This is a genomic window from Cobetia sp. ICG0124, from assembly GCF_004006355.1.
In the GTDB taxonomy this organism is placed as follows: domain Bacteria; phylum Pseudomonadota; class Gammaproteobacteria; order Pseudomonadales; family Halomonadaceae; genus Cobetia; species Cobetia marina.
Window position 1 is genome coordinate 918,188 of sequence record NZ_CP024893.1, and the last position, 113,841, is coordinate 1,032,028.

The 113,841-nt window shown below is 63.7% G+C and carries 99 protein-coding genes, 9 tRNA genes and 5 pseudogenes (2 of these 113 only partly in view); 64 read left to right on the forward strand and 49 right to left on the reverse strand.

Annotation, left to right across the window (positions count from 1 at the left end; translation table 11 throughout):
* Positions 1 to 160: the 3' end of a glycosyl transferase gene (locus tag CU110_RS04170; RefSeq protein ID WP_077375009.1), read on the forward strand. 1,052 nt of this gene lie to the left of the window's left edge; the window shows 160 of its 1,212 coding nt (coding positions 1,053-1,212); its start codon lies off the left edge, out of view; the stop codon is at positions 158 to 160.
* An 80-nt stretch (positions 161 to 240) separates the two neighbouring features.
* Here the strand turns inward: CU110_RS04170 and CU110_RS04175 are convergent, their stop codons facing one another.
* Together CU110_RS04175 and CU110_RS04180 are read right to left on the reverse strand one after the other, a co-directional pair.
* The gene (locus CU110_RS04175) at positions 241 to 1,938 is read right to left on the reverse strand and encodes a sugar phosphorylase (protein WP_346427182.1); all 1,698 of its coding nucleotides are present in this window, start codon (positions 1,936 to 1,938) and stop codon (positions 241 to 243) included.
* 47 nt (positions 1,939 to 1,985) lie between these two features.
* Positions 1,986 to 2,258, reverse strand: coding sequence for a GlsB/YeaQ/YmgE family stress response membrane protein (locus CU110_RS04180; RefSeq protein ID WP_127734659.1), 273 nt, complete (start codon positions 2,256 to 2,258; stop codon positions 1,986 to 1,988).
* An 85-nt stretch (positions 2,259 to 2,343) separates the two neighbouring features.
* On the opposite strand from CU110_RS04180, the gene nrdR reads away from it, so the two are divergent.
* The 9 genes and pseudogenes from nrdR (at position 2,344) to lon (ending at position 11,583) form a co-directional block, all read left to right on the forward strand.
* Positions 2,344 to 2,832, forward strand: a complete 489-nt coding sequence (gene nrdR, locus CU110_RS04185; protein ID WP_077375003.1) for a transcriptional regulator NrdR — start codon at positions 2,344 to 2,346, stop codon at positions 2,830 to 2,832.
* A gap of 16 nt (positions 2,833 to 2,848) precedes the next feature.
* Positions 2,849 to 3,973 (forward strand): annotated as a pseudogene (ribD, locus tag CU110_RS04190) (bifunctional diaminohydroxyphosphoribosylaminopyrimidine deaminase/5-amino-6-(5-phosphoribosylamino)uracil reductase RibD); the annotation flags it as partial.
* A 200-nt stretch (positions 3,974 to 4,173) separates the two neighbouring features.
* On the forward strand, positions 4,174 to 5,313 hold the full coding sequence (gene ribB, locus CU110_RS04195; RefSeq protein WP_205694123.1) for a 3,4-dihydroxy-2-butanone-4-phosphate synthase: 1,140 nt from the start codon (positions 4,174 to 4,176) through the stop codon (positions 5,311 to 5,313).
* A 2-nt stretch (positions 5,314 to 5,315) separates the two neighbouring features.
* Positions 5,316 to 5,798: a 6,7-dimethyl-8-ribityllumazine synthase gene (gene ribE / locus CU110_RS04200; RefSeq protein WP_043331374.1), complete on the forward strand. Its 483-nt coding sequence runs from the start codon at positions 5,316 to 5,318 to the stop codon at positions 5,796 to 5,798.
* Positions 5,795 to 6,310, forward strand: a complete 516-nt coding sequence (nusB, locus tag CU110_RS04205; protein ID WP_084208057.1) for a transcription antitermination factor NusB — start codon at positions 5,795 to 5,797, stop codon at positions 6,308 to 6,310. Before ribE ends, nusB begins: the two co-directional genes overlap by 4 nt.
* Before the next feature lies 1 nt (position 6,311).
* On the forward strand, positions 6,312 to 7,295 hold the full coding sequence (thiL, locus tag CU110_RS04210; protein ID WP_127734665.1) for a thiamine-phosphate kinase: 984 nt from the start codon (positions 6,312 to 6,314) through the stop codon (positions 7,293 to 7,295).
* A gap of 4 nt (positions 7,296 to 7,299) precedes the next feature.
* Positions 7,300 to 7,764 (forward strand): phosphatidylglycerophosphatase A, encoded by a 465-nt coding sequence (locus tag CU110_RS04215; RefSeq protein WP_127734667.1) that lies wholly within the window; start codon positions 7,300 to 7,302, stop codon positions 7,762 to 7,764.
* A gap of 12 nt (positions 7,765 to 7,776) precedes the next feature.
* Positions 7,777 to 9,057 carry a DUF945 family protein gene (locus CU110_RS04220; protein WP_077374986.1) on the forward strand — a complete coding sequence of 427 codons (1,281 nt, stop codon included), beginning with the start codon at positions 7,777 to 7,779 and terminating at the stop codon, positions 9,055 to 9,057.
* A 75-nt stretch (positions 9,058 to 9,132) separates the two neighbouring features.
* Positions 9,133 to 11,583 carry an endopeptidase La gene (gene lon, locus CU110_RS04225; RefSeq protein WP_077374983.1) on the forward strand — a complete coding sequence of 817 codons (2,451 nt, stop codon included), beginning with the start codon at positions 9,133 to 9,135 and terminating at the stop codon, positions 11,581 to 11,583.
* 4 nt (positions 11,584 to 11,587) lie between these two features.
* Here lon and CU110_RS04230 read toward each other — a convergent pair whose 3' ends face one another.
* Entirely contained in the window at positions 11,588 to 11,929 is a 342-nt protein-coding gene (locus CU110_RS04230) for a YegP family protein (RefSeq protein WP_077374980.1), read from the reverse strand.
* 137 nt (positions 11,930 to 12,066) lie between these two features.
* On the opposite strand from CU110_RS04230, the gene ilvD reads away from it, so the two are divergent.
* The gene (gene ilvD / locus CU110_RS04235; protein ID WP_084208059.1) at positions 12,067 to 13,911 is read left to right on the forward strand and encodes a dihydroxy-acid dehydratase; all 1,845 of its coding nucleotides are present in this window, start codon (positions 12,067 to 12,069) and stop codon (positions 13,909 to 13,911) included.
* Between the two features lie 39 nt (positions 13,912 to 13,950).
* Here ilvD and CU110_RS04240 read toward each other — a convergent pair.
* Positions 13,951 to 15,222 (reverse strand): annotated as a pseudogene (locus tag CU110_RS04240) (helicase HerA-like domain-containing protein); the annotation flags it as partial.
* A gap of 127 nt (positions 15,223 to 15,349) precedes the next feature.
* On the opposite strand from CU110_RS04240, the gene CU110_RS04245 reads away from it, so the two are divergent.
* Positions 15,350 to 15,709: a hypothetical protein gene (locus CU110_RS04245; RefSeq protein WP_065392586.1), complete on the forward strand. Its 360-nt coding sequence runs from the start codon at positions 15,350 to 15,352 to the stop codon at positions 15,707 to 15,709.
* Between the two features lie 147 nt (positions 15,710 to 15,856).
* On the opposite strand, the gene nudE is transcribed toward CU110_RS04245, so the two are convergent.
* Positions 15,857 to 16,486, reverse strand: a complete 630-nt coding sequence (nudE, locus tag CU110_RS04250; RefSeq protein ID WP_077374968.1) for an ADP compounds hydrolase NudE — start codon at positions 16,484 to 16,486, stop codon at positions 15,857 to 15,859.
* A gap of 36 nt (positions 16,487 to 16,522) precedes the next feature.
* Here nudE and CU110_RS04255 point away from each other — a divergent pair, with 36 nt between their 5' ends.
* The 4 genes from CU110_RS04255 (at position 16,523) to CU110_RS04270 (ending at position 20,231) form a co-directional block, all read left to right on the forward strand.
* Positions 16,523 to 17,212 (forward strand): HAD-IA family hydrolase, encoded by a 690-nt coding sequence (locus CU110_RS04255; protein WP_077374965.1) that lies wholly within the window; start codon positions 16,523 to 16,525, stop codon positions 17,210 to 17,212.
* Positions 17,212 to 17,604, forward strand: a complete 393-nt coding sequence (locus CU110_RS04260) for a S4 domain-containing protein (protein WP_077374962.1) — start codon at positions 17,212 to 17,214, stop codon at positions 17,602 to 17,604. Before CU110_RS04255 ends, CU110_RS04260 begins: the two co-directional genes overlap by 1 nt.
* Positions 17,591 to 18,502, forward strand: coding sequence for an Hsp33 family molecular chaperone HslO (gene hslO / locus CU110_RS04265; protein ID WP_127734669.1), 912 nt, complete (start codon positions 17,591 to 17,593; stop codon positions 18,500 to 18,502). The genes CU110_RS04260 and hslO overlap by 14 nt, the downstream gene beginning before the upstream one ends.
* A gap of 169 nt (positions 18,503 to 18,671) precedes the next feature.
* Entirely contained in the window at positions 18,672 to 20,231 is a 1,560-nt protein-coding gene (locus tag CU110_RS04270) for a phosphoenolpyruvate carboxykinase (protein ID WP_084208062.1), read from the forward strand.
* On the opposite strand, the gene CU110_RS04275 is transcribed toward CU110_RS04270, so the two are convergent.
* Both CU110_RS04275 and CU110_RS04280 read right to left on the reverse strand, forming a co-directional pair.
* Positions 20,126 to 20,818 (reverse strand): lytic transglycosylase domain-containing protein, encoded by a 693-nt coding sequence (locus tag CU110_RS04275; RefSeq protein ID WP_127734670.1) that lies wholly within the window; start codon positions 20,816 to 20,818, stop codon positions 20,126 to 20,128. The genes CU110_RS04270 and CU110_RS04275 overlap by 106 nt on opposite strands.
* 95 nt (positions 20,819 to 20,913) lie before the next feature.
* Positions 20,914 to 22,677 carry a proline--tRNA ligase gene (locus CU110_RS04280; RefSeq protein ID WP_127734672.1) on the reverse strand — a complete coding sequence of 588 codons (1,764 nt, stop codon included), beginning with the start codon at positions 22,675 to 22,677 and terminating at the stop codon, positions 20,914 to 20,916.
* 222 nt (positions 22,678 to 22,899) lie between these two features.
* Here CU110_RS04280 and CU110_RS04285 point away from each other — a divergent pair, with 222 nt between their 5' ends.
* Complete coding sequence (locus tag CU110_RS04285) at positions 22,900 to 24,330, forward strand: hypothetical protein (protein WP_084208064.1); 1,431 nt, start codon at positions 22,900 to 22,902, stop codon at positions 24,328 to 24,330.
* Between the two features lie 413 nt (positions 24,331 to 24,743).
* On the opposite strand, the gene CU110_RS04295 is transcribed toward CU110_RS04285, so the two are convergent.
* The 7 genes and pseudogenes from CU110_RS04295 to CU110_RS15975 form a co-directional block, all read right to left on the reverse strand.
* Positions 24,744 to 25,124: a formate/nitrite transporter family protein gene (locus CU110_RS04295; protein ID WP_346427183.1), complete on the reverse strand. Its 381-nt coding sequence runs from the start codon at positions 25,122 to 25,124 to the stop codon at positions 24,744 to 24,746.
* Between the two features lie 11 nt (positions 25,125 to 25,135).
* Positions 25,136 to 25,220, reverse strand: a tRNA-Leu gene (locus tag CU110_RS04300).
* 113 nt (positions 25,221 to 25,333) lie between these two features.
* Positions 25,334 to 25,407 (reverse strand) — tRNA-Cys (locus CU110_RS04305).
* Between the two features lie 58 nt (positions 25,408 to 25,465).
* Positions 25,466 to 25,540 (reverse strand) — tRNA-Gly (locus CU110_RS04310).
* A gap of 116 nt (positions 25,541 to 25,656) precedes the next feature.
* Entirely contained in the window at positions 25,657 to 26,205 is a 549-nt protein-coding gene (gene pgsA, locus CU110_RS04315; RefSeq protein WP_077374945.1) for a CDP-diacylglycerol--glycerol-3-phosphate 3-phosphatidyltransferase, read from the reverse strand.
* 135 nt (positions 26,206 to 26,340) lie between these two features.
* Positions 26,341 to 28,215: an excinuclease ABC subunit UvrC gene (gene uvrC / locus CU110_RS04320; RefSeq protein WP_276317906.1), complete on the reverse strand. Its 1,875-nt coding sequence runs from the start codon at positions 28,213 to 28,215 to the stop codon at positions 26,341 to 26,343.
* A gap of 24 nt (positions 28,216 to 28,239) precedes the next feature.
* Positions 28,240 to 28,896, reverse strand: a pseudogene (locus CU110_RS15975) (response regulator); the annotation flags it as partial.
* 91 nt (positions 28,897 to 28,987) lie between these two features.
* Between CU110_RS15975 and CU110_RS04325 the strand changes: the two are divergent.
* Positions 28,988 to 29,063 (forward strand) — tRNA-Ala (locus CU110_RS04325).
* Positions 29,064 to 29,065: 2 nt separating this feature from the next.
* A tRNA-Ala gene (locus CU110_RS04330) sits at positions 29,066 to 29,141 on the forward strand.
* Here the strand turns inward: CU110_RS04330 and CU110_RS04335 are convergent.
* Both CU110_RS04335 and argF read right to left on the reverse strand, forming a co-directional pair.
* A complete protein-coding gene (locus CU110_RS04335) occupies positions 29,129 to 30,259 on the reverse strand; it encodes an ABC transporter ATP-binding protein (RefSeq protein ID WP_127734676.1) in 1,131 nt (376 codons plus the stop codon). The two genes, CU110_RS04330 and CU110_RS04335, sit on opposite strands and share 13 nt — an antisense overlap.
* Before the next feature lie 39 nt (positions 30,260 to 30,298).
* A complete protein-coding gene (gene argF / locus CU110_RS04340; RefSeq protein ID WP_077374935.1) occupies positions 30,299 to 31,216 on the reverse strand; it encodes an ornithine carbamoyltransferase in 918 nt (305 codons plus the stop codon).
* 263 nt (positions 31,217 to 31,479) lie between these two features.
* Between argF and grxD the strand changes: the two genes are divergently transcribed.
* Positions 31,480 to 31,812, forward strand: coding sequence for a Grx4 family monothiol glutaredoxin (grxD, locus tag CU110_RS04345; protein WP_077374932.1), 333 nt, complete (start codon positions 31,480 to 31,482; stop codon positions 31,810 to 31,812).
* A gap of 28 nt (positions 31,813 to 31,840) precedes the next feature.
* On the opposite strand, the gene rnt is transcribed toward grxD, so the two are convergent.
* A complete protein-coding gene (gene rnt / locus CU110_RS04350; RefSeq protein ID WP_077375652.1) occupies positions 31,841 to 32,536 on the reverse strand; it encodes a ribonuclease T in 696 nt (231 codons plus the stop codon).
* 249 nt (positions 32,537 to 32,785) lie between these two features.
* Between rnt and CU110_RS04355 the strand changes: the two genes are divergently transcribed.
* The 6 genes from CU110_RS04355 to CU110_RS17500 all read left to right on the forward strand — a co-directional run bounded on the left by CU110_RS04355 (position 32,786) and on the right by CU110_RS17500 (position 37,946).
* Complete coding sequence (locus tag CU110_RS04355) at positions 32,786 to 34,048, forward strand: argininosuccinate synthase (protein ID WP_276317886.1); 1,263 nt, start codon at positions 32,786 to 32,788, stop codon at positions 34,046 to 34,048.
* Positions 34,049 to 34,071: 23 nt separating this feature from the next.
* Entirely contained in the window at positions 34,072 to 34,359 is a 288-nt protein-coding gene (locus CU110_RS04360; RefSeq protein ID WP_307722815.1) for an HlyU family transcriptional regulator, read from the forward strand.
* 1 nt (position 34,360) lies between these two features.
* Positions 34,361 to 35,065, forward strand: a complete 705-nt coding sequence (locus tag CU110_RS04365; protein ID WP_084208070.1) for a glutathione S-transferase — start codon at positions 34,361 to 34,363, stop codon at positions 35,063 to 35,065.
* Positions 35,066 to 35,068: 3 nt separating this feature from the next.
* Entirely contained in the window at positions 35,069 to 36,241 is a 1,173-nt protein-coding gene (locus tag CU110_RS17495; protein ID WP_205694061.1) for a sensor domain-containing diguanylate cyclase, read from the forward strand.
* Positions 36,219 to 37,271, forward strand: a complete 1,053-nt coding sequence (locus tag CU110_RS16550; protein WP_127736700.1) for a dihydroxyacetone kinase subunit DhaK — start codon at positions 36,219 to 36,221, stop codon at positions 37,269 to 37,271. The genes CU110_RS17495 and CU110_RS16550 overlap by 23 nt, the downstream gene beginning before the upstream one ends.
* Before the next feature lie 468 nt (positions 37,272 to 37,739).
* Positions 37,740 to 37,946: a DAK2 domain-containing protein gene (locus CU110_RS17500; RefSeq protein ID WP_164850272.1), complete on the forward strand. Its 207-nt coding sequence runs from the start codon at positions 37,740 to 37,742 to the stop codon at positions 37,944 to 37,946.
* Between the two features lie 16 nt (positions 37,947 to 37,962).
* On the opposite strand, the gene CU110_RS04390 is transcribed toward CU110_RS17500, so the two are convergent.
* Both CU110_RS04390 and CU110_RS04395 read right to left on the reverse strand, forming a co-directional pair.
* A complete protein-coding gene (locus tag CU110_RS04390; RefSeq protein ID WP_084208072.1) occupies positions 37,963 to 38,847 on the reverse strand; it encodes a DMT family transporter in 885 nt (294 codons plus the stop codon).
* A gap of 142 nt (positions 38,848 to 38,989) precedes the next feature.
* A complete protein-coding gene (locus CU110_RS04395) occupies positions 38,990 to 39,841 on the reverse strand; it encodes an IclR family transcriptional regulator (protein ID WP_084208073.1) in 852 nt (283 codons plus the stop codon).
* A 253-nt stretch (positions 39,842 to 40,094) separates the two neighbouring features.
* Between CU110_RS04395 and xsc the strand changes: the two genes are divergently transcribed.
* Both xsc and pta read left to right on the forward strand, forming a co-directional pair.
* Positions 40,095 to 41,915 (forward strand): sulfoacetaldehyde acetyltransferase, encoded by a 1,821-nt coding sequence (gene xsc / locus CU110_RS04400; protein ID WP_084208074.1) that lies wholly within the window; start codon positions 40,095 to 40,097, stop codon positions 41,913 to 41,915.
* A 122-nt stretch (positions 41,916 to 42,037) separates the two neighbouring features.
* Positions 42,038 to 43,057 carry a phosphate acetyltransferase gene (gene pta / locus CU110_RS04405; RefSeq protein WP_084208075.1) on the forward strand — a complete coding sequence of 340 codons (1,020 nt, stop codon included), beginning with the start codon at positions 42,038 to 42,040 and terminating at the stop codon, positions 43,055 to 43,057.
* 10 nt (positions 43,058 to 43,067) lie between these two features.
* Here the strand turns inward: pta and CU110_RS04410 are convergent, their stop codons facing one another.
* Both CU110_RS04410 and CU110_RS04415 read right to left on the reverse strand, forming a co-directional pair.
* On the reverse strand, positions 43,068 to 44,816 hold the full coding sequence (locus tag CU110_RS04410; protein ID WP_084208078.1) for a hypothetical protein: 1,749 nt from the start codon (positions 44,814 to 44,816) through the stop codon (positions 43,068 to 43,070).
* Complete coding sequence (locus tag CU110_RS04415) at positions 44,813 to 45,898, reverse strand: AAA family ATPase (protein ID WP_240499673.1); 1,086 nt, start codon at positions 45,896 to 45,898, stop codon at positions 44,813 to 44,815. The genes CU110_RS04410 and CU110_RS04415 overlap by 4 nt, the downstream gene beginning before the upstream one ends.
* A gap of 194 nt (positions 45,899 to 46,092) precedes the next feature.
* Between CU110_RS04415 and thiO the strand changes: the two genes are divergently transcribed.
* From thiO to CU110_RS04430, 3 genes are all read left to right on the forward strand, one after another.
* Positions 46,093 to 47,238: a glycine oxidase ThiO gene (gene thiO, locus CU110_RS04420; RefSeq protein ID WP_127734680.1), complete on the forward strand. Its 1,146-nt coding sequence runs from the start codon at positions 46,093 to 46,095 to the stop codon at positions 47,236 to 47,238.
* Between the two features lie 219 nt (positions 47,239 to 47,457).
* Positions 47,458 to 47,844, forward strand: a complete 387-nt coding sequence (locus CU110_RS04425; protein ID WP_077374898.1) for a nuclear transport factor 2 family protein — start codon at positions 47,458 to 47,460, stop codon at positions 47,842 to 47,844.
* A gap of 118 nt (positions 47,845 to 47,962) precedes the next feature.
* A complete protein-coding gene (locus CU110_RS04430) occupies positions 47,963 to 49,426 on the forward strand; it encodes an FAD-binding oxidoreductase (protein ID WP_084208080.1) in 1,464 nt (487 codons plus the stop codon).
* On the opposite strand, the gene CU110_RS04435 is transcribed toward CU110_RS04430, so the two are convergent.
* On the reverse strand, positions 49,332 to 50,897 hold the full coding sequence (locus CU110_RS04435) for a PLP-dependent aminotransferase family protein (protein ID WP_127734682.1): 1,566 nt from the start codon (positions 50,895 to 50,897) through the stop codon (positions 49,332 to 49,334). The genes CU110_RS04430 and CU110_RS04435 overlap by 95 nt on opposite strands.
* Before the next feature lie 177 nt (positions 50,898 to 51,074).
* Between CU110_RS04435 and CU110_RS04440 the strand changes: the two genes are divergently transcribed.
* The 4 genes from CU110_RS04440 (at position 51,075) to CU110_RS04455 (ending at position 54,518) form a co-directional block, all read left to right on the forward strand.
* Positions 51,075 to 52,001, forward strand: a complete 927-nt coding sequence (locus CU110_RS04440; protein ID WP_077375640.1) for a TRAP transporter substrate-binding protein — start codon at positions 51,075 to 51,077, stop codon at positions 51,999 to 52,001.
* Positions 52,002 to 52,086: 85 nt separating this feature from the next.
* Entirely contained in the window at positions 52,087 to 52,653 is a 567-nt protein-coding gene (locus CU110_RS04445) for a TRAP transporter small permease (protein WP_077374890.1), read from the forward strand.
* On the forward strand, positions 52,650 to 53,993 hold the full coding sequence (locus tag CU110_RS04450; protein ID WP_205632734.1) for a TRAP transporter large permease: 1,344 nt from the start codon (positions 52,650 to 52,652) through the stop codon (positions 53,991 to 53,993). Before CU110_RS04445 ends, CU110_RS04450 begins: the two co-directional genes overlap by 4 nt.
* 48 nt (positions 53,994 to 54,041) lie before the next feature.
* Positions 54,042 to 54,518: a universal stress protein gene (locus CU110_RS04455; protein ID WP_077374887.1), complete on the forward strand. Its 477-nt coding sequence runs from the start codon at positions 54,042 to 54,044 to the stop codon at positions 54,516 to 54,518.
* Positions 54,519 to 54,631: 113 nt separating this feature from the next.
* Here the strand turns inward: CU110_RS04455 and CU110_RS04460 are convergent, their stop codons facing one another.
* The 4 genes from CU110_RS04460 to dctP form a co-directional block, all read right to left on the reverse strand.
* A complete protein-coding gene (locus CU110_RS04460) occupies positions 54,632 to 55,390 on the reverse strand; it encodes an IclR family transcriptional regulator (protein ID WP_084208082.1) in 759 nt (252 codons plus the stop codon).
* 80 nt (positions 55,391 to 55,470) lie between these two features.
* Positions 55,471 to 56,748, reverse strand: coding sequence for a TRAP transporter large permease (locus CU110_RS04465; protein WP_084208083.1), 1,278 nt, complete (start codon positions 56,746 to 56,748; stop codon positions 55,471 to 55,473).
* Between the two features lie 10 nt (positions 56,749 to 56,758).
* A complete protein-coding gene (locus CU110_RS04470; protein WP_077374878.1) occupies positions 56,759 to 57,340 on the reverse strand; it encodes a TRAP transporter small permease in 582 nt (193 codons plus the stop codon).
* Positions 57,340 to 58,566, reverse strand: a complete 1,227-nt coding sequence (gene dctP, locus CU110_RS04475; protein WP_205632735.1) for a TRAP transporter substrate-binding protein DctP — start codon at positions 58,564 to 58,566, stop codon at positions 57,340 to 57,342. The genes CU110_RS04470 and dctP overlap by 1 nt, the downstream gene beginning before the upstream one ends.
* Positions 58,567 to 58,745: 179 nt before the next feature.
* Here dctP and CU110_RS04480 point away from each other — a divergent pair, with 179 nt between their 5' ends.
* The 3 genes from CU110_RS04480 to trxC all read left to right on the forward strand — a co-directional run bounded on the left by CU110_RS04480 (position 58,746) and on the right by trxC (position 62,039).
* Positions 58,746 to 60,389 (forward strand): choline dehydrogenase, encoded by a 1,644-nt coding sequence (locus CU110_RS04480; protein WP_077374875.1) that lies wholly within the window; start codon positions 58,746 to 58,748, stop codon positions 60,387 to 60,389.
* Between the two features lie 112 nt (positions 60,390 to 60,501).
* On the forward strand, positions 60,502 to 61,491 hold the full coding sequence (locus tag CU110_RS04485; RefSeq protein ID WP_240499674.1) for a putative sulfate exporter family transporter: 990 nt from the start codon (positions 60,502 to 60,504) through the stop codon (positions 61,489 to 61,491).
* Between the two features lie 110 nt (positions 61,492 to 61,601).
* A complete protein-coding gene (gene trxC / locus CU110_RS04490; RefSeq protein ID WP_077374872.1) occupies positions 61,602 to 62,039 on the forward strand; it encodes a thioredoxin TrxC in 438 nt (145 codons plus the stop codon).
* A 141-nt stretch (positions 62,040 to 62,180) separates the two neighbouring features.
* Here trxC and CU110_RS04495 read toward each other — a convergent pair whose 3' ends face one another.
* Complete coding sequence (locus CU110_RS04495; RefSeq protein WP_240665474.1) at positions 62,181 to 62,759, reverse strand: SDR family oxidoreductase; 579 nt, start codon at positions 62,757 to 62,759, stop codon at positions 62,181 to 62,183.
* 33 nt (positions 62,760 to 62,792) lie between these two features.
* On the opposite strand from CU110_RS04495, the gene CU110_RS16560 reads away from it, so the two are divergent.
* Complete coding sequence (locus CU110_RS16560) at positions 62,793 to 63,122, forward strand: hypothetical protein (RefSeq protein WP_240665475.1); 330 nt, start codon at positions 62,793 to 62,795, stop codon at positions 63,120 to 63,122.
* A 23-nt stretch (positions 63,123 to 63,145) separates the two neighbouring features.
* Here the strand turns inward: CU110_RS16560 and CU110_RS04505 are convergent, their stop codons facing one another.
* The 6 genes and pseudogenes from CU110_RS04505 to CU110_RS04530 form a co-directional block, all read right to left on the reverse strand.
* A complete protein-coding gene (locus tag CU110_RS04505; protein ID WP_077374863.1) occupies positions 63,146 to 63,481 on the reverse strand; it encodes a zinc ribbon domain-containing protein YjdM in 336 nt (111 codons plus the stop codon).
* Positions 63,482 to 63,680: 199 nt separating this feature from the next.
* The gene (locus CU110_RS04510) at positions 63,681 to 64,592 is read right to left on the reverse strand and encodes a hydroxymethylglutaryl-CoA lyase (RefSeq protein WP_084208085.1); all 912 of its coding nucleotides are present in this window, start codon (positions 64,590 to 64,592) and stop codon (positions 63,681 to 63,683) included.
* Positions 64,593 to 64,601: 9 nt separating this feature from the next.
* Positions 64,602 to 66,097, reverse strand: a pseudogene (locus CU110_RS04515) (biotin carboxylase N-terminal domain-containing protein); the annotation flags it as partial.
* Positions 66,075 to 66,824: an enoyl-CoA hydratase-related protein gene (locus CU110_RS04520; protein WP_127734691.1), complete on the reverse strand. Its 750-nt coding sequence runs from the start codon at positions 66,822 to 66,824 to the stop codon at positions 66,075 to 66,077. The gene CU110_RS04520 and the pseudogene CU110_RS04515, both read right to left, overlap by 23 nt.
* 15 nt (positions 66,825 to 66,839) lie before the next feature.
* Positions 66,840 to 68,447 carry a carboxyl transferase domain-containing protein gene (locus CU110_RS04525; RefSeq protein WP_077374851.1) on the reverse strand — a complete coding sequence of 536 codons (1,608 nt, stop codon included), beginning with the start codon at positions 68,445 to 68,447 and terminating at the stop codon, positions 66,840 to 66,842.
* A 42-nt stretch (positions 68,448 to 68,489) separates the two neighbouring features.
* A complete protein-coding gene (locus CU110_RS04530) occupies positions 68,490 to 69,659 on the reverse strand; it encodes an isovaleryl-CoA dehydrogenase (RefSeq protein WP_077374848.1) in 1,170 nt (389 codons plus the stop codon).
* 132 nt (positions 69,660 to 69,791) lie between these two features.
* Here CU110_RS04530 and CU110_RS04535 point away from each other — a divergent pair, with 132 nt between their 5' ends.
* Both CU110_RS04535 and CU110_RS04540 read left to right on the forward strand, forming a co-directional pair.
* Positions 69,792 to 70,532: an ATP-binding cassette domain-containing protein gene (locus CU110_RS04535; protein ID WP_077374845.1), complete on the forward strand. Its 741-nt coding sequence runs from the start codon at positions 69,792 to 69,794 to the stop codon at positions 70,530 to 70,532.
* 8 nt (positions 70,533 to 70,540) lie between these two features.
* On the forward strand, positions 70,541 to 72,106 hold the full coding sequence (locus tag CU110_RS04540; protein ID WP_205694062.1) for a glycine betaine ABC transporter substrate-binding protein: 1,566 nt from the start codon (positions 70,541 to 70,543) through the stop codon (positions 72,104 to 72,106).
* Positions 72,107 to 72,114: 8 nt separating this feature from the next.
* Here the strand turns inward: CU110_RS04540 and CU110_RS04545 are convergent, their stop codons facing one another.
* The 5 genes from CU110_RS04545 to CU110_RS04565 form a co-directional block, all read right to left on the reverse strand.
* A complete protein-coding gene (locus tag CU110_RS04545; protein ID WP_084208088.1) occupies positions 72,115 to 73,419 on the reverse strand; it encodes a TRAP transporter large permease subunit in 1,305 nt (434 codons plus the stop codon).
* A gap of 1 nt (position 73,420) precedes the next feature.
* Entirely contained in the window at positions 73,421 to 73,978 is a 558-nt protein-coding gene (locus CU110_RS04550) for a TRAP transporter small permease (protein ID WP_077374836.1), read from the reverse strand.
* Between the two features lie 60 nt (positions 73,979 to 74,038).
* Positions 74,039 to 75,058, reverse strand: coding sequence for a TRAP transporter substrate-binding protein (locus tag CU110_RS04555; RefSeq protein ID WP_084208089.1), 1,020 nt, complete (start codon positions 75,056 to 75,058; stop codon positions 74,039 to 74,041).
* 221 nt (positions 75,059 to 75,279) lie between these two features.
* Positions 75,280 to 76,191: a LysR family transcriptional regulator gene (locus tag CU110_RS04560; protein ID WP_084208090.1), complete on the reverse strand. Its 912-nt coding sequence runs from the start codon at positions 76,189 to 76,191 to the stop codon at positions 75,280 to 75,282.
* A 109-nt stretch (positions 76,192 to 76,300) separates the two neighbouring features.
* On the reverse strand, positions 76,301 to 76,741 hold the full coding sequence (locus CU110_RS04565) for a VOC family protein (protein WP_077374827.1): 441 nt from the start codon (positions 76,739 to 76,741) through the stop codon (positions 76,301 to 76,303).
* 218 nt (positions 76,742 to 76,959) lie between these two features.
* Between CU110_RS04565 and CU110_RS04570 the strand changes: the two genes are divergently transcribed.
* From CU110_RS04570 to CU110_RS04580, 3 genes are read left to right on the forward strand one after another with little or no spacing between them, the layout of a single operon-like run.
* Complete coding sequence (locus CU110_RS04570; protein ID WP_084208091.1) at positions 76,960 to 77,727, forward strand: 5-oxoprolinase subunit PxpA; 768 nt, start codon at positions 76,960 to 76,962, stop codon at positions 77,725 to 77,727.
* On the forward strand, positions 77,727 to 78,473 hold the full coding sequence (locus CU110_RS04575) for an allophanate hydrolase subunit 1 (protein WP_084208092.1): 747 nt from the start codon (positions 77,727 to 77,729) through the stop codon (positions 78,471 to 78,473). The genes CU110_RS04570 and CU110_RS04575 overlap by 1 nt, the downstream gene beginning before the upstream one ends.
* On the forward strand, positions 78,470 to 79,435 hold the full coding sequence (locus CU110_RS04580) for a biotin-dependent carboxyltransferase family protein (protein ID WP_205632737.1): 966 nt from the start codon (positions 78,470 to 78,472) through the stop codon (positions 79,433 to 79,435). The genes CU110_RS04575 and CU110_RS04580 overlap by 4 nt, the downstream gene beginning before the upstream one ends.
* Before the next feature lie 325 nt (positions 79,436 to 79,760).
* Here CU110_RS04580 and CU110_RS04585 read toward each other — a convergent pair whose 3' ends face one another.
* The 3 genes from CU110_RS04585 to CU110_RS04595 all read right to left on the reverse strand — a co-directional run bounded on the left by CU110_RS04585 (position 79,761) and on the right by CU110_RS04595 (position 82,404).
* A complete protein-coding gene (locus CU110_RS04585; protein ID WP_346427184.1) occupies positions 79,761 to 80,189 on the reverse strand; it encodes a methyltransferase domain-containing protein in 429 nt (142 codons plus the stop codon).
* Entirely contained in the window at positions 80,096 to 81,949 is a 1,854-nt protein-coding gene (locus tag CU110_RS04590) for an AMP-binding protein (protein ID WP_276317888.1), read from the reverse strand. Before CU110_RS04590 ends, CU110_RS04585 begins: the two co-directional genes overlap by 94 nt.
* Before the next feature lie 62 nt (positions 81,950 to 82,011).
* Positions 82,012 to 82,404: a MerR family DNA-binding transcriptional regulator gene (locus CU110_RS04595; RefSeq protein ID WP_127736706.1), complete on the reverse strand. Its 393-nt coding sequence runs from the start codon at positions 82,402 to 82,404 to the stop codon at positions 82,012 to 82,014.
* 238 nt (positions 82,405 to 82,642) lie between these two features.
* Between CU110_RS04595 and CU110_RS04600 the strand changes: the two genes are divergently transcribed.
* From CU110_RS04600 to CU110_RS04630, 7 genes are all read left to right on the forward strand, one after another.
* Complete coding sequence (locus CU110_RS04600) at positions 82,643 to 84,247, forward strand: CoA-acylating methylmalonate-semialdehyde dehydrogenase (RefSeq protein WP_240665476.1); 1,605 nt, start codon at positions 82,643 to 82,645, stop codon at positions 84,245 to 84,247.
* A 43-nt stretch (positions 84,248 to 84,290) separates the two neighbouring features.
* Positions 84,291 to 85,457, forward strand: coding sequence for an acyl-CoA dehydrogenase family protein (locus CU110_RS04605; protein WP_084208095.1), 1,167 nt, complete (start codon positions 84,291 to 84,293; stop codon positions 85,455 to 85,457).
* Positions 85,458 to 85,510: 53 nt separating this feature from the next.
* Entirely contained in the window at positions 85,511 to 86,329 is an 819-nt protein-coding gene (locus CU110_RS04610) for an enoyl-CoA hydratase (protein WP_077374805.1), read from the forward strand.
* Complete coding sequence (locus tag CU110_RS04615) at positions 86,326 to 87,510, forward strand: enoyl-CoA hydratase/isomerase family protein (protein WP_084208096.1); 1,185 nt, start codon at positions 86,326 to 86,328, stop codon at positions 87,508 to 87,510. Before CU110_RS04610 ends, CU110_RS04615 begins: the two co-directional genes overlap by 4 nt.
* Positions 87,511 to 87,595: 85 nt before the next feature.
* A complete protein-coding gene (gene mmsB, locus CU110_RS04620) occupies positions 87,596 to 88,510 on the forward strand; it encodes a 3-hydroxyisobutyrate dehydrogenase (RefSeq protein ID WP_084208097.1) in 915 nt (304 codons plus the stop codon).
* A 63-nt stretch (positions 88,511 to 88,573) separates the two neighbouring features.
* A complete protein-coding gene (locus tag CU110_RS04625) occupies positions 88,574 to 88,987 on the forward strand; it encodes a rhodanese-like domain-containing protein (protein ID WP_084209636.1) in 414 nt (137 codons plus the stop codon).
* Between the two features lie 67 nt (positions 88,988 to 89,054).
* Positions 89,055 to 90,335: an MATE family efflux transporter gene (locus tag CU110_RS04630; RefSeq protein ID WP_127734697.1), complete on the forward strand. Its 1,281-nt coding sequence runs from the start codon at positions 89,055 to 89,057 to the stop codon at positions 90,333 to 90,335.
* A gap of 113 nt (positions 90,336 to 90,448) precedes the next feature.
* Here CU110_RS04630 and CU110_RS04635 read toward each other — a convergent pair whose 3' ends face one another.
* Both CU110_RS04635 and CU110_RS04640 read right to left on the reverse strand, forming a co-directional pair.
* On the reverse strand, positions 90,449 to 90,736 hold the full coding sequence (locus tag CU110_RS04635; RefSeq protein WP_077374792.1) for a pyrimidine/purine nucleoside phosphorylase: 288 nt from the start codon (positions 90,734 to 90,736) through the stop codon (positions 90,449 to 90,451).
* A 75-nt stretch (positions 90,737 to 90,811) separates the two neighbouring features.
* Positions 90,812 to 91,645 carry a pyruvate, water dikinase regulatory protein gene (locus CU110_RS04640; protein ID WP_077374789.1) on the reverse strand — a complete coding sequence of 278 codons (834 nt, stop codon included), beginning with the start codon at positions 91,643 to 91,645 and terminating at the stop codon, positions 90,812 to 90,814.
* A 395-nt stretch (positions 91,646 to 92,040) separates the two neighbouring features.
* Here CU110_RS04640 and ppsA point away from each other — a divergent pair, with 395 nt between their 5' ends.
* Positions 92,041 to 94,428 (forward strand): phosphoenolpyruvate synthase, encoded by a 2,388-nt coding sequence (ppsA, locus tag CU110_RS04645; protein ID WP_255304432.1) that lies wholly within the window; start codon positions 92,041 to 92,043, stop codon positions 94,426 to 94,428.
* Between the two features lie 199 nt (positions 94,429 to 94,627).
* Positions 94,628 to 95,863: pseudogene (locus tag CU110_RS16565) on the forward strand (dicarboxylate/amino acid:cation symporter); the annotation flags it as partial.
* Positions 95,864 to 95,920: 57 nt separating this feature from the next.
* Here CU110_RS16565 and rraA read toward each other — a convergent pair.
* The gene (gene rraA / locus CU110_RS04655) at positions 95,921 to 96,421 is read right to left on the reverse strand and encodes a ribonuclease E activity regulator RraA (protein ID WP_077374783.1); all 501 of its coding nucleotides are present in this window, start codon (positions 96,419 to 96,421) and stop codon (positions 95,921 to 95,923) included.
* 304 nt (positions 96,422 to 96,725) lie between these two features.
* On the opposite strand from rraA, the gene CU110_RS04660 reads away from it, so the two are divergent.
* Positions 96,726 to 97,346 (forward strand): porin family protein, encoded by a 621-nt coding sequence (locus CU110_RS04660; protein ID WP_077374780.1) that lies wholly within the window; start codon positions 96,726 to 96,728, stop codon positions 97,344 to 97,346.
* A gap of 42 nt (positions 97,347 to 97,388) precedes the next feature.
* On the opposite strand, the gene acnB is transcribed toward CU110_RS04660, so the two are convergent.
* Positions 97,389 to 99,992, reverse strand: a complete 2,604-nt coding sequence (acnB, locus tag CU110_RS04665; RefSeq protein WP_084208099.1) for a bifunctional aconitate hydratase 2/2-methylisocitrate dehydratase — start codon at positions 99,990 to 99,992, stop codon at positions 97,389 to 97,391.
* 214 nt (positions 99,993 to 100,206) lie between these two features.
* On the opposite strand from acnB, the gene CU110_RS04670 reads away from it, so the two are divergent.
* The 3 genes from CU110_RS04670 (at position 100,207) to CU110_RS04680 (ending at position 105,335) form a co-directional block, all read left to right on the forward strand.
* On the forward strand, positions 100,207 to 100,770 hold the full coding sequence (locus CU110_RS04670) for a DUF1289 domain-containing protein (RefSeq protein WP_127734699.1): 564 nt from the start codon (positions 100,207 to 100,209) through the stop codon (positions 100,768 to 100,770).
* Positions 100,691 to 101,326 carry a tRNA-(ms[2]io[6]A)-hydroxylase gene (locus CU110_RS04675; RefSeq protein ID WP_240665536.1) on the forward strand — a complete coding sequence of 212 codons (636 nt, stop codon included), beginning with the start codon at positions 100,691 to 100,693 and terminating at the stop codon, positions 101,324 to 101,326. The genes CU110_RS04670 and CU110_RS04675 overlap by 80 nt, the downstream gene beginning before the upstream one ends.
* Positions 101,327 to 101,420: 94 nt before the next feature.
* Positions 101,421 to 105,335, forward strand: a complete 3,915-nt coding sequence (locus tag CU110_RS04680; RefSeq protein WP_084208101.1) for an AAA family ATPase — start codon at positions 101,421 to 101,423, stop codon at positions 105,333 to 105,335.
* Positions 105,336 to 105,344: 9 nt separating this feature from the next.
* On the opposite strand, the gene CU110_RS04685 is transcribed toward CU110_RS04680, so the two are convergent.
* Together CU110_RS04685 and CU110_RS04690 are read right to left on the reverse strand one after the other, a co-directional pair.
* Positions 105,345 to 106,112 carry a UDP-2,3-diacylglucosamine diphosphatase gene (locus tag CU110_RS04685; RefSeq protein WP_084209638.1) on the reverse strand — a complete coding sequence of 256 codons (768 nt, stop codon included), beginning with the start codon at positions 106,110 to 106,112 and terminating at the stop codon, positions 105,345 to 105,347.
* 125 nt (positions 106,113 to 106,237) lie between these two features.
* The gene (locus tag CU110_RS04690; protein ID WP_043331309.1) at positions 106,238 to 106,732 is read right to left on the reverse strand and encodes a peptidylprolyl isomerase; all 495 of its coding nucleotides are present in this window, start codon (positions 106,730 to 106,732) and stop codon (positions 106,238 to 106,240) included.
* A 184-nt stretch (positions 106,733 to 106,916) separates the two neighbouring features.
* Between CU110_RS04690 and CU110_RS04695 the strand changes: the two genes are divergently transcribed.
* Both CU110_RS04695 and cysS read left to right on the forward strand, forming a co-directional pair.
* A complete protein-coding gene (locus CU110_RS04695) occupies positions 106,917 to 108,596 on the forward strand; it encodes a glutamine--tRNA ligase/YqeY domain fusion protein (protein WP_077374771.1) in 1,680 nt (559 codons plus the stop codon).
* A gap of 202 nt (positions 108,597 to 108,798) precedes the next feature.
* Positions 108,799 to 110,181 (forward strand): cysteine--tRNA ligase, encoded by a 1,383-nt coding sequence (gene cysS, locus CU110_RS04700; RefSeq protein ID WP_084209639.1) that lies wholly within the window; start codon positions 108,799 to 108,801, stop codon positions 110,179 to 110,181.
* A gap of 105 nt (positions 110,182 to 110,286) precedes the next feature.
* Here cysS and mtnN read toward each other — a convergent pair whose 3' ends face one another.
* Positions 110,287 to 110,997 carry a 5'-methylthioadenosine/S-adenosylhomocysteine nucleosidase gene (gene mtnN / locus CU110_RS04705; protein ID WP_084209640.1) on the reverse strand — a complete coding sequence of 237 codons (711 nt, stop codon included), beginning with the start codon at positions 110,995 to 110,997 and terminating at the stop codon, positions 110,287 to 110,289.
* 18 nt (positions 110,998 to 111,015) lie between these two features.
* A complete protein-coding gene (folD, locus tag CU110_RS04710) occupies positions 111,016 to 111,885 on the reverse strand; it encodes a bifunctional methylenetetrahydrofolate dehydrogenase/methenyltetrahydrofolate cyclohydrolase FolD (RefSeq protein WP_077374768.1) in 870 nt (289 codons plus the stop codon).
* 253 nt (positions 111,886 to 112,138) lie between these two features.
* Here folD and CU110_RS04715 point away from each other — a divergent pair.
* From CU110_RS04715 to tig, 5 genes are all read left to right on the forward strand, one after another.
* A tRNA-Pro gene (locus CU110_RS04715) sits at positions 112,139 to 112,215 on the forward strand.
* Positions 112,216 to 112,302: 87 nt separating this feature from the next.
* Positions 112,303 to 112,379 (forward strand) — tRNA-Arg (locus CU110_RS04720).
* A gap of 93 nt (positions 112,380 to 112,472) precedes the next feature.
* Positions 112,473 to 112,547: transfer RNA gene (locus CU110_RS04725), tRNA-His, on the forward strand.
* Positions 112,548 to 112,615: 68 nt separating this feature from the next.
* Positions 112,616 to 112,690: transfer RNA gene (locus tag CU110_RS04730), tRNA-His, on the forward strand.
* Between the two features lie 315 nt (positions 112,691 to 113,005).
* Positions 113,006 to 113,841, forward strand: partial view of a trigger factor gene (tig, locus tag CU110_RS04735; RefSeq protein ID WP_127734705.1) — the 5' portion only. The gene runs 559 nt beyond the window's last position; only the first 836 of its 1,395 coding nucleotides appear in the window; its start codon is at positions 113,006 to 113,008; its stop codon lies beyond the right edge, outside the window.

Below are 113,841 nucleotides of genomic sequence, written 5' to 3' on the forward strand. Positions count from 1 at the left end.
GGCAGTGGAGCTGTTCGCCGCCAACATCATGGATGCCGGCAGCGCCTTCCTCGACAACCCGCGTGACAAGCCCTTCATTCCGAGCTGGAATCGGGTGCAGTCCGCGGTGCCGGACCTGCTCGAGCGCATGCATGAAGCGGTGGAGCTGGACAACCAGTAATTGCGGCAGACACGGGAAGGTAAAACGACAACGGGGCTGCCACTGGCAGCCCCGTTGTCGTTGGCAGGCACGTCGTCAGGTCAGACGACCTCGATGGCCGGTGGGCGCACCGACTGCTCCATCAGCCAGGCGGCCTGATAGGGGCGGCGCGCCATGGCGGGGTCGAAGGCCTTGTCATGACACAGGTGGTCGGTCAACGCGAGGCCCTGCCAGCTTTCCGGCAAGGGCAGCACACGCGGCTGGTCGGTGACATTGAGGGCGAACAGCAGGCGACGTCCCTCGTGGGTGACGCGCTCGAAGACGAAGAAGTCCGGCCCCAGGTCGAACACCTGCTGATGGGCATCGGGGTGGAAGCATGGCTCCTCGCGGCGCAGTGCCATGCGGCGCTTCAAGGCATGGAAGACCTCATGGGTCGCGGTGTTGGGGCTGGACAGCAGGGCTTCCAGTTCATCGCGCTGCCACTTGCGGCGGTTGATGGCGCGCAGATGCCCGTCGCGTTCGACCCCTTCCTGGTGATTGGGGGTGGCGGTCAGTGAATGAAGATAGAGGCCGGGAATGCCCTGCAGGCTCAGCATCAGGGTCTGACTGGCGATGAAGCGCTCGATCTGCCACGGGTCCCGTCCACGCCGCGTGCCCTTGAGGGCATCGAAATAGCTGATGTTCAGCTCATAGGGAGTGTCGGCGCGCCCCGGATTGGCGCGCATGCTGACGTAGCCACCGAAGTCGTGCACCAGTCGCACGAGGGTATCGCGCTCATGGTCCGGCAGCAGGCCTTCCAGCGCACGCACGCCGATGCCATCGTGGCTGGCCGTGAAGTTGAAGTAGCTGCATCCCGCCGGCAGAGAGGGCAGGCTGGCGGCCCATTCGGTCAGCGCACTGGCATCCCCGGAGGTCAGGGTATGCAGAGTCAGCGGCGGCAGCGTGAACTGATAGATCATGTGGGCTTCATCGGCCTGGGCGCTGCCCTCGAGGGAGGTCAGGTCCTGCTCGGAAAGGCGGTCGAGGCCGAAATACGACATGTTCTCGGCGTGGGGCACGTTGGTTTCCGTGATCAGCAGGCTGCCGGGGGCCAGATGATCCACGATGGCGCGCAGCAGGCGGACCACGGCATGCGTCTCCGGCAGATGCACGCAGGAGGTGCCCAGACGCTTCCACAGGAAGGCCACGGCATCGAGGCGGATCATGCGCGCGCCCTGCTCGAGGTAATAGAGCAGGATACCGATGAACTCCAGCAGGACGTCGGGATTGGCGAAGTTGAGGTCGATCTGGTCATCCGAGAAGGTTGCCCACAGATGACGCAGGCCACGACGGGTATGCACCGGCGTGAGCAGGGCCGAGGGGCGTGGTCGCACCACGCTGGAGACGTCCGTTTCCGGGTCCATCTCGATGAAGTAATCGCGGCCGGGTTGCACGCCGGCCAGATAATCGGCGAACCACAGCGATTCCCGCGAGCAGTGGTTGATGACGAGGTCCGCCATCAGGTCACGTTGCTCGCTCAGACGCTGGATGTCCTGCCAGTCGCCGAGGGCCGGATTGACCTCACGGTAGTGGATGACGCTGAAGCCGTCGTCGCTGCTCCAGGGGAAGAAGGGCAGGACGTGCACCCCGGAGAGGCAGTCACCCAGACGGCTCGCGAGGAAGTCATTCAGGGTGGCCAGCGGGGCCTCGCCTTCCTGTTGCACGCTGTCGCCGTAGGTGATCAGCCACTGATCACGTTCGCTCCACAGCGGTTCGCCCTCGGGAACCCGGGGGGCAAGACGCGAACGATGCAGCTCCATCAGTGTCTCGAGACGCCGCAGCACCTCATCCTTGCGCTCGGGATAGATCACCGCCAGCAGCGTCTCGGCGTGTACCTGCGAACGACTCGATACAGGATCAGCAGGATGATGGCACCGAGCACGGCGATGACGAAGCTTGCCAGATTGAAGCCGGTGACATCTCCGAAGCCGAGCTGCGTGCCGATCCATCCCCCTACCACGGCACCCAGGATGCCGATGATGCTGGTGACGATGATGCCACCGGGGTCCTTGCCGGGCATGATGACCTTGGCGATGATGCCGGCGATCAGTCCGAAGATGATCCAGGCGATGATTCCCATGTCGCGTCTCCTTGCGTCATTAGTAAGCACTTGGTCGTGAAGATCATTCACCGCCGCCACCTCGCACTCAAGCAGGCTCCCAACAATGCACTGTCCCTTCTGTGGAACTCATGAAACCAAGGTCACGGATTCCCGGCTGGTGGTCGAGGGTGACCAGGTGCGTCGTCGTCGCCAGTGCGCGGCCTGCGGCGAGCGTTTCACGACCTACGAGACGGCAGAGCTGGTCATGCCGCGAGTGGTCAAGGGTGACGGTTCCCGTGAGAGCTTCGATGAGCACAAGCTGCGGGCAGGCATGTTGCGCGCGCTGGAGAAGCGTCCTGTCTCCTCGGAGCTGATCGAGGCGGCTGTCGAGCGTATCCGTCAGCGTCTGCGCGCCACGGGGGAGCGTGAGATCGAGGCGCGCCGGATCGGCGACGAAGTGATGCAGCAGCTCAAGCGGCTGGATCAGGTCGCCTATATCCGCTTCGCCTCCGTCTATCGCCGGTTTCAGGATCTGGACGAATTCCGTGCCGAGATCGACCGCCTCGCCCAGGAGCCCAGTTTCCTGCCCGGCGAGGAAGACAGCCGCTCCTGATCACGATATTCGCCACATGGCGCATGCCTTGCGCCTTGCGCGCCTGGGAAGCTACACCACCCATCCCAATCCACGGGTCGGGTGCGTGCTGGTCGACCCCGTCACTGACGAGGTGATCGCCACCGGCTTTCATGTGCGCGCCGGGGAAGGGCATGCCGAGGTCAACGCCTTGGCCGCCGCCGGTGAGCAAGCCCTGGGCTGCGTGGCCTACGTGACGCTGGAGCCCTGCTCGCACACCGGGCGAACCGGACCATGCTCACGCGCCTTGATCGCGGCGGGCATCTCGCGGGTGGTGATCGCCATGCGGGACCCGAATCCGCAGGTGGCCGGGCGTGGCATCGCCATGCTTCAGGGCGCTGGCATCGCCGTGACGGTGGGCGTGCTGGAGCAGGAGGCGCGTGCGCTCAATCCCGGCTTCCTGTCGCGCATGGAGCGCGGGCGCCCCTTCGTGCGTCTCAAGCAGGCCATGAGTCTGGACGGTCGCACCGCGATGGCCTCCGGTGAATCCCAGTGGATCACCGGCCCGGAAGCGCGCAGCGCCGTTCAGCGACTGCGCGCACGCTCCAGCGTGGTGATGAGCGGTATCGAGTCGGTCATCTTCGATGATTCGCGCCTCAACGTGCGCGCCGAGCAGCTGGGGCTGGAGGCGCATCCGCTGGGGCTCGAGGCGCTGGTGACGCGTCAGCCGTTGCGCGTGGTGGTGGATACGCATCTGCGCCTGCCCCTGGCGGCGCGAATCCTTGAGCAGGACGGCAGAACCCTGGTGGTCTGTGTCGCGGATGAGACAGCGGCTCAGGCAGAACGGCGCAGACTGTTGGAAGCGGCCGGCGCCGAGGTGCTGGCGCTGCCGGCGGGCCCGGAGGGACGTGTGGATCTCGAGGCGCTGTTGCGCCATCTGGCCGAGCACGAGCAGGCCAATGAGGTCCTGCTGGAGACCGGTGCGGTGCTTGCCGGTGCCATGCTCAGTGCCGGGCTGGTGGATGAGATGCAGCTGTTCATGGCGCCGACGCTGCTGGGCGGGGAGGCGCGTCCGTTGCTGGCCCTGCCCGGACTCGAGCACATGGCGCAGCAGCGGCGGGTCGAGATCCGTGAGATTCGTGCCGTGGGGCGCGACTGGCGCATCACGGCAGTGCCCGACAAGGACTTGCCGCTGTCTGGCGACAGTGGCGTCGCGGGGCGCTGGCGCAAAACCGGGTGGCGGGGTACCCTGACGCCCGACTTTTTGATAACACGCGTGGGCCGGGCAACCGTCGGCGCGGTCCGAAATGTGGAGCAAGCATGGCGCTATCAGGCATCGCAGCACTCGTCGAGGATATCCGGCAGGGCAAGATGGTCATCCTCATGGATGACGAGGATCGTGAGAACGAAGGCGACATCATCATCGCCGCGGAAGCCGTGACAGCCGAGCACATCAACTTCATGGCGCGTCATGCGCGTGGCTTGATCTGCATGCCGATGTCGCGTGAGCATTGCGAGCAGCTCCAGCTGCCCTTGATGGTGCAGGCCAACGGTTCCGGCTTCGGTACCAAGTTCACGCTCTCCATCGAAGCCACCGAAGGCGTCACCACCGGTATCTCCGCTGCTGATCGCGCACGTACCGTGCAGGCGGCTGCCGCCCGCAACGCCCGTCCGCAGGATATCGTCCAGCCGGGGCATATCTTCCCGCTGATGGCGGAACCGGGTGGCGTGCTGCGTCGTGCCGGCCACACCGAGGCGGCCTGTGATCTGGCCTCCATGGCGGGCTTTGGCGCGACCGGCGTGATCTGTGAGGTCATGAACGACGACGGCAGCATGGCGCGTCGTGAGGAGCTCGAGCGCTTTGCCGCCGAGCATGATCTCAAGGTCGGCACCATCGCGGACCTGATCGAATACCGCATCCACAACGAACAGACCGTGGAAGTGCTGGACAGCGAGCAGGTCGAGACGGCCTTCGGCGAGCTGACGCTGCACTGCTTCAGCGATCGCATCCAGGGCCGTCACCATCTGGCGCTGGTCAAGGGCACGCCGACGCCTGACGCCTTGACCACCGTGCGTGTGCATGTGGAGGACCCGATGCGTGACCTCCTGACCCTGCGTCAGCCGGGCAGCAGCAGCTGGGCGCTCCATGATGCACTGTCACAGGTCGCTGCCGCTGATGCGGGCGTGCTGGTGCTGCTGGACACCGGCAGTGATTCACAGGATTACAAGGAACGTCTCGATGTCTTCCTCGGACGACGTCGTACGCCGCGCACCAACGAATCCGATGGTGCGGGCAACTATCTGACTACCGGTACCGGTGCCCAGATCCTCAGGGATCTCGGCGTCGGCCGGATGCGTCTGCTCAGCTCGCCGTGGAAGTTCTCTGCGCTGTCCGGTTTCGGCCTCGAAGTGGTCGAGCTGATCGGCAGTGATGACGCGGCCAGTGGCACAGACACGGTCGTCGCTCCCGGTATGATTGATATCTCCGCCCCGGTTCGCCGGGGCGCTAGCATTGTGGACTGACCATGCAACCGATTGCTCAACTCGAAGGCACCTTCACCAATGTCGATGGCCGTTACGTCATCGTCGTCGGGCGTTTCAACCACCACGTCGTCGATAGCCTGGTGGAAGGCGCGGTCGATTCCCTCGTACGCCACGGCGTCGATGAGGAAAACATCGACCTGATCCACGTGCCGGGCGCCTGGGAAATCCCGCTGGCCGTCAAGGCCGTGCTGGCCAAGGTCAAGCCGCACGCCGTCATCACGCTGGGCGCGGTGATTCGTGGTGGCACGCCGCACTTTGAATATGTCGCCGGTGAATGCAACTCCGCCCTGTCTCGTCTGCAGCTCGAGTTCGACACGCCGGTGGCCAATGGCGTGCTGACGGTCAACTCCATCGAGCAGGCCATCGAGCGTGCGGGCACCAAGGCCGGCAACAAGGGCACTGAAGCCGCGATGGCCGCCATGGAAATGGTCTCGCTGCTCAAGGCCATGGGAGGTGATGCATGAGCGAACGTCAGCAACGTTCCGAGCGTGAACCGTCCAAGCAGCAGCAGGCACGCCGTGCCGCGCGTGAGCTGGCGGTCCAGGGCATCTACCAGTGGCAGATGACCGGCAAGAGCATGACCACCATCGAAGCCGAGTTTCGCGGTCAGCAGGTCGATGACGATGTCGAGCTGCACGAGAACTGGGTCGAGGTGATGCGCATCGCTGACCAGGCGCTGTTCCATGAGCTGCTGCACAACGTGCCGCGTTTCCAGAAAGAGCTGGATGCCAGCATCAGCCCGCTGCTGGATCGTCGTCTTCAGGATCTCGACGAGATCGAGCTGGCCATCCTGCGTCTGGGCGCCTACGAGCTCTCCAAGCGCATGGAAGTGCCGTACCGTGTCGCCATCAACGAAGGGGTCGAGCTGGCCAAGACCTTCGGTGCCACCGATGGTCACAAGTACGTCAACGGGATCCTCGACAAGCTGGCAGTCAAGCTGCGCAGCGCCGAGGTGACCCAGGCCCGCCTGCGCTGACATGCCGGGCGAATTCGAGTTGATCGCCCGCTACTTCCAGCGCGATCTGTCCGGGGCACCGGGCGTGCTGCTGGGGCCGGGTGACGACTGTGCGCTCCTCGCCGCCGGTGATGGCATGCAGCTGGCGATCAGTGTCGATACCTCCGTGGCGGGCGTTCACTTCCCGCCGGATGCTCCGGCGTCCTCGATCGGGCATCGCGCCCTGGCGGTCAATCTTTCCGATCTGGCCGCCATGGGGGCGACGCCGCGCTGGGCGTTGCTGGCCTTGACGCTGCCGGAGGTCGACGAGGACTGGCTGCATGGCTTCGCTGCCGGCTTCCATGCGCTGGCCGAACGTCATGGCATCGCCCTGGTCGGGGGCGATGTCACACGCGGCCCGCTCTCCATCACGATCACCGTGCATGGCGAGCTGCCGCTGATGCTGGAGGATGCAGGCCATCCGGATAGCGTATCCCGTCCCATCCTGCGACGTGATGGTGCCCGTGAAGGCGACCTGGTGGTCATCACGGGCGCACCGGGAATGGCGCATGCCGGTCTGAAGGCATGGCAGTCCGGCACGCGGGATGTGCTGGACCCGTGTCTGGCCGCCTATCTGCGTCCGGAGCCGCGTGTGGAGGCGGGCCTCGCACTGCGCCAGCTGGCCAGTGCGGGCCTGGATGTCTCCGATGGCGTGATGGGTGACCTGGCACACATCTGTCGTGCCAGTCAGCTGTCGGCGGCGCTGGAGCTTGGCGAATTGCCGCTGGCGCCGGAGCTGATGGCGGCGCTGGGCGAGCAGGGCGCGCGCGAGGCGGTCCTCAATGGCGGTGATGATTACGAGCTGCTGTTGACGATGCCGGAAGAGCATCTCGAGAGCGCCATCAACGCGCTGCGCCCCCTGAATCTGTCCTTGAGTGTCATCGGGCGCATGCAGGCAGTGGAGGGAAGCGAGCCGCGTGTCATCCTCGAGCAGGAAGGGGTCGAGCAGGCCGCCGCGGGGAGGTGAGCTCATGAATCGTGCACCTGCCAGTGTCTGGCGTCGTCCCGTCCATTTCCTGGCCTTCGGGCTCGGCAGTGGCACGGCGCCCTTCGCGCCCGGCACCTTCGGCACCCTGGCCGCCATTCCGTTCTATTGGATGATGGCGGGACTGGGGCTCTGGCCCTACATCGCCATCGTGGTGGCCGCCTCCGTTCTCGGGATCTGGATCTGTGATCGCACCTCGAAGGATCTGGGCGTCCACGATCATTCCGGCATCGTCTGGGATGAATTCGTCGGCTACTGGATCACCATGGTCGCCGTGCCGTTTTCATGGCAGGCTGCCCTCTGGGGGTTCGTGGTCTTCCGGGTCTTCGACATTCTCAAGCCATGGCCGATCCGCTGGGCTGACCGTCGTGTGGCGGGGGGATTCGGCATCATGCTCGATGACATCTTCGCCGGCATCTTCGCCTGGTCGACCATGCATCTATGGCTGTGAGGGATAACAACGATGGGCAAGGGACTCGTAACTGCGGCGGCTGTCGTCGTCATCGGTGCTGCCGGCTATGTCGGTGGCGTGGCGTATTCCAGTCAGCGTTTCGAAGACGAGATGGCGCGAATGGTGGCGGAGCTCGACAGCAGCGCCGACATCAAGGCCAGCCGCGATGACGTGCAGAGCGGCTGGTTCGACTCGAGCGGTCGACTCAAGATGGAGCTTGCCACGGGGGAGCAGCAAGGGCCCGTGCGTGTCGTGCTGCCTTATGAAGCCGGTCATGGCCTGCTCTCCACCAGCATGAAGGGCAACATCAAGCTGCAGTACGGTACACCGGCCCGCGATGTGCTTTCCGAGGTCATCGGGGATGGAAAGGCCATCGCCTTCGATGGCAGCGTCGACAATTTCAGCGGTGCCAGCGATACCACGGTGACACTGCCTGTCTTTGAATGGCAGGACCCGGAAAGCGGCACGCGCTTCGACTTCAAGGGCGGCGAGCTGACGGCGTCACATGATGGCGGTGATACTCCCGAGATCACCGTCGACGGCGAGGTCTCTCCCTTCGAGATCACCAATGGTGACGAGAAGATCAGCGTCGGTACCCTGAGCCTGAACGGTCTTTATCGTGGTGCGGACAACGACTTCCGCCAGGATGACAAGATCGAGCTGGATACGCTGACCATCGATAATGGCATGGGGCAGCCGCCGGTGGTGGCGACCGATATCAGCTATTCCGGCGAGACGCGGCTAGACCCGACCGAGCTTCGCTATCTGATGAAGCTGGCCGTGCAGGACGTGAGTGCCGGTGATCAGCAGATGGCCAGCGGCAGTCTGGCGCTGTCGATCGACCGTCTTCAGGGCGCGGCGGTCTATGATTTCATCACTCAGCTGCAGGGCCTGCTGGAAGAAGCCGGCAAGCCGTTTGAAGAGCTGACGGAAGATCAGCAGGTCGCCATGCTCGAGAAGGTCGAGGCGCCGCTGTTCACCATGCTGAGCACGTCTCCTCGTCTGACGCTGGAGTCCCTCAAGGCGCGCAGCGAAGTCTTCGGTGTCGACATGCAGGGTGAGGGGCAGCTGATTCTCGATGGGGCCGGGATGACCGATCTGAGCATCGCCGAACTGCAGACCATCGAAGGGCAGCGTGCCTTCCTGGATCGCATGAGTGGACGTTTCGAATTCCGCAATGTGCCGCCGATGCTGGCGATGATGGCGGGCATCCCGCCGGACTCCGCTGACAAGAACCTGGTGCTGACCATCGATGGGGATGCGCTGCTCGTCAATGGCAAGCCGATCTATTGAGCTTGATAAAGTGTCCGACAGACCACATTGGTGAAGATGATCGCCTCAACCGAGGCCCGGTTTCACGAGGGTTGCATGTCACGTCACGAAGATACCTCCGATCACGACAACGTTCTGTCCGGTTTTGAAGATGCCAGTCAGGAAGAGCCTGAGCATTCCCCGGGGGCTGGTGGGCTGGTACCCAGTGGTGATCAGCTGCCTGAGCGCCTTTACCTGCTGCCGATCCACAATCGTCCCTTCTTTCCGGCTCAGGTCCAGCCGCTGGTCATCAACAAGCAGCGCTGGGCAGAGACTATGGAGCGGGTCGGCAACACGCCACACCATGCGGTGGGGCTGGCCTTCGTCGGTGATGTCGAAGTCGACGAGATGGGGGCAGAGCATTTTCCCGAGATCGGTTCGGCAGTGCGTGTCCACAAGCCCGAAGATGGCCAGGATCAGGTCCAGTTCATCGCGCAAGGGTTGCGCCGCTTCCGGATCACCCGCTGGTTGTCACGCAAGCCGCCCTATCTGGTCGAGGTGACCTACCCGCGCGAGCCGGTGGATGCCGAGAGCGATGAGGCACGTGCCTACGCGATGGCGATGATCAATGGCATCAAGGAGCTGCTGCCGATCAATCCGCTGTACGGCGAAGAGCTCAAGCAGTACCTCAATCGCTTCAGCCCGCATGAACCCGGCCCGCTGACCGACTTTGCCGCTGCCATCACCTCGGCCAAGGGGCCGGAGTTGCAGGAGGTGCTGGAATCGTTGCCGGTGATGGAGCGCATGCAGAAGGTACTGCCGCTGCTGCGCAAGGAGATCGAGGTCGCCCAGCTGCAGACCGAGATCTCTCAGCAGGTCAACGCGCAGATGGAAAAGCATCAGCGTGAATTCTTCCTGCGTGAGCAGCTCAAGGTCATCCAGCGTGAACTGGGCATCTCCAAGGATGATCGCGAGAATGATGTGGATACCTTCCGCGGACGCCTCGATGAGCTCAAGGTTCCCGAACGGGTGCAATCGCGCATCGACGACGAACTCGACAAGCTCTCGGTGCTGGAGACCGGCTCGCCGGAGTACGGCACCACGCGCAACTATCTGGACTGGCTGACCTCGCTTCCCTGGGGCATCACCTCCACCGACCAGCTGGATCTCGCCCATGCGCGCAAGGTGCTCAATCGCGACCATGACGGGCTGGATGACGTGAAATCACGCATCATCGAGTTCCTGGCCGAAGGTACCTTCAAGGGCGATGTCGGTGGCTCGATCCTGCTGCTGGTGGGCCCGCCCGGCGTGGGCAAGACCTCGATCGGGCGCTCCATCGCCCAGGCACTGGGGCGCGAGTTCTATCGCTTCTCGGTCGGCGGCATGCGCGATGAATCGGAGATCAAGGGGCATCGCCGTACCTACGTGGGCGCCATGCCCGGCAAGCTGGTGCAGGCACTCAAGGAGGTCAAGGTCGAGAACCCGGTGATCATGCTGGATGAGATCGACAAGCTGGGGCAGTCCTTCCAGGGCGATCCGGCCTCGGCGCTGCTCGAGGTGCTGGACCCGGAGCAGAACGTCGACTTCCTCGATCACTACCTCGACGTACGCCTCGATCTGTCCAAGGTGCTGTTCGTGTGTACCGCCAACACGCTGGATAGCATCCCGGGGCCGCTGCTGGACCGCATGGAGCAGATACGCCTCTCCGGTTACATCGCCGAAGAGAAGATGGCGATCGCCAAGCATCACCTGTGGCCGAAGCTGCTGACACGCGACAACATTCCCAAGAAGCGCATCAATCTGAGTGACGCCGCGCTGCGTCAGGTGATCGAGGGCTATGCTCGCGAGGCGGGCGTGCGTCAGCTGGAGAAGCAGCTGCACCGCATCGTGCGCAAGGCGGCGGTCAAGCTGCTCGAGGAGGACCTGCCGACGGTCAAGGTCTCGGTCAAGAATCTCGAGGAATTCCTGGGGGCGCCAATCTTCCGTCGCGAGAAGGTCCTGGCCGGCGAAGGCGTGGTGACCGGGCTTGCCTGGACCAGCATGGGCGGCGCGACCCTGCCCATCGAGGCCACACGTGTGCACGGCCTGACGCGTGGCTTGAAGCTGACCGGCAAGCTTGGGGAAGTGATGCAGGAATCGGCCAATATCGCCTATTCCTATACCCTGGCGAATCTTGAGGCCTACGATGCCGAGGCTGACTTCTTCAATGAGTCCTTCATTCACCTGCACGTGCCGGAAGGGGCGACACCCAAGGATGGCCCGAGCGCTGGCGTGACCATGACCACGGCGTTGATGTCGTTGGCCAGGCATCAGGCGCCGCGCAAGGGACTGGCGATGACCGGTGAGCTGACATTGACCGGGCAGGTGCTGCCGGTGGGCGGTATCCGTGAGAAGGTCATTGCCGCACGCCGCAGTGACATCTTCGAACTGATCCTGCCACAGGCCAATCAGCGGGATTATGATGAGCTGCCGGACTATCTGAAGGAGGGCATGATCGTCCACTTCGCGGCCCGCTACGCGGATGTGGCACGAGTGGTCTTTGACAGCGACAACGCGCAGCGCCACTGAGCATTCAGGCGGTATCGAGCTGTTCCAGCACGGCGGCTTCCGGTGCATTGCGTCCGACACTGGCAATGCCGTTGTCGCGGCCGGATTCCGACTTGTACATCTGGCTGCGGCCGATCTGCTGGCTGTTGGCGGCCAGCAGCGTGAAATAGAAGCGACCATCCTTGGCGACTTCCTTCGTGAAGCGTTTTTCCTCGGCGGCGTTCTTGCGCACGGATTCCACGCCGTTCAGGCAGCCGCGCTTGTCGGCATAGCCTTGGCTCTGGAGGATCTTTTCACCGTTGCCGGCCTTGAGCGCAAAATAGAACTTGCTGTCCTTGCCGCGGGTGATGACGAATTTTCCGGCCATGGGTGACTCCTGTTCCTTGAGGGATGTCTGACACTGCCTGATATGTCATCTTCCAGTGTAAACAGCGCCTCTCGGGGGAAACCCACGCTAGGAGTTGCGGCATTCAACGTTCGGGAGCCATCGCGGCGTCTTTCACCATGCCAGAGTATCGCTCCCGTACGACCACCGCAGGTCGTAACATGGCCGGCGCCCGCGCCCTGTGGCGCGCCACCGGCATGAAAGATGGTGACTTCCAGAAGCCGATCATCGCCGTTGCCAACTCCTTCACCCAGTTCGTGCCCGGCCACGTCCACCTCAAGGACATGGGGCAGCTGGTAGCGCGCGAAATCGAGAAGGCCGGCGGTGTCGCCAAGGAATTCAACACCATCGCGGTGGACGATGGTATCGCGATGGGGCACGACGGCATGCTGTATTCGCTGCCGTCGCGTGACCTGATCGCCGACAGCGTCGAATACATGGTCAATGCCCACTGTGCGGATGCGCTGGTGTGCATCTCCAACTGCGACAAGATCACCCCCGGGATGCTGATGGCCGCCATGCGCCTCAACATCCCGGTCATCTTCGTTTCCGGCGGCCCGATGGAAGCCGGCAAGACCAAGCTGCTGGACCACGGTCTCGACCTGGTCGATGCGATGGTCATCGCGGCCGATGACAGCGTCGACGACGAGACGGTCGCCGAGATCGAGCGCAGCGCCTGCCCGACCTGTGGCAGCTGCTCGGGCATGTTCACGGCCAACTCCATGAACTGCCTGATGGAAGCGCTGGGTCTGGCGTTGCCGGGCAACGGTACGGTGCTGGCGACTCACTCCGATCGTCGTCGCCTGTTCGAGAACGCCGGGCATCGTATCGTCGAGCTGGCACGCCGTTACTACGAAGGCAACGAAGAGCACCTGTTGCCGCGTGCCATCGGTTCACGGGCGGCGTTTGCCAACGCGATGACGCTGGATATCGCCATGGGGGGCTCGACCAACACCATCCTGCACCTGCTGGCCGCCGCTCAGGAGGCCGGTGTCGACTTCACCATGTCCGACATCGACAAGCTGTCCCACAGCGTGCCGCAGATGTGCAAGGTGGCGCCGAACACCCAGAAGTATCACATCGAGGATGTCCATCGTGCCGGTGGCATCATGGGGATTCTGGGCGAGCTGGACCGCGCCGGCGTGCTGGATACCTCGGTGCCGACCGTCTATGGCGACTCGTTGTCTGCGGCGCTGGAAGAGTGGGACATCATGCGCTCGCCCACCGATGAGGTGATCGAGTTCTATCGTGCCGGTCCGGGGGGGATCCCGACCCAGACCGCCTTCTCCCAGAGCGCGCGCTGGCCGAGCCTGGATGGTGACCGCGCCCAGGGCTGCATCCGCGATTACGATCACTGCTTCTCCACTCAGGGCGGCCTGGCCGTGCTCTACGGCAACATCGCGCTGGATGGTTGCGTGGTGAAGACGGCAGGCGTCGATGATTCCATCCTTGTCTTCGAAGGCCGTGCCTATGTCTGCGAATCTCAGGATCAGGCGGTGGAAGACATCCTGGCCGACAAGGTCAAGGAAGGCGATGTCGTGATCATCCGCTACGAAGGGCCGAAGGGCGGTCCGGGCATGCAGGAAATGCTCTACCCGACGTCCTACCTGAAGTCCAAGGGACTGGGCAAGGCGTGCGCGCTGCTCACCGACGGTCGTTTCTCCGGCGGTACCTCAGGTCTGTCCATCGGCCATGCGTCTCCGGAAGCGGCGGCGGGTGGCGCCATCGGCCTGGTCGAGCACGGTGACACCATCCTGATCGACATCCCCAATCGCACCATCAATGTCCAGCTGAGCGATAGCGAGCTACATGAGCGTCGTGAAGCGATGGATGCGCGCGGCAAGGATGCCTGGAAGCCGAGCATCCAGCGCAATCGTCGTGTCTCCGCCGCGCTCAAGGCCTATGCCTTGCTGGCGACCTCGGCTGACAAGGGCGCCGTGCGTGATCTGAGCAAGCTGGATTGAGGCTTGCGCCTGGGCGGCAAGTCGCGCCTCCAGTCGCTCATGGGCGGACTCACGATCCACGCGCTCGTCGTAGCGCCCGGCCAGGGAGGAATCGGCCAGCAGCGTGGCACGCTCCGCGTCGCTCAATGGACCGATGCGTCCTCGCGGCGGGGCGATCAGCGTGCGTTCCACCTGCGTCGGTGTGCCGTTGGCATCGAGTACCGAGACCAGTGCTTCGCCTACGCCCAGTTCCGTGATCACCTGCGCCGTATCGAGTTCCGGATTGGGGCGGAAGGTGTCGGCGGCCGTCTTGACGGCCTTCTGGTCACGCGGTGTGAAGGCGCGCAGCGCATGCTGTATGCGATTGCCCAGCTGACCGAGCACCTCATCGGGGATGTCGGCGGGTGACTGGGTCACGAAATAGACACCGACGCCCTTGGAGCGAATCAGGCGGACCGTCTGCTCCAGACGCGTCAGCAGTGCCTTGGGGGCTGAATCGAACAACAGGTGCGCTTCATCGAAGAAGAACACCAGTACTGGCCGGTCGGCATCCCCGCGCTCGGGAAGCTCGCGGAACAGGGTGGACAGGAACCACAGCAGGAAGGTGGTGTAGAGGCGAGGGCTCTGCATCAGCTCGCGACCGTCGAGCAGATTGATATAGCCACGGGCCTGCTCTGCATGCCCGCGCGTCGCCAGCATGTCGTGGATATCCAGTGCCGGTTCGGCAAAGAAGCGTTCGCCGCCCTGCGTGGCCAGGACGTGGACCCGACGCAGCATCGCCCCCAGGCTCTGGGGACTGACGCTGCCGTAACGCGCCTCGAAGCTGTCACGCTCGCGCTCGATGTGCTTCAGCAGGCTGATCAGGTCCTTGAGGTCGACCAGCTCCAGACCCTCACGCTCGGCGTGATCGAAGGCCAGATGCATCAGGCCGCCTTGGGTCTCGTTGAGCTCCAGCAGACTAGCCATCAGCTCGGGCCCCATCGATGCCACGCTTGCGCGAACCGCGTGACCGCTCTTGCCATGGAGGTCCCATAGCCTGACGGGGGCGGCGTGCGGCTGCCAATCATCGATCCCCAGGCTGTTCAAGCGCTCATCGATGCGAGGATGGGGAGTGCCGGCGGCAGCGATGCCGGAAAGATCGCCCTTGATGTCGGCAGTGAACACCGGCACCCCCATGCGCGAGAATTCCTCGGCCAGTACCTGCAAGGTGACGGTCTTGCCGGTGCCCGTCGCGCCCGCCACCAGCCCATGGCGATTGGCCAATGCCGCGTCCAGCGTGATGTGGCCTGCCGAACCTTGTCCCGCGCGGCCCCCTATCAGCACATCTGGCATGTGATTCTCCTGTCGTACAGAGTTACAAAATGTTTCGTTGAGTAAAATACTGCAAGCGGCTCAACGGCAACGGTCGAGTGAATCATCTGCTCGCCTTTTGCATCAGACCGCTACTGGAGGATGGATCATGAACAAGCTGACTGCTGCACTCATCGCAACTGCCTTTGCACTGCCGACCGCCGCTGCCTATGCCGATCACCACGAATCCAGCAATACCGGTTCCGCCAATACCGGTGCTCACTCCACCAAGGTAGAGGGTGGCACAGCCGCTGGCCATGAAGGTGGCATGGTGCAAGACGATGCCGAACGCAATACCGAAAGTGGTTCTGCCAACACCAAGAAGGATTCCATGATGGTGGAAGGCGGGACCGCACAGTCTGAATCCGCCAAGCACGGCAAGGTGATGGACGAAGGCGAGGACCACATGGGTGTGAGCCCGGAGTCCGGCTCGGCCAACACTGCCGATGGCAGCATGAAGACCGAGTGAACGTCTTCTGATCCCGAGGATGACTCGGGTACGGCATGATCTCGTGGTGTGTCCGGGCAGGTCGCCAGCACGATCCGTCCGCTGACATCACGGGTGAAACGACAAGCCCCCGCCATTGGCGGGGGCTTGTCGTTGTCTGCCGACGCCTTACCACCAGTCGGGGCTATGGAGCTCCTCGCCGGCCAGCAGGCGTTCCCTGGCCATGAAGAGGGCGGCGATGGCCCGCGCCTCGTGGAAGTCCTCGCGTGCCAGCAATGCCGGCAGCTCGTCGAGGCGATGGCGCTCGACGACCAGAGGTTCCGGCTCATCCCCCGGCAGACGCTTCTCGTACAGGTCACGCGCCAGCATGACGTTCATGCGGTGATCCATGTAGTTGGGTGCCAGGCTCAGTTCGGCCAGCGGCTCGATGTCGTGAGCGCCGAAACCGCACTCCTCCATCAGTTCACGGTTGGCGGCGGTCACCGGGTCTTCGCCGGGGTCGATCAGCCCCTTGGGCAGGGTCAGCACGTACTGCTCCGGCCCGGCGGCATATTCACGGATCAGCAGTACGTGATCCGGGTCTGGCATGGCGACGATCATCACCGCACCATGGCCACCACTCTTGAGACGCTCGAAGCTGCGCGTCGCGCCATTCGAGAAGGTCAGTTCCAGCGCCTCGACGGTAAACAGCCGCGAGCGAGCCACCTCGCGTCGCGAGTCGATACGGGGGGGGGTCAGCGCGTCTCCATCGGCGTAGTGCCCGATGGTCGAGTGATCGGGGCGTGGCGCATCATCCATCGGAAGTCCTCAAGGCAGAGATCAAGAAGCGGGCCGATGATTGACTGGACCACGATCGACACCGTGCTGCTCGACATGGATGGCACCTTGCTGGACCTGCATTTCGACAGCCACTTCTGGCTGGAGCACCTGCCACGCCGCTACTGTGAGCTGCATCGTCTCGATAGCGCGCTGCAGGCGGACCTCAAGGCGCGCATCATCAGCGAATCCGGCACGCTCAACTGGTACAGCCTCGATTACTGGAGCCGCGAGCTGAAGCTGGATGTTGTCGCGCTCAAGCGTGAGGTGCAGCATCTGATCGGGTATCGCCACGAGGCAGAGGACTTTCTCGCCTGGCTACGGGATCAACCGCAGCGCGTGGTACTGGCGACCAACGCGGACCGTCACGGGATCGAGCTCAAGTTCGGTCTGACCGGCATGGGCGATTACTTCGATGCCGTCGTCTCCTCGGCGGATCTCGGACACGCCAAGGAGGAGCAGGCCTTCTGGCATCGGCTCAACGAGATCGAGCCCTTCGAGCCGGCACGTACCCTGTTCATCGATGACAATCCCCAGGTGCTGGAGAGTGCGCGCACCTACGGTATCGCGCATCTGCTGGGCGTGCGTCAGCCGGACTCGAAGCGCGAAGCGCGTGACTTCGAGCACGTGCACGGACTGGACGGCTTTGCCGTGCTGACGGCGGGTGGCGGCCTTCATCTGGAACACGAGGAGCGCAAGGAGTCTTGATGAGTGACCAGGTACGCATCGACAAGTGGCTATGGGCGGCGCGATTCTTCAAGACGCGCGGCATGGCCAAGAAAGCCATTGAAGGTGGCAAGATCCAGTACAACGGCAGCAAGGTGAAGACGTCCAAGACCGTCGAGGTCGGCGCCTTGATCGAAGTGCCGCAAGGTTGGGATCGGCTGGTGGTCGAAGTGCTGGCACTCAGCGACCAGCGCCGTGGCGCCCCCCAGGCGCAGGCACTCTATCAGGAGACGCAGGAGTCGCGTGCGCGCCGCGAACGGGAGGCCGAGGTGCGTCGCCTTGGCAATCAGGGCATGAGCCCGCCCGTGGGACGTCCCGACAAGAAGCAGCGGCGCAGCATCCACCGCTTCCAGCGCCAGGATTCCGAAAGCTGACGCCCACGAAGAGACGGCGCCGAATTTCGATCAGATCCAGCGATTCCTGTTCGACGCCACCAATGTGCGCGGCGAGATCGTCACCCTGGACAAGGCCTATGCCGAAGTCCTTGATCGTCATGCCTATCCCCAGGCCATCTCGCGCCAGCTGGGCGAGATGCTGGCAGCGGTGGCGCTGCTGACCGAGACCATCAAGCTGGATGGCACCATGACACTGGAAGTGCGTGGCACGGGGATCGTGCGTCAGCTGATGGCCGAGTCCAATCCCGGCGGTGAGCTGCGTGCCATTGCCCGTCTCAGTGACGAGGAAGTGCTGCCGACCGATGAAGCCACGCTGCAGGCTCTGGTGGGGCAGGGGCAGATCGTCATCACGCTGGACCCGCGTGACGGCAAGCGTTACCAGGGGATCGTGGCGATCGATCAGGACAGCCTCGCCGGCTGCCTGGAAAGCTACTTCAGTCAGTCCGAGCAGCTGCCGACGCGTCTGTGGTTGATGGCCGATGCACAGCGTGCCGGTGGCGTGATGCTCCAGCAGCTGCCTGACGACGATGCCAACAAGGACCCCGATGCCTGGGAGCGAGTCGTCCATCTCGCCGACACCCTCAAGGCCGAAGAACTGCTGGTGCTTGATCAGCAGGACGTGCTGCACCGTCTCTATCACGAAGAGACCGTGCGCATCTTCGAACCCAAGGCGCTGCGGTTCGGTTGTACCTGTTCTCGTGAGCGTCTCGGCGCGGCACTGCACAGCATCGCCGCGGACGAATTGCGCCAGATCGTCGCTGAACATGGTGAGCTGGCCACGCAATGCCACTTCTGCCATACCCGGTATTCCTTCAATGCCGCGGAAGTCGAAGCCATCATCGAAGACCCGGCCGCAGGCAGCCCGATCGTCCACTGAGGCGTTGCAGCAATCAGCGTTTCCGCCCGAGTCCCTTTTTGCCATAATGCCTTGCCAGTACGGGGCTGGACGCTCCGTTGCGGACCCCAAAATAAGCCTGCGGCATGTACCGCCGGCATCTGGCAAGAGCCATCAAGAGAGAGGGCGGCCCTGAGCCGCGGAGACGCGAATGAGCAAGCATCAAGACAGTGCGGTGACCACTCACACCAATCTCAGCAGCGCAGAGCTGATCGAGCTGGCAGTGGCTCGCGGCGAAGGACGTCTGGCCGACAACGGCGCGCTGGTCGTGGAGACGGGGGCTCGCAGTGGTCGCTCCCCGAACGACCGCTTCATCGTCGATGAGCCGTCCACCTCGGACGCCATTGACTGGGGAAGCGTCAACCGCCCGTTCAGTCCTGAGCGTTTCGACGCGCTGTGGGACCGGGTCGAGGACTACCTCGGTGCGCAGACAAGCTTCGTGTCCGAACTGCACGTCGGCGCCGATCTCGAGCATTACCTGCCGATTCGTGTCACCACGGAAACGGCATGGCACAACCTGTTCGCGCGTACCATGTTCGTGCGTCCGGACAGCTTCAATGCCAAGGACAAGAGCGAGTGGACCATCCTCAACGCGCCGCACTTCGTGTGTGAGCCCGAGCGCGATGGCACCAACTCCGATGGCGTGGTGCTGATCAACTTCGCACGTCGTCGCGTTCTGCTGGCTGGCATGCGCTATGCCGGCGAGATGAAGAAGGCAATGTTCTCGGTGCAGAACTTCCTGCTGCCGGAAAAGGACGTGCTGCCGATGCATTGCTCCGCCAATGTCGGTGATGACGGCGAGACCACGCTGTTCTTCGGTCTTTCCGGCACCGGCAAGACCACTCTGTCCGCCGATCCGGCGCGCCATCTGATCGGCGATGACGAGCACGGCTGGGGCGAAGGCACCGTCTTCAACATCGAAGGGGGCTGCTACGCCAAGTGCATCGACCTCTCCGAGAAGAACGAGCCGGTCATCTGGAATGCCATCAAGTTCGGCGCCGTGCTGGAAAACGTGGTGCTGGACGACCGTCGCGGTGCGGATTACGGCGACGACACTCTCAGCCAGAACTCGCGTGCGGCCTACCCGCTGGAGCACATCGAGAAGCGCGTGCCGGAAAATCGTGCCGGTGAGCCGAATGCCATCGTCTTCCTGACCTGCGACATGTCCGGTGTGCTGCCTCCGGTGTCCGTGCTCAGCAAGCAGGCGGCCGCCTATCACTTCCTGTCCGGCTACACCGCCAAGGTCGGCTCCACCGAGATGGGCTCCACCGCCGGTCTCGAGGCGACCTTCTCCACCTGCTTCGGCGCGCCGTTCTTCCCGCGCCCGGCGCGTGAGTACGCGGATCTGCTGATCAAGCGCATCGAGGCGTTCGGCTCGCGCGTCTATCTGGTCAACACCGGCTGGACCGGTGGTGCCTACGGAGAGGGCGGCTCACGCTTCTCCATCCCGACCACCCGCAGCATCATCAGCGCGATCCAGAACGGCGCACTCGCCGATATCGAGACGCGTCACATCGACGTGCTCAACCTGGATGTGCCGGTGCGTGTGCCGGGTGTCGATTCCAGCCTGCTCGACCCGCGCGAGACCTGGGAAGACCGCGCTGCCTATGACAGCAAGGCGCGTGACCTGTCCGCCAAGTTCGTCGAGAACTTCAAGAAGTTCGCCGGAGTGGATGAGGCGATCATCGCGGCGGGCCCGGCGCTGGTCTGATCCGGCAGGCGCTCGGCGACGAAGGGAGCGGGGGCCTGATACCACCAGCGGGTGGTCCAGGCGCGCATCACCCGTTCCGGGTACCAGGTCTTGCCGAGGCTGCCATTGTAGCGGGCCAGTGCATCGGTGATGTCGCCCTTCTCACGCTTGAGGTAGTGGGCGAGGATGGTGGCGCCGTAGCGCAGGCTGGTGTCCTGGTCGAGCAGGTTGTCGCCCGGCTCGCCGATCTCGCGCTTCCAGAATGGCATCACCTGCATCAGCCCTCGCGCGCCGGCATGGGATACCGCCGTCGGCTTGAAGGCGCTTTCCACCTGGATCACGGCCAGAATCAGCTCCGGTGCCAGCCCCGTGCGGGTGGCTTCGCGGCGGATCTTGCGCAGCAGGTCGATCCGGGCGGCGCGATCGGGCATGTAGCGCTCCAGACGCTGCTGCATGCTCAGCACCCAGTGCAGGGCATCGATGGGGTCGTCGAAGGCTTCAGGCTCTGCCAGCGCTTCTCTCAGGCTTTCACGCAGTGCCGGAGAGAGGCCGTGCTCGGGGATGGCGGCCGCAGCATGGAGGGGCGCGCTCTGCAGCATGGCTACCATGCTGCCCACCACGAGACAGGCTGCTCCCGCCAGGTGGCGGAGCAGGCGTTGATGGTGTGGTCATGCGCAGTCCCTGCGTATCGGTCATGCCGGCATTATGCCGTGTTCGCGGCGTTGACGTTAATGACCCGGTCAACGCTGCGCTCGGCCAGGAAGTCCATCAGGTTGTCGACGGGGACCATGGTCGCGTCCGCGTCCGTGCGGCCCTTGTACTCATACTCGCCGTTGTCGAGACCGCGATCACCGATCACCAGACGATGCGGAATGCCCAGCAGTTCGCCATCGGCGAACTTGTTGCCCGGACGCAGATCACGATCATCCAGCAGGACATCGTAGCCTGCGGCGGTCAGCGCCTGATAGACACGCTCGGAGGTCTCGCTGACGCGCACGGACTTGTGGGCATTCATCGGCACGATGGCGATCTGGAAGGGCGCGATGGCTTCCGGCAGCACGATGCCGCCCTTGTCGTTGCCCTGTTCGATGGCCGCGGCCACCACGCGGGTCACGCCGATGCCGTAGCAGCCCATCCACAGCGGCTTGGCCTTGCCGTTCTCGTCGAGCACGGTGGCGTTCATGGCATCGGAGTACTTGGTGCCCAGCTGGAAGATATGACCCACCTCGATACCGCGCGCGATGTCGATCACGCCGTGACCGTCCGGTGACGGGTCACCCGCGACGACATTGCGGATGTCGGCGACTTCCGGCAGCGGCAGGTCGCGCTCCCAGTTGAGGCCGAAGTGGTGCTTGCCTTCGATGTTGGCACCGGCACCGAAGTCGCTCATCAGAGCGACGCTGCGATCGATGATGATCGGCATCTCGAGTCCCACCGGACCCAGCGAGCCGAAGCCGGCGCCGACGGCGGCACGCACTTCCTCGTCGCTGGCCATGGTCAGCGGCTCGGCGACCTGTGGCAGGTGTTCGGCCTTGATCTCGTTGAGCTCGTGATCACCGCGTACCATCAGCGCGACCAGCCCTCCCTCGACACCTTCGGCCGCCTTGACGATCAGCGTCTTGACGGTCTTCTCGATGGCCAGGCCATGCTGCTCGACGAGGGCGGCGATGGTCTTGGCATTCGGTGTATCGACCAGCTGCATGTCCTGAGTCGGTGCGGCGCGTTGCGGTGTCTCGCCCAGCGGTGCGGGCAGAGCCTCGCACTTCTCGATGTTGGCAGCGAAGTCGGAGTCGGTAGAGAAGGCGATGGCGTCTTCTCCGGAATCGGCCAGCACGTGGAATTCGTGGGAGCCGGTACCACCGATGGAGCCGTTGTCGGCGATGACGGGGCGGAAGTCGAGACCCAGGCGCGTGAAGATGCGCACATAGGTGTCGTACATCACCTGATAGGTGTCCTTGAGCGAGTCTTCGCTCAGGTGGAAGGAATAGGCATCCTTCATGATGAACTCACGGGAGCGCATCACACCGAAGCGCGGACGAATCTCGTCACGGAACTTGGTCTGGATCTGATAGAAGTTGGCCGGCAGCTGCTTGTAGCTGTTCAGCTCGCGACGCGCGAGGTCGGTGATGACTTCCTCGTGGGTCGGGCCGACGCAGTAGTCGCGCTGATGACGATCAACGACACGCAGCAGCTCCGGGCCGTACTGTTCCCAGCGACCGGATTCCTGCCAGAGCTCGGCAGGTTGCACGGCGGGCATCAGCACTTCCTGGCCGCCGGCGCGGTCCATCTCTTCACGGACGATGCGCTCGACCTTGCGCATGGTGCGCAGACCCAGCGGCATCCAGGTGTAGAGCCCGGAGGTCAGGCGACGAATGAAGCCGGCACGCAGCATCAGCTGGTGGCTTATGACTTCAGCATCGGACGGGGTTTCCTTGAGAGTGGAAATCAGCAGTTGACTGGCACGCATGGGCTCAGCGATCCCTCGACTTGTCGCTTTGATCGGTACGCTTCGCAATCGCGAAGCAAGAACAGGCAGGACTTCGGCACGCCAACGGCGGGCGTATCAGCGAAGCAGACTGGGGGCATTGTACTGCCGCGAGGCTTTGTGGAGCAAAGTGCTGCGACAGACTGGAAAAAAGTGCGCCGGCCTGCCGATACTGGTGGGAGGGTCGCTCAAGGAGAGGTGGACATGGCGTCACAGGATCATCACGCGGGATGCGCTCCCGTCAGACGACACCCGCGGTGGCGGACCGCTCTGGTGCTGATGGTGCTGGTGTCATGTCTGGGGCTATCCCTGTGGCTGGTGAGCCACCATCTGCCGATTCCCTTCGTCGATGAGGGAGTCCATTTCGCGCAGATCCGCCAGTTTCTGGAGGGCGACTGGCATCAGCATCCCAAGCTGACCACGCTGACGCTCTATCACGCCAGCATGGCGCTGGTACTGATGACGCTCCAGACGCTCGGGGACTGGCTGAATCTGCCGCTGGCGACAGCCACCATGACGGGACGCTGGCCACAGATGCCGTCGGTGGACTGGGTGCGCGGTCTTTCGCTGGTGGGCTTCAGCGTCATGGCGTTCCTCCTCTGGCGGGCATTGCCGCAGGGCTACCGGCGTCTCGCTCCTTCGCTGGAGGCGCACGACGCTCGTCACCAGGCCAGCCGTCAGTGCTGGCAGTGGCTGTGGCTGCCGATCATCTTTCCCTATCTGGCGCTGGTGTATACCGACCCCTGGATCATCGCGCTGGTCGCGTTGCAGCTCGTCGCACTGGTGCGAGAACAGCGTCTGCTGCTGCTGGTATTGATCATGGCGGGATTGGGGTTGCGTCAGGACAGCATCGTGCTGCTGGGGTTGTGGGGCGGCCTGCTGCTGTGTCTGACCCATCACAAGGCCGTGAGCGAGGCGCGGATGGCAGGACTGGCGACTCCCTTGCGCGCGCCGCTCTCTCGGCTCTCCACCTGGTGGGCACTGTTCATCAACTGGTGGTGGGTGCTCGGGCTACCGGTGGTCGCCTTTCTCGGCTTCCTTCTCTGGAATGGCGGCATCGCCATGGGAGACACCACGCGCCATCAGGCCGGTTGGCACACCGGCAATCTCGGCTATTACCTGGCGGTGATCGGCATGGTGTTCCTGCCGCTGTGGCTTTCGGACCTGCCGCGTCAATGGCAGGGGGTGAAGCGTGCATGTTCGCGGGAGGGATGGCGGCGAGGAATGCCGTTGCTGCTGCTGGCGGTCGGCCTGTGGCTGGTGCTGGCAATGAGCTTCGAGCTGACCCATGACTACAACTTCCAGCGCTGGACGATTCGCAATGTCTGGCTGATGTGGTGGAACGAGCACCCGGTCGCGCGCTGGATCACCCTGCTGATGTCCACCAGCGTGGCCTTCTGGTGGCTGAGAGCACCGTTGAGACTGGGGCATGGTGGGCTGCTGCTGGTGATGCTCGCGCTGATGATCTGCACGCGGGAATTGATCGAGACGCGCTACATGCTGCCGTTGATCACCGTGTACCAGCTGCTGCGTGTGCCTGAGCGTCCCGCCGTGGAGCGCGCGATGACGCTGTGGGCCATGGCGATGGGAGTGATGCTGCTGGCGGGACTGGTGCTGACCCGCACCTTGCCCTGAAGTGCTGCCACGGGGTGACTCGGCCACCCAGGCATAGGCGGCTTCTCGCTCGGCAGGCGAGAAGTGGCGGACTTCGATGGAGCGCACCAGATGCTTGCTGAATTCGGTGACGTGACGCAACCACTCGGCCTTGCTGATGATGGCCTCGCGTTCGAAGTCGCCAAGATGACGCAGGGCGTAGCCGATATCGTTGAGCAGCGCGGCCGGCGTGATCAGCCCGAAGCGCTCGATTTCCACCAGCAACGAGATGCGCTCATGGCGCGCGAGGCGCTCATCACATTCGCGGATCACGGGAGCGAGCGACGCCTGATCGATGCTGCCTTCCAGCCGCAGGGCGACGACGTGATCAGCGGGACTCTTGAGCAATGTCAGCATGTTGGGCTCCTGCACGTGAGCGTGGTGGGGGCGGCCTGTCACTCACACCGTTTCGGACGCAGTCCGTACCACAATGGCAGCGCGACCAGCAGGCTGCCGCCCAGCAGGTTGCCGATGCCTGCCGGCAGGATGTTCCAGCGCATGGCGTCCCACCAGCCGGGGCCTTCTCCCGTCGGCATGATCATCGAGAAATAGGCCATGTTGGCCGGGCTGTGCTGGAAGTTGCCTGCCACGAACAGACTGACGGCCAGCACGATGGGCACGAACTTGTCGATGATGGTCCTGCCCATCACGGCGAGAAATGCCGCCATCCCGACCATCCAGTTGCCCAGCATTCCCGACAGCACCAGCGAGAACCAGCCTTCGGCACCTCCTGTCTGCTGATAGTGCATCTTCTTCGCCACCAGTTCGGCCAGCAGCTGATAGTGCTTGGTACGGCCAGCCGGACTCGAACCGGCACGCCCGAAGGCAGGAGATTTTAAGTCTCCGGTGTCTACCGATTCCACCATGGCCGCGCAGACTGGCGCATAACTTAGCATATTTCAGAACAAGGTCAACTTTAATGCGTGAGGAGGGAAGGTGTCTTGTCCATTTCAGTGCAGGACAGGGGATGTCAGGCGTTCTGAAATGGAGGCTGGAGTCGGAATCGAACCGGCGTACACGGAGTTGCAGTCCGCTGCATGACCACTCTGCCATCCAGCCTCAATGATCGAGATGTCAGTCGAAACTGATGTCTGATCCGAGGGCCACCTGTTTCGATTGGAGCGGGAAACGAGATTCGAACTCGCGACCCCAACCTTGGCAAGGTTGTGCTCTACCACTGAGCTATTCCCGCTGAACTCGAGGTCGAATTATACGGATAATTCCCATGCTGTCAAACAGTTAATGAAAAAATGTCTCGCAGACCTGGTGGTCGGAAACGACGACGCCCACCTGCCGAAAGGGCGGGTGTCAGACGGAACGTATCAGTTCCGGCCATGCCGCACGCAGGTAACTGATCATCGACCACAACGTCAGGGCAGCGGAGATATACAGCAGGCCGAGGCCGGCATCGCCCCCGAGACTGCCTGGGGAGAAGTACAGCAGCATGAACAGGGCGAGCATCTGGGCAGCGGTCTTCAGCTTGCCGACCCATGAGACTGCCACGCTGCCGCGCTTGCCGATCTCGGCCATCCATTCGCGCAGTGCGGAGATGACGATCTCGCGACCGATGATGATCAAGCTGGGAATCGTCATCCACAGGCTGTCGTAGCGTTCGATCAACAGTCCCAATGCCACGGCGACCATCAGCTTGTCAGCCACCGGGTCCAGGAAGGCGCCGAAGGGCGTCGTCTGATTCCAGCGTCGCGCGAGATAGCCATCGAACCAGTCGGTCACTGCCGCCAGGGCGAACAGCAGGGCGGTGACGGGCAGGCTCCAGTCATATGGCAGATAGAAGCACACCACCAGCAGCGGAATGAACAGGATGCGGATCAGAGTCAGGATATTGGGAATGCTCATCGTGACGGCACGAGTCCTTGCATGAAGCGTCGGGGGGCAGATCGCTCCGCTAGCGCCGCACAAGTCGTCTATTCTAGCCTGCCGGTGAGGTATTCAGCCATGCCAAACCGCAGGATATTCAAGCCGACTGATCGGTCAGCCGTGCAGTGCCTGATGGATCACCTCGGCAAGGGATTCGCTGATGCCGGGCACCCGCGCCAGTTCCGGCTTGGAGGCCTGCTTGACCCCCTGGAGTCCCCCGAAGAACTTGAGCAGTTCCCGGCGGCGCTTGGGCCCGACCCCCGCGATGCCCTCGAGGCTCGAGGTGCGGCGCGCCTTGTCACGCTTGGCGCGGTGGCCGGCAATCGCGAAGCGGTGCGATTCATCACGGATATGCTGGATCAAGTGCAGCGCCGGTGAATGGCTGTCGAGATCCAGGGTGTCATGCACCGTCTCGATGAACAGCGTCTCCAGGCCGGCCTTGCGCGTGGTGCCCTTGGCGACCCCGAGCAGGATGATGTCGGTCACGCCGAGCGACACGAAGACCTCACGCGCCATGTTGAGCTGACCCTTGCCGCCATCGACCAGCAGGATGTCAGGGCGCTTGCCTTCTCCCTCCTGCAGACGCTTGAAACGTCGCGTCAGCGCCTGCTGCATGGCGGCGTAGTCATCACCGGCCGTCACTCCCTCGATGTTGAAGCGTCGATAATCCGACTTGATGGGGCCCTCGTGATCGAACACCACGCAGCTGGCCACGGTCGCCTCACCGTGGCTGTGGGAGATGTCGAAGCACTCCAGGCGCTTGGGCACTTCCGCGAGTCCCAGAGCATCGCGCAATGACAGAAAGCGATTGGAGAGCTGCTGGCGGCTGGCCAGCTGAGTGGCCAGATGCTGCTCGGCGTTGGTCTGTGCCAGCGTGAGCCACTGGGCGCGATGGCCACGTACCTGGTGTGCCACGCGAACGCGGCGACCGGCTTTCTCGCTCAGTGCACCTTCCACCAGCGGCGCATCCTCGAGTGCCAGTGAGGTGAGCACCTCATCGGGCATCTCGCGATCCTGACCCAGGTAGTACTGACTGACGAAGCCGGTCAACAGCTCGCTGCTGGTGAGGTCCAGTCCGTTGCCCGGCGAGAAATGACGCGCTCCGAGCATGCGCCCCTGGCGGACTGACAGCACGCTGATGCACAGTCCACCCGGGCGCTCGGCGAGTGCCAGAATGTCGGCATTGCCGGTGCCGGTATCGACATATTGCTTCTCCTGCATCCGACGCAGCTGGGCGACCTGATCGCGCAGGCGTGCCGCCTCCTCGAATTCCAGGCGCATGGCGGCATCTTCCATCGCCCGACTCAGCTCATCGGTGACCTGATCGCTCTGGCCGTTCAGGCACATCACCGCGTGTTCCATGTCGCGACGATAATCCTGCTTGCTGATGTAATCGACGCACGGCGCAGTGCAGCGGTTGATCTGATATTGCAGGCACGGACGCTCACGATGCGCGAATACCGAATCCTCGCAATTGCGCAGCCGGAAGATCTTCTGCATCAACGTCAGCGATTCCCGCACTGCCACGCTGCTGGGATAGGGGCCGAAATACCGGCCATCGTTGCGCTTGTGGCGCACGCGCTTGAACTCCAGCGCCGGATAGTCGTGATGCTGACTGATGAAGACGTAAGGGTAGGACTTGTCGTCGCGCAGCAGGATGTTGTACGGCGGACGCAGCTCCTTGATCAGGGTCTGCTCAAGCAGCAGCGCTTCCGTTTCGCTGCGGGTGATGGTGACCTGGACATCCGCGATGCGCCCGACCAGTGCCTGGGTCTTGGCATTCAGGCCGGTATTGCGGAAATAGCTGGAGAGGCGTGCCTTCAAGCGCTTTGCCTTGCCGACATAGAGCACCTCGCCGGCGGTATCCAGCATGCGATAGATGCCGGGCGCATCACTGACATGCTTGAGGAAGTGGCGCGGATCGAAGTCATTCGCCTCGGTCGCCGGGGCGGAGGCATCGCTGGTGTCGAGAGCATAGTCGTCGAGCAATTGATGGCGCATGGCCAGATGCGTCATCTCGACGTCACTGGTCACGCCCAACTTCTCGAAGATGCGATAGCGATAGGTATTGACGGTCTTGGGGCTCAGGTGAAGGCGGTCGGAGATCTCGTTGACGCGATGACAGTTGACGATCATCAGCGCCACCTGCATCTCGCGGGTCGAGAGTTGCTCGAAGGGATTGCTGCATCCGGTGTCCATGCCCGAGAACACCAGGCGTTGCGCGATCTCCGGGGTCAGGTAGCGTTCGCCACCGGCGACTCGGCGAATGGCGCGAATCATTTCATCGAAGGGCGTGCCCTTGGAGATGAAACCGAAGGCCCCTGCTTCCAGCAGGCGTTTGGCGAAGGATTCCTCGAGATAGGCGGTCAGGACGATCACGCGAACTTCCGGCAGGCTGCGAACGATCTTGCGCGTGGCTTCAAGTCCATCGACGCCGGGCATGCGAATGTCCATCAGCACGATATCCGGACTGTGCTCACGGCAGAGTTTGATCGCGGTTTCGCCATCCGAGGCTTCTGCAATCACCTTGAGCCCATCCTCTAGCTCAATGGTACGGACGATGCTGGTACGCACCAGGTGGTGGTCATCAGCGACAAGAACCTTGATCAAGGCGGCTCCAGTAAAGATGTCATCAGGCGTGTTAGTTAGTATGGCTTTCAATGTACCCATTGGCCATGGGCTTGTCGATGCCAAATCGCTGCAAAAATAAGGGGTTGACGGCTTGTCATGTGGTCTGTAGTATTCGCTGCATCGTGAGCACGGGGCCTTAGCTCAGCTGGGAGAGCGCAACACTGGCAGTGTTGAGGTCAGCGGTTCGATCCCGCTAGGCTCCACCATGGGGGCCTTAGCTCAGCTGGGAGAGCGCAACACTGGCAGTGTTGAGGTCAGCGGTTCGATCCCGCTAGGCTCCACCAGAATATTGAAAAAGCGGCCATCCTTCGGGGTGGCCGCTTTTTTTTGCCGCGTCGCTGTCTTCCAGTCGTTCGAACAGGATCAGGTGATCGGCCTGAATGCGCAGACTGACGTCTTCCCCGGGGTGATAGTCATGGTGGCTGTTGAAGGCCGCCTCGACCTCACGACCTGACGGCAAGGCCAGGCGATACAGGGTGCTGGTACCGGCGAAGGTCGCGCTGAGCACGCGCGCCTTGAGATCACTGGTTTCCGCCTCTCCTTCAGCCAGTACCAGATCATCCGGACGCAGCAGCACGTCCACCGGTGTCCCGGCGTCATACGGATAGGCACGGTTGCCGCGGATCACCCCGAGTTCGGTGGAGACGCTTTCGTTGTCCGCCAGCGTGCCGGGGATGAAGTAGCCCTGACCGATGAAGTTGGCGACGAAGCGCGTGGCCGGCTCGTGATACAGATTGAACGGCGTATCCCATTGCTGCAGATGCCCGGCATGGATGACGCCGATCTGGTCCGCCATCGCGAAGGCTTCGTTCTGATCATGGGTGACCAGTACCGCGCTGATGCCGAGGTGCTTGAGAATCCGGCGCACCTCCTGGCTCAGCTGACGGCGCAGCTCCACGTCCAGATTCGAGAACGGCTCGTCGAGCAGCAGGATGCGTGGCTCCGGCGCCAGCGCGCGTGCCAGGGCCACGCGCTGCTGCTGTCCGCCCGAGAGTTCATGCGGAAAACGCTCGCCCAGATGCCCCAGACCGACCAGTGTCAGCAGTTCCGCTACCTTGGCATTGCGCTCGGCCTTCGGCATGCGGCGTACGCCAAACCCCACGTTGTCCGCCACGCTCAGGTGCGGAAACAGGGCGTAATCCTGAAAGACCATGCCGACGTGCCGCTCTTCCGGCGCCGTCAGCTGGGTGGCGCTGGAAAGCACTTCTCCCTCGAGGCGAATCTCGCCGACCGCCACCGGTTCAAAGCCGGCGATCGCGCGCAGCAGGGTCGTCTTGCCGCAGCCGGACGGGCCGAGCAGGCAGGCGATATCCCCCTTGTTGAGAGAGAAATTGATGTCACGGGTCACCACGGTGGTGTCGTAGCGACATTCCAGAGAATCAATCTGCAGGAGCGGTTGCATGATGGCGGGTCGGTCCAGAAAACGAGAAGGGCAGCGGATTCAGTCCTGACGACCCAGCATCAGGAATTCGAGCAATGCCTTCTGGGCGTGCAGACGGTTGCCGGCTTCCTGCCAGACGACGGCGCGCGGGTCATCCAGCAGTCCCATGCTGATCTCTTCGCCGCGGTGTGCCGGAAGGCAGTGCAGGAAGATGACGTCATCGGCGGCCTTGTCGAGCATGGCTTCATCGACCTGGTAGCCGGCGAAGTCGGCTTCGCGCTTGAGCTGCTCCTCTTCCTGGCCCATGGAGGCCCAGACATCGGTGGTCACCAGATCCGCGCCCTGGACGGCTTCCTGCGGGTCGCGGTGGATGCTGACGCGCTGACCGGCTGCCGCGACGATCTCGCTGTCCGGCTCGTAGCCTTCCGGGCAGCAGATGCGCAGGATGAAGTCGAACTGGCGTGCGGCGTTGATCCAGGAATGGCACATGTTGTTGCCATCGCCGATCCAGACCGCTGTCTTGCCCTTCACGGAGCCACGGCACTCGGTCCAGGTCATCACGTCAGCCAGCAGCTGGCACGGATGGTAGTCATCGGTGAGTGCATTGATGACCGGCACGCTGGAGGCATCGGCGAAGGCTTCGATATCGGAGTGCGCGAAGGTGCGGATCATCACGCCATCCACCATCTCGGAGAGCACGCGCGCGGTGTCACCGATCGGCTCGCCACGGCCCAGCTGGGTATCGCGCGGCGACAGGAACAGGGCATGGCCGCCGAACTGGGCCATCGCCGTCTCGAAGGACACACGGGTGCGCGTGGAGGACTTCTCGAAGATCATCGCCAGGGTACGGTTGGCGAACGGCGTGTAGACCGGACCTTCCTTCTTCAAGCCATCCTTGATGGTGATGGCGCGCTGAATCAGGTAATCGAGTTCTTCCGGAGAAAGGTCAAGCAGAGTCAGAAAGTGCCGGGTGGCCATCGAGCGGGCTCCTGTCAGGGTCTCGGGCAGCACCATCGAAAAGGGCGCCATGCGTCGGAGGGAAGGAAGTCGCCGACGATCACGGCGCCCGATTGGCGCTGCCTGTCAAAAGAGCCATCCTAGCCAGCTGAGCGGGCGGGCGCAACGCCTGCAGACACCAATCTCGCCCTGGGGCAATATCGGGGGCTGAATTCGTGGCTCACCCTCAGTAGAATGAGGGAATGACACTCACGGGCCTTGCGCCCACCGTCCGAGGATTGCACATGAGCACCACCATCGAATCGATCGAGAAGCAGATTGGCGAGAACCCCATCCTGCTGTACATGAAGGGCACGCCGCAGCTGCCGCAGTGCGGTTTCTCCGCCCAGACCGTCCAGGCCGTGATGGCGTGCGGCGAGCGTTTCGCCTTCGTCAACATCCTGGACAACCCGGACATCCGTGCGGAGCTGCCGAAGTACGCCAACTGGCCGACCTTCCCGCAGCTGTGGATCAACGGCGAGCTGGTCGGCGGCTGCGACATCGTGGTCGAGATGTACCAGAACGGCGAGCTGGAACCGATGATCAAGCAGGCCGCTCAGGAAGCGGCTGCCGAGTGATCGGTATTCCCGGGTCAGCCCCTGGCTGTCAGGTGGCAGGCGTCTCGAGCGAGGCAGGCACCTCGTCGTTCATGCCCTGTTCCTTCATCGCCAGATCCCAGCCGCCCAGGTCCTTGAAGCGATTGACCATCGCGCAGAACAGCTCCGCGGTGCGCTCGGTGTCATAGCGCGCCGAGTGGGCGGAGGCGTTGTCGAACTCGATGCCGGCGGCGCGGCAGGCGCGGGCCAGTACCGTCTGGCCGTAGACCAGGCCCGCAAGCGAGGCGGTATCGAAGCACGAGAACGGATGGAACGGATTGCGCTTGATACCGCAACGCTCCACCGCCGCGTTCAGGAAGCCCTGATCGAAGGCCGCGTTGTGACCGACCAGCACCGCACGTGTGCAGCCATGTGCCTTGATGGCCTTGCGTATCGGGCTGAAGATTTCGCCCAGTGCCTGATTCTCGGCCACGGCCACCTGCTTGCGTACCGGGTTGTCCAGATCGATCCCGGTGAAGTCCAGTGCCGACTGCTCGATATTGGCCCCTTCAAAGGGCGCCACGTGAAAGGCGTAGGTGGCATCCGGCACCATGTTGCCGTCGTCATCCATGGTCAGCGTGACGGCAGCGATCTCGAGCAGTGCATCTCCGGCGGCATTGAATCCACCTGTCTCGAGGTCCACCACCACTGGCAGGAAGCCACGGAAGCGTTGTGCCATCAGCGTGCGCTCGCTCGCCTGGGTCATCAAGATCTCCAATCCCGTCATTGCGTCTCGTGCTGCGCCGTGCGTCTCGCCGGCGCTCAAGGAGAGCAATTGTAGCAGGGCGATACGGACACGTCGCGGCGCAGGCCCTGTCAGCAGTATCGGTGAGGTGCCAGCCTCGCTATAATCGGCCCCACATCGTGATTCGAGTGGCAACGGGCGGCCACCTGCTGGGCAGGCCTTCCTCGCGACCGTACGATCCATCCCCACCTGCGTCCCCGTCCTCGGGCGGTGGCATCGCGGGAACTACAAGCATCAACTCAGGAGTCAAGCATGTCCGACGTGCAAAAGGTCGTTCTCGCCTACTCCGGCGGCCTGGACACTTCAGTCATCGTCAAGTGGCTGCAGGAAACCTACAACTGTGAAGTCGTGACCTTCACCGCTGACCTCGGTCAGGGCGAGGAAGTCGAGCCGGCGCGTGCCAAGGCGGAAGCCCTCGGCGTGAAGGAGATCTACATTGAGGATCTGCGCGAGACCTTCGTCCGCGATTACGTCTTCCCGATGTTCCGTGCCAACGCCATCTACGAAGGCGAGTACCTGCTGGGCACCTCCATCGCACGTCCGCTGATCGCGCGTCGCCTGGTCGAGATCGCCAACGAGACCGGCGCTGACGCCATCTCCCACGGTGCGACCGGCAAGGGCAACGACCAGGTGCGTTTCGAGCTGGGCGCCTACGCGCTGAAGCCGGGCATCCAGGTCATCGCGCCGTGGCGTGAGTGGGACCTGAACTCCCGCGAGAAGTTGATGGAATACTGCGAGCAGCACGGTATCGAAGTCGACTACGCCAAGAACAAGAAGAAGTCGCCGTACTCCATGGACGCGAACCTTCTGCACATCTCCTATGAAGGTGGCGTGCTGGAAGACCCGTGGACCGAGTGCGAAGAAGAGATGTGGCGCTGGAGCGTCAGCCCGGAGCAGGCGCCGAACGAGGCGACCTACATCGACCTGACCTACACCAAGGGCGACATCACTGCCATCGATGGCAAGGAAATGGCCGCTCACGAAGTGCTCGAGTTCCTGAACAAGGTCGGCGGCGCCAACGGCATCGGTCGTCTCGACATCGTCGAGAACCGTTATGTCGGCATGAAGTCCCGTGGCTGCTACGAAACACCGGGCGGCACCATCATGATGCGTGCTCACCGTGCCATCGAATCCATCACCCTGGACCGCGAAGCGGCTCACCTGAAGGACGAGATGATGCCCAAGTACGCTGAGCTTGTGTACAACGGCTACTGGTGGAGCCCGGAGCGTCGCATGCTGCAGGCGGCCATCGATGAGTCCCAGAAGGTCGTCAACGGCGTCGTGCGTCTCAAGCTCTACAAGGGCAACGTCATCGTCGTGGGTCGTCAGTCCGAGGATTCACTGTTCGACGCCTCCATCGCGACCTTCGAGGACGATGCAGGCGCCTACGACCAGAAAGACGCTGCCGGCTTCATCAAGCTGAACTCCCTGCGCCTGCGTATCGCGGCCAGCAAGGGACGTGGCATCGAGTAACGGCCACCGAAGGATCCTTCAACATGCTGGGAATGCTCAAGAAACTGTTTTCCGCAGGCGAGCCTGCGCCGGTCAAGGAACCGGAGGCCGTCGAGTACAATGGTTACCTCATCGTCGCCATGCCGCAGAAGCACGAAGGGCAGTACCGGGTCTCCGGCGTGATTCGCAAGCCACTGGAAGGGGGCGAGACGCTGGAGCATCGCTTCGAGCGCTCCGACACCGTGCCGGGAGAAGACGGCGCCGTGGAGCTGACCGTGCTCAAGGCGAAACGCACCATCGATGATCTGGGCGACACGATCTTCGAACGCTGACATGATCACGGTGCACCATCTGGAAAACTCACGCTCGCAGCGCATTCTGTGGCTGTTGGAAGAGCTGAATCTGGAATACCGCCTGGAAATCCATGCCCGTGACGCCGGGAGCATGCGTGCGCCCCGGGCACTCAAGGACATCCACCCGCTGGGCAAGGCGCCGGTGATCACCGACACCACGCTGTCCGGTGACACGGGAGCGCCTGTCGTGGTCGCGGAGTCCGGCGCCATCATCGAATACCTCATCGATGTCTATGGCTCGCAGGGCAGTGGGGAGAGTGCCCACCTCAGACCTGCCCCCGGGACTCAGGCCGAGCGCGATTACCGTTTCTGGCTGCACTTCGCCGAAGGCTCCGCCATGCTGCCGCTGATGCTCAGGCTGGTGTTCTCGCGTCTCGACAAGCCACCGGTGCCGTGGCTGATCCGTCCGGTCGCCCGCCTGCTGGCCAAGGGAGTCAATGACAAGTTCATCAGCCCGGAGATCAAGGCGCACCTCACCTACATGGATACCTGTCTCGAACGTCGCCCCTGGCTTGCCGGTGACGCCCTGACCGGTGCCGATATCCAGATGAGCTTCCCGATCCAGGCGCTCGATACGCGTCAGGGGCTCAAGAATCATCCGAACATTCAGGACTGGCTGGCGCGCATCCGGGCGCGCGCCGCCTTCCAGCGCGCCGTGGACAAGGGTGGCGAACTGGCCCTCTGAGGAATGACACGCAAGAGTCTACGTGAGCAGTCGCTTGAGGCCACGATCCAGCAGATGGAGCGCGACAAGGCACGTCTGGAGCGCCGTGTCGCGAGTCTGGAGGAGAAGTTGTCGTCGACCCTCGACGGCACGGGCCTGCGTCTCTGGCAGCTGGAAGTTCCCACCGGCAAGCTCACCATCTTCAACTATCGCTGGGGGCGCATGCTGGGTTATCAGCCCGGCGAGTTGAACGCTCATTTCGATGTCTGGCGAGATCACCTCCATCCGGAAGACCGCGACGAGGTGCTCGCCAATCTCGAGGACCATCTTGCCGGGCGCACCGAAGTCTATCAGGTGGTGCATCGCATGCTGGCCCGAGACGGCAGCATCACCTGGGTCGCGGACAGGGGGCGAGTCGTCGAACGTGACGCGAATGGCAAGGCGCTGCGCCTGCTGGGCACCCATACCGACATCAGCCACGAGAAGGATTACGAGACTCGCCTCAATGCCCTGGCCAGCACCGATGCACTGACGGGACTTTCCAATCGCCAGGCCATCAATGGCTGGTTCAAGCGTCAGCTGGCGGACGACAGTGCGCTGTTGTTCATCGACGTGGATGGCTTCAAGCAGGTCAATGATGCGCTGGGACATCGTGCTGGCGATGAAGTGCTGGTATTGCTCGCCCACGGTCTCAATGAAGAGCTGCATCATCTGGGCGTCCATCACCACCTGGCCGCGCGCTTCGGTGGGGATGAGTTCCTGTTCCAGCTGCCGCGCATGACACCGGCGCGTATCGAGATGATCGTGCGGCGCTGGCTGGCACGCTTCGGCCAGCCCCTCGAGATCAGCACGGGACAGGCCAGCATCGGCCTGAGCATCGGGGTCTGCTTCGGCCGAGACGCCACCGGCAACTTCGCGACCGCACTGGAATATGCCGATCAGGCGATGTATCGCGTCAAGCGCAGCGGCAAGCACGGCTACCATCTGCATGCCCCTCACCAGCAGGGCGAGGGTCCTCAAGGAGTGAAGGATGAGTCACAACGAGACAGGCCGACAGTGCGTCAATCAGTTCTTCCATCAGTCGGGCGATATCATCGGCGCGGCGCTTTCCGGCAGTGCCCAGTTGCAGCATCCCGATGGCAGTGGCCTGCGTCTGTCCGCGCCGGACAGCGGCATGCGCCTGGTGGTGCGCGATGACTGGCAGCGCGATCAGGTCGCGCTGATTTCCGGCGGGGGTTCCGGGCATGAGCCCGCGCATGCCGGTTTCGTCGGGGCCGGCATGCTCACCGCGGCGGTATGTGGCGAGCTGTTCGCCTCACCGACGGTGGAGGCGGTGCTCGCGGCGCTCAGAGAGGTGACCGGTGACGCGGGCACCCTGTTGATCGTCAAGAACTACACCGGAGACCGCCTCAATTTCGGTCTGGCGGCCGAACGGGCACGTCAGGAAGGACTCAAGGTCGAGATGGTCATCGTCGCCGATGATGTGGCGCTCCCTGACAACCCGCAGCCGCGCGGGCTGGCTGGCACCTTGCTGGTCCACAAGATCGCCGGGGCACTGGCGGCAGGCGGCGCGGATCTCGAGGAGGTCACCGCCGTGGCGCGCCGGGTGGCGGACAGCAGCTCGACCCTGGGCATGGCACTCGATGTCGGGCGTCATCCCGGCAAGCCGCGTGAGCCACGCGCGCCGGAGCTGGGACTCGGCATTCATGGCGAGCCGGGCGCCACCACGCTGGAGTTCGGCAGCCACGCCGGAGACTGCGACGTGCATGCCCTGATGGATCAGGTAGTGACGGCGCTGATACAGGGGCACTCGCGCAAGGAGGCCGGAGGTGACCTGCCCGCCACCGGCCATCTGCTGATGATCAATGATCTGGGTGGCTGCTCGGCATTGGAGCGCGCGGTCCTGCTCGACGAGGCGCTGGCGCATCCGTCGCTCAAGGCGCTGGGCATTCACGCCGTGGTGGGGCCGCAGCCGCTGATGACCTCACTGGACATGCACGGCTTCTCGCTGACGCTGTTGCCGCTGGACGGCTTGCTGGAAGAGGCACTGGATGCCCGCTGTGCGCCGCGTGCCTGGCCCGGTGTTCAGCGGGTGGTGCCGCTGGCGCATTTCACGCCTCGTCAGGAGGGGGGCGCACTGTTCAAGACGCCTCCACGCTTGCCGAGCGCGCCCGGGTCAAGGCCGATTGCCAGGCGCGTGCTGCCCGGGAAGGCCGGGCGAGGGTAGCGCTGCCGGGCGACCCTCAGGTCGAGCAGCGGCTGCGTGCTGTGCTGGAAGTCCTGCTGGCCAGTGAGGTGGATCTCGATCGTCTCGATGCCATCAGCGGGGACGGGGATACCGGCACCACCTTTGCCGGCGGTGCCCGTGCGGTGCTGGAAGCGCTGGAGGACTGTGAGCTGGCCTGTGGTGACAGTGGCGAGCTGATGACCTCCATCGGCAAGCAGCTGGCCTACGGCATGGGCGGTTCCAGTGGCGTGCTGCTCTCGACCCTGTTCACCGCGGCGGCGACGCGGTGGAAGATGCAAGCCAGCGAGGCAGACGCCCGTGCACCTGCCTCGCTGGGGCAGCGCTGGCATGAGGCGCTCGATCACGGCGTGGGGCGGATGCAGCATTACGGCGGCGCCGTGCGCGGGGACCGCAGCCTGCTGGATGCGCTGTTGCCGGCGTTGGACGCACTGCAGGCGTCGGTGCAGGGTGCAGGGCGAGCGCATCGACTGGGCCGCGATGGCACGCGCCGCCCGCCAAGGGGCGGATGCCACCGCGGAGATGGCCAAGGCACGGGCCGGACGCTCCGCCTATGTGCCCGCCGCCCATCTGGTCGGCCACAACGACCCGGGCGCGGAAGCCGTGGCGCGTGTCTTCGAAGCGCTGGCGGACGCCGCCGAGGAAGCGGCGGGCTGATTCGATTGACCAGCCGTCAGGCGACTTTCTGGCGAGTCGGCAGGCGAATCAGACGGGTGGCGATGGCGGTGCCCAGCAGGGTGATGCCCATGCCGGTGAGGATGCGCGCATCGATCACCTCATCGAGCAGCATGTTGCCCCACAGCAAGGCGCTGACCGGTACCAGGAAGGTGACGGAAGTGGTCGCGGTGGCGCCGGCGCTGGCCAGCAGGCGGAAGAAGATCAGGAAGGCGAGGCTGGTGCTGAGTACCGCCAGCGCGATGGCGCTGCCCCAGGCCTCCAGGCTGACGCTGGCCTGCGGCCACATCCACAGGCCCGGAACCAGCAACAGCAGGGACGACATCAGCGAGCTGCCCGCGGCCAGCACCGGTGAGGGCAGGTGGCTCAGGCGCTGGCGCGAGAAATTGGAGGCGAAGCCGTAGCAGAAGGTCGCCCCCAGGGCGGCGAGGATGAACCAGCCATCGCCGCCGAGCTGGAAATCGAGGCGGTCACTCGACAGCACATAGACCCCGCTGAAGGCCACGGCCAGCCCCAGATACTGTTGCTTCTGAATTGGCGTGGCGAACAGCGCCATGCCCAGCAGCGCGGTGAACAGCGGCGTGGTGGCGTTGATCAGCGAGGTGAAGCCGGCCTCCAGCTGGGTGGTGGCCAGCGCCAGCAGGCAGAAGGGCAGTGCCTGACTGGTCAGGCCCAGCACCGCAAGCGAGCCCTTGTGTTCCCACAGCATCTTCAGGCGGCCCGCGCCCAGCAGCAGCGGGGCCAGCACTAGCGCGCCGATGCCCATGCGCAGCAGAATCAATGTGGTCGGGCCGAATTCCGGCGCGGCCACGCGCATGAAGATGAAAGACATGCCCCACAGGGTGGACAGCAGGACAAGACGCAAGGCATCGCTGGCGGACATGGTGTTCTCGACGTGGCGTGTGGAAGGCAGTCCGCTAGGCTAGCCCCTCACGCGCATCACGGGAAGCACGACCTTGTGTCTGTCGCTGTCCAGCTTCTGCCCAGCTTCAGCCTAGCCCCAGCCTAGCCCCAGCCCGCTGGCCTCAGGAGGACGGAATCGCCCCACGCTGGATGGCGGCGATGTCCCGGGCGGCGCGTTCCAGTGCCGGCAGATGCTTGAGCATGTCCTCGCGCGACTGACGCATCACCGGCGCCTGGATCGCCACGCCGATGTTGGAGGGCCCGTCCGGGTTGGGTGCCAGCACCGCGATGCACACCAGCCCGGGCAGGAATTCCTCATCATCCAGTGCATAGCCTTGCCGGCGGACCTGCTCGATCTCGGCCTCGACGGAGTCGATGTCGGTCAGGGTATTGCGCGTCATCGCGTTCAGCGGTGTGCCCTTGAGCAGGCGGCGGCGCTGGGCGGGCGGCATCTGGGCCAGAAACAGCTTGCCGCTGGCGGAGCAATGCACCGGCACCCGGGAACCGGGATGCAGATAGAAGCGCAGCGGCGCCTGGGTCTCGACGCGATCCAGATACAGCACTTCGCTGCCCGACAGCGCGGTGATGTTGCAGCTTTCCCCCACCTCTTCCATCAGCCGGCTGAGCACGCCGTGGCGCGCGCCCTGCACGGTATCGTTGAGCAGCAGATTTTCCGCCAGACGGCGCAGCCGACTGCCCTTGCTGTAATGGCGGTTGTCCGCCTCGCGCTGCAGCATGCCGCTGCCTTCCAGCTGCTGGAGCATGCGATGCAGCGTCGGCTTGGGCAGGCCGGTCTCTTCCACCAGTCCCTGCAGCGTGAAGAACTGATCCTTGGCGGCGATCACCTCCAGCAGCGCCAGCAGACGCTGGGCGGGCGTATCGCCTTCTATCTTGCTGCCTTCCTTGCCGGTGTCCCTGTCAGCGTCCTTGCTGGCACGCGGCAGGCTTGCCTGGGGCTGGGTGGCACTGTTCATGGGCTATTCCCTCCTTCAATCCGTGCGCGGGGCAGTGTGGCGCCGAAACGCTCGGCCCGTCAGTGCCTTGCGTTGCTGTGCCTACTTTAACAGTACTCCATTCATCGGAAGAAGTTTCTAAAAAAGGAGTGTTTTTGATCATTTTCCGAAATCAGGCTTGACGGGCCGCGCGGCGAGGGCTAATTTTGGTCGCATGTTTCGGTAATCGGAACTAAATGTACCAATAAACATAAAATTGATAGTTGGAGACGCCATGAGCACTCAAGACAGCGCAGACAACCGCAAGGTCGTGCAGGGCAAGCAGAAGATGACGCCCTCCGAGGCTTTCGTGGAAACCATGGTCGCCAATGGCGTCACCGACATGTTCGGCATCATGGGTTCCGCCTTCATGGATGCGATGGACATCTTCGCGCCGGCCGGCATCCGTCTGATCCCGGTGGTGCATGAGCAGGGCGCCGCTCACATGGCCGACGGCTATGCGCGTGTCTCCGGTCGTCATGGCATGGTCATCGGCCAGAACGGCCCGGGCATCTCCAACTGCGTCACCGGCATCGCGGCCGCTTACTGGGCGCACAGCCCGGTGGTCATCGTCACCCCGGAAGCCGGCACCACCGGCATCGGCCTGGGCGGCTTCCAGGAATGCAAGCAGCTGCCGATGTTCCAGGAATTCACCAAGTACCAGGGCCACGTGACCCACCCGTCGCGCATGGCGGAATACACCGGCCGCTGCTTTGATCGCGCCATGTCCGAGATGGGCCCGACCCAGCTCAACATTCCGCGTGACTACTTCTACGGCGAGATCGAGTGCGAGATTCCCAAGCCGGCACGCGTGGACCGTGGCCCGGGTGGCAGCAAGAGTCTGGATGAGGCAGCCGAGCTGCTGGCCAGCGCCAGGTTCCCGGTCATCGTCTCCGGTGGCGGTGTGGTGATGGCGGATGGCGTCGAGGAGTGCAAGGCACTGGCAGAGCGTCTCGGCGCGCCGGTGGTCAACAGCTACCAGCACAACGATTCCTTCCCGGCCAGCCACCCGCTGTGGTGTGGTCCGCTCGGGTATCAGGGCTCCAAGGCGGGCATGAAGCTGATCGCGCAGGCCGATGTCGTCATCGCGCTGGGCACGCGTCTCGGGCCGTTCGGTACCCTGCCGCAGCACGGCATGGACTACTGGCCGAAGGACGCGAAGATCATCCAGATCGACGCCGACCACAAGATGCTGGGCCTGGTGAAGAAGATCTCCGTCGGCATCTGCGGTGACGCGCGTGAAGCGGCCATCGCCCTGACCGAGCGCCTGTCCGGTCGCAATCTGGAATGCGATGCCACCAAGGATTCGCGCCTCAGCACCATCCGCGAAGAGAAGGCCGCCTGGGAAGCCGAGCTTGACGAGTGGACCCACGAGAAGGACGCCTTCAGCCTCGACGCCATCGACGAGGCCAAGGATGAGAAGCCGTTCTCCGGCGGCGAATACCTGCACCCGCGTCAGGTCCTGCGCGAGCTGGAAAAGGCCATGCCGGAAGATGTCATGGTCTCCACCGACATCGGCAACATCAATTCCGTGGCCCATAGCTACCTGCGCTTCGACAAGCCGCGCAGCTTCTTCGCCCCGATGAGCTTCGGCAACTGCGGCTACGCCCTGCCGACCATCATGGGTGCCAAGACCGCCGCGCCGGAACGTCCGGCCATCGCCTACGCCGGAGACGGCGCCTGGGGCATGAGCCTGATGGAAATCATGACCGCCGTGCGTCACGACATTCCGGTCACCGCCGTCGTCTTCCACAACCGTCAGTGGGGCGCCGAGAAGAAGAACCAGGTCGAGTTCTACAACCGTCGCTTCGTCGCCGGTGAGCTGGACAACCAGAGCTTCGCCGAGATCGCACGCTCCATGGGGGCCGAAGGCATCACCGTCGACCGTCTGGAAGACGTGGGCCCGGCGCTCAAGAAGGCCATCGACATGCAGATGAACGAAGGCAAGACCTGCGTCATCGAGGTGATGTGTACGCGCGAACTGGGCGACCCGTTCCGCCGCGACGCCCTCAAGAAGCCGGTGCGTCTGCTCGAGAAGTATCAGGATTACGTGTAACGCCCAAGCGAACATGGCGCAACACGCAAGCTAGACGGAACCTCTCCCTTGCCCCGGCCATTTCTGATGTCCGGGGCTTTTTGGATGTGTCGGCTGCCTGCAGGGGCAGCGAGGAGACAGACATGAAGGCACTCAACAACATTCTGGCGCGGGCCAAGGCCGACCCGCGCCGTATCGTGCTCTGCGAAGGGCAGGACATGCGGGTGGTGCGGGCAGCGGTGAGCGCGGCGGAGCAGGGCCTGGCGCAGGTGATGCTGGTGGGCGACCCGACCGTCATCGCCGCCACCGCCAGAGAAGCCGGGCTCGAGGATGGCTCGCTGGGAAGGTGTGAGCTGATCGACCCCGCCACCTCCGAGCACACCGCCAGGCTTGCCGAGGCGCTGCACGCGCATCGCGCGGCCAAGGGCATGACGGCGGAGCAGGCCGCCGAGAAGATTCGTGATCCGCTGATATTCGCCAATATGCTGGTGCGCGAAGGGCTGGCGGATGGCTCGGTGGCGGGGGCGGTGAATACCACCGCCGATGTGGTGCGCAGCGCCATCCAGTTACTGGGCCTGGCGCCGGGCAGCAAGCTGGTCTCCAGCTTCTTTCTGATGATGCTGTGCAAGCCATTCCACAACCTGAAGGGCGGGATGATCTTCTCGGACTGCGGGCTGGTGATCGACCCCGACGCGGAAGAGCTTTCGCAGATCGCGCTGGCCGCCGCCGACAGCGCCCAGGCCCTGCTCGGGGAAGACCCACGGGTGGCGATGCTGTCGTTCTCCACCAATGGCAGCGCGCATCACGCTTCGGTGGACAAGGTGGTGCAGGCCGCGCATCTCGTGCGGGAGCAACGCCCGGAGATCGCCATCGATGAAGACGTGCAGCTCGACGCCGCCATCGTGGCGGAAATCGCCGAGCGCAAGCTGCCCACCTCACGCGTCAAAGGCACCTCCAACGTGCTGGTGTTCCCCAATCTGGAAGCCGGCAATATCGGCTACAAGCTCGCCGAACGCATCGGCGGCGCAGAAGCCATCGGCCCGCTACTCCAGGGCCTCGCCAAACCCGCCAACGACCTCTCGCGCGGCTGCTCCACCGCCGACATCCTCAATGTCATTGCGGTCACTGTCGTCCAGGCACAGCAGCGCACCCCGCAAGACTGATTTTCTCCTTCTACATCCCTTGATGCCGACACGCCAGCGCCATGTGATACACGATTTCATCGGCGAGGGCGTTGTCGAGGGTGCGCTCAAGATCGATGATCAGCTGATTGGGGTAGTAGGCGCTGAGGTCCAGCCCGACCCCGAGGCCGAGGATGGCCTGTCGGCCGGAGCGGGTCTGTTGCGCGACAACCTGCTTGAGGTGGCTGTCGAGGTATTGCTCGTCATTGGCGGTGTTGGTGGCGCTGTCACAGGGGCTGCCATCGGAGATGACGACCAGCAGACGGCGCGCGCCTTCGTCGGCAGGGGCGTTGTCTGCGAGACGTGAGCAGGCCCATTGCACGGCTTCGCCATCCACGCCTTCGCGGTAGAGATCGGCCTTGAGCAGGGCGCCGAAGTGGCGGCGCGCACGTCGCCACGCCAGTGAGGCGGGCTTGAAGATCAGATACTGCACTTCATTCAGGCGGCCCGGACGCGCGGGCTTGCCGGCGCGTCGCCAGTCCTTGAGGGCGCGGCCACCATTCCAGGCGCCAGTGGTGAAGCCGAGCACCTCGGTGGGCACACCGGCCATGTCCAGCGCGCGGGTGAGTATCTCGATCAGCATCGCCACCGCCTCGCCATGCACCTTCATCGAACCGGAGCAGTCGATCAGGAAACTGACCTGGGCACTGGCTTCGGGCACCCAACGCTCGCGCTGGAAGACCCGCCGCTCGGCCGGCGAGGAAATCACCTGACTCAGCCGCCGCCCATCGATGATTCCTTCCTCCTCCCCGAAGTGCCATCCCTCACGCTGTGGCGAGCTGAAATGCCGCGCCAGCTGACGTGCCAGGCGCCGCACGTTGATCTTCTGCTCCGCCAGACGCGTATCCAGCGCCTGACGATACTCATCGAGCAGGGCCGCGCGCATGCGCCTGGCCGGTTCCAGCTCGCGGTCATAGGCCGTGGTGAACACCTGATAGGGCAGCAATTCCTCCGGCGCGCCACGCCGGTGACTCGGCAGCGGCGATGCCGCCTGCTCCTCGAGCAGACTCGCTTCATCATCCTCGTTTTCCAGAAACAGCGCGAAGCGTTGTCTGGCCTCGGAGTCGTCATCTTCCTCGCCGTCCTGCTCCTCCAGCGATTCGGCCAGCTCCTGCTCCAGCCACAGGCTGATGCTCAGCGCATGCTGCTGATAGGCCGCCTGATCGAAACGCGTGCGTCTCAGCCCCGCCATGTCAGCGCCCAGCGCCTGATAGAAGGAGGCGCGCGTCGTCTCGATGTAATCCTCCGTCTCGTGGATCACCGCGCAGGCCATCAGGCGCGACCAGCACGACTGGATGACGCTGTAGATCAGGATGCCGCTGCTCGTCTCGGTCAGGCCCGCGTGATAGAAGGCCAGGCACCAGTCGGTGAAGCGCCGCGCCAGATTTTCCTTCACGCCGGGCATGTCAGGATCGACCAGCGCCTCGACGCGCAGCTGCTCAAGCAGGTCATAGATCAGACGGGTTTCCGGCAGCGCCGGGCGCGCCGCCAGATGCAGCGCCTCGTCGGTGTGGAGCAGGCGCAGCGCGATGGCATCGCTGACCGCGCGATAGTTGTCGAGCGTGCAGTCATCCTCCTCAAGGCGCAGATGCGGCGTGCGCAGTGGCAGCGCCTGCGCATGCCGACTCAGGCGCCGCCCTCGATAGGCCCAGCCGGCCTGACCGCTGAGTGCCCCGAGACTCGCCGCCGCAAGCTCCTCGAGATACTGCTGACGACGGCGTACCTGCTGGGCCGCACTCATGCCCGGGCTCCCTTGTCGATGTCCTGTTCACTCATCAGATCGCTCTCCATCAGCGCCGCGGATTCCTCAAGCTCCCTGGCGAAGCAGCGCTGATAGAACTCGGCGACCAGCGGGCGCTCATGCTCATCGCACTTGTTGAGGTAGGAGAGGCGGAAGGCCAGCGCCGGGTTGCGGAAGATCTCGCAGTTCTCCGCCCAGGTGATCACGGTACGCGGCGACATCAGGCTCGACAGATCACCATTGGCGAAGCCCTTGCGGGTGAGGTCCGCCACCGCGACCATCGCGCGAATCAGCGCCTGGCCACGCTCGTTGTCCTTGGCGGGCACGCGGGCCAGCACGATCTTCACTTCCTCATCACGCGGCAGGTAATCCAGCTTGGCGACGATGTTCCAGCGGTCGATCTGCGCATGGTTGAGCAGCTGGGTGCCGTGATAGAGCCCATCCTGATTGCCCAGCCCCACGGTATTGGCGGTGGCGAACAGCCGGAACTGCGGGTGCGGGCGAATCACGCGGTTCTGGTCCAGCAGGGTGAAGTGGCCGTCGCGCTCCAGAATGCGCTGGATGACGAACATCACGTCCGGGCGGCCGGCATCGTACTCATCGAAGATCAGCGCGATGGGGCGAGTGAGTGACCACGGCACGATGCCTTCCTGGAATTCGGTGACCTGCACGCCGTCGCGAATCACGATGGCGTCCTTGCCGACCAGATCCAGCCGGCTGACATGGCCATCGAGATTGACGCGCAGGCACGGCCAGTTGAGGCGCGCGGCGATCTGCTCGATATGGGTCGATTTGCCGGTGCCATGCAGGCCCTGAACCATCACGCGACGGTTGTTGGTGAAGCCGGCGAGGATGGCCAGCGTGACATCGGGATTGAAGCGATAGGCGTCATCAATTTCCGGCACGTGGGCGTCGCGCTCCAGAAAGACCGGCACCTTGAGATCACTGTCGATGCCGAACAGCTCGCGCACGCCGCGCAGCTCAGTGGGCTGCAACTGACCGGCGGGCAGTGGCTGCTCGGCATTGGCCTGGTCATTGCGCGGGTCGGCGCTGGCATGATGCATCGTGGTGGCGTCGCTCACGGGGTGTCTCCCTCGTCATTCTTGTCGGTGGCTGCCAGGCAGACCTGTATCGGGGAGGTCGGCAGACCTGTCGCGGAGACGCAGGAAACCGGGCAGCGGCAATGGCTTGAATATAGCTTTGTTTCTAAAAATAATGCAAATCGTATCGAAATATGAGATTTGTGATTATTCATTCCCCCGCAGGAGCAAGGCAGATGAGCGATACCCTGATCATTGGTGGCGGCGTGATGGGCATGATGATGGCGCTGGCAGCTGGCCGATGGCCGTGCCAGACGGTCACGCTGCTGGAGCGCGGCCAATGCGGACGCGAGGCGTCGTGGGCCGGGGGCGGCATCGTCTCGCCGCTGTATCCGTGGCGCTACTCGAGTGCCGATCTCGTCGCCTGTCACGCTGGTCAGAAGGCGAATACCCCAGGCTTGCCGAGGCGCCTCAAGGAGGCCACCGGCATCGACCCCGAATACCGCCAGAAGGGCTTGATCTACCTGCGGGTGGAGGACGAGGCGCTGGCGCTGGACTGGGCGCACACTCAGCACAAGCCGTTGGAGGTGATCGGGCGGGAGGCGCTCTACGCGCGTGAGCCGTATCTGGCGGCGGGCCATCAGCAGGCGCTGTGGATGCCGACGCTGGGCAGCATCCGCAATCCGCGTCTCGGACAGGCGCTGCGTGCGCGTCTGTTGGCGCATGTGCGTGTCGAGGTGCGCGAAGGCTGCGAGGTGCAGGAGCTGATGATCGGCGCGGATCACCACGTCACGGGGGCACGGCTGGTTGATGAGACCGTCAGCGCAGACAGCGTCGTGGTGTGTGGCGGCGCCTGGAGCGGCAGGCTATTGGCCGCGGCCGGTGTACTGCTGCCGGTGCGCCCGGTGAAGGGCCAGATGATGGTGTTCAATCCGGTGGCGGCGGGGCTTTGCAGTGTGGACGAGCCACTATTGTCGCGGGTGGTGCTGTGCGATGGCCGCTACGTGATTCCGCGCGCCGATGGGCGGATTCTGATCGGCTCGACGCTGGAGCATCAGGACTTCGACAAGAGCACCACCGCGCAGGCGCGCGAATCACTGCATGCCAGCGCCGCGAGCATTCTGCCTGCGCTGGGTGAGCTTGAACCGGAGCATCACTGGGCCGGCCTGCGTCCGGGCACGCCGGATGGCACGCCCTTCATAGGCGCGGTGCCGGGGCTTCACGGCCTCTACGTGAATGCGGGCCACTACCGTAACGGCCTGGTGCTGGCGCCGGCTGCCACGCGTCTGCTCAGTGACCTCCTGCTGGGCCGTGAGAGCTTCATGTCGGCTCATGCCTTCACGCCACCGGGAGTCGAGATCGCCACCGCTCTGGCGAGTTGACCCCGCTGTCTCGCGCGGGCTTGCGGGGACGATGGGTCCAGTTGGCACCAAACACGCCGCAATGGCGTCAACTGGCCCAATCGCTGGCCGCCAACTGGTGCTAAAGGGCAGTGATGGCAGGGGCGTAGTCTCGGGGCATGGCGCAGCGATCGCTGCTGCCCTTGCTCAAACGACACGCTCGAACCACAAGCCCAACAACAAGACTGCGGAGCCCGACCCATGACCCACCAAGCCACCATCGAACTGCTGAGTGCCTTCTGCGATGCCCTCAACCGTCACGACATCGACGATTGCCTGTCGATGATGACCGATGACTGCGAATTCCTCGCCATCGCCGGGCCGGAACTCGAAGGCAAGACCTTCGCCGGTCAGGACGCAGTGCGCGCGGGCCTCTCCGCCGCCTGGCAGAACGCGCCGGATGCCCAGTGGATCGACGCGGAAATCTTCGCCGATGGCGAGCGTGGCTTCGTCATCAGCACCTACACCGGCACCACCGCCGATGGCGCGCGTAGCGAAGCGCGCATGATCGATGCCTTCACGCTGCGTGACGGCAAGATCGCGATCAAGAACGCCTTCCGCAAGAATCGTCCGCCCGTCAATGTCTGAGCGCCAGCGGCGCATCGATCAGGGAAGCGGTTTCTGAAGCTGTCTTTGCCCCGGGGGCAGCACGTCATGGCGTCAGGTTATGGCGTGCGCGCCCTGCGGGTGAGAGGAGGTGTTCGAGATGGAAACTATCGTGCAGCACGGCGCCCGGCCAGATGAGGTGGGCAGCGAGTCAGAGCAGCGCCCGGCCACTCAGGCTTCTCAGCCGTATGACCCGGCCTATGACCCGCTGGTGAGCGCCACCCCCGGCGAAGGGCGCGACTACGCGCCGACCTACTGGGTCGCCACCGCCGGTGAGCCGCCGCAGGATGATGGCCCGGTGATGGGCGATATCGACGCGGATGTGGTGATCGTCGGCTCCGGCTTCACCGGACTCACCGCCGCCATCGTGCTGGCCGAGAAATACGGCATCAAGGCCACCGTGCTGGAGGCCAATCGGGTCAGCTGGGGCTGCTCGACCCGCAATGGCGGCCAGGCGCAGTGCGCCACCGGTCGCCTCAAGCGTTCGCAGTGGATCGAGCGTTATGGTCTCGAGGCCGCCCATGGCCTGCATCGCGAGTGCGTCGAGGGCATGGAGAATTTCAAGGAACTGATCAAGGACATCGACTGCGATCCGCAGCCGGGCGGTCACCTGTACATCGCCCACCGCGAGCGCATGATGCCGGGGCTGGAGAAGGAGGCGCGCCTGTTGCGCGAGACCTTCCACTACGATGCCCGCATCATCGATGGCGCCACGGTGCGCAACGAGTGGGTCGGGGATGAAGAGGCCTGCGGCGCGATGCACGAGCCGGAAGGCATCGGCGTGCACCCGGGCAAGTTGGCCTTCGGCTATCTGCGCAAGGCGCGACGTCTGGGGGTGAAGGTACACCCGGCAAGCCCGGTGGAGAGCTGGGAGACCCGCGATGGCGTGCACTATCTGAGAACGCCGGGTGGCGTGGTCAAGGCGCGTTCGGTGGGCATGGCCACCGGCGGTTACACCTCCGGCAAGCTGCATCCGGAGCTCGACAAGCGCCTGATGCCGGTGCTCTCCAACTCGCTGGTGACGCGCCCGCTGACGGCGCAGGAAATCGAGGCGACACGCTTTCATACCCACCAGGTGCTGACCGACACTCGCGTGCTGCGCCATTACTACCGCCTGCTGCCGGACAACCGCCTGCAGATCGGCAGTCGCAGTGCCGTATCAGGCCGCGATGCACCCAAGGCGCAATACGAGCAGCTGCTGATCGCCGACATGCATCGCAAGTTCCCGGCGCTGACCGGCATCGAGGTCGATTACTCCTGGTGGGGCTGGGTGGATGTCAGTCACGACATGATGCCGCGTATCCATCAGCCGGACCCGAAGCAGAGCGTCTATTACGCCATGGGCTATGGCGGCAACGGCGTGATGTATTCCGCCCAGGCGGGCAAGCGTCTCGCCCAGTGGATCGCCAGGGACGCGGCGGATCTGGTGCTGCCGATCTTCCAGTCTCGCCTGCCGTATCCCAATGTGCTCAACAAGGTGGAGTCGCCGCTGTTCGCGCCATTCCGCCGTACTGGCCAGCGTTGCCTGTATCGCTGGTATGCGATGAAGGACGAGGCGCAGTAGCCTGCATCGCCAGTGGCACCAGCTCGGCCAGTTTCATGATGCCGGCTTCGATACGCGATTCCGGAATCGCCGAGAAGCCGAGGCGGAAGTAGTGGCGATGACGATCGCGATCGCAGAAGAAGTGCAGATCGCCCACCTCGATCAGAATGCTCTGCTGGCGGGCGAGGGCGGCCAGTCGATGGGCATCCAGGCTGGCCGGCCCGTGCATCCAGAAGCAGGAACCGCCATAGGTGGAGGGCGTGCTCATCATCGGCAGGTGACGCAGGATGGCGTCGCGCATCACCAGGAAGCGGCGCTGCATCACCTGATGCATCTGGTTGAGCAGGCTGTCGTGATAGCCCCGCGCGATGAAGAGGCCCACCGCGCGCTGATTGTTGGTCGGCGGATGTCGCAGCATCAGGCGGCGCAGTGCACGCGCCTCACGAATCAGCGTGGGGTGCGCGACCATGTAGCCCAGACGCAGGCCGGGGGCGAGGGTCTTGGAGAGGCTGCCGACATAGATGACCCGCTTGTGGCGGTCGAGGCTCTTCAGTGCGGGCGTCGGGTTGTCGGCGTAGTTGCTCTCGCTCTCGTAGTCGTCCTCGATGATCAGGAAATTGCCCGTCTCGGCCATGTCCAGCAGCTGGCGGCGGCGCTCCAGCGGCAAGGTCACGCCGGTGGGCGACTGGTGACTGGGCGAGACGAACACCAGCCGGCAGTCCTTGAGCGATTCCACCGGCTGCAGGCCCTTGCCGTCGATGGGCAGCAGCTGGATGTCGTCCGTGAAGGTACGCGCGATGTTGTACATGTCGACGTAGCCCGGGTTTTCCATCGCGAACCGCTGGCCCTGCTTGAGCAGCAGCATGCAGCTGATCCACAGCGCCTGCTGCGCCCCCACCGTGATCAGGATCTCCTCCGGGCTTGCCCAGACCCCCCGGCGTGGCAACAGCCGCTGGTGAATCTGCTCGACCAGCAACGGGTCATCATGATTGATGTGGTCCACCGACCAGCTGCGAATCGACGGCACGCTCATCGAGTCCCGGCTGCATTCCCGCCAGTGCTGGGTGGGGAAGAATTCCGGGTCCAGCTGGCCATACAGGAAGGGGTAGTCGTACTGGTGCCAGTCGCCGGGTTTCTCGATGGCACGTTGCACGGAGGGCTTGATGGCCAGGCGCTCATCCCAGTCGAGGCTGTCGGCGTCGATGTCATTGAGGCGTACCGGCGTGTCGGCGCGGCCCTTGAGAATGTCGGGGTTGATGAAATAGCCGCTGCGCTGGCGCGCGATCAGGAAGCCGTCATCCAGCAGCTGGTCATAGGCCAGCATCACGGTATTGCGCGCGACATTCAGCTCGCGGGCCAGCTTGCGGCTGGAGGGCAGTGCCTCATCGCGGGGCAGATGGCCCTCGAGAATGGCTTGCGAGATCTGCTCGCGTATCTGGAACTGCAGACTTTCCTTGCGCGAGGCATCGAGGTGAAACAGCGGGTGGCTCATGCATCTTCTCTGTTGTTGTCGCGGGGCAGAGAGGGCGTCATTGACGAGTGCCGGTGCAGTGCCACGCTCGCGGTCACACGCAGCCGTCAGGAGCCCGCAACAACAATAACGACGGGACAGACAAGATGATCGACTCGACACAGACCCAATCAGGGGGCCAATGCCGCGACCTGGAAGATGGCCCTGGGGGACGCCGCCGGTGGCACCCAGTACGAGCTGGGCAAGACCTTCGCAAGCCTGGTGGAAGAGAAGTCCGGCGGTGACATCAAGGTTGACCTCTTCCCCAACGGCCAGCTGGGCAGCGAGCAGGACACCGTCAACAACGCCAGCATGGGCCTGGTGGATCTGTCAGTGGTGGCGATCAACAACCTGACGCCCTTCTCGCCGACCGTCGGCGTGCTGACCCTGCCGTATGTCATCCACGGCCCTGACGATGCCAAGGCGCTGACCCACGGCAAGATCGGCGATGAGCTGCGTGACAATACCCTGCGCGATTCCGGTATCCGCATTCTGGGCTGGGCCTATTCCGGCTGCCGTCGTCTGACCAATTCCAAGCAGGCCGTCGCCTCACCCGAGGACCTGGCCGGCATGGTCATCCGCGTGCCCAAGAACGAGATCATGATCTCCTCCTACCAGTCCTGGGGCGTCAATCCCAACCCGCTGGCGTGGTCCGAGACCTTCACCGCCCTGCAACAGGGTGTCGTCGATGGCCAGGACAATCCCTACATCACCATCGATGCCATGAAGTTCTACGAAGTGCAGAACCATGTCACCGACAGCTGTTACGTGTTCTCGATGGAACCGCTGATCATGGGCGAAGGCACCTTCCAGAGCTTGAGTGAAGAGCAGCAGACGCTGGTGCTGGCGGCGGGTGAAGAGGCGACGTCCCACAGCTACGACTACCTGCTGGCCACCGAGGATTCCATCAAGAAATCACTGGTGGAAGAGCACGGCATGACCATCACCCAGCCCGCCAATGACGAAAAGGAATGGATCGCCAAGGCATCCAGCATCTGGCCGGACTTCTACGACAGCATCGGTGGGCGCGACAAGCTGGTGGAAGTGCTCGAGACACTCGGGCGTGATCCGTCCACCGCTCCCTGATGACGCGCTGAGCTGCTGAGGCTTTCAAGCGAAGGGCGCCAGGCAGGGGATGGCGAACGCCATCGATGTCAGGAGACGTATCTGCATGCGGATATTTCTGAAGTGTCTGGACAATCTCGAGAATTATCTCTGCCAGTTCCTGCTGGTGGTGTTCGTCATCATTCTCTTTGCGCAGATCATGCTGCGTAACCTTTTCAGCTACTCGATTCCCTGGGGAGACGAGCTGGCGACCTATGCCTTCGTGTGGTTTGCCTATCTCGGGGCGGTCTATGCCACCCGCATGTCGGCGCACAACCGCGTGACCTTCCAGTTCCGTTTTCTGCCGCGCTGGGTGGAAACCGCCTGTGGCGTGCTCACCGATATCATCTGGATCGCCTTCAATGCGGTGTTCATCTATTACAGCTACGACTTCGTGTTCAACAAGATGAACCTGTTCTGGAAGTCGCAGACGATGGGCGTGCCGATGAAGTACTTCTATCTGATTCTGCCGCTGGCCTTTACCGCCATGACGGTGCGCATTCTCCAGACCAACTATCTCAAGTTCGTGCGCAAGGAAGACATCGTGGACCCGGATTCCCAGGCAATGCAGGAGCTGAAGCAGACAGGACCATCCGTCAATGATGACGACAAGCGCGGGAGCGGGACACCATGATCGATTCCACCATCATCTATATCCTGTTTGGCGTCTTCTTCCTGCTGCTGGTGCTTGGCGCACCGATCACCGTCTCGCTGGGGGTCGCGGCACTGGCGACCTACCTGAGCATCGGCGAGAACCCGATGGCGTTCGTGCAGATCGCCTTTACCTCGGTGGGCGCCTTCCCGCTGATGGCATTGCCGGCCTTCATTCTGGCCGGGGCGCTGATGGAGGCCGCCGGCATCTCGCGGCGTCTTGTCGATATCGCCGAGGCCTTTGCCGGCCCGGTGACCGGGGGACTTGCCGCTGCCACGGTGTTTGCCTGCATGTTCTTCGGCGCGATTTCCGGCTCCGGACCTGCCACCACGGCGGCGGTCGGCATGCTGATGATTCCGGCGATGGCCAAGCGCGGCTATGACCGGGGATATGCCTCGGCGGTCACGGCGTCTTCGGGTGGACTTGGCGTGGTGATTCCGCCCTCGATCCCGATGGTGATCTTCGGGATTTCCGGCATGGGGCTGCAGCCACCTCCCGAAGCGGTGGCGCTGCATGGCGATTTCCAGACACTCTCCATCCCGAAGCTGTTCATCGCGGGTGTCATGCCCGGCGTGGTGATCGCCGGCTTCCTGCTGATGATCAACTACGTGATCTCGAAGAAACGCGGCTATCGCGGGCTGACCAACAGCTGGTCGTGGACACATATCCGCGCCACCTTGAGGAAGGGGATCTGGTCGATGCTGGCGCCCTTCATCATCCTCGGCGGCATCTACAGCGGCCTGTTCACGCCGACCGAATCCGCCATCGTCGCCATCGTCTACACCCTGATCGTCGGCATCTTCCTGCACAAGGAACTCAAGTGGAAGCCGACGCTGCGCACTCTGGAAACCACCACCTGGATCACCGGTCGCGTGCTGCTGATCCTGTTCACGGCGACGGTGTTCGGGCGGCTGCTGGTCGAGCAACGCGTGCCGGCCCATATCGCCGAGGGCATGCTGGCGATGACCGACAACCTCTATCTCATCTGGGCGATGATCATCGTCTTCCTGCTGTTCGTCGGCATGTTCATGGAGACGCTGGCCGCGATCATGATTCTCACCCCGGTGCTGCTGCCGATCATGTACATGCTGGGGATGGACCCGGTGCACGTGGGCATCGTGGTGGTCTGTGCGCTGGCCATCGGCTTCCAGACGCCACCGCTGGGGGAGAACCTCTTCGTGGCCTCGGGGATAGGCGGGGCCTCCATCGAGGAGATTTCGCTCAAGGCATTGCCGTTCGCGGCAGGGTCGGTGGCGGCCATCTTCCTGATCGCCTATGTGCCTGAGATCTCGCTGTGGCTACCCAGGGTGATGGGTTACTGAAAGGCCAGCGGCACCTGATGCCTCTCATCAACTGCAAGGAGAGTGGATATGCCGGCAGTCAGACGAATCCTGTGTTGTGTGGGCCTGCGCGGAGACTGTGAGCGGGTACTGGCGCGCTCGGTATGGTTGGCGGGCGCGACGGGCGCCGAGCTGCATGTGCTGCATGCGGTGAAGGCGCTGTCGGATGACGTGATGAACACCCTCAAGGTCAACATCCGTCACAAGCCGACGCTGGAGGGCCTGATGCAGCAACGGCTCGATCAGGCGAGGGAGAACCTGGAAAAGATGATGGAGGACTTCTGGAGCACCCATGACGACGGCGATCCACGTCCGATGATCGCCGGGTTGAATGTGGTGGAGGGCTATCCGGCCTCGGAGATCATCCGCTACGCCACGCGCCATGACTGCGACATGATCATCATGGCCACCAACAAGCGCGGCTTCGTGGCCTCCTATGCGGGCAAGGTCACCAAGGGGGTGATCAAGCGCGCCAGCATTCCGGTGGTGGTGGTACCGACGCCCTGAGCCCAGGGGGAGAGACGCCTTGGAAACAGGCGGAGGCAGCAAGACGGCATATGAAACAGCTCGCCCCCACAGGACAGTGACTGTCTGCGGGGGCGAGCTGTTTGGGTCGCGGGCTAGAGCGTGCCTTCCAGTTCAGTGGCGATCTGGCGCATCAGCGGTGCCCACTCCAGCAAGGACTCGATGGAGTGGCGCAGGCGCGGCGCATGGATCGCCAGGGTGGCCTGGATCTGGCCGACCTCATCGAAGACCGGCACGGCAATCGCCACCATGCCCTGGATGAATTCCTCGTCGTCGGTGCTCAGCTGATTGCGCACCACGGTGTCGAGCGCCTCTTCCAGCGTGGCCCGGGAGGTCAGCGTGCAGGGCGTATGGGCCTCGAGCGCGAGACTCTGCAGCAGCGCGCGGCGACGGTGCAGCGGCATCAGTGCCAGAAACAGCTTGCCGCTCGCGGTGCAGTGCAAGGGCAGGTGCGATCCCGGGGCCAGCTGGATACGCACCGGCCAGTTGGTTTCCACGCGGTCGTAGTACATCACCTCGTGGCCATCCAGCAGGGTCAGGTTGCAGGTCTCGCCGACCTTCCCGGCCAGTTTCTCCAGCAGCACGCGGCGTGGCGCCTTGAGGCCCTCATTGGCCAGTGCACCCAGCGACATGCGCCGGAAACGCTGGCCGGGCAACAGGTGACGGCCATCCAGATCCCGGCTGATCAGCTGCTGTTCTTCCAGCTGCTTGAGCAGACGGTGCACGGTGGGCTTGGGTATCTCGAAGCGCTTCTCGAGATCCGCGGCGCTGATGGGGTGCTGAGCGGTGACGACCTCTTCCAGCAGGCCCAGCGCGCGAAAGAGCGTCGAATTCGTGGGAGTGTCCTTGCTCATCTAGTGTCCTCATCCTGCCTGTCGGTGCATGTCGCATGAGACGAAGACAGCCCCTGGCGGGGCTGTCGATGAGGCTAGTGTTACAGGTTTACCAGGAACAGGGAAAGAGACGGAATCAGACAGATGGCCAGCCAGCAGGCCATCAGGGCGATGAAGTAGGGAATCACGTACTTCACCAGTCTGACGTAGGAGATGCCGGTGATGCTGCTGGCGACATACAGATTGAGCCCGAAGGGGGGCGTGACGAAGCCGATGGCCGCACCGACCAGGAAGATGACCGAGAAGTGGATCGGGTCCACGCCGGCCTGCTGGGCGATGGGGGCGAGAATCGGCGCCAGGATGATGGTCACCGGCAGGCTTTCCAGAATCATGCCGGCCAGCAGGATGATCAGCATGCAGGTGCCAAGCGTCAGATAGTAGTTGTCGATACCGCTGAGCATCTCGCTGAGCGCCTGACCGGCCCCCAGTACCGACAGCAGCTGCTGCATGACCACCGAGATGGCGATCAGCGGTGCCAGCATGCCGGCGATCTGGCCTGAGCGCAGCATGATGGTCGGCAGCTTCTTCAGGCTGATTTCCCGTGTGATCAGCAGTCCCGCGATCATGGTGAAGCCTACGGTGATGGCGGCGGCTTCCGTCGGCGAGAACTTGCCCGAGTAGATGCCGTAGACCACCACGCCGATGGTCGCGAAGCCCAGATAGGCCTTGCGTGCCAGCCTCGCGCTGACACCCGCCTTGAAGGGTTGCAGCTGGCCCCAGCCATTTCGGCGGGCCACCAGATAGCAGGCGACCATCATCGCGATGACCATCAGGGCGCCCGGCACCATGCCGGCGATGAACAGGTCGCTGATCGACAGATTCATCATGAAGCCGTAGACGATGAAGATGATGCTGGGCGGAATGATGATGCCCACGGTGCCGCCGGAGGCGGCCGTGGCGGCCGCGAAGCGTTCGTCATAGCCGTTCTTGACCATCTCGGGCTGCATGATCGAGCCGATGGTGGCGGTGGTGCCGGCGTTGGAGCCGGAAATCGCCGCGAACAGGCCACAGGCGCCGAGGGTCGACATGCCCATGCCGCCGCGCATCCAGCTCAGGGTCGAGTAGGCGAAGTCGGAGAGTCGCTTGGCGATGCCCGCCGCGTTGATCAGGTCCCCCGTGAGGATGAACAGCGGCAGCGCCAGCAGGCCGAAGAAGCTCAGGCCCTGGAAGAGAGTGACCCCGACATTGGCCAGCGTGAAGTCGATCACCAAGCTGGTGCCGACCACCCACAGGCCGATGACGAGGAAGATGGGCACCCCCAGCAGGAAGAAGGCCGTCACGCCCGCCGTGATCAGGGAGATCCAGATGCTGTCAGTCATGATGACCTCCTCAGTCCATGATGGACGGTTGCAGGTTGAAGGACTCGCCGCGGCGATAGCGCGCCCAGTCGGCGTAGAGATTCTGCAGCACGCGATAGATGATCATCACCCACGCCAGCGGCGTGGCGAGGTAGAACCACCACTGCATGACGTTGTCGGTGCCCGGCACGATGGCGTAGTTGTCATAGGCCAGCGTCACCTGGGTGGTGGTGAAGTAGATCACCATCAGCCCGAAGCCGATCCACAGCACGGCATCCAGAATCAGGCAGGCGAACTGGCCACCGCGCGGCAGCTTCATGCGTATCTCGTTGAGGCTCAGGTGGGTGCGCTTCTTGACGTTGAGAGAGGCGCCGAACCAGGTCAGCCACAGGAACAGCAGCACCGGAATGCTGGTGCTCCAGGGGGCCTGCAGGCCGAAGAAGAAGCGCCGGATGACTTCGACGAAGATGATGCCGGCCATGCCGGAATAGGCGATCAGGATGACGACCTGTTCCAGATGAGCATCCAGCCACAGGAAGGGACGCGCCCAGGGCGCGGCCTTCTTGATGGCGGGGTGCTTGGTCGGTTGGCTGAAGATGGTGGTATCGCCCATTACCCCCTCCACCAGCGCTGCGGCTTGACGTTGACGGCGGCAGTGTCGCGGGAGATCTCACGCGCGACGGCATGGATTTCCTGATAGATGTCGAGACCGCCGGACCACTTGTTGAGGCGCTCACGCCATTGCTCCCACGGCTCGGGATTGAATTCCGGCGAGCACATCTGTTCGGCACGTGAGCGCTCGGCATCCGACAGCGGTGCCACGCGCACGTTGTTCTCGGCGAAGACGGTGCCGGGGGCGGGGTGCTCGGTGGCCCCGACGATCTCGAAGCGCCCGGCCTCGTTCATGCCCTGGGTGAAGATCTGTGCGCAGTAGGCGGACTCCATCACCTGGTCCTGCAGTTCTGCGCCGAGGCTGTCGAACTTGGGCAGGCTCATGCCGGTGTGCTCGGTGCCGGCGAAGAAGCGCAGGTCGACGGCCTGGGAGACCACCGGGGCCATGCCGGCGTAGGCCACGGCGCTCATCCAGGTCTCGGCGCCATCCAGCAGGCCCTGACGCAGGCCATCGAGGGTCTCTTCCCAGGCGACCGGCACCGGATTCAGGCCCAGCTGCTCCATGGCGATCCGGCCCATCTGGGTGCCGGTGACGCGGTTCTTGGTGCCCTTGAGCTGGTCGATGCTGGTGACCAGCGGTTTGTCCTGCCACTTGAGGCCGAGCATGATGCCGCGCAGGTCACAGTGGGTGAACAAAAACTGCAGGTTGTGGCGCTGGCGCAGGGGTTCACGCAGCAGCTGCTCGCTCTTCCTGTGATAGAAGAAGTGGAACATCGAGGCGACGGTGGGGAACAGATAGGCGAAGTCGAGCACGTTCAGGTAGGGCGCGCTGCCCGAGGAATTCTGGGTGGAGGCCGAGTAGATGTCGACGATGCCCTGCTGGGTCTTGGCCACGCAGTCCAGCTGGTTGCAGACCTCGTTGCTGCCCATGAATTCGACGCGGATGGCGCCGTTGGTGCGTTCCTCCAGATCCCGCGCGAAGAACAGCTGGCCGGACTTCTGGATATCGAGATTGCGCTCGTTGAAGCCCGAGGCACCGAAGCGCAGCTGGAACTTGGGCGCTGTCCTGTAGCGTTTCTGCTGCTCCTGATCGGCGGCACGCGCCAGCGTGGACGCGGTAAGACCTGCGCCGAGGCCGGTGGCGGCCAGCAGGGTCGAGGTCAGACCGAAGCGGCCCGAGATGTCGAGAAAGTCACGGCGTGACAACTTGCTGAGTGGCGTTGGCATGGTAGTGCTCCCGGTGTTGTGTTTGCTTTTGTGGTGGGATGCAGTCTGGGCCAAATCTCAATGTAGGGCAGTTCTTGTGCTTTGGCAAAATAAACGAGACGTTTTGTTTCGTATTTGACGAAACATGCTTTCGATACCATGATTACGAGACAATATGTCTCAATATGGTTGAGAAAATAATGAAAACAACACGTTACGCCAATGCAGACGCCAAAGCCTTCTATGACTACATCGTGATCGGGGCGGGTTCCGCCGGTTGCGTACTGGCCAATCGTCTCACCGAAGACCCTTCCATCAAGGTGCTGCTGCTCGAAGCGGGTGGCTCGGACTGGAATCCGTGGATCCATGTGCCGGTCGGGTATTTCAAGACCATGCACAACCCCGCCACCGACTGGTGCTACCTGACCGACCCGGATGCCGGCATCAATGGTCGTCGGCTGCAATGGCCGCGCGGCAAGGTGCTGGGGGGGTCCAGTTCGCTCAATGGGCTGCTGTACATTCGTGGCCAGCGCGAGGATTACGACGACTGGGCCGCCGAGGGCAATCAAGGTTGGGACTATCAGTCGGTCCTGCCATATTTCCGCAAGTCGGAGTGCCAGGCGCGGGGGGCCAACCAGTGGCATGGGGCGGATGGCCCACTGCATGTCTCGGATCTGCGCCTCAAGCGAGAGATCGCCGAGCGCTTCATTCAGGCTGCGGTGGAGGCGGGGATTCCGCTCAACCAGGACGTCAATGGCGAGCGTCAGGAGGGGGTGGGCTATTTCCAGCAGACCACGTATCGGGGCCTGCGCTGCAGCACGGCCAAGGCATTCCTGCGTCCGGCGCTCACGCGCAGCAATCTGACGCTGGTCAAGCATGCTCACTGCCGTCGGGTATTGCTGGAAGGCAAGCGCGCGGTCGGGGTCGAGTACGAGGTGAAGGGCAATGTCTGCTCGGCGCGGGCGGAGCGCGAAGTGGTGCTGTCCAGCGGCGCCATCGGCAGTCCGCAGATCCTGCAATGCTCCGGCATCGGGGACCCTGAGCATCTGGCCAGTGTCGGGGTGGAATGCCTGCATGCGCTGCCGGGCGTCGGGGAAAACCTGCAGGACCACCTGCAGGTGCGGCTGGTGTTCAAGACCCAGTGCCGCACCCTCAATGATGAAGTGCGCAGCCCGATCAAGAAGCTGGCGGTCGGCACCCAGTACCTCTTCACACGCACCGGCCCGCTGACCCTGGCGGCCAGCCAGGTGTGTGCCTTTACCCAGTCACGCGAGGGGCTGACACGCCCGGATATCCAGTTCCACATGCAGCCGCTGAGTGCCGACAAGCCCGCCGATGGCGTGCATCCGTTCTCGGCGTTCACCTCGTCCGTATGCCAGTTGCGTCCGCACAGCCGCGGCCATGTGCGCATCACCAGCGCGGATGCCAGCGTCTATCCCTCCATCCAGCCCAACTACCTCAGTGCCGAGGAAGATCGCCGCGTGGTGGTGGACGCCATCAAGGTGGCGCGGCGTATCGCCCGGGCGGCACCGCTGGCCGCCGTGATCAGCGAAGAGTACGTGCCTGGCGTGCAGTACGAGAGTGACGAGGAGTTGCTGGAGGCCGCGCGCCAGTTCAGCCAGACCATCTATCACCCGGCGGGGACCTGCAAGATGGGCCACGACCCGCTGGCGGTGGTGGATGACGCGCTGCGAGTGCATGGCCTGCACGGGTTGCGGGTGGTCGATGCCTCGATCATGCCGGTGATCGTCTCGGGCAACACCAATGCCCCGACCATCATGATCGCCGAGAAGGCCGCTGACATGATCAAGGCGGCTCAGCGCGAGATGGCGCAGGCGAGCTAGCAGGTACCGGCATCTGTTTTCATGGGATATTCGCGTGGCCAATCACGACAGCTCATCACTTCACGACACATCGACACCGCCTACCCGTCTGTTGCGGAATCTGGAAGGGCGCGTGCGCATCATCATGCCGGGCCTGCTGATCTGCATCCTCATCGCGCTGGCGACCACCTTCATCGCCGATCACTACGGCGGCCCGACGCTGCTGTATGCCTTGCTGTTCGGCATGTCGCTGCACTTTCTTTCCGAGGACGGACCCTGCAGGGCGGGGATCGAGTTCGCCTCCAAGACGGTACTGCGCCTCGGCGTGGCGCTATTGGGCGTGCGCATCACGCTGGAGCAGGTCGCAAGTCTTGGTGTTGGCCCGGTGATCACGGTGGTGCTCGGGGTGGTGGCCACCATCGTGTTCGGCGCGCTGCTGGCGCGCGTGATGGGGCTGGACCGTGACATGGGGCTGCTGACCGGTGGCTCGGTGGCCATCTGCGGTGCCTCGGCGGCACTGGCCCTGTCGGCGGTGATGCCGCGCAACGCCACCAGTGAGCGTCACACCATCATGACCGTGGTCGGGGTGACGACCCTCTCGACCGTGGCGATGATCACCTATCCGCTGATCGTCAGACTGCTGGGGCTTGAGGATACCGAGGCCGGCATCTTCCTCGGCGGCACCATCCACGACGTGGCCCAGGTGGTGGGGGCGGGCTACATCATTTCCGAGCACACCGGCGATGTCTCCACCTTCGTCAAGCTGCTGCGCGTGGCGATGCTGGTACCGGCGGTAATGGTCTTCATGCTGCTGTTTCGCAGTGCACGTCAGGCCAATGGCGATGAAGGGGGCAAGGTGCCGATGTTCCCCACCTTCCTGATCGCCTTCGTGGCCCTGGTGCTGATCAACAGCCTCGGCTGGGTGCCGAGCGTCGCCGTGGAAGGCTTCACTGACCTCTCACGCTGGTGTCTGGTGGCGGCGATTGCCGCGCTGGGCGTCAAGACGTCGTTTCAGAAGCTGGCGGTGGTGGGGTGGAAGCCGGTGATCCTGATGGTGGTGGAAACCCTCTTCCTGCTGGTGCTGGTGACGCTGTGCATCAAGTTCGGGCTGGCCAGCGTGTGAGGCTGATACAGCCAGCCAATCAAGGCGATAAGATGCCTCAATTGCTTATCGGCCCACGAGTCGTATGATCTGCGCTGCGCGCCGCATCCCCATTCTTCTGGAGTCCGATCATGTCTGAATCCCTCGTGCTGGCCTGTCCGCAATGTCTTGCCCTCAATCGTGTGGCCACCGCGCGTCTGGATGACAATCCCGTCTGCGGCAAGTGCAGCGCCGCCGTGCTGCCCCAGGAGCCGCTGGAACTGACCAGCGCCAACTTCGAGGCACTGGTCACGCGCAGCGAGATGCCGGTGGTGATCGACTTCTGGGCCAGCTGGTGCGGTCCGTGCAAGATGATGGGGCCGATCTTCAATGAGGTCGCGGCGCAGATGGGTACCCGCGTGCGCTTCGCCAAGATCGACACCGAAGCCCAGCAGGCGCTGGCCGGTCGTTTCGGCATTCGCAGCATCCCGACCCTGCTGGTGATGAAGCAGGGCAAGGAGCTGGCGCGCGAATCCGGCGTGATGCAGGCCGGTCAGCTCAAGCAGTGGCTGGCACCGCACGCGGTGTGACCACGGCCCGCGCGCGAGAAGTCCGCAGTTGAGCGTTCAGGGAAACCCGGACGCAGCTCAAGAACTGACAACGCCTGACGTGCAATCGCGTCAGGCGTTGTCGTCTCAGTCGGCCTTGTCGTCTCAGTCGGCCTTGTCGTATCAGTCGGCGTAAACCATCTTGCGGGTCATGCCGCCATCGACGACATGATTCTGACCGGTGATGAAGCCGGCCTTTTCCGAGATGAGGAAGGCCACCAGCGCGGCGATGTCATCGACATGGCCGACGCGTCCGACGGGATGCTGGGCGTGGTCTTCGTCACTCAGCGACTCCGCCTCACCGTCCTTCTGCAGGCGGCTTGCATCGATCCAGCCCGGACTGACCGCATTGACGCGAATCTCCGGCCCCAGGCTCATCGCCATGGCGTGGGTGAGGGCGACGATTCCGCCCTTGCTGGCGGCGTAGGCTTCGGTATCCGGCTCGGATTGCAGGGCGCGGCTGGAGGCCAGATTGACGATGCTGCCGCCGGTCTCGCGCAGATGGCGCGCGGCGTGCTTGGCGGTCAGGAAGCTGCTGGTCAGGCTGGTATCCAGTACCTGATGCCAGCGTTCAAGGGACAGTTCCTCGAGCTTGCCCTGGAAGGGGTCGGCGATCGCGGCGTTGTTGATCACGGCGTCCAGGCCCCCGAAGGCCTGGCAGGTGGCCGCGATGCTGGCGGCGACGGCGTCTTCATTGCGCACGTCCACGGCCTCGACGCGCAGGCGATGGTGGGCGTGGCGATGCTGCTGGCGCTGGCGAGCGGCTGTGACGAGCTGGGTGCGCCGCGCCCTGCCAGTGTCACCACGCTGCTCGAGCACTCGGAGGCCTGGCAGGGCGAGCAGGTGGCCGTGCAGGGCAGGATACGCAGTGAGCAGGTGCCGGAGCGCTATTGGCTGGAAGGCGCCGGGCAGCAGCGTATCGAGCTGCATCCCCCCGAACGCATCGGTGCCTATCTCGGGCGCGAAGTCCAGATCAGCGGTCGTTTCGAATTCAAGGTGGGTGGGCAACGGCTGATCGAGATTTCCAACGTCACGCCCCTGGACAAGCCGACTCCCAAGCAGTGAGTGCTCACAGGCACTCGAACCGCTCAGGCCTTCTTCACGAACATGGACTTGAGCTTCATCGGGCCGACGCCATCCACCTTGCAGTCGATGTCGTGGTCCCCTTCGATCAGGCGGATGTTCTTGACCTTGGTCCCGACCTTGACCACGGAGGAGGTGCCCTTGATCTTCAGGTCCTTGATCACGGTGACGGTGTCGCCATCCACCAGCTCGTTGCCGTTGGCATCACGATAGACCGGCCCGGTGTCCTCGACGACGGCCTCCTTGGACCACTCGTGGGCACACTCCGGGCAGACGAACTGCATGCCGTCGTCGTAGGTGAATTCGGAATTGCAGGCCGGGCAGTTGGGGAGGGCGCTCATCTCGGTGTCCTGAAGTCTGTCCCGCTTGTGTCGTGCGCCTGCGGGGGGCGCGGCGCTCAAGGCAAGGACATGCGATGGAAAGGCGCGCATCGGGCTCAAGCGGTGCGCGGAAGCCGGCAAGCCTACACCGATTGCGGGCAGATGGCCCGCTGCTGCGGCGCTTGGTCGCAATTCCGGCGGCAACCTTCCCCGCTCGCCATCAGCCGTTCGCCATCAGAGCCTGGCCGACGCGTGAGCCATTTGGGCGCCCTAGCTTGCGGCTGATCCAGTCGCCGGTCGCGGCCAGGCGTGCCAGATCCACGCCAGTGTCGATGCCCATTCCCTGCAGCAGATAGACCACATCCTCGGTGGCGACATTGCCCGAGGCCCCCTTGGCATAGGGACAGCCCCCCAGTCCGGCCACCGAGCTGTCGATCACCGCGATGCCTTCTTCCATCACCGCGTAGAGGTTGGCAAGCGCTTGCCCATAGGTGTCGTGGAAGTGGGCGGCGAGGCGTTCGACCGGCACCTCGCGGCTGACGCGCTCCAGCATCTGCTTGGCCTTGAGCGGGGTGCCGGTGCCGATGGTGTCCCCCAGCGAGACTTCATGACAGCCCATGTCACGCAGCTCACGCGCGACCGCCGCGACCTGCTCAGGGGCAATCTCGCCCTCGTAGGGGCAGCCCAGCACGCAGGACACGTAGCCGCGCACACGCACGCCGGCTGCCGCTGCACGCGCCATCACGGGGGCGAAGCGCTGGAGAGATTCCGCGATCGAGCAGTTGATGTTGCGCTGCGAGAAGGACTCGCTGGCCGCACCGAACACCGCCACCTCACGCACGCCACACTCAAGCGCCGCCTCCAGCCCCTTGAGATTGGGAGTGAGGGCGGAGTAAGTGGTCACTCCGCGGGTGTCATGCTCGGCCAGTGCCAGCATGATCTCGCGATGGTCCGCCATCTGGGGTACCCAGCGGGGGGAGACGAAACTGGCGGCTTCGACATGGCGCAGGCCCGAGTCGGCAAGGCGCCGGATCAGTTCCAGCTTGGTCGTCGTATCGACATGGGCGGGCTCGTTCTGCAGGCCATCACGCGCGCCGACCTCGACGATGCGTACGCTGTCAGGAAAGTGCATGCTCACTTCACTGAGGCGTGCCAGGGCCAGCAGGGCACTCGTCGCCAGCGTGCCGGGGTCCAGCTCAGGCGTCGGAAACAGACTGGCGTGGTGACGCTCGATGAAGCGGGTATCCAGATGGGCGGCGCGGAAATCCGGATGCGCCGCCAGTCGCGTCAGGAAGGCACGGTTGGTGGTGACACCACGGATCTCGAGCGCCGCCAGGGCACGCAGCAACGCATCGAGTGCCTGTTCACGGCTCGGGCCGAAGGTGATCAGCTTGGCCAGCATCGGGTCGTAATGCATCGAGACGTCATCGCCCTCGGCGACGCCGCTGTCCAGACGCACCTTGAGGGCCGTCCCGCGCCGATGAGATCCAGTCGGAAGCGTTCCAGCAGACCGGTGGCAGGCAGGAAGTCGTTGTCGGGGTCCTCGGCATAGAGCCGCGCCTCGAAGCTGTGACCCTTGAGCTCAAGCTCATCCTGCTGGCGGGGCAGTGGCTCGCCACGCGCGATGCGCAGTTGCCATTCGACCAGGTCCTCGCCGGTGATCATCTCGGTGACGGGATGCTCGACCTGCAGACGAGTATTCATCTCCATGAAGTAGAAGGCGCCATGGCTTTCGCTGCCGGGCTGCGGGGCATCGAGCAGGAATTCGATGGTACCGGCGCCGACGTAGCCGATTTCCCGTGCGGCGCGTACCGCGGCCTCGCCCATCTCGCGGCGCAGTGCCGGTGTCAGGCCGGGTGCCGGGGCTTCTTCCAGCACCTTCTGATGACGACGCTGGACACTGCAATCGCGCTCGAACAGATAGACGCCACTGCCATGACTGTCACAGAACACCTGCACCTCGACATGGCGCGGCTGGGTCAGATACTTCTCGATCAGCATGCGCTCGTCGCCGAAGGCCGCGCGGGATTCGCGTCGGCAGCTGTCCAGCGCTGCCTGGAATTCCCGAGCCTGCTCGACCACGCGCATGCCCTTGCCGCCACCGCCGGCGCAGGCCTTGATCAAGACCGGGTAGCCCATGCGGTCGGCTTCGGACTGCAGTAGCGCGTCACTCTGGTCATCGCCGTGATAGCCGGGCACCAACGGCACGCTGGCGGCCTGCATGCGCGCCTTGGCGGCCGACTTGTCGCCCATGGCCGCGATGGCACTTTCCGGCGGGCCGACGAAGATCAGTCCGGCCTCGGCCAGGGCGCGCACGAAGCCGGCATTCTCGGACAGGAAACCATAGCCCGGGTGCACGGCATCGGCGCCACATTGGCGGGCTGCCGCGATGACCTTGTCGACATCCAGATAGCTCTCCCTGGCGCTGGCAGGGCCGAGGCGCACGGCTTCGTCGGCTTCCCGCACGTGCAGGGCATTGGCATCGGCATCGGAGTAGACCGCAACGGTCTGGATGCCCATGGCGCGAGCGGTGCGCATCACGCGGACCGCTATCTCACCTCGGTTGGCGATCAGCAGCTTGCGGATCTCACCGCAACCGGTGGGCAGTCGCTGTTCAGTATCGCGATTGACGTTCATGGCAAGGTCCCGTGGCGAAGAATGCCGCCAGTCCAGCCTGTCCCTGTTCACTGACCCTCAGCTGACTGATCACCTCACAGCAGCGTGCCACCTCGGCGAGCAGGGCCTTGGTGGCGCGGCTGGCCTCGGGCGAGGTCGCCAGCAGCGTGCTCACCATGTCGGCGACGCGCGCCTCCAGCAATTCATCACTGCACACGTCATGCACCAGCCCCAGCTGGTGGGCGGTGTGGGCATCGATGACTTCCGCGGTCAGTGCATAGCGGCGCATCTGGCGCATGCCGATGGCGCGCTGCACGTAGGGGCTGATCACCGCCGGTGCCAGGCCGATGCGCACCTCGGAGAGACAGAAGCGTGCGCGTTCGGCCGCCAGCACGATGTCGCAGCAGGCCGCCAGACCCACGGCGCCGCCGAAGGTGGCCCCCTGCACGCGGCACACGCTGGGACAGGGCAGTTCATCGAGCAGCTGCATCAGGCGGGCAAGCTCCCGGGAATCGGCAAGGTTATCCTCGCGCGAATACTCGACCATGCGCTGCATCCACTTGAGGTCGGCCCCGGCCGAGAAGCTCTTGCCTTCGGAGGCCAGCACCATCACGCGTACCTCGCCCTGACTCGCCAGGGCGTGCAGGTGCGTCAGATGGCCGTTCAGCGCCTTGATCAACCGGTCATCAAAGGCGTTGTGCACCTCGGGGCGCGCCAGGGTCAGAGTGGCGACACCGCGCTTGTCGATCTCGAGTCGGCCGAATCACATGCGGAAGACACCGAAGCGACTCTCCTCTATCTCGGCATTCATCGCGGCGGCCAGGGACAGGCCGAGAATGTCGCGGGTCTGCAGCGGGTCGATCACGCCATCGTCCCAGAGTCTGGCGCTGGCATAGCAGGGGTGGCCCTGATGCTCGTATTGTTCGCGCACCGGTGCCTTGAAGTCCTCCTGTGCCTGTTGCGGCCAGTCGCGGCCCTCCCGCGCATGCTGCTCATACTTGACCTGGGCCAGCACGTTGGCCGCCTGCTCGCCGCCCATCACCGAGATGCGTGCGTTGGGCCACATGAACAGCAGGTTGGGGTCGTAGGCGCGGCCACACATGCCGTAATTGCCGGCGCCGAAACTGCCGCCGATCAGCACCGTGAACTTGGGGACCCTGGCACAGGCCACCGCCGTCACCAGCTTGGCACCGTGCTTGGCGATGCCCTCGTGCTCGTAACGTGAGCCGACCATGAAGCCGGTGATGTTCTGCAGGAAGATCAGCGGAATCTTGCGCTGGGCGCACAGCTCGATGAAGTGGGCGCCCTTGACGGCACTTTCCGAGAACAGCACGCCGTTGTTGGCGATGATGCCCACCGGATGGCCGTGCAGGTGAGCGAAGCCGGTCACCAGTGTCTCGCCGTAGTAGCGCTTGAATTCATCGAAGTCCGAATCATCCACCAGCCGACCGATCACTTCGCGCACGTCATAGGGCTTCTTGAGGTCCGTGCCGACGATGCCGTAGAGCTCGTTGGGGTCCAGGCGTGGCGGGCGGGATTCGCGCAGCGCGAGCTGCCCCTTGCGCTGCCAGTTGAGGCGCGAGACGGCTCGCCGTGCCAGTTGCAGGGCGTGGGCGTCATTGTCGGCGAAGTGATCGGCCACGCCGCTGATCTTGCAGTGCACCTCGGCACCACCGAGTGCCTCGGCGCTGATGTCCTCGCCGGTGGCCGCCTTCACCAGCGGCGGGCCGGCGAGGAAGATGGTGCCTTGCTCGCGCACGATGATGGATTCATCGGCCATCGCCGGAACGTAGGCGCCACCGGCGGTGCACGAGCCCATCACCACGGCGATCTGCGGAATGCCTTCGGCGGAGAGCGTCGCCTGGTTGTAGAAGATGCGGCCGAAGTGATCGCGGTCCGGGAAGACCTCGTCCTGATGGGGCAGATGCGCGCCACCGGAGTCCACCAGGTAGAGGCAGGGCAGGCGATGCTTGCGGGCCACTTCCTGGGCGCGCAGGTGCTTCTTCACCGTCAGCGGAAAATAGGTGCCGCCCTTGACGGTGGCATCGTTGGCGACGATGACGCATTCCACACCGCTGACGCGGCCGATGCCGGTGACCAGTCCCGCGCCGGGCACCGGGCTGTCATAGACGTCATGCGCTGCCAGTGCCGACAGCTCCAGGAAGGGTGAGCCCTCATCGATGAGGTGGTCGATACGTTCCCGCACGAACAGCTTGCCGCGCGATTCGTGGCGTTCGCGGGCCTTGTCGCCACCACCGGCGGCGACGCCGTCCAGCAGCTGGTGCAGGCGCTCGACCTCGGCCTGCATCGCGGCATGATTGGCACGGAACTGGTCGCTACGCGGATTGATCAGGGAGGTCAGAATGGCCATGCGGCAGCTCCATCAGCGAAGGGAAACGGATGGTGTGGGGCGTCATGCGCTTTCATTGAACAGCTCGCGGCCAATCAGCATGCGGCGTATCTCGCTGGTGCCGGCACCGATCTCGTAGAGCTTGGCATCGCGCAGCAGACGGCCGGTGGCGTACTCGTTGATGTAGCCATTGCCGCCCAGCAGCTGGATGGCATCCAGCGCCATCTGGGTGGCCTTCTCGGCGCAATAGAGGATGACGCCGGCGGCGTCCTTGCGCGAGGTCTGGCCGCGATCACAGGCGCCGGCCACGGCGTAGAGATAGGCGCGGCAGGCATTCAGCGTGGTGTACATGTCGGCAATCTTGCCCTGCACCAGCTGGAACTCGCCGATCGCCTGGCCGAACTGACGGCGCTCATGCAGATAGGGCACCACGATGTCCATGCAGGCCTGCATGATGCCGATGGGGCCGGCGGCGAGCACGGTGCGCTCGAAGTCCAGTCCACGCATCAGGACCTTCACGCCGCGATTGACCTCGCCGAGCACGTTCTCGGCCGGCACCTGACAGTCCTGGAAGACCAGTTCGCAGGTGTTGGAGCCGCGCATGCCCAGCTTGTCGAGCTTCTGCGCGGTGGAGAAGCCGGGGAAGTCGCGTTCGATGATGAAGGCGGTGATGCCCTTGGAGCCGGCGTCCGGGTCGGTCTTGGCATAGACGACCAGCGTGTGGGCATCCGGGCCATTGGTGATCCACATCTTGTTGCCGTTGAGCACGTAGTGGTCACCGCGCTTCTCGGCCTTGAGCTTCATCGAGACCACGTCCGAGCCTGCGCCGGGCTCTGACATCGCCAGGGCACCGACATGCTCACCGCTCATCAGCCTGGGCAGGTAGCGCGCCTTCTGCTCCGCGCTGCCGTTGAGCTTGATCTGGTTGACGCACAGGTTGGAGTGGGCCCCATAGGACAGCGCCACCGAGGCACTGGCCCGCGAGATCTCTTCCATGGCGATGCAGTGCGCCAGATAGCCCATGCCACTGCCGCCATCTTCCTCGGGGACGGTGATGCCCAGCAGGCCCATGTCGCCGAACTTCTGCCACAGGTCATCGGGGAAGGCATTGCTGGCGTCGATCTCCGCGGCGCGTGGTGCGATCTCGTCGCGGGCAAAGGCATTGATCTGCTCACGCAGCAGGGTGTGTGTCTCGTCGAGTCCGAAATCCAGCGGCGTATAGAGGCTGTGCATGAGCGGGCATCCTTTGCAGCGATGAGATGAGAAGCGCTTCGCGCGCCGGAATCACTCTAGAGTAAAGTTGACGTTAACGTAAAGGTTATCATCATGCGCTTTGACCAAGGTCGCAGGAGAAGGATCTTCTCGATGAGTGATGCTCGCGCCCCGGCGGTTCGCTTTCGCGATCTGCACAAGGGCTTTTCGGGTCAGCGATTGTTCGAAGGCATCGACCTCGAACTGCCGCGTGATCGTATTACTGCGCTGGTCGGTGCCAGTGGCTGCGGGAAGTCCACCTTGCTGCAGCTGATCAACGGGCTGATACGTCCGGACAGCGGCGAGGTACAGGTCTTCGGCAAGGGGGTGGACTATGCCAATCTGCCCGCCATGCGCAGACGCATCGGCTACGCCGTCCAGCAGATCGGCCTGTTTCCGCACCTCAGCGTGCGCGACAACATCGCCATTCTGGCGGACCGCGAAGGTTGGACGGCGGACAGGGTCAAGGCGCGCATCACGCGGCTGTTCCAGATGATGGACCTGGATCTGGCGCTGTTGACGCGTTATCCGCATGAGATTTCCGGCGGGCAGGCGCAGCGGGTCGGCCTGTGTCGCGCGATGATGCTGGAGCCACCGCTGCTGCTGCTCGATGAGGCCTTCTCTGCGGTGGACCCGATCACGCGCATCGAGGTGCATGCCCAGTTCCAGCGCATGCAGCAGGAAGAGCCGCGCAGCGTGGTGATGGTGACCCATGACATGAATGAGGCACTGAGTCTGTCCGACCACATGGTGGTGATGGCACCCGGCGTGGTGCTGCAGGCTGCCAGTCCCGAGACGATCGCCAGGGCGCCAGCGGATGAGCGCGTGGCCCGACTGCTGGAGGCACGCGCATGAAGACGCTGATGACGACTCCCGTCCTGCAACGTTCGCGCCGCGGGCTGTCCGGCGCGCTGATGATCGCCGGCCTGGCGCTGGCGAGTCTGGGGGCCCTGGTGAGCAGCCCGCTTGCCAGCGCGGAAGAGGAAGCCGCGGCATGGCCCGAGGACAAGCCCATCGTGGTGGGCTCCAAGGCGGATCGCGAAGGCCATCTGCTCGGCGAGATCTTCGCCCAGGTACTCGAGGATGCCGGCTTCACGGTCGAGCGTCGCCTCGGGCTGGGGCAGACCATCATCACCTATCAGGGGCTGGCGGAGGGGGAGCTGGATGTCTATCCCGAGTACACCGGCACCTTGGCGCACGCCATCCTCAATCTGGACAGCGTGCCGCCGCTCGACAAGCTCGATGCTCTGAGTCGTGAACGGGGGCTCAGGGTGCTCAAGCCACTGGGCTTCAACAACACCTATGCCGTGAGCATGCGGCGTGAGCAGGCCGAGTCGCTGGGGATCAGGACGATCGGTGATCTGGCGGATCACCCGGAGCTCTCGATCGCGATGTCGCATGAGTTCATCAAGCGCTCGGATGGCTGGCCGGGGCTGGCGGATGCCTACGCGCTGCCGCAGGTGCCCCGTGGCATCGAACACGGCATCGCCTATCAGGCGCTGCGCGAGAGCAAGATCGACGCCACCGATGCCTACTCCACCGAGGGTGACATCCAGCGCTTCGACTTCGTGCTGCTCGATGACGACCAGGGCTATTTCCCCGAGTATCTGGCGGTGCCCTTCGTGAATGCCGCCTTGCCGGAGAAGGCTGTCGCGGCGCTGGATCAGCTGGCGGGCAGTCTCGATGAGGACAGCATGCAGGCGCTGAATGCCGAGGTCTCCACCGAGGAGCAGAGCTTCGCCCAGGTGGCCAGCCGCTTCATTCAGGAACAGGGCATCACCACCGAGCAACGCGAAGTCAGTGGCGCCAAGTGGGACAAGCTCGGGACCAATCTCATCGAGCATCTGCAGTTGACGCTGTCCGCGCTGCTGCTGGCGTGTCTGGTCGGTCTGCCGCTGTCACTGCTGGTCTACCGCAATCCGAAGGTCTCGCGGGTCGTGCTCTACGTCACCGGCCTGCTGCAGACCATCCCCTCCATCGCGCTGCTGGCGTTGATGATTCCGCTGTTCGGGATCGGGGTGGTGCCGGCGGTGATCGCGCTGTTCGTCTACTCCCTGCTGCCGATCATCCGCGCGGCCATCACCGCACTGCTGACGGTGGACCCGCTGCTGGTCAAGGTGGCGCGCGGGATGGGGCTGACGCGCCGTGAGCAGCTGCGTCACGTCATCCTGCCGCTGGCGACGCCCAATCTGCTGACAGGGATCAAGACCGCCGCCATCATCAACATCGGTACCGCGACCCTGGCGGCCTTCATCGGCGCGGGCGGGCTGGGCGAACCCATCGTCACGGGGCTTTCGCTCAACGACTATGATCTGGTGCTGTACGGCGCGATTCCGGCGGCGCTGCTGGCCATCTGCGCGGAGCTGTTGTTCGAGTTGTTCGAGCGCATGGTGATTCCGGCGCATATGCGCGGGCTCAAGGCGCGTTGACCTGGAGATCAGCCGTTCATGGCCTGCGGCAGATAGAGCACGATCTCCGGGAAGACGTGCATCAGCACGATGGAGAAGATCATCAGCAGGAAGAACGGCAGCGTCGCCTTGGTGATGGTGATGATGTCCTTGCCGGTCAGGCTCTGGATCACGAACAGGTTGAAACCCACCGGCGGGGTGATCTGCGACATCTCGACCACGATGATCAGGTAGATCCCGAACCAGATCAGGTCGAAACCGGCGGCTTCGATGACCGGCATGATGATGGAGGTCACCAGCAGGATCAGCGAGATGCCATCCAGGAAGCAGCCCAGGATCAGCAGGAACAGCGTCAGCACCACCAGCAGCATGGTCGGCGACAGCCCCAGGGTGGCGATGCCTTCGGCCAGCTGCATCGGAATCTGGGTGAAGCTCATCGCGGAGGACAGGAAGGAGGCACCGGCGATGATGAAGGCGATCATGCATGAGGTGCGCAGCGCCGCGAACAGCGATTCCTTGAAGGTGGCGGCGCTCATGTGGCCATTGAGTCGCGCGATGATCAGCGACAGCACCACGCCGACCGCCGCCGCTTCCGTTGGTGACGCCAGGCCACCGTAGATGCTGCCGAGGATGCCGCCGATGAGTGCCAGCAGCGGAATCAACTGGGCGCTGTTGCGCAGCTTGGCCATGAAGCTCATGTGCGGCTCATCATGGCCGGCACGGCCCTGCGGCTCGCCGACGACCTTCGACCAGATCGCCAGATAGCCCATGAACAGGGCCAGCAGCAGCATGCCCGGCAGGACACCGGCGATGAACAGGCGCGAGATGGACTGCTCGGTGACCACGCCGTAGACGATCATCATGATCGACGGCGGAATCAGCAGACCGAGGGTCGAGGCGCTGGCGAGGGTACCGATGGCCAGATTGCTGTCGTAGCCGCGACGCTCAAGCTCCGGCAGGGTCATCTTGCCGACGGTGGCACAGGTGGCGGCGGAGGAGCCGCACACGGCGGCGAACAGCCCGCTGCCGATGATGTTGGAGTGCAGCAGGCGGCCCGGCAGGCGATTGAGCCACGGTGCCAGCGCGCGGAACATGTTGTCGGCGAGTCCGGAGCGGAACAGGATCTCGCCCATCCACACGAACATGGGCAGGGCGGTCAGGTCCCAGCCGTAGCTGGCACCCCAGAAGTCCGAGGCCAGGATCGGGCCGGTCTCGAAGGTGGAGAAGAAGGTCAGCACGATCCAGCCGGTGCCGATCAGCGAGAAGGCGACCCACACGCCGCCGCCGAGCAGCAAGGCGAGGGCCAGCAGAGTGACGAGGATGAGTGTCAGCATGTCATTCGGCTCCGTCTTCGGGCTCGGGCGCCACGTAGCGTGAGGGCGCGGTGAAGGCGGTGCGCAGCGTGGCGATCAGTGTCTCGAGAATCGCCAGGCACAGAAGGCCGGTACCGGCGACCAACACGCTCTGCGGAATCCACAGCGGCAGGGCCAGCAGGCCGGAGGAAATGTCGTGGTACTCGAGGCTCTCGCCGACCAGCAGTACCAGTTCATGGGTGATCAATACGCTCAGGCTCAGTGCGATCAGCAGCGCCAGGCTCTCGACCCACACGCGCACGGCGGGCGGCAGGCGATTGATGACCAGCGTCACGCGGATGTGCGCGTGGTGCGTGAAGGTATAGGCGAGGCTCAGGAAGGTGGCGCCGACCAGCAGGAAGGCGGCCATTTCCGAGACGCCGGAGATCTCGAAGCCGAGACGTTCGGCACCGAACATCACCAGGATGGCGTCGATCAGGCGCAGGAAGACCTGCAGGCTGACCAGGGTGCAGATCAGCAGCATGCAAGCTGCCGCACCCCACGCGCCGAGGCGATAGAGTCTGTCGAGGAAGTAGGTCATGACATGCACTCACAGGGAAGGTGAGGGTGGCCACGCGATGCCGTGGCTGGCAGGCGGGGCTCAGGCATCGAGATCGGCGCGATAACGCTCGAGCAGCTGCTGGCCTTCATCGCCGGCGCGTGATTTCCAGTCCTGGAACAGCTTGTCACCCGCGGCCTTGAGGTCTTCGGACAGCTTCTCGTCCGGCTCGGTGATGGTGAAGCCATTCTCGGTCAGCACCTTGGCGCTCTCGTCGGCATCGGCCTTGCTGGCTTTCCAGCCGCGAGTCTCGGCGGCCTTGGCGGCGTCCAGCACGGCCTGCTGGGTGCTCTCGTCGAGGCGATCGAAGGCGCGCTTGTTGACGAAGACGATGTTCTTCGGCAGCCACAGCTTGGCGTCGTTGTAGTGCTTGACGTAATCCCAGGCCGACATGGACTTGCCGGTGGAGCTGGAGGTGATCATCGCGTCGACACGGCCGGTGCTGAAGGCGGTGGGGATGTCGGCTTCTTCGGTCTCGGTGGGCTTGCCGCCGACGTTCTCGACGAAGCGCTGGGTGTTGATGTTGGGCGCGCGGATGCGCAGGCCCTTGAGTTGGGAGACGTCAGTCAGGTCGAAGTCGGTGTAGATGCCCTGGGCCGGCCAGGCGACCGCGTACAGCGGCATCAGGCCTTCCTTGGCGAACAGCGCGGTGATGTCCGGCTTGGAGGCCTGCCAGAGAGCGAAGGCTTCCTCGTAGCTGGAGGCGACGCCCGGCAGGGTGTCCAGCTCGTAGACCGGCGATTCGTTGGACAGGATCGACAGGAAGATCTCGCCGGCCTGGACGGTGCCGCGACGCACGGACGGCTTGATCTCGCCGTGGGAGATCAGCGAACCGCCGCTGTGCACGGTGATGCTCAGCTCGCCATCGGTGGCCGCGGTGACCTCCTCGGCGAACTGCTTGGTGTTCTTGGTGTGGAAGCTGGCATCGCCATACGGAGTGGCGAGGTTCCACTGTGCCGCGAGGGCCGAGCCACTGAAGGCCAGGGCACCGGCGGCTGCCAGTCCGATGAGGGTACTGGAGGTGGCAGATTTGCGGGTGAGGGAGTCGCTGGGCTTACGCATGTCTAGTTCCTCATTATTATTGAATGTTGTCGGCAGACGATTTCATTCTTCAAGTGACAGGCCATCCCGTCCAATCGTTAATTCTGATTCACAGTATCGATGAAATCTTTCATCGTGTCGTCGCATGAAAGCCTTTGGCGATATTGTTAGACCTTGGTGACTTGGTATGACGTGCCCTGGCGCACGATCAACCCTGTCTCAGCGCATGCATGACGCTTCGATCAGGCGGGGGGAGGCGCGTGCTGGCGAGAGTAGGTCTCGGCACACTGGCGACCCAGGCGCGCGACACTGGCGCAGAAGTCGGGGTAATTGGCATTGCGCCAGATGGCCTCATAGACCATCGGCGGCAGCGGGGTCTCGAGTGGCAGACGCACCAGTTCGCCGTGATTGATCACGTCCTCGACGGTGGCGACCGGCAGGACACCGATGCCCAGTCCTTCGCTGCTCATGCGCAGAATGGTCATCAGGGTGCTGGTGCAGTGCACCTTGGGTTGGGTGATGCCCTGTTCGGCGAGGTAGCTGACAAGCTCCGTATAGGGACGGGCCTGCTTGCTGAAGGAGATGAAGGGGGTTCTGGCGAAGCATTCGCCGTCCTGGGCCAGCTGCTCGGCGAGGGTCGGCGAGGCGAACATGCCCATCTCGAAGGTGCACAGCGGTGTCTGGGTCGCGTAGGGGCCCATGGCGGCGCTGTCCATCGCGAACAGCATGTCGAGGTCATTGTCGGCCAGGCGCTGATGCAGAAAGGGCGAGATGTCGACGGTCATTTCCAGCGTCAGCTTGGGGTAGCGCTCGGCCAGCTGGCGCATGAAGGCCGGGAACCAGCTGTTGGCGATGGTCTCGATGACGCCCAGACGCAGCGTGCCGGAAAAGGCGCCTTCCTCCTGAAACAGGCGCATGGCTTCCTCGCGCCCGCTCAACAGGCGTTCGGCATGCGCGAAGAATTCCCGACCGCGCAGGGTGGGCTGGATGGGGCGGGTGGCACGCTCGAGCAGCGATTCGCCGACGGCGGCCTCAAGACGGTTGATGCGGTCCGAGATGGAGGGCTGGGTGAGGTGCAGCTTGGTCGCGCCCTTGCGGAACGAGCCGAGCCGCACGACCCAGACAAAGGCCTCGAGTTCCTTGAAATCGAACATGACAGATGCCCCGTGATGAATCGTTGAGACCGACCATCTTGCCGCATGCCGTGCAGGGCGTCAGCTTTCATCACCGGGCATGCCCCGCACGAGACGGGGCGCGGGACCTTCACTTGCGAAACAGCTGGCTCTCGCGGTCCTTGAAGGCCTTGAACTCCAGCGCGTTGCCGGTGGGGTCGAGGAAGAACATCGTGGCCTGTTCACCGGGCTCGCCCTTGAAGCGCACATGAGGTGCGATCTCGAATGTCACGCCTTCGGCAGTGAGACGATCCGCCAGTGCCTGCCAGGCCTCCATCTCGAGTACCACCCCGAAGTGCGGCACCGGGACGCCATGCCCATCGACCGGATTGCGGTGCTGGGCGAGCGGGTTGTCAGGGTCGGCCAGTGCCGGGTTCAGGTGGCAGACGAACTGGTGGCCGTAGAGGTCGAAATCGACCCAGCTGTCCGAGGAGCGTCCCTCCGGACAGCCGAGGAATTCGCCATAGAAGCGCCGGGCTTCGGCGATGTCACGCACTTGAATCGCGAGGTGGAACGGATCACTGACGGCCATGTGGAAAATTCGGCCCTTTCGTGGCTGTCCGGGGTGCCCCAGACAGAAGCATGTGGCGGTCTGACAGGCAAGCGGATGATTGACTGGGCTTTCATACCTTCTGGTAATGAAAGATTTCATCGATATAACGAATCACAAAATACGATTGGATACCGAGGCATGGCCTTACTTAGAGTGGAGGGATAACAACACACAAGATCATCCTGCGAGGTGTCTCAATGTCCCGTTCCGCTCCCTCCCTCCCTCTGCTCAATTGCGACATGGGCGAAAGCTTCGGCAACTGGAAGATCGGCCTCGATGACGAGGTCATGCCCTACGTCGATTGCGCCAACATCGCCTGTGGCTTCCACGCCTCGGACCCCACCATCATGCGCCGCACCGTGCGGCTGGCGGTCAAGCACGACGTGCGCATCGGCGCACATCCCGCCTATCCGGATCTGCAGGGCTTCGGGCGCCGCTCCATGGCCTGCTCGCCTGCGGAAGTCGAGGACATGCTGCTCTATCAGATCGGCGCGCTCGACGGTATCTGTCGCGCCGAAGGCACTCGCGTCCAGTACGTGAAGCCGCATGGTGCGCTCTACAACGACATGGCCGCTGACCCGACGCTACTGCGCGCCGTCATGCAGGCCGTGGTGCGCTATGACGCCAGCCTGCCGCTGATGGTGATGGCGACCGCCAATCCGGCACCGATGCAGGCACTGGCCGACGAGATGGGCATCACGCTGTGGTTCGAGGCCTTCGCCGACCGTGCCTACGACTCGCGCGGTCACCTGGTCTCGCGTCGTGAGCCCGGCGCCGTGCATCACGACAGCGAGGTGATCATCGCCCAGTCGGTGACGCTGGCGCGCGGTGAAGCCCTCACCGACAGCAGCGGCGGTGATCTGGTGCTCAGTGCCGACACCCTGTGCGTGCACGGTGACAACGCCGAGTCCGTGGCCGCGGTGCGTGCCATCCGTGACGCCTTCGATGCGCTGGCGGGTGCCTGATGGCTGGGGGGAATAGCCACGAACGTGGCTCGTCACCGCAACTGCGCCTCGAGACCGTCGGCATGGACTCGCTGATCATCCGGCTGTTCGACCGCATCGAGGAATCCAACATGGCCTGGATTCTGGCCGCTGACGGGGCCTTGCGTGAGGCCTTCGGCACGGCGCTGGTGGATCTGGTGCCGTCCTATACCACCTTGCTGCTGCACTATGACGTGGCGGCACTGGAAGAAGGCGAGGTGCGTGCCCGTATCCAGGCGGCCCTCGAGAACCTCGCTCCGCAGAGCGGTCAGCAGGGCCAGCTGCACGAGGTGCCCGTCTGGTACGACGACAGTGTCGGTCCGGAGCTTGCGCCGATCGCCGCGCGTCTCGGCATCAGTGTCGAGGCGTTGATCGCGCGGCACGGCGCGCATGATTACTGCGTGTTCGCGCTTGGCTTCGCCCCCGGTTTCGCCTTCATGGGCGTGCTGGAGGAGGCATTGACCACACCGCGTCTCAAGACGCCGCGCCAGAAGATCGCCCCCGGCAGCGTCGGCATCGCCGACCGTCAGGCCGCGATCTACCCGTCCCGCTCTCCCGGTGGCTGGAACATCCTGGGCCGCACGCCCATCACGCTGTTCGGCCGCAACGAGGCCGGTGAGCCGTCCAGTCGCTTCATGCCCGGTGATCGCGTGCGTTTCGTTTCCGTGAGCCGAGAGGAATTCGTTCGCCTGGGCGGCGATGTCACCCCGCTGGAGGAGCGCGCATGAGTGCCGACAACGACAAGCGCGTGAGGCTCGACGTCAAGCGCAGTGGTGCCCTGGCACTGGTACAGGATGCGGGACGCCTGGGTGTCCGCCATCTGGGCGTGACCCAGGGCGGCGCGGCGGACTGGGTCTCGCTGGGCTGGGCCAACTGGCTGCTGGGCAATGCCCCGGATGCGCCGGGACTCGAGATCACCATGGGCGCCGGCCTGACCCTCAAGGTCGGGCAGGCGGGCACGCTGGCGCTGTGTGGCGCTGATCTGGCGGCGACACTGGATGGTGAGGCGTTGCTGCCCGGGCAGGCCTTCGCCGTGACGGCGGGGCAGGTGCTCAAGTTCGAGCGTCCGGTCGCCGGGCTGCGCGCCTATCTGGCCTTCCCGGGTGGGCTGGATGTCGCCCCGGTGCTGGGCAGTGCGGCCTGTACCGTGCGTGATGGTCTGGGCGGGCTGGATGGCGAAGGCCATGCATTGGCCAGCGGCGATGTGCTCACGGCGGCCGGCAATGAGCTGTCGCTGCGCGAATTGCCGGCGTCGGCACAGGCATGGCAGCAGTCGCTGACCCTCGAGGAGGGCGAGGCGCTCGAACTGGCGCTGGTGGTAGGCGCCCAGATTGCCGAATTCAGCGGCGACAGCCTCTTTCGCGCCTTCAACCGCGACTGGGCGGTAGATGGTCGCGCGGATCGCATGGGCGTGCGTCTGACCGGCCCGCGTCTGGAGCGTGACGGTGCCGGGATGGTCTCCGAAGGCATTCCGCTGGGCGCGGTACAGGTGCCCGCCGATGGCCAGCCGATCATCCTGCTCAATGATCGCCAGACCATCGGCGGCTATCCGCGCCTTGGCGCACTGACGCCGCTGGCCTGCGCGCAGCTCGCCCAATGCGTGCCGGGCACCAGGGTGCGGCTGGCGGCCGTGACGCCGGGCCAGGCGCGACAGGATCACCTCGCGGCACTGGCCGCCTGGCAGGCGTGAGGGCTCGCCAAAGCGAGCAGACAAAAAAAGGGCCTCCAGATGGAGGCCCTTTCGGTTTTCCCGTGAGGGAATCTTTGATGCAGTCGGCGCGGATTGATCAGATCAGCGCCTTGATGAACAGATTCCCGGAGAAACGGTGCGCGAGCATCGGGAAACTGTGCACTGGCACATGGAAATGAAAGACATGCTCCAGTGCGGTCATCATGGTGAGGAAGACCCTCTTGCATGACGACGGATAACGAACGGCTTATCCCCCGAACGGGACTGTACTGGCAAGAATAACGGTTGATGACAGTGGATGCCAGTCATTTACGAGCGGTGTTTTCTAATTTTTTTCACGCCGGCGCAGACGCCGCGCCTGCCAGGCGAGCACCTGAGGCGTCAGTTCGGCGTGCGCCTCGACCTCGAAACCACTGTTGGCCATCGCCTCGTGCAGTTCCTCGCAGCTGGCCAGGTGATCGGCGCGGGGTGTCAGTGCCCAGGGCACCGGCAGCTGCGGACGCTCATGGAAGGCTTGTGCCTGGACGCTGAGCACCGGCTCATGCAGCACCAGATAGCCGTCATCGTTGAGGCAGTCATGCCACTGACGCAACACGTCGGTCTTGTCGCTCAGATGGACCAGCAGGTGCTGGCTCAGGATGCGGTCGACATGTCGCCCCGTCAGGGCGGGATGCAGCTCGGGATAGCAGGCGTCACCCTCCAGCACTCGGATACGCTCGCGCAGGCCGGTGGCACGGTTGAGCGCGATGGCCAGCTGGCAGAGGCTCTCCGAGAGATCCAGGGTGGTGACGTGATGCCCGACGCTGGCATGAGACCCAGCTCCGCCGTGGCGGTTTCGCGCATCTTGAATTTCTGGATCTTGCCGGTGACGGTCATCGGGAATTCCTCGACGAACTTGATATGGCGCGGCACCTTGAAGTGGGCGATTCTGCCCTGGCAGAACGCCTTGAGGCCTTCGGCATCCAGCTGCTCGCCTTCCTTGAGCTTGACCCAGGCCATCACTTCCTCGCCATAGCGCTCATCGGGCACGCCGATCACCTGCACGTCCGACACGGCAGGATGGGTGTAGAGGAAGTCCTCTATCTCGCGGGGATAGATGTTCTCGCCACCGCGGATGATCATGTCCTTGATGCGCCCGACGATGGTCACGTAACCGTCCTCATCGAGGGTGGCGAGATCACCGGTATGCATCCAGCGGCCACTGTCGATGGCCTTGGCGGTGGCGTCCGGGTTGTTCCAGTAGCCGAGCATCACGCTGTAACCGCGTGTGCACAGCTCGCCCTTCTCGCCGCGCGGGACCACCTGGCCTGTCTCGGGGTCGACGATCTTGATCTCCAGATGGGGATGCAGGGTGCCGACGGTGGAGACACGCTTGTCCAGCGGTGCCTCGCGGGTGGTCTGCAGACTCACCGGGCTGGTCTCGGTCATGCCATAGGCGATGGTGACCTCCCGCATGTGCATGCGCTCGATGACCTGGCGCATCACCTCGATGGGGCAGATGGAACCCGCCATGGTGCCGGTGCGCAGGCTGGAGAGATCAAACTCGTCAAAGCGCGGGTGCTCGAGTTCGGCGATGAACATCGTCGGTACGCCGAACATCGCGGTGGCGCCTTCCTCGCTGACCGCCTGCAGCGTGGCCAGCGGATCGAAACCCGCCTCGGGGTAGATGATCGTCGCTCCGTGGGTCAGGCAGCCCAGATTGCCCATCACCATGCCGAAGCAGTGATAGAGCGGCACCGGCATCACCAGTTTGTCGTGCTCCGTGAGATTCATGCGCTCGGCGACGAAGAAGCCGTTGTTGAGAATGTTGTGATGCGAGAGCGTGGCCCCCTTGGGGGCCCCGGTGGTGCCGGAGGTGTACTGGATGTTGATCGGGTCATCGAAGGTCAGGCTGGCCTGCAGTTCTTGGAGTGTCTCGAGACTGACCTCTCCGGCGCCGCCCAGCACATCCTGCCAGTGGAGCATGCCGGGCAGGGCATCCTCGGCCTCGAAGCAGACCAGACGCCTGAGGTCCGGCAGCGCGCCATTGTGAATGCCATCACGGCCGCGGGCCTCCCTGGCCTCAGGGAACAGCTCCTCGAGGATCGAGACGTAGTCCGAGGCCTTGAAGCGTGCCTGGAAGATCAGCGTCGCCGCGCCGGACTGCTTGAGCGCATAGGCCAGCTCATGGCCGCGATAGCTCGGGTTGAGATTGACCAGCACCGCGCCGATCTTGGCGGTGGCGTACTGGATCAAGGTCCACTCGGCGCGATTGGGTGCCCAGATGCCGACCCTGTCGCCGCGCTCGATCCCCATCGCCAGCAGGCCGCGCGCCACGCGCTCGACCTCTGCATGCAGCTCGGCCCAGGTGTAACGCAGCCCCTGATGACGGCTGATCAGAGCGTCGCGCTCGGGCCAGCGCGCGGTGATGCGATCGAGACAGTCGCCGATGGTTTCCCCCATCAGGGGAGTGTCGGAGAGGGTGCTCAGATAGCTGAGAGACTGGCGTGTGGCTGAGAGACTGGCGTGTGGCAATGGCGTCCTGTGACATGGCGTTGTCCTGTGTCCCTGGTTGTTATTGGTGTGGCAAGGCGTATTCAGGGGTCGTCCAGCTCGCGCTGCATGGCGGTGAGGTCGCGCAGCTGGCGCTCCAGTCCTTCACGTTTCTCGGCCAGGATGTCGAGCAGCCTCGTGAGCTGCTTCTCGCCGCCGCCATCCGCGGCATCGTAGAGATCCACCACCTCGCGAATCTCGGCCAGCGAGAATCCCAGCCGCTTGCCGCGCAGCGTCAGCTTGAGGCGCACGCGGTCCTTGTCGTGATAGATGCGCGTCTGGCCGCGTCGCTGGGGATGCAGCAGGCCTTCTTGCTCATAGAAGCGGATGGTGCGTGTGGTCACGTCGAAATGACGTGCCAGCTCGCCGATGCTCCAGGTGCGTTGGGTCGGGCGAATGGCGTCGCTGGTGCTGGTGGCACTCAGCAGGCCTTCCATGCCGACGCCATCGTCCGGACTCTCGGAGGCTGTCGGGTTCTGGGTGTCAGGCGTTGAGGTAATCATCGTATCCGTCATGGGCACTGCCGCTCCGAATGCTGTGTGCGCCGAGGAGATGGGCATGCCCCTCTGCGCAGTGGATGCCAGCGGCGTCTGGCCGTGAATTTTCTACAGACTAGCATTGTTTACGTTAACGTAAAGGGTAATAGTATTTGCAGCCAACCAAGCAGATGCTAGGTTGAGTCAGATCGCAATGTCGGCTTGCCGCTTTCGGCAAGATGGCTCCGCAAATGGCTCGCTTGAGTTGCTGTCACGACTGCGCGCCGTCGTCGCCGGTGACAGCGCACCACTGGTATTGCCACAGCTGATCAATGGCCAGTTTGTCGCAAGCTCCGCCGATCAGCACCTGAGCGTGACCAACCCGGCCACCAACGCTGAAGTGGCGCGTGTTCCACTGACGCCGCTCAGCGAACTGGACGAGGCGCTGGTGCATGCCGAGCAGGCCTTCCAGCGCTGGCGCAACACCCCGGTGCCGACCCGTGCCCGTCTGATGCTCAGTTATCAGCATCTGCTCAAGCAGCATCATGACGAGCTGGCCGAGATCATCTCTCATGAGCTAGGCAAGACCTTCGAGGACGCCAAGGGCGATGTCTGGCGCGGCATCGAGGTGGTCGAGCATGCCGCCAACATTCCGAGTCTACTGATGGGCGAGACGGTGGAGAACGTCGCCACCGGCATCGACAGCTACTCCGTGACCCAGTCGCTGGGCGTCTGCCTGGGCATCACGCCGTTCAATTTCCCCGCCATGATACCGCTTTGGATGTTCCCGCTGTCCATCGCCTGCGGCAATGCCTTCGTGCTCAAGCCTTCCGAGCAGGTACCGCTGACCACGCTGCGTCTGGCGGAGCTGTTCATGGAAGCGGGAGCGCCCGAGGGCATCCTGACCGTGGTGCAGGGCGGGCGCGATCAGGTCAATCACCTGCTGGCCCACGAGACACCGCGCACCGTGAGCTTCGTCGGTTCGGTACCGGTGGGGCAGCACATCTATCGTACCGCCACCGACAACCTCAAGCGCGCCCAGTGCTTCGCGGGTGCCAAGAACCACATGGTGATCATGCCGGACGCTCCGGCGGACCAGGTGGTGAATGCGCTGGTCGGGGCCAGTGTCGGTGCGGCGGGTCAGCGCTGTATGGCGATCTCGGTGGCGGTCTTCGTCGGTGATTCGAAGGCCTTGATCGCGCGGGTGCGTGATGCGCTGGCCGAGGTGCGCCCCGGTGCCTGGAATGACAAGGGCGCCAGCTACGGACCGCTGATCTCGCCGCAGGCACTGGAGCGCGTGACGGGCTGGATCGGGCAGGGCGTCGAGGAAGGGGCCGAGCTGCTGCTGGACGGTCGCGGCATCTCGGTGGCGGGCTATCCCGACGGCAACTGGCTGGGGCCGTGCCTGTTTTCCAAGGTGACGCCGGAAATGGTGCTCTATCGCGAGGAGATCTTCGGGCCGGTGCTGTGCTGCATGGAGGCGGCGGATCTGTCCGAGGCCATCGAGCTGATCAACAACAACCCCTACGGCAACGGCACCTCCATCTTCACGCGCTCCGGCGGCGCGGCACGCCGCTTCCAGAATGAGATCGCGGTGGGCCAGGTCGGTATCAACGTGCCGATTCCGGTGCCGCTGCCGTTCTTCTCCTTCACCGGTTGGCGCGGCAGTTTCTTCGGCGATCTGCATGCCTATGGCAAGCAGGCGGTGCGCTTCTATACCGAGACCAAGACGGTGACGGCGCGCTGGTTCGATGATGCGCCGGCCGAGGGCAATCAGCCCAACTTCTCTATTCAGATGCGCTGAGCGGGCCTGGAGATAAAGAACAAGGACAACAGGAGGCAGCTGCATGAACTTTTCGCTGACCGATGACCAGCGTGCCCTGCAGGAGGGCGCGCGTGCCTTCGCGGATGCCGAGCTTGCCCCGCATGCCGCCGAGTGGGACGCCACGGCCCATTTTCCCATCGAGACGCTGAAGAAGGCGGGTGAGGCTGGCTTCATGGGGCTCTATGTCCCCGAGGAGCATGGCGGTCTTGGCCTGCCGCGTCTGGACAGCTCCATCATTCTCGAGCAGCTGGCCACCGGCTGCATCTCGACCACCGCCTACATCACCATCCACAACATGGTCGGCTGGATGATCGCGAGCTTCGCCAGTGACGAGTGCCGCGAGCAGTGGGTGCCAGCGATGGTGGCGGGCGACAAGCTTGGCTCCTACTGCCTGACCGAGCCGGGCAGCGGCAGTGATGCCGCCAGTCTGCGCACCCGCGCCGAGCGTGACGGCGATGACTACTACCTGAGTGGCTCCAAGATGTTCATCTCCGGTGCCGGGGCGACGGACGTGCTGGTGGTGATGGCGCGCACCGGCGAGCCTGACAGCGGCGCGGCGGGTATCTCGGCCTTCGTGGTGCCAGCGGGTGCCGACGGCATCAGCTACGGCAAGAAGGAAGACAAGATGGGCTGGAACAGCCAGCCGACCCGGCTGGTGAGCTTCGATCGCGTGCGGGTCCCGGCGGACAATCGTCTGGGCGAGGAGGGCGAGGGCTTCCGTTTCGCGATGAAGGCGCTGGATGGCGGACGCATCAACATCGCCACCTGCTCGCTGGGCGCGGCCCAGAAGGCGCTGGAGCTGTCGCGGGATTATCTCGGCGAGCGCAAGCAGTTCGGGCGCGAGCTGGCGCAGTTCCAGGCCCTGCAGTTCAAGCTGGCCGACATGGCCACCGAACTGACCGCGGCGCGCACCCTGGTGCGGCTGGCGGCCTTCAAGCTCGATGAGGGCGACGGCGAGGCCAGCGCCCACTGTGCAATGGCCAAGCGCTTTGCCACCGACATGGGCTTCGAGGTCTGCAATCAGGCACTCCAGCTGCATGGCGGCTACGGTTATATCCGCGAGTACCCGTTGGAGCGGCTGGTGCGTGACACCCGTGTGCACCAGATTCTAGAAGGCACCAACGAGATCATGCGTCTGATCATCGCGCGCCGTCTTCTGACGCCGGGCATGATCGAGTCGCTGGCGTAACGGCGCCTCCACTTCAATTCGTCAGTGGTTACCATCTTTCAGGGAGTTACGTGATGTCATCCAATCAAGGGCCATGCCTCGTTCTCGAGAAGGATCGTCATATCGCCCGTGTCACCATCAACAACCCGCCGGCCAACACCTGGACGGAGGCGTCCTTGATCGAGCTGGAGCAGTTGCTCGATGAGCTGGAGGGCGATGGCAGCGTCAGTGCGGTGGTGATTACCGGTGAGGGCGACAGGTTCTTCTCCGCCGGCGCCGATCTCAAGACCTTCGCCGACGGTGACAAGGGCGTCGCCGCCACCATGGCGCGCCGCTTCGGGCTGGCCTTCGAGCGGCTGGCCAACTTCCCCGGCGTGACGATTGCCGCCGTCAACGGCTACGCGATGGGCGGCGGGCTTGAATGCGCGCTGGCCTGCGATATCCGTATCGTCGAGCGTCAGGCGAAACTGGCGCTGCCGGAGGCCAAGGTCGGTCTGCTGCCGTGCGCGGGCGGCACCCAGCATCTGCCGTGGCTGGTCGGCGAAGGCTGGGCCAAGCGCATGATCCTGTGTGGTGAGCAGGTGGATGCCGAGACCGCCGGTCGCATCGGGCTGGCCGAAGAGGTGGTCGAGACCGGCCAGAGCTTGGAGCGCGCGCTGGCGATGGCCGAGAGCGTCGCCAACCAGAGCCCGAGTGCGGTGGCGCGCTGCAAGGCGTTGATCATGTCATCTCGCCATCGCGGCATGAGCGATGGCCTGCGCATGGAACGCGAGCTGTTCGTCGAGCTGTTCGATGACCCCAACCAGAAGGAGGGCGTGAGTGCCTTCCTGGAGAAGCGTGCACCGCAGTGGGTCTCGCATCAGAAAGAGGTGAAGGGAGGAGGGCGCTCATGAGCCAGATAGAAGGTGTCACTGCCAAGGCCGCGACCGATGTCGAGGCGCCCGTGGTGTTCGAGACGCGTCGCGCCCGCGACGGCAAGCAGCTGGGCATCATGCGCCTGAATGCGCCGCGCTCGCTGAATGCGCTGTCGCTGGCCATGATCGAGCGCATCGAGGCCCAGCTGGATGCCTGGGAGCTGGACAGCAGCATCGCCATGGTGTGGCTGGAAGGCGCCGGCGAGCGTGCGTTGTGTGCCGGTGGCGATATCGTGGCGCTCTATCAGGCGATGACCACCGCACCGGCAAGCGAAGGCGCAGACCCTCTTGAAGCGCTGGAGGATTTCTTCGCCACCCGCTACTTCACCGCGGAATACCGGCTCGATCACCGGCTGCATACCTTCCCCAAGCCGCTACTGGTGTGGGGCGGCGGCATCGTGATGGGCGGCGGCATGGGGCTGTTCGCCGGCGGTTGCGAGCGCGTGGTCACCGAAAGCTCACGGCTGGCGATGCCGGAGGTCAGCATCGGCCTGTACCCGGATGTCGGGGCCAGCTGGCTGCTCAATCGCCTGCCGCGTGGCATCGGCGAGTATCTGGGAGTGACCGGCGCGCAGTTGAATGCCCGCGATGCGCTGGATCTCGGGCTTGCCACACGCCTGATTCCCGACGCGCAGCGCGAGGCGCTCAAGCAGGCGCTGTGCGAGGGGGAATTCGGGCGTCATCCGTCGCGTCATCTGAGCCAGGTGCTGAGCGAGTTCGAGCGCCGTGAGCTGGCGCCGCCGGGACAGGTCATGCCGCTCTTTGATCATCTTCAGCAGCTGGTCGCCGGGCGCGAAGTGCTGAAGGCCTGTCAGCGGATCCTCGACGATCCCCAGGCGCGCAGTGACTGCAATGCGTGGCTGAACGCCAATCGCGAGCGTCTGCTGGCCGGCTGCCCCAGTTCCCCGCATCTGGTATTTCGCATGCTGGCACGTCACCGTCATTCCTCGCTGGCGGAAGCCTTCCGCGACGAGCTGACCCTGTCGGTGCGCTGCTGCATGGGCACCGAGCTTGCTGAAGGGGTGCGCGCCCTGCTGATCGACAAGGACAGGCAGCCGCAGTGGGCCTATGCCTCGATCGCGCAGGTCTCCGAGGAATACATCGACGGCTTCTTCGCGCCGCTGTGGGAAGAGGACGAGCATCCGCTGATGGATCTGTAAGCGCGCTTTTCAGCACGGGCGGCAGGTGCGGACATGCCGCCGGACGCCAATGACAACAAGAACCTGTTCACGAGGAAGCATTGCCATGACATCCATCGGTTTCATCGGGCTCGGCAACATGGGCGGCCCCATGGCCCTCAATCTGGTCAAGGCCGGCCATGAGGTGAAGGTCTTTGATCTGGTCGAGTCGGCCATGAGCCAGCTGGTCGAGGCGGGTGCCTCACGCGCCGAGTCGCCACGCCAGGCGACAGAGGGCGTTGACGTCGTCATCAGCATGCTGCCGGCGGGGCAGCACGTGCGAAAGCTCTATCTGGGTGACAAGGAAGACGGCGAGGGTGGCCTCTTGGCGACACTCGACGCTTCGGTACTGGTGATCGACGCCTCGACCATCGCGCCGGATGATGCCCGGCTGGTCGCTCGCCATGCCGCCGAGCGTGGCATCACCTTCATGGACGCCCCGGTGTCGGGCGGGGTCGGTGGCGCACGTGCCGGCACGCTGAGCTTCATCGTCGGTGGCGAGGCCGACGGCTACGCGCGTGCCGTGCCGCTGCTGGAAGTGATGGGCAAGAATCTGTTCCATGCAGGCCCGGCCGGCAGCGGTCAGGTCGCCAAGATCTGCAACAACATGCTGCTGGGCATCCTGATGAGCGGCACCGCCGAGGCGCTGGCGCTGGGGGTCAAGAACGGACTGGACCCGGCCGTGCTCTCGGAGGTGATGAAGCAGTCCTCCGGCGGCAACTGGGCGCTCAACGTCTACAACCCCTGGCCCGGGGTGATGGAGGCGGCACCTGCGTCCAACGACTATCAGGGCGGCTTCCTGGTGGACCTGATGGCCAAGGATCTCGGCCTTGCCTGGGAAATGGCGCTGGGCTCGAAATCGGCAGTGCCAATGGGCTCCCAGGCGCGTAACCTGTTCGCCCAGCATGCCGCCCAGGGTGCGGGACGTCTCGATTTCTCGAGCATCCAGCGTTTCTATCGTTGCGGCGAGGCGGATGTGTGAGGTGTCACGCAGGCGGTGAGTGGCATGCATCATCAGGACGATATCATCTGCAAGGAGGACCCCATGATTCGACCGGTCAGTGAGCTGGTGGCAGCGGCCGAGAAGGAGATCGACACCCTGTCGCCTGAGGCGCTGCGTCAGGCGCTGGAGGAGTCTCGCGCAGGCGGTACACCCCTGATCCTGGTGGATATCCGCGATGTGCGTGAGCTGGAGCGGGAAGGCCGCATTCCCGGGGCCATCCATGCGCCACGCGGCATGCTGGAGTTCTGGGTCGACCCGGCTTCGCCCTATCACCGTGCCGATTTCGCCCGTGAGGGATGTTATGTGCTGTTCTGCGCCGGCGGACTGCGCTCGGCGCTGGCCACCAAGTCGCTCAAGGACATGGGCTTCGGGCCGGTGGCCCATCTCGGTGGCGGCTTCGCGGCCTGGCGTGAGGCGGGGGGAGAGGTCATCTCGCCCTTCATGCAGGGCAACTAGTCCGGCCCCGTCCCCGCGTGGTCGGCGTGATCTGCTGCGTGATCCGATCGCCTCGACGCTTGCCCGCATGACGGGGCCGGTGATCGGCGGCATCGTCACCATGATGCTGTTCAACCTGGTGGATGCCTGGTTCATCGCCCAGCTGGGCACCGCGGAGCTGGCGGCGGTCACCTTCACCTTTCCGGTGACCTTTGCCGTCATCAGCATCGCCATCGGTCTGTCCATCGGCACCACCGCCGTGGTGGGGCGCAGGCTCGGGCGTGGCGAGTTCGAGACGGTCAAGGCGCGGGCCACGGATGCCAGTCTGCTGGGGTTGCTGCTGGGCGTCGTGATGATCGTGGCGGGGCTTGTCAGCATCGGGCCGCTGTTCGGGTTGCTGGGGGCCGATGACACCCTGATGCCGCACATCCAGGACTACATGCAGGTATGGTACTTCGGGGCACCCTTCGTGTTGCTGCCACGCGTGCTGGGCAGCGTGCTACGCGCCGAGGGCAATACCCTGGTGCCCTCGCTGGTGATGGCGGCGGCAGGGGGACTCAATGCGCTGCTCGACCCGCTGCTGATCTTCGGCATCGGAGATTGGCAGGGCATGGGCGTGGCGGGGGCGGCGCTGGCCACGGTGCTGTCGTGGCTGGCGATGACGCTGGGCTTGCTGGCATTGCCATTGCTGCGCGCGCGGCTGGATCTGCATCAGCTGTCGCTGACACGTCTGATCACCTCATGGCGAGAAGTGGGGGCCATCGGCTTGCCTGCGGCCATGACCAGCGTGATGACGCCGATCGCCACGGCGCTGGTCACGCGGATCGTCAGTCAGCATGGTCATGCCGCCGTCGCGGCCTATGGCATCGGTTCACGCATCGAGTCACTGGCACTGATTCTGGTGCTGGCACTCTCGATGACGCTGTCACCCTTCATCAGCCAGAATGATGGTGCCGGGCAGCACCGGCGGGTATGGCGAGCCATCCACGGTATACTCGGCTTCATTCTCGTCTGGCAGCTGGCGGTCTGGCTGGGGCTGGGGCTTGGCGGTGAGTGGATCGCGGCGCGCTTCGCCGAAAGCCCGGAAGTCGCGCAGCTGGTGGTCACCTACCTGTGGCTGATTCCCGCCGCACTCGGCGCCCAGGGCGTGATCATCCTCGCCAACTCCAGCCTCAATGCGCTGCACGAGCCACGCCGGGCGATGACACTCTCGCTGGTGCGACTGTTCGCTCTGCTGGTGCCATTGGCCTGGCTGGGGGGGACGCTTCACGGTGTGGTCGGTATCTTTGCCGGGGTGGCGACAAGCTATCTGCTGATGGGCGGTATCAGTTATCTGGCGCTGCGCTCCGTGCTCAGGCGACGCGCCTGAGCACGGTATCGAGAGACAGAGATCGAGACGAAAAAGAAGCCGCCGTGCTCGAAGGCACGGCGGCTTCTTCATGTCTGGCTTTCAGTGCCTCAGGCGGCTGTTTTCCCAGTGCCTTAAGCGTCTTCGTACTTGCACAGATAGGCGGACTCGACCGTGGTGCGCACCTCGAAGCTCTGGTTGGCTTCGACGATGAAGCTTTCCCCTGCGGCAAGCTGGTACCACTCTTCCGCGCCTGGCAGCAGTACCTGCATGTCGCCGCTGATCAGGGTCATGTATTCGCGTTGGCTGGTGGAAAACACGAATTCGCCGATGGCCATTACGCCGACCGTGGCAGGCAGATCTGCGCTCTGGAAGGCGATGGAGGCCACCTGGCCGTCGAAGTAGTGGTTGGTGTGGAACATGGGGAGACTTCCTGCGTGAGTAGGGGGGTTGTTGTGGTCGATGTGTGTTGTTGGGGGCTAACGTAGCGCCGGGTATCAGCGCGGTGAGAAGCGGCGTGCCAGGCCGGTCTCGGCGATCATGCGCGTCGAGATCTCTTCGATCGAGAAGCGCGTGGTATCGATGTAGGGCACCTTGGAGCGGCGGAACAGCGCCTCGGTCTGCTCGACTTCCTGCAGACACTGGTCGATCGAGCAGTAGCGACTGTTGGGGCGACGCTCGGTACGGATGGCAGCCAGGCGGCGCGGGTCGATGGTCAGTCCGAACAGCTTGTGGCGATATTGCGCCAGTGACGCCGGCATCTTGAGGGTGCCGGATTCGTCGAGATCATCCTCGGTCAGCGGGTAGTTGGCCGCGCGGATGCCGAACTGCAAGGCCAGATACAGCGAGGTCGGGGTCTTGCCGCAGCGTGAGACGCCGATGAGGATGACGTCGGCCTTGTCGTACTGGTGGGTGCGCGCTCCATCATCGTTGTCGAGGGCAAAATGCACCGAATCGATGCGGTTCATGTAGACATCATCCTGACCGATGGAGTGGGTCTTGCCGACGCTGTAGGACGAGTGGGTATCCAGCTCCTCTTCCAGTGGCTTGAGGAAGGTGGAGAAGATGTCGACCTTGAAACCGGAGGATTCCGAGATGATGTCACGGATGTCCTGATCGACGATGGTGTCGATGATGATGGGGCGCTCACCGTCCGTGGCGTGGGCGCTCTCGATGGCCTTGACCAGCGCCGTGGCCTTCTCGGAGGAGTCGATGTAGGGCTTGGTCACCATGCGGATGTCGGTGTTCTCGAACTGGGCCAGCAGACTGCGTCCCAGTGTCTCGGCGGTGATACCGGTTCCATCGGAAATGAAGAAGGCGGTTCGGGTCATGACGGGCACTCGTGAAGAACGAATCGAAGACACAACCCGGCGCAGGGTGTCGTCTCGTGAAGTCCCCAAGTGTCGGCGTTCACTGTCGTGCTTGCAATATCCGGCGGATGGCCAGTGGCGCGATATGGGAAATCTCGTGTTCCCGTTCTCCGGCAAAGCGGCCCATGACTACATTCCTGTAGCGGCCGTTTCTGGCTTGTCGACATGTTCGGCGACGATAGCGACAGAACGCCTGAAACAGTCTCAGGGTTGTAGTCCTCCTCCACTGACTAGCCGGTTAGACCAATGGCTAATACTAGAGAGAGCTTGTTAGGGTGGCGTCATTGCTGAACGGAAGGCGGTTCAACGTCCTCCATCGGTCATTCGTTTCCATCCATTGGTACCAGGGGGTTCCCTTGTCACAGCAAGCCACATCCGAATACGTCGTCGATTTCGATCAGCTCGGCATGAACGATGTTGATCGCGTTGGCGGCAAGAACGCCTCGCTCGGTGAGATGATCTCCAATCTGGCCGATGCCGGTGTCACCGTGCCCGGCGGCTTTGCGACTACCTCCTTTGCCTATCGCGAGTTCCTGGCTCACGAAGGCCTCGACAAGCGTATCAATGCCGCCCTCGATGCTCTCGATGTGGATGACGTGGTCGAACTGGCGCGCGTCGGTGCCGAGATTCGTCAGTGGATCATCGATACGCCGCTGCCGCCGGCCTTCGAGGCCGAGATGGAACGTGCCTATGCCGAGCTGCAGGCCAGACACCCGAATTTGAAGGTTGCCGTGCGCTCCTCCGCCACCGCGGAAGACCTGCCGGACGCCTCCTTCGCCGGTCAGCAGGAAACCTTCCTCAACATCGAAGGCTTCGACAACATCAAGCGTGCGGTGCACGAGGTGTTCGCGTCACTGTTCAACGACCGCGCCATCTCCTACCGCGTGCACAAGGGCTTTGATCACTCGCTGGTCGCGCTGTCTGCCGGCGTGCAGAAGATGGTGCGCTCCGAGACGGCCGCTTCCGGCGTGATGTTCACGCTGGATACCGAATCCGGCTACCGCGACGCCGTCTTCGTCACCGGCTCCTGGGGCCTGGGCGAGACCGTGGTACAGGGCGCGGTCAACCCTGACGAGTTCTACGTTCACAAGACCACGCTGGCCGCCGGCCGCCCGGCGGTACTGCGCCGCAACCTGGGCTCCAAGCTGATCAAGATGGTCTACACCGACGACACCAGCGCCGGGCGTTCCGTGGCGACCGTCGACGTGCCGGTGCCGGAGCGTCATCGCTTCTGCATCAGCGACGCCGATGTCGAGGCACTGGCGCGCCAGGCCATGATCATCGAGAAGCACTACCAGCGTCCGATGGACATCGAATGGGCGCGTGACGGCGATGACGGCAAGCTCTACATCGTCCAGGCGCGTCCGGAAACGGTCGTCAGCCAGGAAGAGGGCGGCAATCTCGAGCGCTTCCAGCTGCGCGAGAAGGGCCGCACCCTGGTGACGGGGCGTGCCATCGGTCAGCGTATCGGCCAGGGCGCGGTGCGCGTGATCGACAATCCCGAGCAGATGGACAAGGTGCAGGTCGGCGACGTGCTGGTCACCGACATGACCGATCCGGACTGGGAGCCGGTCATGAAGCGCGCCTCCGCCATCGTCACCAACCGTGGCGGACGTACCTGCCACGCGGCGATCATCGCGCGTGAGCTGGGCATTCCGGCCGTGGTCGGCTGTGGCGACGCGACCTCGGTGCTCGCCGAAGGCCGCGAAGTGACGGTCTCCTGCGCCGAAGGCGATACCGGTCATGTCTATGACGGTATCCTCAACTTCGACCGCACCGTCACCAGCGTCAACGAGATGCCGGAGATTCCGTTCAAGATCATGATGAACGTCGGCAACCCGGACCGCGCCTTCAGCTTCTCGCGTCTGCCGAATGCCGGTGTGGGCCTGGCGCGCCTCGAGTTCATCATCAACCGCATGATCGGCGTGCACCCCAAGGCGCTGCTCGACTACGCCACCCTGCCCATCGATCTGCAGCAGACCATCGATGCGCGCACCGCCGGCTACGCAAGCCCGGTCGACTTCTACGTCGACAAGCTGGTCGAGGGTATCTCCACCCTGGCAGCCGCCTTCCATCCGCAGAAGGTCATCGTGCGCATGTCGGACTTCAAGTCCAACGAGTACGAGAACCTGATCGGCGGCAAGATGTACGAGCCGGGCGAAGAGAATCCGATGCTGGGCTTCCGTGGCGCCTCGCGCTACGTGTCCGACACCTTCCGCGACTGCTTCGATCTGGAATGCCGTGCCCTCAAGCGCGTGCGTGACGAGATGGGGCTGACCAACGTCGAGATCATGGTGCCCTTCGTGCGGACTACCGGCGAGGCGGAACAGGTCATCAAGCTGCTGGGCGAGAATGGCCTGGTGCGTGGCGAGAACGGTCTGCGCGTCATCATGATGTGCGAGCTGCCGACCAACGCGCTGCTGGCGGATCAGTTCCTCGAGCACTTCGACGGCTTCTCCATCGGTTCCAACGACCTGACCCAGCTGACCCTGGGACTGGATCGCGACTCCGGCATCGTCGCTCACCTCTTTGATGAGCGTAATCCGGCGGTCAAGCAGCTGATGTCGATGGCGATCCGTGCCTGCAAGGCGCAGGGCAAGTACGTGGGTATCTGCGGCCAGGGGCCGTCGGATCATCCGGAGCTGGCCAAGTGGCTGATGGAAGAGGGCATCGACAGCGTCTCCCTCAACCCGGATTCCGTGCTGGAAACCTGGTTCATGCTGGCGGACAAGGAACTGGCCTGATCCGACACTAGACCAATGGTGTAGAAACCGGCAGAAGCATGTCAGTTCGTAACAAATAGCAACAAAATGATCTCGAATTCGCGACTAAATGATGATCATCCTGCCTCGTGTGGAAAAGGCAGTCATTTATAATCCCAGCCACCCCGCTGACCACAATATCCATGGTGACCATGACGGCAGGCCTCACCAGTAGCCAGCAATGCGGTGGCACGCAACAACCGACCTTTCAGACACAATCCAAGGTAGTCGTAACGTGAAACAGTCTTTATGGAAGAACATCGGCGTCCAGGTAGTCATTGCCATGATACTGGGCGCTGGTGTAGGCGCTTACATGGGCGAGAGCGCCGCGATGTTCGCGCCACTCGGTGAGCTCTTCATTCACCTGATCAAGATGCTGGTGGTACCGCTGATCGCGGTCTCCATCGTGTCGGGAGCCGCCAATCTGGGCGATAGCCCTTCTGCCGGCAAGATCGGTCTCTCCACCTTCGCCTTCTTCATGCTCACCTCAGCCGTGGCGGTGATGCTGGCGCTGGTGATGGGGCATGTGTTCCAGCCGGGCAGTGGGGTGGATCTGGAAAGCGCCAAGGGCATGTTCTCCAACGCCTACGCCGACAAGGGCAGCGTGCCGGGCGTGATGGATACCATTCTGGGCATGGTGCCGACCAATATCTTCGGCGCACTCACCGATGCCAACATCCTGCAGATTCTGGTGTTCTGCCTGTTTCTCGGCATTGGCCTGTCCAAGACCGGCGAGCGTGGCAAGCCGCTGATCGAAGGCCTGAATACCGTGATCGAGGCCTTCGTGTGGATGATCAACGTGGTGATGCTGATCGCGCCGATCGGCGTCTTCGGTCTGATGGCGGACGCCGTCGGCACCTTCGGCTTCGATGTGCTGACCCTGGTGATGAAGCTGTTCCTCGTCTACATGGGCGCCATCCTCATCTATGGCTTCGTGTTCTACCCGCTGGTGGTCAAGTTCGGCTCTGACGTGCCACTGGGTCGCTTCCTGTCGGTGATGAAGAAGCCGCAGGCCGTCGCGCTGTCCACGGCGTCCTCCATGGCGACCCTGCCGGTCAACATGGAAGTCTGCGAGAAGGAGCTGGGCCTGAAGAATGCCACGACGGCCTTCGTGCTGCCGCTGGGCGCGACCATCAACATGAGCGGCAACGCCATCTATTACGGGCTGGTGGCGATGTTCTTCGCCCAGGTCTTCAACGTCGATCTCGGCTTCTCCGCCTACGCCGCCATCGTGTTCACCGCGACCCTGGGTGCCATCGGTCAGGCTGGCGTGCCGGGGCCGTCGTTCCTGGTGGTTGCCGTGCTGCTGGCGGCCGGCATTCCCATCGAGGGCCTGCCGCTGCTGTTCGCGCTGGATCGTATCTTCGACATGACGCGTACCGCGCTCAACATCACCGGTGACGCGGCCTGCGCCGCCGTGGTGGATCGCTTTGCGCGTGCCGATGATGCGGTCGCCGAGCGCCAGGACACCGCATCAGGGCGTCGGCTGGGTGCGAATCAGGGCTTCCTTCGAGGTGACGATGCCGTTGTTGTCGGCGTAGAGGAAGTCGCCCGGCACGATGGTGACACCGGCAAAGGTGACCGGGATATCGCGCTGGCCTTCGCCACGCTTGATGCTGGGACGCGGGTAGCAGCCGAGTGCCTGCACGCCGAGCTGGGTGGCGTGGATCTCGTCGACATCACGGATGCAGCCATACATGATCACGCCGGCCCAGCCGCTCTTGGCGGCCTGCTCGGCGAGCATGTCGCCCAGCATGGCGCAGCGCATCGAGCCACCGGCATCGACGACCAGCACGCGCCCTGCACCGGGTTCCGCGACCGCCGCCTTGACCAGCGAGTTGTCCTCGAAGCACTTGATGGTCACGACTTCGCCGCCAAAGGACTCGACGCCGCCGTAGTTGATGAACAGGGGCTCGAGGACTTGCACATCAGGGAACTCATCGCAGAGATCGGGGGTGGAGATGGAGTGCGTCATGTCGGATTCCTTGTGCTGGGCGGCCCGGTGAGGGTCGCTTGGGGACGGAGCGCTGGCGATTGCTGCAATGCCACAACGTCGAGAATGCCCGATACGCCAAGGCTTTGCACCTGTGCGAAGGGCTAAGCGGGCCTCGGGCGCGTGCAAGCGAGGGGACGGGAGGGTCACGAGGGCATGTTGCTGACTGGCGACGTGGGAAGTAGTGAAAACGCCACTCTTGAAACACCGTTCGATATCTACCACGATGCTCCTGCACCCCTGGCAGGTATCCGCCTGTGCCGCCCATTGGATCAAGGAGCAACACATGAGCAAGTCACGTCTTCTGGCCGCCCCGTTGGCCACCGTTTCCTTCGCCGCTCTCGCTCTGGCGCTCAGTGGTCACGCCCAGGCGGCAGGCAATGCCACCGAAGGGCTCTATATCGGTGCCGGTACCGGTTTTTCCAGCCTGAAGAACGATGATTCCGATGAGGCCGGCGATTTCATCGACTCCGGCAGCGATGACTTCGACGTGGATGATGACGACAACGTCTACAAGGCCTTCGTGGGCTATCAGTACAACCCGTACTTCGCCACCGAAGCCTTCTATACGGATCTCGGGACCGTTCAGCTCAAGGGCAATGACTTCGGCAATACCGATCTCAAGTCCAAGGCCTACGGCGTCAACGTGGTGGGTATCCTGCCGATCGGCCAGTACTTCTCGCTGTTCGCCAAGGCGGGCATGGCCAAGTGGGAAACCGATGTCGACGGCAATCTGGGCGATTCCAGTGTCGACCTGAAGGACAATGACGGCTTCGACCCGGTCTATGGTGCCGGTGCCCAGGTCAATCTCGATCCGTTCCTGATCCGTGCCGAATACGAGCGTTATGACTTCGACAGCGACTATCAGGTAGATGCCTTCACGGCCTCTGTCGGTTACAAGTTCTAGGCAGAGCAGGCGCCGGACATTGGAGCCCGGCGCCTCGCCTGATCAGGCTTCCTGAGTGACCGGAATCACGTTGGAGGCGGCGTTCTGGAACTCTTCGATCTCATGGAAGTTCAGGTAGCGATAGATCTCGCCGGCCATGGCATCGAATTCGCCCATGTAGCCCTGATACTGCTCGACGCTCGGCAGACGACCGATGACCGCGGCGATGGCGGCCAGTTCGGCAGACGCCAGGAAGACGTTGGCGCCGTCGCCCAGACGGTTCGGGAAGTTGCGCGTGGAGGTGGACACCACGGTGGACTTGGCAGCCACACGTGCCTGGTTACCCATGCACAGCGAGCAGCCCGGCATTTCCATGCGCGCGCCGGCACGGCCGTAGATGCCGTAATAGCCTTCGGCGGTCAGCTGGTGCTGGTCCATCTTGGTCGGCGGTGCCAGCCACAGCTTGGTCTTCAGGCTACCGGCCGGCTGCTTCTCAAGCAGCTTGCCGGCGGCACGGAAGTGACCGATGTTGGTCATGCACGAGCCGATGAAGACCTCGTCGATCTTCTGGCCGGCCACGTCGGACAGCAGACGCGCATCGTCCGGGTCGTTCGGGGCACACAGCACCGGCTGATCGATCTCGTCGAGGTCGATCTCGATGATCTCGGCGTATTCCGCGTCCTTGTCGGCACGCATCTGGCTCGGGTTGGCCAGCCACTCTTCCATGCCGGCGATACGACGCTCGATGGTACGGGCATCGCCGTAACCGTTGGCGATCATCCACTTGAGCAGGGTGATGTTGGACGTCAGGTACTCGGTCACGCTCTCGTCGGACAGCGTGATGGTGCAGCCCGCGGCGGAGCGCTCGGCAGAGGCGTCAGACAGCTCGAAGGCCTGCTCTGCGGTGAGATCTTCCAGACCTTCGATTTCCAGAATGCGGCCGGAGAAGGCGTTCTTCTTGTTGGACTTGTCGACGGTCAGCAGGCCCTGCTTGATGGCGTACAGCGGGATGGCGTGGACCAGGTCACGCAGGGTGATGCCCGGGCGACGCTTGCCCTTGAAGCGCACCAGCACGGATTCCGGCATGTCCAGCGGCATCACGCCAGTCGCGGCGGCGAAGGCCACCAGGCCAGAGCCTGCCGGGAAGGAGATGCCCATCGGGAAGCGGGTGTGGGAGTCACCACCGGTACCGACGGTGTCCGGCAGCAGCATGCGGTTCAGCCACGAGTGGATGATGCCGTCGCCCGGACGCAGCGACACGCCGCCGCGGTTCATGATGAAGTCCGGCAGGGTATGGTGAGTCTCGACATCGACCGGCTTCGGGTAGGCGGCGGTGTGGCAGAAGGACTGCATCACCAGGTCGGCCTGGAAGCCCAGACATGCCAGATCCTTCAACTCGTCGCGAGTCATCGGGCCGGTGGTGTCCTGGGAGCCGACGGTGGTCATCTTCGGCTCGCAGTACATGCCCGGACGCACGCCTTCCATGTTGCAGGCCTTGCCGACCATCTTCTGCGCGAGGGTGAAGCCCTTGCCGGTGTCCTTCGGCTGCTCCGGCAGACGGAAGACGTCAGAGGCGTCCAGTCCCAGCTCGGTACGTGCCTTGTCGGTCAGACCGCGACCGATGATCAGCGGGATACGACCGCCAGCACGCACTTCGTCCAGCAGGACCTGCGTCTTGAGGGAGAAGGTGGAGATGACTTCGTCGGTGTCGTGACGGCAGACCTTGCCTTCGTACGGGTAGATGTCGATGACATCGCCCATGGCCATCTTCTCGACGTCCATTTCCACCGGCAGGGCACCGGCATCTTCCATGGTGTTGAAGAAGATCGGCGCGATCTTGTTGCCGAACACGAAGCCGCCAGCGCGCTTGTTGGGCACATTCGGGATGTCGTCACCGAAGAACCACAGCACTGAGTTGGTGGCGGACTTGCGTGAGGAGCCGGTACCGACCACGTCGCCGACGTAGGCGACCGGGAAGCCCTTGGCCTTCACTTCCTCGATCTGGGCCAGCGGGCCGATGACGCCTTCTTCCTGCGGGATGATGCCATCACGCGGGTTCTTGAGCATCGCGTTGGCGTGCAGCGGGATGTCCGGACGTGACCAGGCGTCAGGTGCCGGGGACAGGTCGTCGGTGTTGGTCTCGCCCGGCACCTTGAAGACGGTCAGGGTGATCTTGTCCGCCAGGGCGGGCTTTGACAGGAACCATTCGGCGTCCGCCCAGGACTGCAGCACGGATTGCGCGACGGTGTTGCCGGCCTTGGCGCGCTCGGCGACATCGTGGAAGGCATCGAACATCAGCAGGGTGTGCTTGAGCTGTTCGCCGGCTTCCTTGGCCATGGACTCGTCGTCCAGCAGCTCGACCAGCGTGGCGATGTTGTAGCCGCCCTGCATGGTGCCGAGCAGCTTGGTGGCGTGGGTCTTGTCGATCAGCGGTGAAGAAGCTTCGCCACGCACGATGGCGGTCAGGAAGCCAGCCTTGACGTAAGCGGCTTCATCGACGCCCGGCGGGATGCGATTGGTGAACAGGTCGAGGATGAACTCTTCTTCACCGGCCTGCGGATTCTTGAGCAGTTCGACCAGATCAGCGGTCTGCTCTGCATTCAGCGGCTTCGCCGGGATGCCCTGCTGGGCGCGTTCTTCAACCTGTTGACGGTAGGCTTCAAGCACGTGGGAGACCCTCATCTGTAATCGTGTCGAGATGCGTGTGCCAGTCGTCACGCGAACCGGCAGAGACATCCCGAGGCTTCTTGCGGGTAATTCAAGCGTCTTATTGCGAGCGAATCAGGCGCTACGGGGCGAACGCGAGTCTACTCAACTTTGTCGACAATGTTAAGGAGCACCCCCGTGTGGGGGCTGAGACTTTGGTCGTCCCGAGGGCAGCATGAGCCGTATTCTTTCTCCCTGCGTCGGGGTGTGTTCCACCACGGTGGGTGACAACGTCTGTCGTGGATGCCAGCGCCATGACCAGGAGATCCTCGATTGGTTCGGGTATGACAGTGAGCAGCGCACGCAGCGCATGCGCGAGCTGGATGCGCTGCGCAGTGACGTCGCCGGGCGCTGGCTGTACGTGCATGACGAGGCGGCGCTGGCGGAACAGTTGACGCGCCACCGGATTCGTTTTCGTGAGGATCAGTCGGCGCTGTCACGTGCGGTGGAGCTTCTGCGGGTGGGACGCACCAGGATCCGTGACCTCTCTGCCTATGGCATCACGCCGTGCAGTGGCGGCGAGGAACTTGAGCCGGAACAGCTTTTTTCGCGAATAAACGATGAAATCATGGTGGAAGCGGCAAAGCGGGCCAATAATGAAGTGAGTCCCGCAGGTCATCAAGGCGCCGCAGGGGCCGAGCAACGAGGATACCGATGCACTGCTGCCGGACTCCCTGCTGGCCTTTCTCGGTTGCCGCACACCGCACGCCTGGGTAGAGGCGGCGCTCGACAATCCTGAGCTGTTGCTGATCGACCACGCGCAGTGCGAGAAGAAGGCGGCCTCCACCGCGATGAGTCTGATGTACCGCTATGTGGACCACCCCTTGCTGCTGAGCAAGATGTCACAGCTGGCTCGAGAGGAGCTTCTGCACTTCGAGCAGGTGGTAGGACTGATGGAAAGGCGTGGAATCGTCTATCGTCATATCAAGGCTTCCCGATATGCAGAAGGGCTGCGTCAGCAGGTGCGCAAGGAAGACCCTCAGCGGCTGGTGGATATCCTGCTGATCGGGGCATTGATCGAAGCGCGGTCCTGCGAGCGATTCGCGCGTCTGATCCCGTATCTTGAGCCCGAGCTTGCAAAGTTCTATCGCACTTTGGTTAAGTCTGAGGGACGCCATTATGAGGATTACCTCATGTTGGCCGAGCGTTACAGCAAGGAACCATTGGAATCCCGTCTTGCGGTACTGCGTGCGGTGGAGAAGGAGCTGATCGAGCGTCCTGATGTCAGCTTCCGTTTCCACAGCGGCATCCCCGTCACGAATCGGGTGGAAAACGCCTCAAGCCAGGTGAGTTGAGGCAGTACAGACACAAGGCAAGGCTCAAGAACAGGGGACCTCCGGCGCCATGGCTGGGCTGGCGTTTCGTTCGCGACTTTGAAATGGATGACACATGACGCAGGAAACATCTGGTCAAGCTCAATTGGCGCTGCTGGGACATTTCCAGCTGACCCTGGGCGATGACACGCTGACGCAGTTCAGCTACGACAAGGTCAAGGCACTGTTGCTGCATCTTCTGCTGCATGATCAGGCCGTCTCGCGGGCGGGGCTGGCAGAGCTGCTATGGCCGGATCAGGGGCTGTCCTCGGGCCGCACCAACCTGCGCCATGCCCTGCATTGCCTGCGTCAGAGCCTGGGGGAGGAGGCCGACAATCTTCTGACGGTCTCACGTCAGACGATCGCGCTGTCGATTCCGGATTACTGGGAGCTGGATCTCGACGAGCTCAACGGCCTGTTGCTGGCGCCGCCCTCGGTGGCGACGCTCAACGAGGTGCTGGGACTCTACCGGGGCGATCTCGTCGAAGAGCTTGCCCTGACCCAGTGCCCGGAATTCCAGCGCTGGATGATCAAGGTGCGCGGCGAATGGCGTCAGCGCGTCATCCAGTATGCCGAGCGAGTACTGGCGACCGATGAGCCGGTCCCGGACGATGTGCTGCGGACCCTGGTGAGCCGCTTCTCCGGATATGGCCCCTTCCATGAACGCCTGGTACGTCAGCTCGCGGAAGATGGTCAGTCGGCTGCGGCGCATGAGCAGTTCAATGCCTTCCTGCAACAGCTGGCACTCTCCGGTCAGCAGCCTGATCCGGGATTCCTGCAGCTGGCCCGTTACTGGTCCGATGGCAAGAGCGAGCAGATGGGAGCGCTCACGCCGCAGGGCGCCATTTCTCGCACGCTGTCGCTGGACAGCGCGCCGCTGCGTGAAGACGAGATCGACCACCGTCAGCTGTCGGTCATGGCGATTCGCCTCAGCGTCAAGGACAGTCATCGTGATCGTGTCTGGGCCCGCGCCAGTCTGACCCTGCAGATCGAGCTGCTGCGCTGGCTGGAGCAGCAATGCCACCACCTGGGCGGTTTCTGGCTGCCGGGTGCCACAGGTGGCGTCGGCCTGGCGTGCTTCGGCACGCATGGCCCGGCCCATCAGCTGGCAGAGCTCGTGGCGCTTTATGAGCACTGCAGCAAGGCGATGCCGGATGAGATCGAGCGGATCTGGGATGGCGAAGGCAAGCCGCCGGTCTTCTCGCTGTCGGCGGGTCTCCACTCCGGGCAGGTCATCTATCTGCCGGAGCGTCAGCTGGCCGACCCGCTTGGCCAGGTGACCCAGTATTCCCTGGAATTGATGACGGCGGCCGAAGGCAGCGAGCTGGTGATTTCCCAGGAGGCCAGTCAGCACATGCCTCCCGCACTGGATCTGCAGCCACGTCTCACGTCACGCCTGTTGGCAGCGGACGGACGAGTGCGTCTGCGCGCGTTGGTCCTGAGCAGCAGCGTGGGGCATCGTGAGGCGTCACTGCCGACACTGATCGGACGTGAAGGCGAGCTGCGCCGTCTGCGCGATGCGCTGGCGCGTGCCAGTATCGGGCTGCGTCAGAGCGTGCTGGTCAGCGGCAACTCCGGCATGGGCAAGTCGGCCCTGATGGTCAACTTCCGGCAGCTCGAACAGAGTCAGGACGTGGGCCTGTGCTGGATGCCGACGACTCGCCTCTCGCAGCTGGAACCCTACAGCGTGGTGCGCACCCTGATGCGCTGGCGCCTCGATGGTCATGTGGATCGTGATGGCGTCGAACAGGTATTTGAATCCTCCGAGGCCTTGCAGGCTCTCGACGAGGACGTGCGTCGCTCCTTCCATGCGGTGCTGGGGACCGCGGAGGAGGCCTCGGAAGATGAATCCCTGATCCAGAGCAGCGAGACGGTCGAGCGTGTGGTGCGTGTGCTGCATCTGGTGATCGAGAAATCGGCAAGCCTGCGTCCGCTGGTGATGATGATCGACGACCTGCAGTGGCTCGATGAACCGTCGCTCAAGGTGCTGGCGGGACTGCAGGCGCGCCTGCCCATCAACATCGGCTTCATGCTGGCGGCCAGCCACAACGGCCGCGACAGCCTTGCCGTCAAGCTCAACTGGGACCAGCATATCTCGCTGGGTCGCCTGGACCCGATGCAGGTCTCGCGTCTGCTGTCGCATCTGTCGCGTCGCTATCGTCTGCATCTCAGCCCGCGCATGCGCAGCCAGCTCATCGAGCGCTGCGATGGTGTGCCGCTCTACCTGCAGGAGATCTGTCGTCGTCTCGACATGGATCGCCGTGAGGGGCGTCCGGTGCAGCTCGACGAGCTGCCCAAGGGCTTGATCGGCCTGCTGTCCAGCCGTATCGACCAGCTGGAAGAAGGCCGCGATGTGGCCCACGCCGCCGCTGTGCTGGGACGTGTCTTCAAGCTGAGCTTCCTGCGCCAGAGCTGCGAATTCGAGGAAGGGCGCCTCAAGCGTTCCATCGAGAGCATGCAGCGCCTGGAGATCATCGAGGCCTGTGGCAACGATAGTGAATTCGACTACCAGTTCACCCACCAGCTGATCCAGGAAGCGGCCTATCTGTCCTGCCCGCGTGACGTGCGTCGCCGCATTCACCTGCAGGTCGTGGCCCTCATCGAGGACAAGCATCCTGCCTGGATCAGCCGTCACCCCGGCTATTTCGCCGTCCATCTGCGCAAGTCACAGAACTTCAGTCGTGCTGCGCGCTATTTCGAGCTGTCGGCACGTGAAGCGCTCAAGATCAGCGCCAACCGTACCGCGCTCAAGATGGCCGACAGTGGTCTGGCGTGTCTCAAGCATGTCGAAGGGCAGGAGGAGCGTGAGGTCAGCCTGCTGACCGTACGCGGCCAGGCCGGCTTCGCGCTGGAAGGGCATGGTTCCCGCATCGCGCACGAGAGCTTCGTGCAGGCGCGCAATCTGCTCAACAGTCCGGCGCTGCTGGAAGATGATGAGCCGGATCTCGAGCAGGCCTTCATCGTGAAGTGGGGACTGTGGGTCGGTTGCAGTGAGCGCCATGCGCATGCGGATGCCTTCGCGCTGGCCTCGGGCCTGAGTGATCTGGCGGAAGAGCTGTCGGATGGCCGTTATCGTCGTCTGGCCGACTATGCGCGGGCACACTGCGAATTCTGGGCCGGTCGCGTACGCGTGGCAGGTGAGCATCTCGATGAGATCGATCCGGTCCACAATCCCATGGTGCTCGAATGGTTGCCGTTCAGTGATCACCCTCAGGTGGCAGCGGCATGTCTGCAGAGCTGGACGTCCTGCCTGCGCTTTGACTACGTGCAGGCCGAGCAGCAGGCCGAGGCGGCCATCCGCATGGCGGAGGCCATCGGTCAGCCGGGCTCGTTGGCCATGGCGTTGATGTTCTCCACCTCGCTCTATCGTCAGCTGGGGCATACCCATCTGGCCACCCAGCGTGCCGAGCGGGCGCTGGAGCTGACCCGCTCCGCGGATCTGCACCTCTGGCACATGGCGGCGCATGGCGTGCTTGGCTGGGCGCGGGCAATGAACGGCGACCGCGACGGGCTCGCGATGCTGCAGTCCAGCATCAACGAGTTCGCCGAGCTGACCGGGCGTGAGCGGCATCAGCGGCCCAATCTCTGGTACATGGATGCCGTGATGGCGCTGGGTGAGCATTCGGCGGCCGAAGAGTACATGGAGAAGGTGCTGCTGGTGGCTCAGGAGCGCAACTCCTTCTATCTGGCAGAGGTCAGCTACCTGGTGGCCGCGTTGCGTGCCGCTCAAGGTCTGCCGAGCGAGAAGGTGCGTTCCTTGATCGAGCAGGGCCTGGCCTACTCCATCGAGCAGGAAAATCCGCATCATGAAGCAATGGGACTCGCTGCCTGGTTGAGGCTGGTCGATGCGCAGGATGCCGAGCGCTGCGAGCGCCTCAAGGCACTGCTGGATGAGCTGCCGGCAACGGATGCACCCGCGGTACTGGGGTGGCATCAGCTGGTGGAGGCGGTGGAAGGGCGTGCGCGTCGCAAGGCGTCCTCGCCGGCCTGATGCAGGCGATCAGCCGTGGGTGATCGCATCACACAATGGCAATGCGAATTCCCGCAGGGTCGGTCCCTGGCCGCAGGCAATGATGTCGAAGGCGGTATCGGGGCGCCAGTCGCCCAGCACGATGCGGCGCGCCGCTTCGCCATCGATCTCGAGTTCATGTACCGCCGGGCGATGGGTGTGGCCGTGGATCAGGGTGCGCACGCCGTGCTCGCGCATCTCGCGAACCACTTCCTCGGGCGTGACGTCCATGATCGCCTCATCCTTCTCGCTGTTGGTCTCGCCGGACTGCATGCGCAGTGACTGGGCCAGGGCCAGTCGCTGCTCCAGCGGCATGGCCAGAATCTGTGCCTGCCACTGAGGGTCGCGCGTCATGGCACGAAACTTCATGTAAGCCTCATCGCGGGTACACATGCTGTCGCCATGCATCAGCAGCACGCGCTCGCCGTCGAGCTCGATCACGCTCGGGTCGGGCAGCAGGGTCACGCCGGCCTCGGCCGCGAAGGTCTCGCCGATGAGGAAGTCGCGATTGCCGTGCATGAAGTAGAGCCTGGTGCCGCGGGCCGAGACGCGCTGCATGGCCTCGCTCATGCGCTGGGTGAAGTCGTCGCGATAATCATCGCCGACCCATACCTCGAAGATATCCCCCAGCAGGTAGAGGCGATCCACCGCAGGTTCGCAGGTCGCCAGGCGCGCCATGTAGTCGAGAAAGCCCTGGGCGATCTCGGGAGTCTCGGGCTGCAGGTGCAGGTCGGAGATGAACAGAGTGGTGGCAGTCATGGTCAGGTCCACGGGTCGGGGCGGGCCGAGTGAGAGAGCAACGCAAACCGCCCGGCCTGACGCTCGATATCACGAGGCAAGGCCGGGCGGCAGGTACGCGGTGAGGCGCGATCAGCGGAAATCGCTTATTCGGTGATTTCGGCGCTGGTGATGATCACGTCTTCTGCCGGCACGTCGGCGTGGCCGTCGCGACGCGTGGTCTTGACCGCCTCGATCTTCTCGACCACGTCCATGCCTTCGACGACCTTGCCGAACACGCAGTAACCCCAGCCCTGGCTGGTCTTGCTGGTGAAGTTCAGGAAGTCGTTGTCATTGACGTTGATGAAGAACTGGGCGCTGGCGGAGTGAGGATCCATGGTACGTGCCATGGCCACGGTGCCGCGGTCGTTCTTGAGGCCATTGTCGGCTTCGTTCTCGATCACGCCGTTGGTCGGCTTCTGGTTGAAGTCGGTGTCAAAGCCACCGCCCTGAACCATGAAACCCGGGATGACGCGGTGGAAAAGGACGTTGCTGTAGTGGCCTTCACGCACGTATTGCTCGAAGTTGGCCGCAGTCTTCGGGGCCTTCTCGTGGTTGAGTTCGAGGGTGATGTCGCCGTAGTTGGTGTGAAGAACGATCATGCGAATTTCCCGGTCATCTGTCTTGCTCAAGTGTCAGGCAGGCGGGGCCTCATGGCATCGCCTGCGGGCGTCGCGCTATAATAGCGGCTTTGTATCCTGAGACGAAAGCCTGAGGGGGCGGCAGGCCCCCGTGACGTCCCGGAACACGACGCCCAAGAACCACACAGAGGTGCAGCGAAACTTCATGAGTACCGAGACCCAGAGCGCCCCGAACTTCGTGTTGAACCAGATCCGCGAAGAACTCGACGCCGGCCGCGCCGAAAAGGTTGTCACGCGTTTCCCGCCGGAGCCCAACGGCTTCCTGCACATCGGGCACGCCAAGTCGATCTGTCTGAACTTCGGTCTGGCGCAACAGCTGGGTGGCGACTGTCACCTGCGCTTCGATGACACCAACCCGGCCAAGGAAGAGCAGGCCTATATCGACGCCATCAAGGAAGACGTCGAGTGGTTGGGCTTCGAGTGGGCCGGCAAGGTGCGCTTCGCCTCCGATTATTTTGATCAGCTCTATGCCTGGGCCCAGCACCTGGTGCGCGAAGGCAAGGCCTATGTCGATGACCTCTCGCCGGACGAGATCCGTGAATACCGTGGCACGCTCAAGGAGCCGGGACGTCCCAGCCCCTACCGTGAGCGTAGCCCCGAGGAGAATCTCGATCTCCTCGAGCGCATGAAGAAGGGCGAGTTCGGCGAGAGCGAGAAGGTGCTGCGTGCGCGCATCGACATGGCGGCGCCCAACATCAATCTGCGCGACCCGATCCTCTACCGCATCCGTCATGCCAGCCACCATCAGACCGGCGACAAGTGGAAGATCTATCCGTCCTATGATTTCACCCACGGTCAATCCGATGCACTGGAAGGCGTGACGCACTCCATCTGTACGCTGGAGTTTGAAGACCACCGCCCGCTGTACGAGTGGTTCCTCGCCAATCTGCCGGTGCCGAGCACGCCGCGTCAGATCGAGTTCGCGCGTCTGAATCTGGATTACACCGTCACTTCCAAGCGCAAGCTGAAGCTGCTGGTGGATGAAGGCGTGGTCGATGGCTGGGATGATCCGCGCATGCCGACCATCTCCGGCATGCGTCGTCGTGGCTATACCGCGGCTTCCATCCGCAAGTTCTGCGACATGATCGGCGTGAGCCGTGCTGACGGCGGCATGGTCGAGATCGGCATGCTGCACCACGCCATTCGCTCGGACCTGGAGGACAACGCGCTGCGTGCCATGTGCGTGCTCAACCCGCTCAAGGTGGTGCTGACCAACCTGCCGGAAGGCCATGAGGAAGTGTTCGAGGTCCCCGGCCATCCGGCGCGTGATGACATGGGCACGCGTCAGATTCCGCTGACCCGTGAGCTGTGGATCGACGCGGATGACTTCATGGAAGACGCGCCGAAGAAGTTCTTCCGTCTCGCGCCCGAGAAGGAAGTGCGTCTGCGCAACGGTTACGTCATCCGCTGTGATGAAGTGATCAAGGATGACGCCGGCGAGATCGTCGAGCTGCGGTGCAGTGTCGACCTCGATACCCTCGGCAAGAACCCTGAAGGCCGCAAGGTCAAGGGTGTCATCCATTGGGTCAGCGCCGAGCATGCAGTGCCGGTCGAGGTGCGTCAGTACGAGAATCTGTTCCTGGAAGCCGAGCCGGACCGTGACAAGGATGTCGATTTCCTTGAGCACCTCAATCCGCAGTCGCTGAGCATCGTCAAGGGCTTCGGTGAGCCGAGTCTGCGCGATGCCGCGCCGGAAACGCGCTACCAGTTCGAGCGTATCGGCTACTTCGTGGCGGATCGTCATGACTGCGTCGATGGCGCGCTGGTCTTCAACCGCACCGTCAGCCTGAAGGACGGTTGGGCCAAGGCACAGAAGAAGGGGTGATGGTCGGCGGGCTCCCGCGGGAGCCCTGTCGTCACGCTTTCGTGACCTGCTTCACGGCCCGCAGTCTGATCCTGTACCTTCTGTGACGAAGTTGCATGACCGGCCTGCGGGCCGTTCCATTTTGAAAGGCTGACAGCTTTCTGTCAGCAAAGTAGCCAAGGGCGATGACTGAATGATTCCACTCGAAGATGCCGCGAGCACACTGTCCATCTACAGTACCCTGAGCCGGACCAAGGCACCTTTCGTGCCACTGGAAGGCAACAAGGTGCGCATGTACGTCTGTGGCGTGACGGTCTATGACCTCTGTCACATCGGGCATGCGCGTGTGATGGTGGCCTTCGATGTCATCACGCGCTACCTGCGTGCGCGCGGGTATGACGTCACCTACGTGCGCAACATCACCGACATCGACGACAAGATCCTCAAGCGCGCCGACGAGAATGGCGAGGCCTTCGATGCGCTCACCGAGCGCATGATCCAGGCGATGCATGAAGATGAAGGGCGCCTGGGGATTCTGCGTCCTGACCTCGAGCCGCGTGCCACCGCGCACATCGCTGACATCATCGCGATGACCGAGACGCTGATTGACAAGGGCTATGCCTATGCGGCCAGCAACGGTGATGTCTACTACCGTGTGCGTCGTTTCGAGGGCTACGGCAAGCTCAACAACCGTCAGCTCGATGACATGCAGTCCGGTGCGCGGGTGGAGGTCGAGGAAGCCAAGGAAGATCCGCTCGACTTCGTGCTGTGGAAGGCTGCCAAGCCGGGCGAGGCCAGCTGGCCGTCGCCCTGGGGGGAGGGGCGTCCTGGCTGGCACATCGAGTGCTCCGCGATGTCGACCTGCTGCCTGGGCAACACCTTCGATATCCACGGCGGCGGGCCGGACCTGACCTTCCCCCATCACGAGAACGAGATCGCCCAGTCCGAGGCCGCCACGGGCCAGCAGTACGCCAACGTGTGGATGCATGCCGGCGCGGTGCGTGTCGGTCAGGACAAGATGTCCAAGTCGCTGGGCAACTTCTTCACCATTCGTGACGTGCTGGAGCAGCACAACCCGGAAGTGGTGCGTTACCTGCTGGTGGCCAGCCACTATCGCAGCGCGATCAGCTATGAAGCCAACTCGCTGGATGAGGCGCGTCGCTCGCTGGAGCGCTTCTACAATGCGCTCGAGACTGTCACGCCCGAGCAAGGCGAGGTGTCAGGCGATTGGCGGGCACGCTTCGTGGCCGCCATGGATGACGACTTCAATACGGCGGGTGCGCTGTCGGTGCTGTTCGAGCTGGCACGCGAGCTGAACCGTGCCAAGAAGGAAGCACCGCAGCAGGCGCCGGCGCTGGCCTTCGAGCTGATCTCGCTGGGCGGTCTGCTGGGTCTGTTCGGGCAGGACCCGGCAGTCTTCCTCAAGGGCGATACTGCGGCGCTGGCGTTGTCTGAAGACGAGATCCAGGCGCAGATCGAGGCGCGTGCCGCCGCCAAGAAGGCCAAGGATTTCGCGGGGGCGGATCGCATCCGTGACGAGCTGGCCGCACAGGGCATCATCCTCAAGGACTCCCGTGAGGGGACGACCTGGGTGCTGGAAGGCTGATGTCACTGGCGTGATGCGATGTCAGCATGAAAAAAACCGCCGTCCCATGAGGGGCGGCGGTTTTTTGTGCGCTGTCGACCAGCACCGCTTTCGAGCCGTCTGCGATCAGCTGGCGAGTCGCTTGACCATGGCATCGACCATGCGCGAGGACTGGCGTGCGGCCACGTGCAGGAATTCCTCGAAGGACTGGCTGTTGTTGTCCTTGCCGGCGATGTCGGACAGCGCACGGATGACCACGAACGGCATGTCGTAGAGGTAGCAGGTCTGGGCGATGGCGGCGGCTTCCATCTCGGCGGCCAGCATGCTCGGGAAGCGTGAGCGGGTCAGCGCGACCAGTTCCGGGTCGGACATGAAGATGTCGCCGGTGCAGATCAGGCCTTCACGCGCCTTGATCTCTCCCTGGGCCTCGACGCACTCGCGCGCGACCTTGACCAGCTCAGGGGCTGACGGGTAGGCCGCCGGCATCTGCGGCACCTGTCCGTGCTCATAGCCGAAGACCACGGCATCGACATCGTGATGGCGCACTTCGCTGGAGATGATCACATCGCCGATCTCGAGATCAGACGCGAAACCACCGGCCGAGCCGGTATTGATGATGGCATCCGGCTGGTAGCGCTCGATCATCTGGCAGGCACCGACGGCGGCATTCACCTTGCCGATACCGGATTGCAGCAGCACGATCTTCATTCCGTGCAGCTGGCCGACATGGAAGGTGGAGCCGGCGTGGGTGCTGGTGGTGCTGTCTTCCAGGCGCTCGGCGAGAATGGCCACTTCCTCGGCCATGGCGCCGATGATGCCAAGAGTCTTGAGGGTCATGATGCGATCCTGAATCAGTTACTCGGCGGTGAGGCGCGCGTCGTGCAGCTCGGCGGCGAACAGGGTGTTCTCCAGCAGCGAGGCCACGGTCATCGGGCCTACCCCGCCGGGGACCGGCGTGATCCAGCCGGCGCGCTCCGCGGCTGGCGCGAATTCCACATCGCCGACCAGCGAACCGTCCTCGAGACGATTGATACCCACATCGATGACGATGGCGCCGTCCTTGATCCACTCCCCCTTGACCAGGCCCGGCTTGCCCACGCCGACCACGACCAGATCCGCCTGGCGGACCTTGCTCTCAAGGTCCTTGGTGAAGCGGTGGCAGACGGTGGTGGTGCAGCCAGCCAGCATCAGCTCCAGCGCCATCGGACGGCCGACGATGTTGGACGCGCCGACGATGGTGGCGTCCATGCCGCGCACCTGCAGGCCGCTCTCGGACAGCAGCGTCATGATGCCCTTGGGCGTGCAGGGACGCATCACCGGCAGGCGCTGTGCCAGACGACCGAGGTTGTAGGGATGGAAACCGTCCACATCCTTGTCGGTGCGGATCCGTTCGAGGATCGGGCGTGAGTCGAGGTGCTCCGGCAGCGGCAGCTGGACCAGGATGCCATCAATGCTGGCATCGTCATTCAGCGAGTCGACCAGTGCCTCAAGTTCCTGTTGGGTCGTGTCAGCAGGCAGACGGTGCTGGGTGGAGAGGATGCCTGCCTTCTCGCAAGCGCGGTGCTTGTTGCGGACATAGACCTCGGATGCCGCGTCTTCGCCGACCAGCACGACGGCAAGCCCCGGGATTCGTTCACCGGCATCGCGGCGCGCTTCGACCTGGCGGCCGACCTGTTGGCGTACGCGTTCGGCAATGGCCTTGCCATCAATCAGTTGTGCTGCCATCAGCGATCATTCCTTCTCATAGGCAAAAATGCAGGAGGGGAGAAACCGGGGACAATTTTCGCATGCCCTGTCTGGCAGTCAACGCCGAATGACGACCTTGGTCGAAAGCAGGTGCAAGTATCGCCTCTTTTGGAGGCGTCGGAAGGGAAACGATTCTTTTGGAAAGAATTCACGTAAGGGCTTGACCGCAGACGAAAGTTCGGTAGAATACGCCTCGCATCGACGGGGTTCGACGGTCGGTTGAAGACGGTTTCGGGATATAGCGCAGTCTGGTAGCGCGCCTGCTTTGGGAGCAGGATGTCGGGGGTTCGAATCCCTCTATCCCGACCATTTGAATGCAGCACCTCGCAAGACTTCGGTCTTTCGAGACATGCATTCAAGGCTTTGTCCGGAGGTTGACTCGCAGCATCAGTTTCTGCGCCTATAGCTCAACCGGATAGAGCAACGGCCTTCTAAGCCGTAGGTTGCAGGTTCGAGTCCTGCTGGGCGTGCCATCACGATAACGATTGTTGTCATGATGGGAATCGGATTGCTCTTCATTGAGCCTGATGATGGCGACCAGACGATGTGAAGGTGTTCATGCAGTGGTGGGTGTAGCTCAGTGGTAGAGCCCCGGATTGTGACTCCGGTGGTCGTGGGTTCGAACCCCATCATCCACCCCATTGCATGTCAGCTTGAGCAGTATCAACGAGATGGAGACGGCAGGCTTTCTGTCCAACCTCCAGAAGTGGTGGGTGTAGCTCAGTGGTAGAGCCCCGGATTGTGACTCCGGTGGTCGTGGGTTCGAACCCCATCATCCACCCCACGTCTCGATGAATATCAGGATGCTGCCTGTCCCGCTTGGGCGGGCGGCATGCCGCAAAAGGGGGAGAAGGCCAATGGCTTTCTCCCCCTTTTTTCGTGTTTTTTCGCACTGCTTCGTCTGCGATCTGACCGGGTTGACGGGCGCTCCATGCGCCTGTCAGGCGGGAGGACGGAGCAGAAAAAGGCCTGGCTCCTTGAATATCTTGGACCAAGGCACCATATGGCAGGGTCATATCCGCGCTTGCCAGCGCGTGGCGGGGTTTCTACAATCTTCGCCTTTATGATTCGAACGCCACCAGTGGGTAGAGGAACTTTCATGCAAGCTTCTGTCGCAACGACTTCTCCGATCGAGCGCAAGGTCACCATTACGGTGCCGGCTTCTGAAGTCGACCAGGCCGTCAACGCCCGTCTTCTGGAAACCGCCAAGACCGTTCGTCTGAACGGCTTCCGCAAGGGCCACGTGCCGATGGCAGTGGTGCAACAGCGTTACGGCAAGGACGTGCGCAACGAGATCGTTGGCGAGATCATGCGCCAGCATTACGTGACCGCCGTCACCGAAAACGAACTGAACCCGGCTGGCTGGCCGAAGATCGATGCCACCGTCGATGAAGCCGGCAAGGATCTGGAGTTCGTCGCGACTCTGGAAATCTACCCGGAAATCGAACTGAAGCCGATCGAAGGCGCTGAAATCGAGCGTCCGCAGGCCGAAGTGACCGACGCCGACGTCGAAGAGATGATCGAGACCCTGCGCAAGCAGAATGCCTCCTGGACCGACGTCGAGCGCGCTGCCGCTGACGGCGACCAGGTCAAGATCGATTTCGAAGGCTTCCTCGGTGAAGAAGCCTTCGAAGGCGGCAGCGCTGAAGGCCACGAGCTGGTGCTGGGTTCCAACAGCTTCATCCCGGGCTTCGAAGAGCAGCTGATCGGTGCTTCTGCTGGCGACGACAAGGAAATCAAGGTTTCCTTCCCGGCTGACTACCAGGCCGAGCACCTCGCCGGTCAGGAAGCGACCTTCAAGGTCAAGGTCCACGCCGTCAAGGCTCAGGAACTGCCGGAAGTGAACGAAGAGTTCATCGCCCAGTTCGGCCTGGAAGCTGCCGATGTCGAAAGCTTCAAGGTGGAAGTGAAGAAGAACATGCAGCGCGAGCTGAA

Coding starts and splice junctions, on each gene's coding strand:
- CU110_RS04175 (WP_346427182.1), bottom strand. CDS start 1,938: ATGGAGCTGCATCGTTCGCGTCTTGCCCCCCGGGTTCCCGAGGGCGAA.
- CU110_RS04180 (WP_127734659.1), bottom strand. CDS start 2,258: ATGGGAATCATCGCCTGGATCATCTTCGGACTGATCGCCGGCATCATC.
- nrdR (WP_077375003.1), top strand. CDS start 2,344: ATGCACTGTCCCTTCTGTGGAACTCATGAAACCAAGGTCACGGATTCC.
- ribB (WP_205694123.1), top strand. CDS start 4,174: ATGGATGACGAGGATCGTGAGAACGAAGGCGACATCATCATCGCCGCG.
- ribE (WP_043331374.1), top strand. CDS start 5,316: ATGCAACCGATTGCTCAACTCGAAGGCACCTTCACCAATGTCGATGGC.
- nusB (WP_084208057.1), top strand. CDS start 5,795: ATGAGCGAACGTCAGCAACGTTCCGAGCGTGAACCGTCCAAGCAGCAG.
- thiL (WP_127734665.1), top strand. CDS start 6,312: ATGCCGGGCGAATTCGAGTTGATCGCCCGCTACTTCCAGCGCGATCTG.
- CU110_RS04215 (WP_127734667.1), top strand. CDS start 7,300: ATGAATCGTGCACCTGCCAGTGTCTGGCGTCGTCCCGTCCATTTCCTG.
- CU110_RS04220 (WP_077374986.1), top strand. CDS start 7,777: ATGGGCAAGGGACTCGTAACTGCGGCGGCTGTCGTCGTCATCGGTGCT.
- lon (WP_077374983.1), top strand. CDS start 9,133: ATGTCACGTCACGAAGATACCTCCGATCACGACAACGTTCTGTCCGGT.
- CU110_RS04230 (WP_077374980.1), bottom strand. CDS start 11,929: ATGGCCGGAAAATTCGTCATCACCCGCGGCAAGGACAGCAAGTTCTAT.
- ilvD (WP_084208059.1), top strand. CDS start 12,067: ATGCCAGAGTATCGCTCCCGTACGACCACCGCAGGTCGTAACATGGCC.
- CU110_RS04245 (WP_065392586.1), top strand. CDS start 15,350: ATGAACAAGCTGACTGCTGCACTCATCGCAACTGCCTTTGCACTGCCG.
- nudE (WP_077374968.1), bottom strand. CDS start 16,486: ATGGATGATGCGCCACGCCCCGATCACTCGACCATCGGGCACTACGCC.
- CU110_RS04255 (WP_077374965.1), top strand. CDS start 16,523: ATGATTGACTGGACCACGATCGACACCGTGCTGCTCGACATGGATGGC.
- CU110_RS04260 (WP_077374962.1), top strand. CDS start 17,212: ATGAGTGACCAGGTACGCATCGACAAGTGGCTATGGGCGGCGCGATTC.
- CU110_RS04270 (WP_084208062.1), top strand. CDS start 18,672: ATGAGCAAGCATCAAGACAGTGCGGTGACCACTCACACCAATCTCAGC.
- CU110_RS04275 (WP_127734670.1), bottom strand. CDS start 20,818: ATGGTAGCCATGCTGCAGAGCGCGCCCCTCCATGCTGCGGCCGCCATC.
- CU110_RS04280 (WP_127734672.1), bottom strand. CDS start 22,677: ATGCGTGCCAGTCAACTGCTGATTTCCACTCTCAAGGAAACCCCGTCC.
- CU110_RS04285 (WP_084208064.1), top strand. CDS start 22,900: ATGGCGTCACAGGATCATCACGCGGGATGCGCTCCCGTCAGACGACAC.
- pgsA (WP_077374945.1), bottom strand. CDS start 26,205: ATGAGCATTCCCAATATCCTGACTCTGATCCGCATCCTGTTCATTCCG.
- CU110_RS04335 (WP_127734676.1), bottom strand. CDS start 30,259: ATGCAACCGCTCCTGCAGATTGATTCTCTGGAATGTCGCTACGACACC.
- argF (WP_077374935.1), bottom strand. CDS start 31,216: ATGGCCACCCGGCACTTTCTGACTCTGCTTGACCTTTCTCCGGAAGAA.
- grxD (WP_077374932.1), top strand. CDS start 31,480: ATGAGCACCACCATCGAATCGATCGAGAAGCAGATTGGCGAGAACCCC.
- rnt (WP_077375652.1), bottom strand. CDS start 32,536: ATGACCCAGGCGAGCGAGCGCACGCTGATGGCACAACGCTTCCGTGGC.
- CU110_RS04360 (WP_307722815.1), top strand. CDS start 34,072: ATGCTGGGAATGCTCAAGAAACTGTTTTCCGCAGGCGAGCCTGCGCCG.
- CU110_RS04365 (WP_084208070.1), top strand. CDS start 34,361: ATGATCACGGTGCACCATCTGGAAAACTCACGCTCGCAGCGCATTCTG.
- CU110_RS17495 (WP_205694061.1), top strand. CDS start 35,069: ATGACACGCAAGAGTCTACGTGAGCAGTCGCTTGAGGCCACGATCCAG.
- CU110_RS16550 (WP_127736700.1), top strand. CDS start 36,219: ATGCGCCTGGTGGTGCGCGATGACTGGCAGCGCGATCAGGTCGCGCTG.
- CU110_RS04390 (WP_084208072.1), bottom strand. CDS start 38,847: ATGTCCGCCAGCGATGCCTTGCGTCTTGTCCTGCTGTCCACCCTGTGG.
- CU110_RS04395 (WP_084208073.1), bottom strand. CDS start 39,841: ATGAACAGTGCCACCCAGCCCCAGGCAAGCCTGCCGCGTGCCAGCAAG.
- xsc (WP_084208074.1), top strand. CDS start 40,095: ATGAGCACTCAAGACAGCGCAGACAACCGCAAGGTCGTGCAGGGCAAG.
- pta (WP_084208075.1), top strand. CDS start 42,038: ATGAAGGCACTCAACAACATTCTGGCGCGGGCCAAGGCCGACCCGCGC.
- CU110_RS04410 (WP_084208078.1), bottom strand. CDS start 44,816: ATGAGTGCGGCCCAGCAGGTACGCCGTCGTCAGCAGTATCTCGAGGAG.
- thiO (WP_127734680.1), top strand. CDS start 46,093: ATGAGCGATACCCTGATCATTGGTGGCGGCGTGATGGGCATGATGATG.
- CU110_RS04425 (WP_077374898.1), top strand. CDS start 47,458: ATGACCCACCAAGCCACCATCGAACTGCTGAGTGCCTTCTGCGATGCC.
- CU110_RS04430 (WP_084208080.1), top strand. CDS start 47,963: ATGGAAACTATCGTGCAGCACGGCGCCCGGCCAGATGAGGTGGGCAGC.
- CU110_RS04435 (WP_127734682.1), bottom strand. CDS start 50,897: ATGAGCCACCCGCTGTTTCACCTCGATGCCTCGCGCAAGGAAAGTCTG.
- CU110_RS04440 (WP_077375640.1), top strand. CDS start 51,075: ATGGCCCTGGGGGACGCCGCCGGTGGCACCCAGTACGAGCTGGGCAAG.
- CU110_RS04445 (WP_077374890.1), top strand. CDS start 52,087: ATGCGGATATTTCTGAAGTGTCTGGACAATCTCGAGAATTATCTCTGC.
- CU110_RS04450 (WP_205632734.1), top strand. CDS start 52,650: ATGATCGATTCCACCATCATCTATATCCTGTTTGGCGTCTTCTTCCTG.
- CU110_RS04455 (WP_077374887.1), top strand. CDS start 54,042: ATGCCGGCAGTCAGACGAATCCTGTGTTGTGTGGGCCTGCGCGGAGAC.
- CU110_RS04460 (WP_084208082.1), bottom strand. CDS start 55,390: ATGAGCAAGGACACTCCCACGAATTCGACGCTCTTTCGCGCGCTGGGC.
- CU110_RS04465 (WP_084208083.1), bottom strand. CDS start 56,748: ATGACTGACAGCATCTGGATCTCCCTGATCACGGCGGGCGTGACGGCC.
- CU110_RS04470 (WP_077374878.1), bottom strand. CDS start 57,340: ATGGGCGATACCACCATCTTCAGCCAACCGACCAAGCACCCCGCCATC.
- dctP (WP_205632735.1), bottom strand. CDS start 58,566: ATGCCAACGCCACTCAGCAAGTTGTCACGCCGTGACTTTCTCGACATC.
- CU110_RS04480 (WP_077374875.1), top strand. CDS start 58,746: ATGAAAACAACACGTTACGCCAATGCAGACGCCAAAGCCTTCTATGAC.
- trxC (WP_077374872.1), top strand. CDS start 61,602: ATGTCTGAATCCCTCGTGCTGGCCTGTCCGCAATGTCTTGCCCTCAAT.
- CU110_RS04505 (WP_077374863.1), bottom strand. CDS start 63,481: ATGAGCGCCCTCCCCAACTGCCCGGCCTGCAATTCCGAATTCACCTAC.
- CU110_RS04510 (WP_084208085.1), bottom strand. CDS start 64,592: ATGCACTTTCCTGACAGCGTACGCATCGTCGAGGTCGGCGCGCGTGAT.
- CU110_RS04525 (WP_077374851.1), bottom strand. CDS start 68,447: ATGGCCATTCTGACCTCCCTGATCAATCCGCGTAGCGACCAGTTCCGT.
- CU110_RS04530 (WP_077374848.1), bottom strand. CDS start 69,659: ATGCACAGCCTCTATACGCCGCTGGATTTCGGACTCGACGAGACACAC.
- CU110_RS04535 (WP_077374845.1), top strand. CDS start 69,792: ATGAGTGATGCTCGCGCCCCGGCGGTTCGCTTTCGCGATCTGCACAAG.
- CU110_RS04540 (WP_205694062.1), top strand. CDS start 70,541: ATGACGACTCCCGTCCTGCAACGTTCGCGCCGCGGGCTGTCCGGCGCG.
- CU110_RS04545 (WP_084208088.1), bottom strand. CDS start 73,419: ATGCTGACACTCATCCTCGTCACTCTGCTGGCCCTCGCCTTGCTGCTC.
- CU110_RS04550 (WP_077374836.1), bottom strand. CDS start 73,978: ATGACCTACTTCCTCGACAGACTCTATCGCCTCGGCGCGTGGGGTGCG.
- CU110_RS04555 (WP_084208089.1), bottom strand. CDS start 75,058: ATGCGTAAGCCCAGCGACTCCCTCACCCGCAAATCTGCCACCTCCAGT.
- CU110_RS04560 (WP_084208090.1), bottom strand. CDS start 76,191: ATGTTCGATTTCAAGGAACTCGAGGCCTTTGTCTGGGTCGTGCGGCTC.
- CU110_RS04565 (WP_077374827.1), bottom strand. CDS start 76,741: ATGGCCGTCAGTGATCCGTTCCACCTCGCGATTCAAGTGCGTGACATC.
- CU110_RS04570 (WP_084208091.1), top strand. CDS start 76,960: ATGTCCCGTTCCGCTCCCTCCCTCCCTCTGCTCAATTGCGACATGGGC.
- CU110_RS04575 (WP_084208092.1), top strand. CDS start 77,727: ATGGCTGGGGGGAATAGCCACGAACGTGGCTCGTCACCGCAACTGCGC.
- CU110_RS04580 (WP_205632737.1), top strand. CDS start 78,470: ATGAGTGCCGACAACGACAAGCGCGTGAGGCTCGACGTCAAGCGCAGT.
- CU110_RS04595 (WP_127736706.1), bottom strand. CDS start 82,404: ATGGAAGGCCTGCTGAGTGCCACCAGCACCAGCGACGCCATTCGCCCG.
- CU110_RS04605 (WP_084208095.1), top strand. CDS start 84,291: ATGAACTTTTCGCTGACCGATGACCAGCGTGCCCTGCAGGAGGGCGCG.
- CU110_RS04610 (WP_077374805.1), top strand. CDS start 85,511: ATGTCATCCAATCAAGGGCCATGCCTCGTTCTCGAGAAGGATCGTCAT.
- CU110_RS04615 (WP_084208096.1), top strand. CDS start 86,326: ATGAGCCAGATAGAAGGTGTCACTGCCAAGGCCGCGACCGATGTCGAG.
- mmsB (WP_084208097.1), top strand. CDS start 87,596: ATGACATCCATCGGTTTCATCGGGCTCGGCAACATGGGCGGCCCCATG.
- CU110_RS04625 (WP_084209636.1), top strand. CDS start 88,574: ATGATTCGACCGGTCAGTGAGCTGGTGGCAGCGGCCGAGAAGGAGATC.
- CU110_RS04630 (WP_127734697.1), top strand. CDS start 89,055: ATGACGGGGCCGGTGATCGGCGGCATCGTCACCATGATGCTGTTCAAC.
- CU110_RS04635 (WP_077374792.1), bottom strand. CDS start 90,736: ATGTTCCACACCAACCACTACTTCGACGGCCAGGTGGCCTCCATCGCC.
- CU110_RS04640 (WP_077374789.1), bottom strand. CDS start 91,645: ATGACCCGAACCGCCTTCTTCATTTCCGATGGAACCGGTATCACCGCC.
- rraA (WP_077374783.1), bottom strand. CDS start 96,421: ATGACGCACTCCATCTCCACCCCCGATCTCTGCGATGAGTTCCCTGAT.
- CU110_RS04660 (WP_077374780.1), top strand. CDS start 96,726: ATGAGCAAGTCACGTCTTCTGGCCGCCCCGTTGGCCACCGTTTCCTTC.
- CU110_RS04670 (WP_127734699.1), top strand. CDS start 100,207: ATGAGCCGTATTCTTTCTCCCTGCGTCGGGGTGTGTTCCACCACGGTG.
- CU110_RS04680 (WP_084208101.1), top strand. CDS start 101,421: ATGACGCAGGAAACATCTGGTCAAGCTCAATTGGCGCTGCTGGGACAT.
- CU110_RS04685 (WP_084209638.1), bottom strand. CDS start 106,112: ATGACTGCCACCACTCTGTTCATCTCCGACCTGCACCTGCAGCCCGAG.
- CU110_RS04690 (WP_043331309.1), bottom strand. CDS start 106,732: ATGATCGTTCTTCACACCAACTACGGCGACATCACCCTCGAACTCAAC.
- CU110_RS04695 (WP_077374771.1), top strand. CDS start 106,917: ATGAGTACCGAGACCCAGAGCGCCCCGAACTTCGTGTTGAACCAGATC.
- mtnN (WP_084209640.1), bottom strand. CDS start 110,997: ATGACCCTCAAGACTCTTGGCATCATCGGCGCCATGGCCGAGGAAGTG.
- folD (WP_077374768.1), bottom strand. CDS start 111,885: ATGGCAGCACAACTGATTGATGGCAAGGCCATTGCCGAACGCGTACGC.